Below are 115,343 nucleotides of genomic sequence, written 5' to 3'. Positions count from 1 at the left end.
GGTCGAGGTAGCCGGAGAAGCACTGCGAACCACCGACGCAGAGCTCCTCGTCCTCGGTGACCTCGTAGGACAGGTGCGGGTAGACCTCGCCGATCGGCACGGTCCCGTTGGAGGTCACCGGCCACACCTCGGGCAGCCGGTAGCCGGTGCAGGTGACGGTCAGCTCGGTCGGGCCGTAGAGGTTCTCGATCGTCGAGGCGGGTGCCGCGGTGGCCCACACCCGTGCCGCGTCGAGCGTCAGCTGCTCGCCAGCGAAGAGGCTCCAGCGCAGCGACGGCATGGCGTTCGGCCGGAGCTGGCGCAGCCGCCGGGCCAGTGAGATCACCGACGGCACCGAGAACCAGTGCGTGATCTCGTTGTCGTTCACGAACCGCACCGGCGCCATCTTGTCGTCCGGCCGCGCGACGACGACGGACGCGCCCGCCGACCACGCGACGAACATGTCGAAGACGGACGGGTCGAAGGTCAGCTCGAAGGTCTGCGACAGCCGCGAGTCCGGCGTGACGCCGTACCGGGCCACGTTGAAGTCCAGGTACTCCAGCACGTTCCGGTGCCGGATCGGCACGCCCTTGGGAGAGCCCGTCGAGCCGGACGTGAACAACGTGTAGGCCACGTCGTCCGCGTCGCCGTAGTACGGCTCCTCCCAGGGCTTCCCGGTGCCCACCTCCGACACGACGTGGGTCACCGAGGCGGCGGAGCAGATGGCCGCCACCCGTGCGGCGGGCCAGTCCGGGCTGATCGGCACGACACCGGCACCGAGCCGCAGTGCCGCGAGGTAGCCGACGTAGGCGTCGACGGTCCGGGTGGCCGTGACCCCGACCGCCGCGGGCACACCGCCCGCGTCCCGCACGACCTGCGCCGCCGTGCGCAGCACCAGGTCGTGCAGGCCGGCGTAGGTCCACGACGAACCGGCGACCAGCGCCACCGCGTCGGGGTGGTGCTGGGCCGTCGTGGCGAAGCGCTGCCAGAGGGTCACGCCTTCGCCTCCTCCGGCTTGTCCTTCTTGTCCACGCCGTCCGCCTCGTCCTCGTCCTCGTCCGGCTGGTCCACCGCGGCCACGGCCTCCGGCGTGACGACCAGGAAGAACGGGACGACGATCGCGAGGCACAGCGCGGCGAAGATGCCGAACGCCCAGCGGTAGCCGGCGAACTGCGCGATCACACCGGACAGGAACGCCGCGATCGGCGAGGCACCCCAGGCGATCATGCGCGCGGCGGCGCTGTAGCGGCCCATCATCTCGGCGGGCACGAACGTCTGCGTGATCACGCGCGAGTTCGCCGTCCACATGACACCACCGGCACCCGCGACGAAGGCCGCCGCGCCGATCACGTACGCGCTGCCCGGCTCGGCCGGGAGGAACGCGGGCGCGGCCACGAGCGCGAACGAGCCGATGATGTCGACGAACATCGACCAGCGCCGGCCCAGCAGCTTGTTGATCCACCCGACCAGCAGCGACCCGACCACACCACCGGCGCCGAGCCAGGTGAGCAGCAGACCGTACTGCTCGGCGGACAACCCGAGCGGCCCGCCGACCGCGTACACCGGGATCAGCGCGAGCCAGGCACCCCAGCAGGCCGCCATCACGGTGATCATCATCGACATCGTGCGCAGCAACCTGTTGCCGAACAGGAAACCCAGGCCGTCCTTGATCTCCGCGTTCACCGACTTGCGCTCGGTCGTCGGCTCCACCTTGAACTTGCCGACCAGCGAGATCAGCAGCAGGGCGCCGAGGGCGTAGACGATCCCGGAGACGCCGAACGCCACCGCGAAGCCCGCCGCCGTCAGGAAACCGCCGATCGGCGTGCCCAGGAAGCCGTTCGCGAGGTACTCCAGGCCGGTGATCCGCTCACTGACCTTCTGCCAGCGCTTCTTGGGGATGGCGTTGGGCAGGATCGCCGCGCCGGACACGCCCGCGAGCACGTCGGCGAGACCGAGCACCAGCGCGACCAGGTAGATCAACGGCAGGTTGACCATCTGGAAGAAGTACGCGAGCAGGATCGCCGCGACCGACAGCGTGCGGGCGATCTCCGCGGCCATCATGAGCGTGCGGCGGTCCATGCGGTCGACGAAGACGCCGATGTGCAACGAGGTCAGCAGCCACGGCAACGTCATCAGCGAGGCCACCGCGGTCACCACGATCGGCGAGGTCGTGATGCCGACGGTGAGCAGCGGCAGGGCGACCCTCGTCACCGCGTCGGCGATGTTCGTGGTGCCGGTGAAGGCCACCAGCAACCATTCGTTGCGGCGCGCCGTGGCAGGACGCAGCTCGTCGGGTGAATTCACGGCAGTTCCCCGTCCGTAGGGCCATTTGGTTTGCGAATGGGCAGCTCGGAAAACGTGATGCCGGGGCTTGTGAACCGGTGTTTCCGCAGGTGGTGACCGGTCCAGCGAGCGCGCACGAGCTACCTCTCCATTCCAGGGTGACTCACTATTACCCGACGTCGAAGGCCTGTCCAGCCCGTACAGCGACATTCCATCCGGCGAACATCGAGAAAACATCGGCGACGCTGAAGCTTGCGCTCATGTCCGACCTGGATTCGGTGATTGCCCGGTACGCGTCTACCGACTTCGACGACTCGACCCCGCTGCTGGAGGCGGGCCTCGAGTCGCTCGCGCTGCTGCGGCTCGCGGTCGAGGTCGCGACGGACGACGACGCGGAGATCGACGCCGCACGGCTCGTCGACCTCCGCACGGTGGGGGACCTGAAGGGCTGGTTGCGCGACTTGGAGGGAGCGGCGCAGTGACAACTCCTTATGGGCTGCCCATGACGGAGTCCCAGAAGGGACTGCTGGTCGTCGACGCGGGCGCGCCGGCGGACTCCGTGCTGTACAACCAGCTCGTCCGCCTGGACGTCGACCCGGCGCTGAGCGACGAGGCGGTGTCGCGGGCGCTGCTGACGCTGGTGACGATCCAGCCGGCGATGCGCGAGGTGTTCGCCGCGCTGCCGCAGATGCACGCCTCCCTCACGCCGCCGCCGGTCGTGGTGCCGATGGAGCGGGTGACCGTGCAGCCGTGGGAGTTCGAGCAGGCGGTCGCGGAGGTCGCGGAACGGATCGGGCGCCCGACGTTCGACCTCGCGCGCGGCCCCGCCTACCGGTTCGCGCTCGTCCGCGCGTCCGACGGCAGCGCCGCCGCGATCCTGCTGGCGGACCACCACATCATCCTCGACGGCATCTCGCTCGGGCCGTTCGTGCGCGACCTGGAGGCCGCGCTGGCCCAGCCGCTGTCGCGGGAGGAGCTCGCGGCCAAGCGGGAGGCGCGGGAGACCGCGTTCCGCAAGGAGCTCGAGGCGCAGACCCGCAGCGCGAGCCCGGAACGCGTGGCGGAGCGGGCGCAGGAGTGGGCGGCGCAGCTGCGCGAGGTGCCGCCGCTGGTGCTCTCGCCGCGGCCGGGCCGCCCGTCCTACACCTCGTTCACCGGCGCGCGGATCAGCTGGACCATGTCCGAGGCGGAGGGCAGGGCGCTCACCGACCTGTGCCGCCGGCTCGACGTGACGCCGTTCGTGGTGTTCAGCGGCATGTACGGGCTGGTGCTCGCGCGGCACGGCAACGTCGGCAGCGTCCTGGTCGGCAGCCCGTTCATGGCCCGGCGCACGATCGGCGCGTTCGACCTGTGCGGGTTCTTCGTCAACACCCTGCCGGTCACCGTCGAGGCCGAGTGGTCGCGCACGGTCGACGAGCACCTCGGCAAGGTGGTCAAGGGCGCGGTCGACCACTGCCGGTCCAATGTGGACATCACGTTCAACCAGCTGGTCGCGCACGCCCGCCCGGAGCGTTCCAGCAACCGCAACCCGCTGTTCTCCGCGATGCTCGCCATGCAGGACACGTTCTCCGAGTCGCGGGGCTCGGTGCTGCGGGTGCACGAGCTGGGCAACGGCAACGCGAAGTTCGACCTGTGGCTGGGCGCCACCCCGGTCGACGGGCGCTGGCAGTTCGAGCTGGAGTACGACCGCGAGCTGATCTCGCCGGCCACCGCCGACGGTCTGCTCACGTCGCTGCGCTCGGCGATGCGGCGGGCGCTCGCGGACTCGTCGGTCGCGCTGGCCGACCTGTTCACCGACTGGCCGGTGCCGCGCACCGACGGCTGGCACCGCCCGATCCCGGACGGCTCGTTCGCGTCGATCATCGAGGACGTCGCCGCCGACCGGCCGGACGCCGTCGCGATCGAGACGCCGGACCGCGCGTTCTCCTACCGCGAGCTGGTCGCCGCGGCCCGCCGGGTCGCGAACGGCCTGGCCTCCAAGGGAATCGGCCCCGGTGACGTGGTCGGCCTCGTCAACCAGGACCTCGCCGACACCACGATCGCCATCCTCGCGATCCTGCGCCGCGGCGCCGCCTACCTGCCGCTCGACCCGACGCTGCCCGACGAACGGCTCGCCTACATGATCGAGAAGGCAGGCTGCGCGTTCGTCCTCGGCCGTGACGCCGAGGTGTCCACACTGGACGGACCGGACGCCGGGCTCGTCGCGAGCACCGAGCACCCGGTGTACGTCATGTACACCTCCGGCTCGACCGGCAAGCCCAAGGGCGTCGAGATGGGCCACGGCCCGCTCGCGAACCTGACCTCGTGGCAGCTCGCCGCGCTGCACATGGACGCCGACACCCGGTTCCTGCAGTACGCGCCGCTCGGGTTCGACGTGTCGTTCCAGGAGATCGTCCCGACCCTGGTCGCGGGCGGCACCATCGTCTCCCGCGAGCCCGCCGACCGCCGGATGTTCCCGGCGGTGCTGAGCCGGATCGCCTCGACCGAGGTCACGCACGTGTACCTGCCGGTCGCGGCGCTGCGGCCGCTGGTGCAGCTGGCGAACGCCCGCGGCGTCGTCCTGCCGCACCTGCGCTACCTGTGCGTCTCCGGCGAGCAGCTGATGGTCGACGACGAGGTGCGGACGTTCTTCGAACGCCACCAGCACTGCGTCCTCGTGAACCTGTACGGACCCACGGAGACGCACGCCGTGACCTCGCACCGGCTGTCGTACCGCAGCCACGAGTGGGCCGCGCACGTGCCGATCGGCCTGCCGTACCCCGGTGTCGAGGCCTACGTCGTGGACTCGACCGGGCACCTCGCACCGCCCGGGGTGGTCGGCGAGCTGTACCTGGGCGGGCTGTGCCCGGCCACCGGGTACGTCAACGACCCGGAGATCACGGCCCAGCGGTTCGTGCCGGACCGGTTCGCCGGCGGCGGCACCATGTACAGCACCGGTGACCTGGTCGTGCGCGATGACGACGACGTGCTCACGTTCCTCGGCCGCGCCGACGACCAGGTCAAGATCCGCGGCTACCGGATCGAGCTGGGCGAGATCGAGACCGTCGCGAACCGGTGCCCCTCGGTGCACCAGGCCGTCGCGGTCGTGCGCGGCGACGGCGTGGACCGCGAGCTGGTGCTGTTCGTCGTGCCCTCCGGGCAGCTGGACGCCGACGCGATCAAGGCGGAGATGTCGCGGTCGCTGCCGTCGTACATGGTGCCGGTGTGGGTGTTCGAGCTGGACACCGTGCCGACGACGCCGACCGGCAAGACCGACAGGGACGCGCTGGTGGCCCGCAGCGACGAGCTGCTCGTGGCACCGGAGGAGCCGGAGACCGTCGAGTACGAGGACGAGCTGGAGCGCGAGCTGGCCGGGATCTGGTCGGGGGTGCTGAACGTCGAGCCGATCGTGCGCGACCGGCCGGTGCTGGAGTACGGCGCCCACTCGCTCACGATCTTCACCGTCCTCGCCGAGGTGCAGGAGCGCTACGGCGTCCCCGTGCCGATGATCGACTTCTTCGGCTCGCCGACCGTCGCGACGCTGGCCGGCCTGGTCCGCGCCGGGAAGGCGGGCTGATGCTCGGCCGGCTGATCACCCTCGTGCGCCGCGGCGACCGGCCGTCCGCGGTGCTGCTGCCCGGCGCCGGCGGCGGGCTCAACCCGTACCTGCGCCTGGCCACCCACCTCGGCGAGACCCACAACGTGCACGCCGTCCGCGCGGCCGGCCTCGTCCCCGGCGAGGAACCCGAGCACACGATCGCGGAGATGGCCGAGTCGGCGGACAAGGCGCTCGCCGAGGCCGGGGTGGACCCCGCCCTGGTGTTCGGCTGGTCGCTCGGCGGCACGGTCGGCTGGGAGCTGTGCCAGCGGCTCGCGGGCGCACCGGACCTCGTGGTGGTCGACAGCTCACCGCTGCCCCGCGTGTCCACCGCGGAGGACGACGCGGAGCTGCGCGAGTTCATCGTCGGCATGCTCGGCCCGCGACCGGACCCGGACACGGCCGACCGCGTGCGGGCCACGTTCGACACGCAGGTCGCCGCCCTCGCGGAGTACCACGGCACCGGCACCCACGCGGGTCGCGTGCTGGTGCTGATGTGCCGGGACGACGACTTCCGCGACCGGGAGGCTGCGGCGGCGCGCTGGCGCGAGCTGGCACCCCACCTGGTCGGCGGCACGCTCGCCGCCTCGCACTACTCCGTCTTCGACCCGGCACACCTGCCGGAGCTCACGGCACGACTCGACGCTTTCCTGGGGGTGCGGGCATGAGGCTCGCTGTGGTGAGCGGGGGAACCCGCGGGATCGGGCTGGCGCTGAGCCGGCGCCTGACCAAGCTCGGCTTCGAGGTCGTCGCGCTGTACCGCTCGGACGCCGCGGCTGCCGAGGCGTCGGGACTGCGGACCTACCAGGTGGACGTGGCCGACCCGGACGCGGTCGCCGTCGTCGCCGACAAGATCGGGCCGATCTCGGTGCTGGTGAACAACGCCGGGGTCAACATCGACCGGCCGTTCCTGGAGATGTCCGTGCAGGACTGGAAGACCGTCGTCGACACCAACCTGTCCGGTGCCTTCTACCTGACGCGGGCGTTCGTCCCGATGATGGACGACGGCACCGTGATCAACGTCGGTGCCACGACCGGCATGCGGGCGCGGGCCAACGGCGCGAACTACTGCGCCGCCAAGGCCGGCCTGCTGCACCTGACCAAGTGCCTGGCGCTGGAGCTCGCGCCGAAGATCAGGGTGAACTGCCTGATCCCCGGCATGACCGAGACCGACGAGCTGGTCACCCGGTTCCGGCTGGACGACCCGGTCGCGCGGGCCCAGGTGATCTCCGAGATCCCCGTCGGCCGGATGGGCACCGTCGAGGACGTCGCCGACGGGCTGGAGTTCCTCGTCAACGGCACCTACGTGACCGGGCAGAAGCTGATCGTGGATGGTGGCCAGTGGATGTGGTGACGCGTGCGGCGCAGGCCAGAGCGGCCGCCCCGCCCCCCGGCGACGACCGGTACGCCGAGTACTGCTCGGAGCTCGCCGCCGGCCTGACGAAGGACTGGACGCGGGTGCTCGCCGCGAACGCGCAGGACGTCGAGAGCTCTGGGCTGTCCGGGGAGCTGCTGGACCGGCTCACGCTGGCGCAGCGCCACCTCGACGTGCTGGTGCGGCTCACCGAGGACGTGCGCGCCGAGCTGCCGCGCGTGACCGGCCGGGTCGGCAACCGGATCGCCAAACCGCTCGGCGTGGTCCTGATGATCTACGAGGCGCGGCCGACGGTCACGATCGAGGGCGCGCTGCTGCCCGTCGCGGTCGGCAACGCCGTGATCCTGCGCGGTGGCAAGGAGATGGCGCTCACCAACGCCGAGCTGGGCCGGATCGCGGCCGAGGCGGCGGTACGGGCCGGGCTGCCGGAGGGCGTCGTCCAGGTCGTCACCGACCACGACCGGCGCGTGGTGCGGGAGCTGCTGAAGCGGCACGACGCCATCGACGTGCTGATCCCGCGCGGCAGCCCCTCGCTGATCGACTACTGCCTGTCCGCGTCGACGATCCCGGTGATCGCCTCCGGCGGTGGCGTGAACCACCTCTACGTGGACGCCAGTGCGGACGTCGACCTGGCGGTGTCGATCGCGCTGGACAGCAAGCTGCCGGAGCCGACGGCGTGCAACACCCTCGAAATGGTGCTGGCGCACGAGGACATCGCGCCCGCGTTGATCGAGGCGTTCGAGGCGGCGCGCGACGGCTGGGCGTTGAAGCTGGAGCTGGACCCGCACGACCACGGCCGCGAGTTCCTGGACCGCACGATCGCGCTGCACCGGGTGTCCTCCGTGGACGACGCGGTCGCGCACATCCGCCGGTACGGGTCCGCGCACACGGAGGGCATCGTCGCCTCCGACCGCGAGGTGGTGACGCGGTTCCTGAACACCGTGGACGCGGCGGCACTGGTGGTGAACGGGTCGCTGCGGCTGCACGACGGCCCGACCATGGCGCTCGGGCCGGAGCTGTCGATCAGCACCGGCCGGCTGCACGTGCGCGGACCGGTGGGCCTGTCGGCGTTGCTGACCCACAGCTGGGTGATCGAGGGGGAAGGGGCGCTCCGTGGCTGAGATCAGGGCGGCTGAGATCGGGCACGTCGTGAAGAAGCTCGTCATCCGCGAGTCGCGGCTGGCGCTCGACCCCGCGGAGCTGGCCGACGACGAGCCGTTGAACGGGTCGCTGCTGCGGATCAACTCGCTGGGGTTCCTCGGCATGCTGGTCAAGCTGGAGGACGAGCTGGACGTGACGCTGCCGGACGACCTGTTCGCCGGCCGCAAGTTCACGACGGTGGCGGACATCGTGGACGTCGTCAGCGCGGCGGTGGCGGAATGATCACGCACTGGCGGAGCGTTCTGCCGCACCTGGGCCACGACCTGCCGCCGGACCTGACGCCGGAAACCTCGTCCGGCGCCGTCACGGCGGGGCTGCCGCTGGAGCTGGTGCGCCAGTCGGTGTCGGCCAAGGAGTACTGGGAGATCCCGGAACCGGTGCTGGAGCGCTACCGGACCTACCGGCCGTCGCCGCTGTGGCGGGCCCGGCGGTTCGAGGAGGAGGTCGGCGCCCGCGCGCCGATCTACGTGAAGTACGAGGGCGGCAACATCTCGGGCAGCCACAAGCTGAACACCGCGCTGGCGCAGGCCCACTACTACCACCGCGCGGGGTTCCGCGAGCTGGTCACCGGCACGGGTGCCGGGCAGTGGGGGACGGCGCTGGCGGCGGCGTGCGCGGCGTTCGGGATGACCTGCACGGTGTTCATGGTCGGCGGGTCGTTGCGGGACAAGCCCTACCGGGGCAGCCTGATGCGGCTCTTCGGCGCCGAGGTGCACGCCTCGCCGAGCACGCTGACGTCGGTGGGCCAGTCGGGGCAGCAGGCGAACAGCCTGTCGCTCGCGATCGGGGAGGCGGTCGAGTACGCGGCGGCCGACCCCAAGCGGGCGTTCTGCATCGGCTCCGGCGAGACCTACTCGATCCTGCACCAGACCGTGATCGGGCTGGAGGCGGTCGAGCAGCTGGACGACGAGGTCGGCGTGGTGGTCGGCTCGGTGGGAGCGGGCTCGAACTTCGGCGGCATCGCGCTGCCGTTCTTCGCCCGCGGCACCGGTGAACGGCTGCTCGCGGTCGAGTCGTCGGCCACGCCGAAGCTGACCCGCGGGGTCTACGCCTACGACCACACCGACGCCACCGGCACCGGGCCGGTCGAGGCGATGTACACGATCGGCTCCTCCTACTCGATCCCGCCGTCGCACTCGGCGGGGCTGCGGTTCCACGGCGCGGCCAAGGTGATCTCGGCGATGCGGCACCACGGTCAGGTGGACGCGGTCGCGGTGGGGCAGCGGACGGCGCTGGAGGCGGCACGGGCGTTCGCGATGACCGAGCTGGTGCTGCCGGCACCGGAGTCCGGGCACGCGCTCGCCGCGGCGATCACCGCCGCCGCGCAGCCGGGCAAGGGCGTGCTGGTGTGCGTCAGCGGGCACGGCCTGCTCGACCTCTCGGCCTACGACCGGCTGCTCGCCGGCCTGCCGGAGGACGCACCGGCCGACGAAGAGGCGCTGCGCGCAGCCGTGGCCGGACTGAGGAGGATCTGACGTGCCGAGCGACTTCAGCGGCCTGCGCGCCGAGCTGATGGACTGCCTCCAGGTCAACCTGGCGATCCTCGCCGACCTCCGGCACGGTCCCGGCAGCCACGTGGCGCTGGGTGCCGAGCTGACCGGTGAGTCCACACTGGACCGCCGGCTCGACGAGGCCTCCCGCCTGCTCGGGTTGCAGGTGGTGAAGCGCCACGACGACGCGGTGCTGCGCGACCGGGCCACCGACGAGCTGCAGTACGCGGTGGCCGACGCGTTCGACCTGAGCTGGGTGCCGTACGCCGGCCACCAGCACATGGAGCACAGCTTCCTGTTCCGCGACGACGGCGACGCCTGCGAGGTCGTGGACGGGTACCACAACGGCACGCAGTGGGGAAACGCCCGGCCGGGCGTGTGGCGGGTGTCGTGGGACGAGCTGCCCAGGGCCACCGTGGTCGAGCTCGCGTTCGGCGAACTGCCCGCGCAGCAGGCGATCTCCCCGTTCGTGAGCACGGTCGACGTCGAGGCCACGTGCGCCGACGTCGAGCAGATGGTGCTCGACATCTGGCTGCTGGCGCGCTCCCGCGGGCTGCACGCCGTGTGGCTCGACTCGGCGGCGTTCGAGGAGCACGTCCGCGAGTGGAACGTCCTGGCGGCGCACAGCTACGTGGCGATGCGGCGGGTGCTGCGCGGCGGTGCGCTGGTGCCGAGCGTGGCGACCGAGCTCACCCGGTTGCTGGCGCGCGACGAGGAGCTGACGCGCGTGCGGTCCGTCGTGGCGGCCGAGCTGAGCGACGTGCTCGGCAACCGGGTGCACAGCGGCCGGACACCGTTGCGCGAGTTCCCCGGGTTCAGCTCGTTCCGGCTCGTGGACGTGATCGAACGGGTCGAGGCGCGGCTCGGCGTCGAGGTGGCCGCCGAGGCGCTCACGCCGGAGAGCCTGCGCGACCTGGACTCCCTGTGCGTGCTGTTCACCGGGTCGGCTGCTGCGGGGAGCGCGAGATGACGTTGCTGCACGAGTTCCTCGACCGCGCGGCCCGGTCCCGGCCGGACTCGCTGGCCGTCGGTCACGGCGACGCGACGCTCACCTACCGCGAGCTGAGCCGGGCCAGCCGCCGGATCGCGACCTGGCTGCACCGCCAGGGCGTCCGGCGCGGTGACCGGGTGGTCGTCGTCGTCCCGGTCGACCTGCTGGTGCCCGCCCTGCTCTACGGGTGCGCGCGGGCGGGTGCGGTGTTCAGCGTGCTCAACCCGCAGTCGCCCGAGGTGGCGATCGCCCACGTGGTCGCCGACTGCGAACCGGTGCTCGTGCTGCGCGACCTCGACGAGGTCCGCAGGGCGGTGGAGGGCGGGGACGAGGAGCCCGTGCCCGGCCCGATCGCGGTCGACCCGGTGTGCCTGGTCTACACCTCGGGCAGCACCGGCATGCCGAAGGCCGTCGTGTCCACGCACGCGCAGGTCGTGTTCGCCGCGCAGGCCATCCAGTCGCAGCTGGAGTACCTGCCGAACGACACCGTGTTCTGCGCGTTGCCGCTGGCCTTCGACTACGGGCTCTACCAGGTGTTCCTGAGCACGCTGGCGGGCGCGCGGCTGCAGCTGGGCAGCGCAGCGGACGCCGGCCCGCAGCTGGTGCGGCACCTGCGGGCGTGCGGTGCGACCGTGCTGCCCGCGGTGCCGGCGATGGCGGCCGGGCTCGCGCGGATGCTCGCGCGGCCGGGGACGCAGCCGCCGGCGTTGCGGCTGCTGACGAACACCGGTGCGGCCATGCAGCCCGAGGTGATCGCCGAGCTGCGCCACCTGGTCCTCGGCCTGCAGGTGCAGCTGATGTTCGGGCTCACCGAGTGCAAACGCGCCGCGATCATGCCGAAGGACGAGGACCTGCGCCGGCCGGGAGCGTGCGGGAAGGCGTTGCCGGGCACCGAGATCCTGGTCGTCGACCCGGACGGCACACCGGTGCCGGTCGGGGAGGTCGGCGAGATCGTGGTGCGCGGGCCGAACGTCATGAGCGGCTACTGGCGGCGTCCCGAGCTGACCGCCCAGCGGTTCCCGCGCGACGAGGGCCTGTTCCCCAAGCTGCGCACCGGCGACTACGGGCGCATGGACGCGGACGGCTACCTGTACTTCGTGGGCCGGCGTGACGACATCTACAAGGAGCACGGCTCGCGGGTCAGCGTCACCGAGGTCGAGGCCGCGGCCCACCGCGTCCCCGGCGTCGAGGCGGCGGCGGTGCTGCCCCCGGCCAGCGGGCAGCACGGGGCGACGTTGTTCGCCGTCACCGCACTCACCTCCGAGCAGGTGCTGGCGTTGCTGCGCGAGCAGATCGAGGACGCGAAGGCGCCGCGGGCGTGCGTGGTCGTGACCGAGATCCCGCTGACCCCCAACGGGAAGGTCGACCGGAAGAGGCTCCAACATGCCTGACCAGGTTCTCCCGTCTCCCTTCCACCCCCTGCTTCCGCCGGCATCTGCAAGTACCACCAACTCAACATCAACAAGCACTTTTCCACTGCCGACAGTGCTTCCGGCCGCCCGCGGGCGCAGGCCTGGTCCGAAGGGCGGCGAGCACGTTGGTGGTAGTTGAGGGCGATTCGATCATGTGTTGGTGGTACTTGCAGACGCCCTTGGCAGCAGCGGGGGTGGGCGGGGCTCACGGCCTAGTGCTCAGGGGGACGCGTGGCTGAGTACGTCTACGACCTGGACGAGGTGCGGCGCTGTCACGCGCTGCTGCGCTCGTCGCTGCCGGAACCGAGCGAGATCTACTACTCGCTCAAGGCCAACCCGCACCCGCTGGTGGTGCGGACGTTGCGGGAGCAGGGCTGCCTGGCCGAGGTGTGCTCGCCGGGCGAGCTGCACGTGGCGCTGGAGGCCGGGTTCACCGGCGAGCAGCTGCTGTACACGGGTCCCGGCAAGCGGGACGAGGACCTGCGGGAGGCGGTGAAGGAGGGCGTCACGCACTTCTCCGTCGACTCGCCGTTCGGCCTCGACCAGCTGAACGCGCTGGGCGTGCCGGTGCGGGCGATCGTCCGGATCAACGACGAGCAGCCGGTGCCCGGCCACGGCCTGACGATGACCGGGGTGCCCTCGCAGTTCGGCGCCGACCTGACCTGGGTGCTGCGCGACCCGGCGGCGTTCGGCTCGCGCGAGCACGTCTCGGTCGCCGGCTTCCACCTGTACATGGGCACGAACATCAGCGACGAGGACGCGTTGCTGAACCAGTTCCGGCAGGCGGCGCGCACGGCCCGCCGGCTCGCCGACGAGACCGGGCTCGCGGTCGAGGTCCTCGACCTCGGCGGCGGGTTCGGGGCACCGTTCGCCAGGTCGGGGGAACTGCCGGTCTTCCCCGGCCTGGCGGACGGCCTCGCCGACCTGCTGGACGAGACGTTCCCCGGCTGGCGGACCGGTGCGCCGGTGGTGGCGTTCGAGTCGGGCCGGTACCTGACGGCGACCTGCGGGACCCTGCGCACGCGGGTCCTCGACGTGAAGTACTCGCAGGACCGGCCGGTGCTCGTGCTGGAGTCCGGGGTGAACCACCTCGGCGGCATGTCGGGGCTGCGCAGGCTGCCGCCGATCGTGCCGGACGTGCAGACGGCCCAGGACGACCCGGCGCGGTCTCCGGTGCCGGACACGATCGTCGCCGGCCCGCTGTGCACACCGGTCGACACGTGGGCGCGCGCCGCCGAGGTCGCGCCGGTGTCACCCGGTGACGTGGTGAGCGTTCCCAACGTCGGTGCGTACGGGCTTTACGCCTCGCTGGTGGCGTTCCTCGGACATCCGCTGGCCGACGAGGTGGTCGTGGACGGTGGTGTGGTCGTCGACGAGTCGCGGCTGGAGATCAGACGAGAGAGGGGTTTGTAATGGACGCTGAGTTCCCGGCCGTGCTGCGGCCGTTCCTGAAGTACGCGGGTGCGGGCACCATCACGCCCGAGTCGTCGTTGCGCGATCTCGGACTGGACTCGATGCGCGCCATCGAGCTGCTGTTCGCGATCGAGGACAACTACCGGGTGTCGCTGCCCGACGAGCTGCTGACCGACGCGACGTTCGCGACCGCGGGCAGCCTGTGGGCGGCGGTCGACTCGTTGCGGGTCGCGTCGTGATCCCGGCGCTGGAGAAGGTCCTCGCGGTCACCGCCGAGCACGCCGGCCGCTGCGACGCCGATGCGGCGTTCCCGGTGGAGGCGCTGGAGGCGTTGCGCGACAGCGGGTTGCTGGCGCTGCCGGTCGTGGGGTCGGTGCGCGACGTCGTGGACGTGACGCTGCGGCTCGGGCGCGAGGACATGTCCGTCGCGATGATCTACGCGATGCACTGCCAGCAGGCGTTCGCGCTGGTGCGGCACGCGCCCGCGCTGGTGGACCGGATCCGGTCCGGCCGGGTGTACCTGGCCTCGGTGACCACCGAGAAGGGCAAGGGCGGGCACCTGCTGTCGTCGGAGTCCACTGTGGACTGGGTGGACGGCGCGCTGCGGATCGACCGGGACGCGCCGATCGTGACCGGCGGCGTGCACGCGGACGCGTTCCTGGTGACCGTGCTGGCACCGGACGCGACGACGCCGACGCAGGTGTCGCTGGTGTACGCGGACCGCTCGCAGCTCGACGTGGTCGAGGTGCACGGCGGCTGGGACCCGCTGGGCATGCGCGCCACCCACAGCGTGCCGATGCGGCTCGCCGGTGTCGTTCCCGCCTCCCAGGTCGTGGGCGCACCCGGTGGGTTCCGCGACGTGGTGGCGGCGACCTTCGGGCCGCTGGCGCACCTCGGCTGGGCGGCGGCGTGGCTGGGTGCGGCGTCGGGCGCGTTCTCCCGCGTTCTCGGACTGGTGCGCGGGTCGTCGCGGCAGTTCGACCCGTCGTCGGAGCTGCTGCTGACGCGCGTGGCGCGGATTCGCGAGCGGCTGGACGTGGTGCACGCGTTGCTGCAGCACACCCTCGACGCCGACTTCTCGGTCGGCGCCGGGCAGATGCTGGTGAACACGTTGAAGGTGCGGGCAGCGGTCGAGTGCTTCGCCGCGGTCGACGAGATGGTCGAGCTGGTCGGGCTCCGGCACGGGTACATGCGGTCCTCCGACCTGGAACGGGTCTTCCGCGACCTGCGCTCGGCGTCGTTGAACTACTCGAACGACCGCCTGCTGCTGGCGAACGGCGCGCTGGCGTTGCTCGATCGGCAGGTGCGCCTTGCGTGATGCGTGGCTGGAGCTGGACACGAGCACGGCCGACGTGTCCGCATTGGACGGACGCCACCCGGTCGGGGTGGTGCTGGCCTGCTGCGTCCAGCTCGCCACGGTCCTGCCGCTGCTGCGGGACAACGGACATCCGCTGGCCGGCGCGGTGGAGGCCGGTGACGCGGTGGTGGCGCTGGCCGCGACCGACGACGTGGGCGCGGGGTCGGACCTGATGTCGATGGGCACGACGGCGAAGCTGTCGGACTCGTCGGTCGCGGTGTCGGGCGTCAAGCGGTGGATCACGAACGCCTGCCACGCCTCGCACGCGCTGGTGCTGGCCCGGCACAAGCCGGTGCGGCACTTCACGAGCTTCTGCTGGGTGCTGGTGCCCCTGGACGCGCCGGGCGTGCGGGTGACACCGGAGCCGACGTCGCTGTTCGACGGTGCGGGCATCGGCGCGATCACGTTGGACGAGGTGGTCCTGGACCGCTCCGCCCTGGTCGGGCCGCCCGGGCGCGGCCTGGCGTCGTTCGCGGTGCAGGTCGCCGCCGAACGCCGCGCGGGTGCTCTGTGGGCGGTGGCGCTGTGCCGGCGGGTGCTGCGGGACGTGCGGGCCCGGCTGGGCTCGCGGGCGCTGGGGGAGGGCGTGCTGTGGGACAACGCGGCGGTGCGCGAACGCTTCGCGCGGTGCGTCGTGGAGACGTGGCGGATGGCGGCGGTGTCGGCGGCAGCACCGGACATGGCCTCGGCGATGGCGTTGAAGGTGGCCGTCGCGGACGGGCTGGACGTCGTGCTGCGGGAGTGCACGCAGCTGCTGGGCGCGGACGCGTTCACCCACGGCGGGATCGCGGAGCTGCGGGCGGCGGTGGCGATGTTCGGGATCGCCGGCGGTGCCGTGGGGGCGATGCTGGCGGGCGTGGCGGACCACGCGGACGACCTGCTGGAGGTCCGGTGAGGGTCGCGGTCGCCGCCGTCGGCGACGTCACCCCGCACGCCGTGGACGTCCAGGCCGCGGCCCACCTCCCCGCCGTGCGCGCCCGCGAGTTCGCCGCCGCCAGGGGCCTGCTGCGCAGCCTGGTCGCCGAGCTGGGCGAGGGGGAGATCGCGGCGCGCGACAGCGGGCAGCCGTACCTGCCGGACCACCCCGACCTGGCCGTCAGCCTGGCGCACGACGGCGGGTACGTCGCCGCCGCGTGCCGGCGGGGCAGGGGACTCGGGGTCGGCGTGGACGTGCAGCTGCCGGTACCCGCCTCGGACGGGTTGTTGCGGCGGTGCGGGGTGGCGGAGCTGGCGGAGTTGCCGGAGGGGGAGCGGGACTTGGAGTTCGCCTGGGTGTGGACCGTGCAGGAGGCGTGTGTGAAGGCGACCGGCGAGGGCCTGTCGGGTCGGCCGTGGTCGATCCCGGTTGCCCGCGGGCAGGCCAGCGGGACGTGGCGCGGCGTGCGGTGGAACCGGCTGCGCACCAGCGCGGTACCGGTGAGCGTGGCGTTCCTGGAGGCACCGTGATCACCGGGCTGAGCTGTTACACGACGAACCTGGTCGCCTACCTCGCCGGTGAGTTCGCGGGCACCGAGGCGACCTTCGCCGAGTCCGTGCGGCTGGCGGTGCGCACGGACCTGGACGAGCTGGCGTTCTCGCACCACCGGTACCCGCTGAACCGGCTGCCGGACGGCACCCAGCTCGCCTACGCCACCGGCGACCCGGTCAGGGGCATCACCGACGAGCTCGAAGAGCACGGGCGCTGCCTGGTGGTCACCGACAACGCCAAGCTGCCGTGGTCGCCGAGCAAGACCCCGGCGCCGCACTGGGTGCTCGTCGAACGCCGCCGGCAGAACCGCTGGTACGTGCGCGACGGGTTCGCGGGCCTGCTCGCGGACGGCGAGCAGCACCCGTTCGCCGGCTGGCTCACCACCGAGCAGCTGCTCAAGGCCATGCACCCGGACGACTGGACGCCCGAGCAGAGGCTCAGGAACGAGCACGTGTTCGGGTTCCCGCTGCACCAACCCGACGGTCAGCTCTGGCTCAGAAGAGAACGAGGACCCGGTGTCACGCCCCACCTCGACGGCGAGTGGCTGCGCACGGACGAGGAGGTCCTGCCGTTCCTCGCCGACCGCATCACCGAACGCAACCTCGACGACCTGTGGACCGCGGCGCAGCACCGGGCGTTCCGGCACCGGCTGCTCGGCCACACCGACGCGGGCACGGCCTGGGAGGGCCTGCCCAAGGCGCTGCGCTTCGCCGTCGACTCCGCACGCAGGGGCCGCCCGCGCGCGTCGCTCGTGCACAACACCCTGCGTCACCTGCTTGAGCTCGAAACCGATCTCGTCCCGGAGGCAACCGTGCTGACCACCCGCTCGCTCTACGACTGGTTCCACGCGTCCGCCCAGGAGTACCCGGACAACGTCGCGATCGAGATGTCCAGCGCCACCCTGACCTACGCCGAGCTGCAGGAAGCCGTCGAACGGGTCAGCGCCGCCATGCTGGAGAACCTCGGCCACGCGCCGAAGCGGGTCGGGCTGATGACCTCGCGCAGCCTCATCGGCTACATCGCCTACCTGGCCGGGCTGCGGCTCGGTGCCACGGCGGTCGCGCTCAACCCCGCCGCGCCCGCGGTCCGCAACCTCGGCATCACCGAGGACGCCGCCGTCGACTTCACCATGATCGACGACAGCTCCGGCGAGGGCCTGGAGGAGTACCGGGCCAACGCGCGGGTGCCGCTGTTCGACATGACCGGCGACCGCTGGCGCAAGTTCCTGTTGCCGGACAACGAGATCGCCATCCCGGACATCATCCGCCCCGACCTCGACGAGGGCTCCTACGTCGTCTACACCAGTGGCGCCACCGGCAAGCCCAAGGGCGTCCCGGTCACGCACACCAACGTCAGCTGGTTCCTGGCCGAGGTCATGAAGCGCTACAAGCTCAGCCCGGACTGCCGCGTCGCGCAGACGTTCGAGATGTGCTTCGACGGCTCGATCCTGTCGATGTTCGGCGCGTGGGGCTCCGGCGCGACCCTGGTCGTGGCCGAACGCGGTGACGTGCTCACGCCGGTGAAGTTCATCAGCGGCAAGCGGCTCACCCACTGGATGTCCGTGCCGTCGCTGATCTCGTTCGCCAAGCGCCTGCGCGCACTCGCCCCCAACAGCATGCCGACGCTGCGGCTCAGCTCGTTCGGCGGCGAACCCCTGACCGTGGAGCAGATCGAGGCCTGGACCCAGGCCGCGCCGAACACCGCGGTGATCAACTGCTACGGCCCCAGCGAGGCCGCCTGCATCGTCACCGCCTACGAGGTGCCGGCGAACCCGGAGGACCGGATCGTCACCTCCAACGGCTCCGCGCCCATCGGCACCGTGTTCGAGCACCTCGACTACGTGCTGTTCAACGACGAGTTCGAGCCGCAGGAGGACGACGGCGAGCTGTGCGTGCGCGGCTCGCAGCGGTTCCCCGGCTACCTCACCGAGAGCGAGAACATCGGCCGGTTCGTGGCGTGGAAGGAGGGCGAGACCCGCGGCACCCTCTACGACGGGACGAGCCCGGTGTCCGACGACCTCTGGTACCGCACCGGTGACCGGGTCCGGCTGGAGAGCGGCGAGCTCGTCCACATGGGACGGATCGACCACCAGGTGAAGGTGCGCGGCAACCGGGTCGAGCTCGGCGAGATCGAGTCCGTGCTGCGCCGCCACCCCGGCGTCGTCGAGGCGGTCGTGCTGGCCGTCACCGCGGCGGACGGCGAGATCGACCTGCACGCGTTCCACACGGGCGCCGAGGTCGGCGAGGACGAGCTCATCAGCCTCACCGACACCCTGCCGGTGTACATGCGGCCCCGCGCGTTCCACCACCGCGCGGACATCCCGCTGACCGACATCGACAAGGTCGACCGCAAGCGCCTCCTCGCCGAGTTCCTGGAGGCACAGGGTGTTCGTTAGTCCCGCGACCGCGATGCAGGAGTCCGTCTGGTGGATCCACCAGCGGGCCCGCAACAAGTCCCTCTACAACCTCACCTGGCGGCTGCTGTGCGACCGCCCGCTCGACGTCGACCGCCTGCGGTCCGCGTGGCAACGCCTCACCGACCGGCACGAGGCGCTGCGCACCGCCGTCCAGCGCACCGGTGACCACATCACGCTGACCGTGCACGACACCCGCACGGCCCGCCTGCACGTCGTCGAGGTCGACCACGGCGACGAGGAGCTGGCCCGCCTCATCGCCGAGGAGGTCCAGGAACAGCCGATCGACCTCGCCGACGCCCCGCTGGCACGCCTGACGTACGTCCGCATCGGCGACCGGCACGAGCTGCTGCTCACCGTCCACCACGTCGTGCTGGACGGCTGGGCGATCCAGCTGCTCGTGGCCGAGCTGTCGGTCGCCTACGAGGGCGGCGAGTTCGACGACGAGCCCGTGCCGTTCACGGTCTACGCCGCCGAGCAGCACGAGGCCCGCGCGAGCGGCAAGTGGGACAAGTCGCTCGACCACTGGCGGTCCGCACTGGACGGTGCGACCGCCACCACGGTCGCCGCCGACCACGCCGGCCGCTTCGGCGTCGGCGCACCCGGTGTCGTCATCCGGCACACGCTGAGCGCGCAGGCGAGCGCCGGCCTCGCGGCACTCGCCAAGGCGTCGTTCGCCACGCCGTTCGCGATCATGCTGGCCGCGCTGGAGGCCGTGCTCGCCCGCACCGCCGGTGCCGACATCAGCGTCGGTGTCGTCGCCGCGAACCGGATGAGCGTCCGCGACCAGGCACTCGTGGGCTACACGGCGAACCTGTGCGTCGTGCGGGCGTCCATCCAGGACACCGACACCGTCGCGCAGGTCGTCACGCGGGCCCGTGACGGCCTGTGGCAGATGTTCGCGCACCAGCACGTGCCCTACCCGGCCGTGTTCGCCGCGCTGCCGGCGGCCACGCAGGCGTCGCTGACCGACGCGTCCCCGCTGCTCGTCAGCTACCTCGGCCAGATCGGCTTCGACCTGAAGCTCGGCGACGTCGGCCTCACCTGGCTCGCGAGCCCCAACCGCGCGGCCCGCGCCGACATGTCCATGTCGTTCGCCGAGGTCGACGGCGGCCACCGCGCCGAGGTGGAGTACAACACCGGCCGCTACGACCGCGACACCGTGCTGCGGCTGCTCGACGACCTCGACACCGTGCTGTCCGCCGACCCCGCGCTGACCGTCGGTGAGCTGCCGATCCGGACCCGCGCGGTCACCGGCCACGTCGAGACCGAGGTCGTCGAACACCAGGCACTGCCCGCCGGAACCGAGTGGGAGGTGATCGCGGAGGAGTGGGCCGCGCTCGTGGAGGAACCGCCCACCGGTCCCGACGCCGACTTCTTCGCCTCCGGCGGCCACTCCCTGCACGTCGTGCGGCTCCTCGCGGCCGTGCGCGACCGGCTCGACGCCTCCGTGGACATCGCCGACTGGCTCGTCGACCCCACCCCGCGCCGGCTCGTCGCCCAGCTGCAGAGCACCGGCGAACAGGCCGCGCCGAGCACCCTGGTGACCCTCCAGGACGGCCCCGGCACGCACCTGCACCTCGTGCACGGCGCGGGCGGCGGCGTCCAGGACTACCGCGACCTCGTGGCCGCACTGCCCGACGACTGGCGCGTCACCGTCTCGCAGGAGGTCGAACCACTGCCCACCCTGCCGATGATGGCCCGCGCCTACCGCACCGACCTCGACCTCGCCGGCCTGCGCCCGGACGTGCTGGCCGGCTGGTCGATGGGCGGCCAGATCGTGTTCGAGATGACGGCCCGCGACCCGCAGCCGCCGCTGGTGGCCGTGATCGACTCGACCCCGCCGATCAACCAGAACTACCCCGAGGGCATCGAACGCGAGTGGTTCCAGATGTTCGGCCGCAACCTCATGGCGTCGTTCGGCGTCGAGGGCGAGTTCACCGACACCCTGGTGATCTCCGCGCGCCTGGCCCAGGCGGGCCACCACGTGCCGGCGCACGTCCTGGACGAGCGCTGGGAGGTCTTCCTGCGCCACGCCCAGGCCTCGGCCGCCTACCGGGCCCGCGGCCCGCAGCAGACCCGAGCCGTGGTCGTCGCCGCGGACCTGCTCGACAGCCAGCTCGACATGTGGGCGAGCCTGACCGACGCCACCACGCACCGCATCGACGCCGACCACTACGGCGTCCTGCGCGGCGAAGCGGCCCGGCAGCTAGCGGTCGTCCTGGTGGATGCGGCGGTGCAGTGACTCCATCCGCTCGTCCAGCTGCGCGGCGATCAACGCCGACGACATGAGCTCGTCGACGAAGTCCGCCGGCGGCCGGTCGTCGTACTTGTAGAACAGCTTGTGCTCCAGCGTGGCCCAGAAGTCCATGGCGATGGTCCGCAGCTGCACCTCTACCTTCACGTGCTCCACCCGGTCCGACAGGAACACCGGGATCCGCACGATGAGGTGCAGGCTGCGGTACCCGTTCGGCTTGGGCACCGCGATGTAGTCCTTGGTGAGCAGCACGTCCACGTCGTGCTGGCGCGCCAGCATCGCCGACACCCGGTACACGTCCGAGACGAACGGGCAGACCACCCGCACCCCGGCGATGTCGTCGAGGTGGTCGCCGATCCGGTCGGGGTCGAACGGCACCCCCTTGCGCCGCAGCTTCTCCAGGATGCCCTCCGGCTTCTTGACCCGGTTCGTGATGTGCTCGATCGGGTCGTGCCGGTGCACGGAGTCGAACTCCTCGCTGAGAATCCTCAGCTTGGTCATGAGCTCTTCGATCGCGAACTTGTAGACGAGCAACCTGCGTTCGAGGTCGCGCAGCAGGCTGAGGTCGTCGGCCAGGTCGGTCACGGCTCCAGGGTAGCGATCACACCGACCCGCCCTCCCACTGGTCACGCAGCGCAACCGCCGCGGCCAGCTCGTCCTCTGCCCGCTTGTGCCGCTGGTAGAGGCCTATCGCCTCCTCCAGCGCGGACAGGTCGCCGGTGGTGCGGGACCGGTCGACGAGCACACCGGCGAGCGCCAGGTCGAACCGTTCGGGTGATGCCTGCGCGGCCTGCCGGTACAACGACACCGCCTCGTCCAGGTCGCTCGCCGACCCGGTCCACCGCCACCGCCCAGCCAGTGCCGCGGCGTAGCGGTGGAGGTGGGCCCACTTGTTGGCGGCGTGGAGCCGGGCGGCCAGTGCCACCGCCTCCTCCACCGCGGACAGCGCGAGCTCCGGCTCCCCGGCCTCGCCCGCGCGTTCGGCGAGGTTGACCAGCACCTCGCAGAGCTCCGGCTCGTACTCGGCGCGCCGCACCTCGGCCAGGTCGCGCAGGATGGTCACGGCCTCCCGCACGTCGCGCAGGGCGTGCCCGGTGTTGCCGCTGCGCGCGCGTTGCCTGCCCAGGTTCGCGAGCGCGGAGGCGAGGGTGGAGCCCGGTTCGTCCCGGCGCTTGACCTGGAGCGTCCGCAGCCGCGACTCGGCCTCCTCGGCGACCGCCAGCGCCTGCTCGGACTGGTTCAGCTCGCCCAGCAGCCCGCTCTGCAGGACCAGCGACTCGCACAGGCCGGTGGTGTGCACGCGGGGTTCCCGCACCACGAGCCTGCGGTACCCGTCGGCGGCCTTCGCCGCTGTCGTGAGGGCCGCCTCCAGCAGACCGGCACGAGCCTGGCTGCGCGCCAGCCGCAGGTCCAGCGGCGCGTCGCGCTCCGGACTCGGCGCACCCTCCGACCGCAGGTGGCCGACCAGCGCCAGCTCCAGCCGCACCACGGCCGGGTCGAGGTGCACCTCGCGCTCGTCCGGTGGTGGCAGAGCGCCGTGGATGCGCTCCAGCAGCTCGGTGTCGGCGTTCGCCAGCGCCGTCATGATCGCCGCCGCGCCCGCGCGGACCAGCAGCTCCGGCCGGGAGTGGACGATCGGGTTGAGGAAGCCGGTGGCGAGCCGGCGGAACCGCGCCGACGCGTGGGCGAGCGCGGCCATCGAGTGCGGTTCGACGCCGGGGTCTTCCGGGAACGTGGCCGTCGCGATCGCATCGAGCAGCCGCACCGCCCAGGCCGGGTCGACGCCGAGATCGGCGTCCTGGTCCACCAGGACGCCCGCGAGCAGGTCGTCGGCGAGCTGGCACGGGCCGAGCGGGTCGAGCGCCTCCTGGTCGAGCGGGTAGAGCCGCTCGTACGCGGCGAGCAGCGGCCGCCAGTCGTGCTCGGCGTCGATCAGCTCGAAGTGCAGGCACAGGTCGCGGGCCGCGCCCACGTGCAACGGCCGCAGCAGGGTCGCGAGGAACACCAGCGCGGCCAGCTGCCCGTCGTGCTCGGGTGCCCGCCGGGTGCGGAAGACGTGCTCGTGCCGCAGCACCAGCTTCGCCGCACCCGCGTAGCCCCTCCTGGTCTTCCTGGTCAGCGCGTCCAGCGCCGCCGCCACCGCGACGAGCTCGACGTCGTCCTGCGACGTCCACGGACCGCGCAGGTCGCGGGCCGGGTCGAGGTCCGCCGACATCGCGTCCGCCATCACGTCGATCGCCCGCCGGTACAGCTCAGGGCGTTCCCGCGGCGGGTCGGCGTCGAGCCGCTGTGCCGCCCAGTGCACGTCGGCGGCCGGGAACGCCCGTGCGACCGCGTTCCACCACGACCCGGCGTCGAGCGACAGCAGCAGCACCCTGGTCCGCGCCGACCCGTCCAGCAGCGCCGCGAGCATGCCCCGCAGGTGCTGCGGGTGCCACGAGTCCGCGCGGTCCACCACGAGCAGGACGCCCTTCGGCCCCGGCTGCGGCTTGTCCGACCGCAGCCACTGCGCCGCCGCCGGGTCCTGCCGCCCGCGGAACACGTGCCAGCCCTCTCGTTCGCCCGCCGCCGCGATCTGGGTGGCCAGCCGGATCCGCTGCTCCTCGGTCCAGCCGTGCAGCAACCTGACCGCGCAGACCTCCTCCTGCGCCAACCAGCCGTGCAGCTTCGACAACGCGCCGGGGTCGGCCGGGATGGTGTCGAGCACCCTCGTCAGCAACGCCACCGGCTGGCCCGCCCGCGCCCGCTCGCCGGTCTCGAACCGCACCGGCTGCAGCCAGAACCGCGCCGGCTCGCCCTGGGCGCCCTCGACCTGCACGAGCACGGGCGAGGCCTGCACCCGGTCGCCGACGGCCTCGGGGATGTCGAAGACCCGGCCGTCCAGCGTGCGCAGCCGGACCGGGCCCGGTCTCACCGGCCGGAACGGCGGTGACTGCCCGATGAGGTGCCAGTCGCCCTCGCTGTTGCCGTACTCGACCAGCTCCACGAGGGGCGGCACGTGGTGCGGCAGCCGGATGGTGACCCCGCCGTCCACGCCCTCGCCCAGCACGAGCGCGCCGTCGTCCCAACGCACCCCGACGCACCGGCGCATGGTCGAGTCGTCCTGCCCGTGCGCCACCGGGATGAGGATCTCCTCGATCACCCGTGCGTCGACGTGCTCCGGCTCCGCGGTGATGTCCTCGGACCGCGTCCTGCGCGCGTTCAGCACGGCGTGCCAGCCGTCGGTGCTGCGCAACACCTCCCGCGGCAGCCGGTGCACCGCGTCAGCCACCCAGCCGGCCACGCCGTCGCGGCCCTGCACCACCATCGCCTTCGACGCGCGTCGCAGCAGCGCGCACGCGACGGTGAACCCCTCCTCGCCGCCGGTGCACGCGTGCCAGGTGACGTCCTCCTCCAGCGCCAGCGCGGGGGAGAGGTTGCGGTGGCTGCGCAACATGATGGCGCGCAACGTCTCCAGCGCCGCCTCGTCGTAGCGGGCGAGGCGGTCGCGCAGGAGGTCGAGCAGGTCCGAGCGCAACGCCACGACCTGCGGCTGGCGTGCCCCGACCCAGTCGCTGAACCAGAAGTCGGACTCGGCACCCACGTCGAGGTGGGGCAGCACGCCGAGGCGGACCGCCCTGACCAGCTCGGCCTCGATCCGGGTGGCGGTGCTCAGCGCGACGGCGAGCTGCACGTCCGGGGCGACGCTCGGGCGGTCCAGCTCCTCGCGGAGGCGCTCGCGGATCACGACGTCCGCCCCAGCGCCGCCCGCACCGCCCCGACGGTGGTGACCCGGTCCCAGCTCACGACCGGCATCAGCGAGGTCAGCCACCCCGGCCACCGGTCGCGCGGGAACGGCACGAGCGCGACCACCCGGCAGCGCCGGCGCCGCAGCCAGCGCACGTAGGGCTCCCAGACCTCCTGCTCGGCCCGCCCGCGACGGATGCCGAAGCCCGCGAGCACCAGCACCGCGCGGTCGGGAGCGGGGTGGCGGTGGCCGCGCTGCATCCGGCGCGGTGAGCCGGACAGCACGCTGACCTCGGTGAGGGAGGCGCCGATGACGCTGTTGACCACGCCGACCAGCGCCTGCTGGTCGCGCCAGAACAACGACATGCCCTCCGAGCGGTCCATCAGCACGTGGGCGCCGAAGCGCAAGGTCGGGTGGGCGAGGCGGGGCAGCTCGCTCACCGCCCGCGCCGACGCCAGCTGCTCGACCAGGGCGGGCACGTCGACCTCGGTGTCCGGCATCCGGCGGGAGAACAGGGCCTGCACCACCGCGGAGGTCGAGGCGCGGCGCAGCAGCGGTTCGTGCGGTGGCCGGCGCAGCAGCTGCTCCGGGCTCAGCACGGGCAGGTCCGGCACCGGCAGCCACGGGCGGTCCGGCTCGCCCTCGTCGTCCCACGAGACCTTCAGGCCCACCATGGGGTCCTGCTCCGTCCGGTACGACGGCGGCTGCTCGAAGTCGCCGAACCGCCTGCCGGTCTCCTCCGCCTCCGGCATCCGCGTTCGCACGTGCTCCTCCGGCGGCGGCAGGGGCTGCGGTTCCGGTGGCGGCGGGGCAGCGTCCTCGACGACCGGCGGTGTGCCGTGCTCGATCCCCAGCAGGCGCTCGATCTGCCGCACCAGCGCGGGATCGGGCTCCCGGCCCGGCGGCGTCTCGGCGGCGACCGCCCTGACGAGATCGCCCAGCCAGGCCGCCGCCGTCACGGCGACCACCCCGGCGCGGCACCGGTGCCCGCGTCCTTCTCGAAGATCATCTTCAGGATGGGGTCCAGGTCGAGGTGCGTCGTCGACTCGATGCCCTCGCCCAGGCAGGCCCGGATGGCGTCGATGAACTCGGCGGTGCTCGGCTGCCTGCGCTGGTCGGCGCGCGCCTGCTTGCGGGCGTCCTGGAGCTTCCGGATGAGGTGGTCCAGCGGGTACCTGCGGTCCCTGCCCACGTGGCTCTCGGCGATCTTGCGCAACGTCGGCTCGTCGTGCGGTTCCAGCTCGTGGACGACGCACCGCCGCACGAACGCCGGGGGCAGCTCGCGTTCCTGGTTCGACGTGATGACGATCAGGCACCGCGGGTCCGCCACCTCCCGCACCTCCCTGGCCTCGCTGAGGTCGGTCACCGTGAACAACCGGTCGGCCAACGGCACCAGCAGGCTGTTCGGCACGTCCGGGTCGGCCTTGTCGATCTCGTCGATGAGCACGACCGCGCCCGGCCGCCTGCGCTCGCCGGTGTTCCAGGACGGGTGCGGTTCCTTGGCCCGCTTGAACGTCAGGGCGCTCGCCCGGTCGAACGCCCACCACAGCACGCCCGGCGTGACGTAGTCGTCGTCCCGCCAGTCCCGCACCTTGAGCTGCGCGTCGCCGAGCCGGCGGACGCTGTCGAACGACCACAGCAGGTCCCTGGCCGAGGTGCGCGCGGTGACCACGTGCTCGTAGTAGCGCAGGTCGTCCCGGTAGGCGATGTTCTTGGCCAGGCTGGACTTGCCCGACCCCGGCGCGCCGAAGAGCAGCAGCGGCCTGCTCGTCGCGGTCGCCACCCGCACCGCGAGGTCCAGCCCCGGCGGCCGGACGTACCTCTTGCCGTCCGTCTCGACCTGCGTCGTGTCCGTTCCGGTGCTCATCGGCCCGCCTTCTCGATCCTCAGGACCTCGCGGATCTTGTCCATGGCCTTGTTCGCTTCGAGTTCTTCGCGGTGTTCGATCACGACGGTGCCGTAAGGACCGAGGTGCTGGTCGAACTTCTCACCGACGGGGTCGGTGCCCGGATCGACGACGAGCACCACCACCACGTCGGGCCACAGGTCCCGCACCGCTCGCGCGGTGTCCAACCTGGACCGGAGGTTGCGACCGGCCTCCAGCACGATGTAGTTCTTCGCGTCCTCCTCCCACTGGTACTGGTCGCCCAGGTGCAGCGGGATCTCGCTCGGGTCGCCGACCGGAACGTCCCCGCACGGCCGGACCTCGACGTTCTCCTCGTCCCAGCAGGTGGCCCGCCGGACCAGGTGCACGCCGGTGTCGACGCACACGCCGGGCCGCTGCGCCTTCGGGACCGGGTTGCCGGTGCTCAGCACGCACACCTGCGACGGCGTGTGGGGCGGGATGCGGCGGGCGAGCGACGACTCGATCCAGCTCGGTTCGATCAGCTCGGCCAGCATCGCCCTCGACTCCGGGCGCAGCCGCTTCACCAGGTCGTGCTTGAGGAAGACGAACAACGCCTTGACGACCTTGTGCAGCCGCGACTCGAGGATGCGGTAGGCGAGCCTCTCCCGCGGCAGCAGCGGCGGGAGGTCTCGCACGGGGTCGAACCTGCGCAACGCGTTCGCGAGCATCCGTTCGTCCTCGGGCAGGTAGTAGGCGATGCGCTGCACCCAGGACATCTCCTCCGGGGTGAGCGCGGCCATCACCTCCGTGCCCAGCAACGTCCCCAGCTCGTCGAGCACGACCTGGCCGTCGTCGCGGACCACGATGTTGTGCCGGTCCCGCACCAGTTCGGTGAACTCCTCGCACCCGGCCTCCTCGACGTCGGCGCGGGTGAGGCCGATCAGGACCGGGATGACCCGGAAGTCCCGGCCGCGGTCGATCATCTGCCGCGTCTCGCGCCTGACCCACTTGCTGCGCAAGGCGTTCTCGTCGAGCAGCACGACGCCGACGTTGCTCTCGTTGACCACCTCCCGGATCCGCTCCTGCCACCGGTCGCCGAGGTGGAGGAACTCCCGGTCGGCGCGCACCCGCCAGGCCGGCAGCGCGTCCCACTCCAGCAGCTCCTCCAGCAGCCGCGCCGCGACCCCCTCGGGAGCGGGCGAGGTGCTGTGGCTGATGAAGACGTCCCACCGCAGGTCGGTCATCGCTGGTCCTTTCCGGCCGCGGACGGGGTGAGCTGCGCCACCCAGTCATCGTTCTGCTGGGCCAGCACCCGCTCGCACTCCGCGACGAACAGGTCCTGCGCCGCCTCGTCCGGCTGGTCGGCCAGCGCGGTGAGCAGGCGGTGCAGGTCGGCCGCGGTGCGCCGGTACCGCACGACGAGGTGCTCGTAGCCGGTGAGCGTGATGTGCGCGGTGATGGCACCCGCGATCGTGGTGAACACACCGATCCACACCACGACGTGCCCGCCGACGACCGCGCCGACCGCCGCCAGCACCGTGGCGGCGACGCCGAAGCCGAACTCGGCGAGCCGGGCCCGCTTCAGGGAGGTCTCGTACCGGTCCGCCTTCGAGACGTGGTGGGCGATCTGGTCCTGCACCCGCAACCGGGTGTAGGTCGTGATGCCGGTGATCCCGGGCGACTTGGCAGCGGTCGCCGCGGTGGCGATCGGCAGGAGCTCGTCGACGTGCCGCCTCAGCCGCTGGTCCGCGTCAGCGCGCCGGTACGGGTCCGCGCCCGCGAGGTAGCGGCACACCTCGGACTTCAGCGACTCGGAACGCCGGCGCGCGTACGTCCACTGCTTGCGCTCCTCGGGTTCCAGCTGCTTGCGCATCCAGGTGCCGATCGCCACGACCGCGGCGGTGGCACCCGCGACGAGTGCCGCTGCCCAGCGCGGCCCGGTGGTGAGCTGGGCGGCACCGACCGCACCGACCGCACCGGACAGCAGGCAGCCCAGCACGATCAGCCGGAGCGCGACCACGTACCTCTTGTGCTGCCCGGCTTTGCGCGACCACGCCTCCTGCTCGGACCACGCCCGCTCGACGAGCCTCGCGTCCACCGGCGGTCTGGCCGGCGGCGGTCCCACCGGTTCCGGCGGCAGGTGGTGGATGCCCTGCTCGGCCCGCCAGCGCCGGGCGAGAGCCCGGTCGAACCCGGTGACACCGCGGGACTCCAGGTAGTCGACGATGAACGCGACGAGCGTGCGCGGCACCGCCACGTCCTCGACCCAGGCGAGCACCTGGTGGTCCACCGCCGAGGCGTCGAGCGCGTCGAGCAGCCTGGTCAGCCGTTCCAGCCGCCGGTGCAACGGGTCGTCGCTGTGCAGGATCCCGGCCAGGGCGTCGCCGTCCACCACCGCGACCGCGGGTCTGCGCGGTCCGGTCCTCGGCAGGCCGGTCACCTCGGCCGGCGCGGTGGGCCCGGCCGGCTGGAGCGGCCGGGCCGGTGCGGGCGCCTCGTGCCGGTCGGCCACCTCCACCACCTCCACCACCTCGGTCACCGGCTCGTCCGGCACCGCCGCGACCGCCGTGGTGGCCGCCGGCACCTGCTGGCCGTTGAGCATCGCCCGCGCCTGCTTCGTGGTGTGGTCGCCGGACCGCACGTCGTCGTTGACGTCGATGCGCACCCGTCCCTCCTGCGGTTCGACCAGCGCGGTCGGCCGCTCGGCGAGGAACACGACCCTGGGCAGGTTCGGCTTGTCCTCGTCGCTCTTCTCGTAGGTCGAGAACGTCCACTCCTGCTCGGGCCACAGCGACCGCAGCCGCCAGACCACCGGCAGCCGCAGCTCCTCCGGCACGCCGATCACGCTGAAGGAGCTGTCCGGCCTGGCCAGCACCGCGGTGGCGATCGGCACCAGCACGGGATCGTCCAGCTCGAACGGCCGGGGGCCGGGGAAGTCGGCCGGGTCCGGCTTCGGCAGCTGGAGGCTGACCGGCCTGTGGTCCAGCCAGCGGTCCCACCCGACCAGGCGCGGCAGCAGGTCGTTGATCGCGGCACGGTCCCCGATCACCGCGTGCGCCACGTTGCGCCCCACGTCACCGGGCTGACCGGAACGGCGGACCAGCGCCGCGGTGCCGTCCGCGAACGCGACGTGCGTGAACGACGCGCGCGGCGGTGGTTTGCCGCCCGGCTCGCTCAGCAACCGCGCGTAGAGCATCAGCTTGCCGTCCCAGTCCTGCCAGCTGTCGTTGTCCCGCACCGGGAACGACGCGGAGTACAGGCTCATGCCCTTGCGCTCGTCCGGTGCGAAGACGAGTTGGTCGAGGTCGCTCACCTGCCCACCTCCGCCGCTTGCGGGTGCGCGACCAGCCCCGCCATCGCGAGCAGCGCGAGCAGCGGCCGCAGCACCCTGGCCGGCCGGACGCCGCGGGGGAACGTGTTGTTGTCGTCGGCTTCGGCGCCGGTCGCCGACACGACGTGCAACGTGCTGCGGTGGAACCGCTCGAACACGTCGAGCATCGGCCTGGCCTCGTGCCGGTCCAGGAACGCGTAGACGTCCCTGCTCTCGGCGCGGAACTGGGCCGCGTCCAGCGGTTCGCGCAGGTCGTCGCGGCGGATCCAGTGATCGATCGGAGCCTCGTAGCGCAGCTCGTCCGCCTTGGTCAGCACCACGGCGACGGGCAGGTCGCGCGCGTCCTCGCGCCGCCCGATCCGTTCCAGCGCACCGGAGAACGCCGGGTTCGTGCTGACCCGGCCCGCGCCGTGCAACGCCGGCACCGCGCCGGCCGGGTGGTCGACGAACATCAATGCCGTGGCGCCCAGCACGAACTGGCCGCCCAGCCCCTGCGGCCCGGACGTGACGAAGTCCTCACCGGCCACGTCGAAGAACACCAGCGGCCTGGTCGGTCCATTGTTGCTGCGCAGCAACAGGTACGTGGTGACGTCCTCGTTGAGGAACTCGGTGGCCTCCAGCTTGTTGCCGAGCATCAGCTGGTCGATCTCGCGCTGGAACGCCGAGTGCCGCAGCTCGTCGGCCGGTTCGAAGACGAGGCCGTGGTGGCGCAGGTCGCCGCGCAACGCCTCGTGGATCATGCTGGCCAGCAGGTGCGTCTTGCCCGACCGGCTGCGCCCGACCAGCCCGATGACCACCGGCGTGCCGTGGTCGCGGTAGGAGACGGGCAGGTAGTGCTCCTTGTTCTCCTTGCTGGTGTTGGGGCACCGCACGTAGCAGCGCGCCCGGCGGTCCTGCTTCTTCACGGGGTTGTTGATGTGCGAGAGGTCCGCGCGCACCCAGCGCGCGCCACTGCTGTCGACGACCCGCCGGTACAGCTCGTCGTCGCGCCAGGAGAACAGCTCCAGGCAGATCGGGCACTGCACGCGGGTGGACTCGGGAGGCGTCGTCATCGGGTGACCACCAGCGCCACGACCACCGCGACCGCGAGGAACACCAGCAGCGCCAACGGGAGCAGCGGGACCGGCTTGCGCTCCGGGCGGGGCGCGAACCGCCTGACCGGTGGTGGCGGCGGTGGCTGTTGCTGCCGGGGACCCGTCGCCTTGACCGGCCGCAGGGTGTCGAACCGGTCGTAGCCCGCCCGCATCAGCGCCGTCGTGTCCGTGGGCGGGAGGAGCGGGTCGCGGTCGTTGAGCCGCTCCAGCACCTCCAGCGCCGTCGGCCGGTCGGCGGGGCGTGCCGCGAACACCCCGCGCAGCAGGGTGGCCAGCTGCTCCGGCTGCGCGGTGAGGTCGGGCACCGCACCCAGCTCGACCCGTTTGCCGGTGACGAGCTCGTACACCATCCGGCCGGCCGCGCGGACGTCGTCGCCGGTGTGCGCGACGGAACCGTTGCGCGACAGGCCGGAACGGGTCGGCTCGCCGGGGTTCACCGCGTGCTCGAGGTTCACCAGCTGGGCGGTGGCGCCGTCCCAGCACAGCGACGCGAGCCCGACCGAACCGTGCACCAGGTCGACCGCGGCGAGGTGGGCCAACGCCCGGAACACGCCGACCATGAACCGGCGCCGCTCGTCGATCAGCAGCGTGCGCGGGCTGCCGTCGAGGCACTTGCCGACGTGCGGTTCCAGCAGGACGAACGGGGTGCTCGAGTCGAAGTCGTACCCGACGATCCTCGGCAGCTCCGGCACCGGTCTGGGATAGCGCGCGTGCAACCGGACCAGCGCCCTGATCTCGTTGTCCAGCAGCATTTCCGCGATCGACGCGTCCAGCGGGTTGCCGGTGAGCGGGAGCGAGCGGCGCAGCAACGTGGTGCCGTCGTGGGTCTTCACCCGGTGGGTCACCAGGGCCGAGTCGCCCGCGGGTTCCGGTTCCAGCACCCGCACCAGCCACGAGGCGGGGCGGCCTGCCGGGTCGCGGCCGGTCAGCGTGTCGAAGTTGGTGCCGGCGAAGGTCATCGCGGCTCTCCCTGCTCGTGCGGAGGTTCGGCGTGCTCGGTCACCGCGTGCACCCTGGACTCGACGTACCTGGCGAGGATCGGGGTCAGCCGCAGCGCCCCGACCGCGTCGCCCCTGGTGCGGACCACCTCGCCGGTGTCGGCGGGCGGCAGGTCCATGTCCGCGGAGGCGAAGTGCAGCACCACCGCGCCGTCGGCCTGCAGCAGCCGGATGTCCTCGGCCGCGCAGAGCTGGGTCATCCGGCTGCGTTCGGTGAGCAGGAGAACGCGCCTGCTGGCGTCGGAGCTGCGCCACAGCGTCGCGGCGAGCCGGCGGCGCGGTCCCTCGTCGGTCACGAACGGCGGCAGCTCGCGCAGCCCGGCGTGGTCGAGGTGGTCGTTGTAGCCGGACATCAGGTCCTGCGCCCGCAGGAAGGCGCGGTGCGAGTCGCCGGACAGCGGCATCTGCGAGGCGATCTCCTCGAACGACGGCCGCAGCACCTCCAGCGCGATGGCGACCAGGTCGTGGTGCAGCACGTCGGCCAGCCCCGCCGAGCTGTCACCGCTCAGGACCTGGCCGCCCTCCTCGCGCCGGTCGCGGATCACGTCGGAGAACACCCCGGACACCGCGTCCAGCCCGCCCGCGACCACCAGCAGCGCGTCCGCGAGCCGGCGGTTGCGGTCGGCGGGCAGCCACCGGTCCTCGATCGTCCTCGTCACCTGCTCGGTCAGCTGCCGGGTGAGCGCGGCCGCCCTGCGCACCGGCACCGCGGCCGTCCACGCGTCCACCGCCCGGTTCCAGCCCAGCACCACGGCGACGACCGCCGAGACGCCGAGCCCCGCCGCGACAGCGGCACCGGCGGCGGCGCCGGGGGACGGCACCGCGCGGAGGAACACCCCGGCGGTACCGCTGACCGCGGCGACGAGCGCGGTGACGGCGAGCTGCGGTCCCGCGGCGGGCGAGCCGGGCGCGCGGGCGAACAGCAGCGCCACCAGGAACAGCCACAGCACCGCGAGCCCCGCGGCGGGCCACCAGCTCATCCCCGGCAGCCAGGAGGCCAGCAGGCACGTCACGAACACCACCGGGAGCAGGTGCGCCATCGGCGTGGGCCACGGCCTGAACGGCGGCGGTGCGGTGAGCCCGCGCATCCACGTCGCGGCGTCGGCGTCCACGACCTCGCCGGTGACCGCGAGACTGCGCGTGGCGCCGAGCTGGTTGCCCAGCCCGCGGGCCTGGTCGGCGAGACCGGGCAACGTCCTGCCACCGGCGAGCTCGGTGGTGACCGCCTTGCGCAGCGAGTCCGCGAGCTCGACCGAGTTCACCGGCGCCGGTGACGGCAGGCCCTGCGCCACCAGCTCCGTCGGCGGCGGGTAGCCCTCGGCGAGGCTGGAGTCCACGTCCTCCAGCACCCGGCGCGTCAGCCCGTGGTACCTGGCCACCGCCTCGCCGGCGTCGGCGAGGCGGCTGAGCACCACCCGGTGGGTCCTGCCGGTGCCGAGCAGCCCACCGAGGCCGCGCAACGCGTCCACCGCCCGCGACGCCGCGGCCACCCGGTCCCGAGCCGCCGTCATCGCCTCGTGCAGCGGTGATCCCGGCAGCACCGGCACGGTCTCGCCATCGGTCGCCCCGCGCACCACGGACGCGAGCTCCGCGGACTCGCGGTCGTGCAGCCGCGCCGCCACCCCGGTCGCGACGAGCTGCCGCAACGCCCGCAGCTTCAACGCCCGCGTCAGTCCGGGCTCGACCGCCGCGTAGTCCACCGCGACACCGGGGTTCGCGCTCTGGTGCGGCATCCTGCGCACCTCCTGCAGCACGCGGTCGAACACCCCGGGGAACCGCAGCGCGGCGAGCAGGTCGTCCACGGTGGACTCACCGCGGCCGGCGCCGGGAGGCTGCGACCCGCCCTCCCACGGCACCCCCGGAGCGTCGTTCACCCACAGCGTCACGCCGACCCCGGTGAGCGCGGACGGCATGCGCAGCACCGGGCCGTCGCCGTGGTCGAGGGGACCGACCGCGACCAGCACGACACCGGTGACCTGCGGCAGCCGGGCCAGGCGCTCGTACCACTCCGGGTGCGTGCCCAGCGCGTCGGTGGTGTCGACGACGAGGACGCGGCTGGACGGGCCGAGCTCACCGGCGTTGCGGCGACGCAGGTTGGTCGCGTAGGACCGGCCCTCCGGCGTGCGGAGGTCGAGCGTCATCACGGGGTCGGGGTTCACGGGCGCAGCCACTCCGGGTCGCGGGCGACCCACTCGCGCAGGTCCTGCAGGTTGTCCTGCAACGGGTTGTTGACGCCGCGGAACGGCAGCCGCAGGGCGTTGGAGAGGGTGTCCTCCCAGAACTCGCGCAGAGCGTGCAGCCGGCGGATGCCGCTCTCGCCGGACCGCTGCCGCAGCTCCTCGTCGACCATGTCGAGCTCACCGGCCGCCATGCCGACGATGCGGTCGTAGAGGTTCGAGGGTTTCGACGGCCTGCTGTCCACCCCGTTCGGCGTCGAGGCGATCAGCTTGGCGCAGAAGTCGCGGCGGATCTGCTCGTCGTCGGTCAGCACCCACGCCTCGTAGGCCGACAGCACGCTGGCCCAGCTGGACATGCGGCCGAACGGTTCGAGCGGCAGCTTCATCGTGGCCTGCGCGCCCTCGCCGATCCGCACCAGGATCGCGGTGGGGGAGTCCTCGTCGCCCTCGACGGCGATCTGGTCGTTCCAGGCCGCGCACAGCAGGTGGTGCAGGATGCGTTCGCGGTGCTCGGGGATCGTGGCCAGGTAGCCGAAGTCGAAGCCGAGGCGTTGGCGCCAGCGCAGGAAGTCCTGCTGCTCCTCGTTCTTCAGGGCGTCGGACCAGTGCTTGAGGACCTCGCGGACCTCGGGCACCTCGGTGAGGCCCATGGAGCTGCGGAACAGCACGACGGTGATCGACTCGGCGGCGATCGGGCGGAACTCGACCACGGCGCCGGTGCGCGGGAGCGTGACCTCCTGCTGCAGGTACTTCTCCAGCTCGAAGTCCTTGGTGCCGGCGGGGTAGCTGAACAGGATGCGCATGCGGCCGGTGCCGCTGGGCGCGAACCCGCCGGGCACCAGACCGGCGAGCTTCTCCCGGAACTGCGCCAGCTCGTCGTCGCCGACCGCCACGCCGGGCTTGCCCGCCGCCGCGGCCAGGAGGTCCTGCAGCGCGGGCAGCAGGGCGCGGTGCTGGCCGTCGCGGTAGGAGAACAGGCGCTTCACCGCCTGCTTCACGCGGTCCTTGACGTGCGCCACCGCCAGGGTCGGCCCCCGGCCGTCGAGCACCATGTCGTAGGCGTGCTTCCAGCCCTCCTCCCCGAGGATCTCGGTGACGAGGTCGCCGGGGGTCGCCGTCGGGTGCAGCTTCCCGCCCTGGTGCACGTAGAAGTCGACGAACCGGCGCACGACGGCCTGGTAGAAGGGCTCCAGGTCACCCTGGCGCGGCAGCAGGTACGTGACGCCCACGCGCTGCTGGTAGAGCTCGCGGGCGCGGGCGGTGAAGCGGCGCTCGCTCTGCCGTGCGTGGTCCTCGAAGGCGTTGACCAGCGACAGGACCTGCTGCTGCACGGCCTTGAGCTTGAGGTCCCAGCGCACGGCCTGGTCGTTCCACGCGGCGTGCCAGACCCGGCGGGCCCGCCACGCGTACCACTCGTCCTGCCGGGCGAGTGCGGCGCGCACCGGCGGGTCGGAGAACTGCAGCTTGCGCAGGAACCTGCCCTTGATGTCGGCGGAGGCGGGCGGGTTCAGCGTCATCCCCGGCGGTGCCAGCGGTTCGCCGCGGCGCAGCTCCAGGATTCGCGCGAAGCCGAGTGCGCTGGCCTCGTCCGAGAGGCCGTCGTGGCCGTTCAGCACCCGGCGCAACCGGAACAGGTCGATCTCGCCCAGCAACGACTTCACCGCGCGGCCCGCGTCGAAGGTCTGCACCAGGTCCGGGATCTGCCGGGACAGCTGCTGGTCGAGCGTGCGCAGGCCGGACTCCATCGTCCTCGCGCGGGTGGCCAGCGCGCGGGTGATCGCCTCGGCGCCGGACACCGCGGAGACCTCGTTGATCGGCACGGGTGCCCGCAGCCGCAACGGGTCCAGGTTGGACTCGGTGAAGAACCGCTCGATGAAGGACGAGTTGTTCTCCGCCTGGCCGGAGCCCGGCTCGTCGAGCTCGTTCACGGCCGCGGCGAGCAGCCGGGCGCTGATGATGTCCGCGATGTCGTCGACCGGCACGGTCATCGACGCCACCGAGCTCGTCGACACACCCCGGTTGCCGATGCCGGTCGGTGCGGGCACCTCCCGCTCGACGGCGCTGTTGATGAAGCTGTCCGCGAACGACATGTACGTCTGCGCGATGGCCTGGCGGCCGCCGTCGCCGTCGGTGCCGAGGTCGGTGCCGATCAGGGACAGCACCAGCGACACGATGGAGCGGTGCAGGTCGTCGCGCTGCACCCCGGCGCCCTTGCCGAACAGGAACGCGGTCTGCACGGTCGAGGCCCGCAGCCGGATCTCCTCGCGGTCCGGGTACCGCACCGACAGCGTGCCGCTGATGCCGGAGCTGTCCAGCTCGGTGCCGGCGACCTGGGCGTTCTGGTCGTCGACGAGCCGGAAGAGGTCGAGCAGCGAGCGGCCCGCGTTCAACCGCGCGGCCCGTCCGCCGCCGAGGCCCTCGTCGAACGCGGACGGCATGAGCACCAGCGGGAAGATGCGGGCGCGGTAGTCCTGGTGCGCGAAGACGTCGCCGATGAGGTGCAGGAAGTCGAAGAAGATGCCGCTGCCGGTGCCGCCCGCGACCGAGAACGCCACGAAGACGTCGCACGACAACGACCTCTTGCCACCACCGAGCAGGGCGAGCTCACCGAGCGAGTTGTTGATCGCACCGACCGCCTTGCGCAACGGTGCCTGCGCCGCCGACGTGCCACCGCGGAACGTCTCGAACAACGCCGCCCTGCCCACTGTCGGCAGCTGCCCCGCGCCCCGCGCCAGCGGGCCGATCCGCGGCTCGCCCAGCGGGGGCGGCAGCCAGGTGTCGACGAGCTTCGGGGCGGCCAGGCGCAGGCTGCGCGCGACCTCGGGGTAGGTGTCGTGGTGCGGCACGAGCTCCCGGACGAGGTGCATCGTGCGTTCCGCGGCCGGCAGGTACTCGGGGTCGGGCACCACCCGGCGTTCCAGTGCCCCGAACTCGTCCTCCGACAGGTCGGCGTAGACGAACTGCAGGCACGACGGCAGCTGGTAGGGCAGGAAGTTCTTGCCCTGCATGCGGTGCTGCAGCTCCGTGCCGTCCGGGCCGCAGAGCTCCTCGCGGAGCCTGCGTTCGAGCTCGGCCCCGACGCGACAGCCGGTGCCACCCAGTCCGACGTACATCATGGGCTGGTAGATCTGCATCGTGGTCCTTCCGCTGCCCGCTGCTAGAGCAGGTGGTGGTTGCCGCCGGCGGACCGGTCGTCGGCGGGCTGGGTGGTCGCGTACGGGTCCTGCTGGTCACCGGGGAAGTCGGCGGACGCGTGCTCGTCGAGCACCTGGAGGGAGAGCGCGGGGCTCACGTCGACGCGGTCGCCGACGGTGAACCGCCTGGTCTCCCCGTACGGCGTGTGCAGCGTCAGCCGCCCTCCGCTGCGGTGCAGCACGTAGCTGTCGTCACCGCCGGCGGAGTGGGCGAGCTGCGGCACCCCCGCGCCGGCCTCCCCGAGGTGGAAGCGGAACCGCGCCGACGGCTGCTCCGGTGCTGCGAGGTCACCGCGCGACCGGTGTCCCTCGAAGAGGTGGACGACGAGTCCGCGGACGTCCCTGCGACGGCGCCACATGATGAACAGCACCAGCGCCGTCGTCGCGACCGCGGCGACCCCGACGGCGATCGCGATCTCCGTCAACGGCGGCGGCGTCGCGACGGTCGCGGTCAGCTGCCACTCGTAGATCGCGGACGCGGGCTGCTCGTCGTCGACCACCCGCAGCGTCACCGCGTTGGCGCCCTCGACGGTGTCGGCTGCGAAGGTCAGGTCGAACTCGAACGTGCTGGTGCCCGACGGCGGCAGCTCCACGACGGTCTGCTCGCCGGGGATGGTCGCGAGCGTGCCGGGAGCGGGGTCCGCCACCAGAATTCTGGCCTTGCGCGCACGACCGGAGTTGTTGGTGATGGTGACGGACCCCTTCATCGACCCGCCGGGCGCGACCTTCCGGTCCGAGTTGCCGAACGTGCCGGTGGCGGTGAAGACCGGGGGACCGCTGACGATCGCCGCCTCGACGGTCCTGGTGTCGCTGCTGACGCCGATGCCGGCCACCGTGCCGCTGAACTTCACCGACCCCTTTGCCTGGTCGGGGATCGTGGTCCTGCCGGTGTAGATGCCGTCCTGGCCGCGGCTGTCCCCGTTCTGCGCGTCGTCGTTGAGCACGATCGGCGTCGTGAAGCCGTCGCCCGTCACGTCGGCGGTGAACGAGAGGTCCGCGAGTGCGGCCGGGTCGGTGATCGAGCGGTTCCTGGTCTGCAGGCTCAGCGCGACCGTGACCTCCTCGCCGGGCCGCGGCGACGGCGGGTTCACGGTCATGCTCGACCGCACCGCACCCTGGTACATGACGACGGTGCTGACGTCGAGCGCGGGCACCCCCGGAGCGGAGGTGATCTTCACGGTCCACGGTCCCGGCAGCGGGTTCACGATCCGCAGCGCCTCCACGACGCCGTTCTCGCCGCTCACCTGGAACGTGGACCCGTCCTGCTCACCCGACTTCGGCACGGTCCGGTTCTGCGGGTCCACGTAGGACACCGAGACACGGGAGTCGTGCTTGGTCACCAGGATCGACCCGTCGGTCGCGATCACCGGGATGGTGACCTTGGCCTCCGCGGTGCCGCCGCTGCTGAGCGGGGTGCGCTGGATCTCGCTCGCACCGACGCACCGCGCCGCCTGGAAGGCCTTGAGCAACGCCTGGGCGACGTCCGCGCTGCTGGTGACGACGGTGGCCGACGGCGTCGGCGACCTGGCCCCGCACCTGCCCTGGAAGGACTCCGCCGCGAACCGGTCGAGCTGCGCGCGGTCGACCTTGCCGAAGCCGAGCGGCCAGATCTGGACCTTCCTGGCGGCCGCCTCCTTGAGCGACTCGCCGATCTGCCGGGAGGCCTCCAGGTTGCGCTGGTTGCCGACGTTGTCCGTGCCGTACCGGGGGCTGTCGCTCACGTTCAGCTCGCCGTCGGTGAGGATGAAGATCAGCTTCGGGCCCTCCTCGTCACCCCGCAGGTAGTTGAGGGCCTGCTGCAGCGCCGCCGCGTGGTCGGTGCCGTCGCCCTGGCCCGCGGCCCGGCTGCGCAGGTTCCGCACGCAGTCGCTGAGCCGCTGGCGGTCCTGGGCGGTGGCGACGGTGCTCGGCGGGCACACCACGTCGACGGGGGACTGGGCACCGTTGTCGCTGCCGAAGCCGACGACGGCGATGGAGCTGGACGGTGCGACCTCGCCGAGCGCGATGAGCGCGGCGGCTTCGCGTTCCCTTTCCACGTCCTGCGCGCTGATGCTGCTCGACTCGTCGACCAGCACCACGATGTGCGCGGGGGTGATCACGGGTTCCGGTTGTTGTTGCTGGTGCCTTGCCGCGCCCGCCGTCAACGGCAACAGCAACGCCGCGGCCGTTGTGCAGGCGAGCACTGAGAGACGCATGAGTCAATTCACCCACTGACGCTGGTGGAATGGTGGACGGACAGGTCGCGGTATTTCGATCGGACCGGCCCACTGCCTCGTTACCGCACTTTCACCGGTGGTGGTCGGCGAAATAACAGCAGGTCAGCCTATTCCAGTGCACGTGGGTTGAATGTGGCTGCGCCGAGCGGGTGAAAAATTGAAGGCAGTGAAACGCGGTCACGCATGGTCGCGATTATGCCTGGTCGTCCAGCCGGGAGTCATGGACAAAAAATGGTCAACATCCGACCGGTCGTGATGTCAAGAACGCACGCGAAACGCACCGATAGGTCACGTTTATGCGCAGCGCCGGTCAGAACTGGGCGACGGCTTCCGGGGCGTAGCCGTAGAAACCGGGCAGACCACCCGTGTGGAGGAACACGACGGGCTTCGCGAGCGCCGGGACGAGGCGCTCGAACGCCACCGCGGCCTTGCCCGTGTACACCGGGTCCAGGACCACCCCTTCGGTGGACGCGAACAGCTTCAGCGCGGCCCACACCTCGTCGGTCGGCACGCCGTAGCCGGGGCCGATCGTGTCGTCGGTGACGGTGACGTGGCCGAGTCGTGGGGCGGGGTGGCCGAGCAGGGCGGCGGCGCCGGTGGCGAGCTGGTGGAGCTCGGAGGTGGCGTCGGCCGCGCTGTGGGACACGCTGGCGGCGTGGACGGTGCCGGGCCAGCCGAGCAGTTCGGTGCCCAGCGCGATGCCCGCGGCGGTGGCGCCGGAGCCCTGGGGGACGACGACGCAGGCGTCGTCGATGCCGCGGGCGGTCAGCTGGGTGACGAGCTCGGTGGCGGCGGCGACGTAGCCGAGGGTGCCGAGGGCGTTCGAGCCGCCGACGGGGAGGGTGACGGCGCCGGGGTGGTTGACGCGGTCGTAGGTCTCGGCGGTCTCCTCGGCCGTGGCGCAGATGTGGACGTTCGCGCCGAACATGTGGTCGAGGACGACGTTGCCGGACCGCTCGTAGGCGGGGCCGGTCATCGGGACCTTGGCGGTGAGCACGAGCTCGCACCGCAGGCCGAGCTTGGCGCAGGCCGCGGCGGTCTGGCGGCCGTGGTTGGTCTGCAGCGCGCCGAACGTGATGACGGTGTCCGCGCCCTGCTCCAGGGCCGCGCCGAGGAGGAACTCGAGCTTGCGGAGCTTGTTGCCGCCGGCGCCCAGGCCGTTGACGTCGTCGCGCTTGAGCAGGACCTGCGGGCCGCCCAGCGCGGCGGTCAGGCGCGGGGCGTCCTCCAGCGGGGTCGGCCAGCCGCCCAGTGCCACGCGGGGGAATGCGCTCAGGTCCACGGGGCGAGCCTAGTCGCCTCACCGGGCTCCAGGGCCGGGCCGACGCCGTGCAGCACCCGCGCCAGCACCTCGATGCCGCGCACGACCCGCGGGCCGGGGCGGTTGAAGTACGAGGGACCGTCCAGCACCCACGTCTCGGGGAACACCTGGTCGGGCAGCTCGGCCAGCGTTCGCCCGATCGGGAAGCCGCACGGGACGAGCAGCACGACGTCCGGCCGCGCCGCGTGCACGGCCTCCCACGTGGCCGGTCCGGTGTGCTCACCGGGAGCGGCGAGCAGCGGGACACCGCCTGCCTTGGTGATCTGCTCCGGCACCCAGTGCCCGGCGGGCCACACCGGGTCCAGCCACTCGATCGCGGCCACGCGCGGACGGGACAGGCCCGCGGTCAGCCGTTCGACGTGGTCGATCCGGGCGCGCAGGCGGTCGATCCGCTCGGCGCTGTCCACCCCGAGCACGTCGCCGACGGTCTTCAGGCAACCGAGGACCTCGTCCAGGGTGGAGGGTTCGAGGCTCAGCACCACCGGGCCGGCGTCCATCAGCCGCACGGCCGCGGACACGCTCTCGTAGGAAACCGCGCACACGTCGCACAGGTCCTGGGTGAGGACGACGTCGGGCCTGAGGTCGTGCAGCAGCTCCACGTCCAGGCCGAAGACCGACGAACCGCGGTGCACGGTCGCGGAGATCTCCCGGCTGCTCACCGCGTCCTGGTCGACCGCGGTGCTCGTGACCACCGGGACGTCCGCGACCGACGGCGGCCAGTCGCACTCGTGGGTGCGCCCGACGAGGTGTCCGGCGAGGCCCAGCTCGGCGACGATGTCGGTCGCGGCGGGCAGCAGCGAGACGATCCGCACCTCAGACCTCCCTGCCGAACTCGGCGTACCGCGTGGAACCGCTTTCCAGCGCGGCGAGGGCGAGGGTCAGCCGCCGGTGCAAAGAGGGGTAGATCCGCGGCCTGGCCTCGTCGAGTCCCAGGTACACCACGGACTCCAGCTCGGGGTCGTGCGCGACGGCACCGTCGAGCACCCCGCCGTCGAAGACGAACTGGTGGCAGTCGCGCCACACGCCGTTGCGCGGTGTCCAGTCCACGACGAGCAGCCGCCCGAGCGGGAGGTCGACGCCGAGCTCCTCGCGGACCTCCCTGCGCGCGGCGGCCTTCGGCGACTCGTCGTCCTCGGTCATGCCACCCGGGATGTCCAGCACGGACTTGTAGGTGGGCACCACGAACAGCACGCGTCCGGTGGAGTCGCGGACCAGCGCACCGCCGGCACCGGTCTTGGTGGGGCGGCGGGAGGCGACACCGGGGTCGTGCTCGGGCTCGGGCGGACCCTCGTCGAGGACGTCCGCGGCGAACGCGGCGGGGTCGCCGCAGTGCTGTGCGGTCATACGCCGATGATCACACCAGTGGGTGATTCACGCGCGCACCGGCCCAGCCGTCCGTGCCTGGTGAGCGGCACCGCGGGTGATGACTGTGCGCAACCAAACGACCCGGGGAGTACGCTGGGCGCTGTAACTCCGTGCGATCAATCGCCGATGTTCGAGTCGACATCGGTGGAGGTGACGCCAATGGGGGCAACCGGTGCCGCCAAGCGCAGACACGAGGGACATTCGGCCCCGTGGTCCGTGGTCGGGCTGACCGTCGTGTTCGTGGTGGTGGCCCAGGTCCAGTTCGCCATCGCCCTCGCGGAGAAGGTCCTGTGGCCGGTCGCGACCGGCGTGCTGCTGCTGGCCGCGGCGGTCGCGTTCGTGAAGACGGCGCGCAGGCTGCGGTGGGAGGACAGCGACCCGTACGAGGTCCCGAGGGAGCCGGCCAGGCCGCTTCCGCAGGCCGGGTACGAGCCCCACGTCGACGCCGACGGCAGTCTCGCCCGCGCGGTCGGCGACGTGGTCCACGCCTCCCGGCGCTGGCGGGCCTGAGCACCCCGCACCCGGACCGGGCCGGACGACGGGGCGGCCCGGTCGTCGTGGCGCGCCCGCTCAGCCGAACAGGCCCAGCTCGTTCGCGACCGTGCCCGCCCGGTACACCAGGTCCGGCCGCACCTGCCCGACCGCCGCGAAGTCCACCGAGCCGAACAGCTCGCGCAGCCGCGGCGCGCAGTCCTCCCGCCCGCCCTCGTGCAGCCGCAGCAGCGCGTCCAGCATCGGCACCTCGTAGCTGCCCGGCGTCACCGCGGACCGCACCTCGTCGAACACCCCCAGCAGCTCGTCGTCGGGCCCGCCGCGGCCGACCCGGTCCCACAGCTGCGCCACGAACCCGCTGCTCGCGCTCAACCCGGTCTTGGCGAGCCTGCCCAGCGTCTCCGCGCTCACGGTGAGGTCGCGGCGCAGGCAGTCGAGCACCAGGTCGGGGAAGCGGTCGGCCCAGCACAGGTAGTGCCACGCCCGCTCGCCCGGCGCCACCGGTGAGGCGGCCAGCTGCACCAGCGCCCGCGCGTAGTCGACGTCGAACCGCACGTCCGGCAGCGCCTCGAAGGCGTGCTTGAACTCGTTGGCCGCCGGGTCGCCGGTGAACCGGGCGTCGAGCGCCGCCTCGCGCAGCGACACCCGCCGCGCCAGGCCGTCCAGCTCGACCGAGGTCGGCAGCGCCGTGCCGATCGCCAGCGTCACGTGCAGCGGGTCGTCCCACCGCACGTAGACCGACTCGATCAGGGTGCGCCACTCCGCGTCGGTCAGCTCCGCCTTCCACAGCCCCGCGAGCTTCGACCAGTTCCGCACGCCGAGCTCGCGCGACCCGCACACCCGCGCGAGCACGACGTGCAGCAGCACCAGGTTCAGGCTGTAGATGGCGTACCGCGCCGGTTCCTGCCGCGGCACCGGCAGGTAGGACTCCAGCGACCGCGGCCTGCGCATCCGCGAGAGCGAGAACAGCCGCTGCACCAGTGCTTTCAGCTCCTCGCGGTAGCGGGCGGCACCGGCCATCTCCACCAGGAACTCGATCACCGGGTTGCTGGAGGTCAGCGGCGCGAACGACAGCAGCGCCCACAGCATGCTGTCGTCGGGCTGGGCACCGGTGATCCGCCGCCCGGCCGACTCGCGCTCGCGCAGGTCGTTCAGCACCGTCCAGGTGAACCGCGCGACCAGGAACTCGCCGAACGTCGCGTGCAGGAACTCGTAGGTGTGCAGGCGGTGCTCGTCGCGGATCGCCATCGCGCACTGCACGAAGAAGAACCGCCCGACCACCCGGTCGCCCTCGCTCAGCGGCCGGCGGATGCCGTGCCTGGGCTGCGGCACACCGGGGTGCAGCAACGCCGTCATGTCCTCGTCGATCGCGTTGCCCGCCACCCACTTGGTGCCGCGCTGGAACATCGCGAACGCCACCACGGACAGCTTCTCCAGCTCCACCTCCACCGGGTCCTCGTCGGGGGCGGCGGTGTCGTGGCCCTTGTCCACCTCGCGGCGGGCGAAGCGGCGCAGCAGCTCCTCGTACAGGTCGACCTTGCCGAGGCTGTCCCGGTGCCGCTGCAGAGCGTTGCCGACGGCGTCGTACAACGCGAGCATCAGCAGCAGGAGCGGCTGCTCGGCGAGGTCGTGGTGGTCGAGCACGGCCTTGGCGGGCAACGGGACCAGCCCGTTCGCGGCGAAGTAGCCGGCGTTGGAGCCGTTCCACACCTCCAGCCACGCCTCGACGTTGGCGTCGCTGAACGGGACCAGCCGCAGCACGTCGGTGTCGAGCGGGATCCGCATGCCGCCCGCGACGCTGATCCGGCTGGTCACGACGAACGCGACCGGCCGTCCCGCGTCGGCGCAGTCCCGCTGGAAGGTCTGCACCCGGTCCAGGAAGTCGGTCTGCGTCACGCCGGTCGCCTGCAGCAGCTCGTCGAACCCGTCGAGCAGCACCACGGGCAGCGCGTCACCGGCCGCGCGCGCCATGGCCGTGAAGCTCACGTCCTCGTGCAGCGCGAGGCCCAGGCCCTGGTCGATCTGCCGGCGCAGGTCCGCTTCCGCCGCCGTGGCCCGCAGCTCCACCCGCACGGTCAGGAAGTCCGCGGCGGGCAGCCGCGCGGCGAGCACCTTCGTCAGCAGCGACTTGCCAGAACCGGGGTCGCCCAGCACCACCAGCGGGTGGGTCACGGCCTTCGGCGAGGTCAGGTGGCCGACCAGGTACCGGTAGAGGTCGGAGCGCGGCGGCTGGTCGCGCCACCAGCCGGACTCGGCCGGGTGGGCGTCCTCGGTCATGGCGACGACCTGGTAGTCGGGGTCGATGTAGGCGGTGCGGGTCAGCGGGATCTCCAGACCGGTCGGCACCTGGCCGGGGTCGATGATCGGCCGGTCCAGCACCGCCCGGTAGCGGGCGGCCAGCGCCGTGCGGCGGTCGTCGGGCGCGGCACCGACCCTGGTGCGGACCAGCGCCTCCTCCAGCCGGGCGAGGCCGGCGGAGACGTGCGCGTCGTGGTCGGCGTGCAACCAGAACGCCAGCTCCGGGTACTCGGCGCCGAGCTTGCGGACCAGCTCCTGGTACCGCTGCAGGGCGGTCAGGTGCAGGTCGGACAGCAGCCGGGTGACCCGGGCGCGCTGCTCACCCGTCAGCCGCGCCCAGACCGCCGTGCCCTCCAGCAGCTTCAGCAGGTCGCGGCACGCGCGCCGGTACTGGTCCTCGATCGTCCGCAGGTTCTGGGCGAACGGCCGGCTCGCGCTCGGGAGCACGCCGTCGCCGTCGAAAACGCTGCTGAGCCCGACGAGCGTGTGCTGCTCGTCCTTGTGCAGGCCCAGCTCCGCGAACCGGAACGGCAGCTCGACCTGCTCGAACGCTTCGAACAACGCCACCACGACGATCACGGTGTGGGCGGCGTGCAGCCGTTCCGTCTGGCTGTGCCGGCTCAGGCCCGAGCGCCGCGCACCGGCCTTGACCAGCAGTTCCCTGCTCAACCGGACGAAGTCGGTCTTCGCGTCGAACCAGCCCAGCAGCTCGGTCACCCCGCCCGCGACCCCGCCCAGCAGGGCCAGGCCCACCAGCCGGTCGAGCGCGTCGACGAGCGCGCTCTCCTTCGTGCCGAGGAGCCGGACGGCGTCGGCGTAACTGTAGGTCTTGGCCACCCGTCAAACTCTTGCCGGGTGATCATGAAGTGGGGACGGCGGCTGCGCCGACAGGTCGTTCGGCTCCGATCAACGGTCGCCGCTGATCGGCCGAACGGACCAGTCGGGCTGAACCGGGGTCAAGGTTTTGCGCAAGGTTTTGGGCACGGCCCGCCGAGCAGGCTGTGCGGCGCAAGCAACCTTCGACCCTGAGGGGGACGAACGTGAAGATCACTTCAGTCGCCGCGGTCGCGCTGTTCGCGGCCACGACGTCGTTCGCGCTGGTGGGGACGGCGAACGCCGCCGACGAGAAGCCGCTGCCGGTCACCACGGGCGCGGCGGACACCGACCAGTCCGGCGTCGGCATCATGGCCTGCTCCGGGCACGCGCACAGCAACAAGGACGCGCGCTCCGGCCAGCTGTTCGACGGCAGCAACGTCAACATCCGCCGCGGCCCGCACACCTCGTGCACGTCCGACGGCCAGGGCCAGCTCTCCCACAACGTCGACTACCACTGCTACGCCGTCGGCGACGCGGTGACCAGGAACGGCATCACCTACACCACGTGGACGTACCTGCGGGACACCACGACCGGGGTGCAGGGCTGGGTCAGCGACTCGCTGCTCGACCTGAACCCCAACGGGTCGCGCGGCAGCCTGGAGGCGTGCTGACCCCGGTCAGCCGCGGGTGAGCCGGGCCAGCAACGCCGCGGTGGCGGCGTGACCGAGGCGGTGGCCGGTGCCGAGGTGGATTCCCAGGGCCTCCTCGCCGCTGGCCACCGCCGCGTCGACGGCGCCGCACGCGGACCAGGCCTGGGCCAGTGCCGTGAGCGCGCGACCGTGCAGGACCCGGAAACCGGCCTCGGCCGCCAGCGCGACCGCCTGCGCGGCGAGACCGGGGTCGGGGCAGCCGAGCGCCACCACCGCGGCGCTCAGCTCGACCAGGGACTCCACCTCGCCGCGCCGGCGACCGTCGGCGCGCGCGAGGTCGAGTGCGTGGCGGTGGCGTTCGGCGGCCTGGGCGAACCGGTTCCACCGGCGGTCGACGAGCCCCAGCGCGTTGTGGGCGTCGGCCTCCGCGGCCAGGCAGCCGGTCTCGCGGGCCAGGTCGAGCGCCTGCTCCGCGTGCACCTCCGCCCGGTCGTGCGCACCCAGAGCGCAGTCGGCGAGCGCGAGCTGCGCGAATGCCGCCGCCTCCAAGCCGCGTGCGCCGAGGTCCAGGCGCAGCACGGCGGTGCAGAGCCGGAGTGAACGGGGGAGGTCGCCCAGCTCGAAGGCGATCCGGGCGAGCAGGCCGAGCCCGGTGGCCTCGCCGAGCCGCGAGCCGTGCGCGCGGTGCAGGTCCACCGCGCGCTGGCAGTGGCGTTCGGCGAGACGCAGGTGACCCATCTCGTAGTAGACCTCGCCGAGGTCGCAGAGCACCCCGGCCTCGGGCACCTCCGCGCCGAGCGAGCGGACCACGGCCAGTGCGCTCGCGTGGCAGATGGCGGCGGCGCGCAACCGGCCGCGGTGGCGGTGCAGGGTGCCGAGGTGACCGAGCGCGGTGGCCCGCACCTCGTCCCAGCCGGTCCGTTCACCGAGCCGGCGGGCCTGCTCGAAGTGCTCCTCGGCGAGCGCGCGCTCGCCCAGTCCGAGCCGGGCCGTCGCGACCGCGAGGTGCAGCACGGCCTGCGCGCGCAGGTCACCGTCCACAACGGACGCCCGCAGCCCCGCGGTCGCCGTGTCGAGCAGGTCGTCGTGGTGCTCCCGCACGGAGAAGTAGCCGTGCAGCGCGTCCGCGAGCTCCCACACCAGCGGCCCGCTCCCGGTGCGGACCAGCGCGAGGAGGTTGTGCCGCTCGGTGTCCAGCCACGCCAGCGCCTCGGCACGGCCGGTGAACGGCGAGCGCACCGGCGGCCACGGCAGGTGCGGCACCGCCGGGTGCACCAGCTCGGCGGCGGCACGGGCGGTGCCCAGGTACCAGCCGGCCAGCCGCCGCACCGCCGCCGGGTCCGCGCCGAGCTGCCGGGCGTAGAGCCGCAGCAGGTCGTGCATCGCGAACCGGTCCGGCGCGGTCTGCTCGACCAGGTGCGCGGTCCTGAGCACGTCCAGCAACCGGTGCGCGGCGGGCAGGTCCACCCCGGCCAGCGCGGCGGCCGCTGCGGCACCGTGGTCGGGGCCGGGGTGCCACCCGAGCAGCCGGAACAGCCGCGCCGCAGGCTCCGGCAACGCCCGGTAGGACCACGAGAACACGCTGCGCACCGCCGAGGCCGGGTCGCCGGGCACGTCCAGCGCACCGGGGTCCGCCAGCTCCGCCACCAGGTCCGCCAGCCCGGCCGCCCGTTCCGCCGCCACCCGCAACGCCAGCGGCAGCCCCGCACACCGCCGCACCAGCTCGGTCGCCGCCGGCAGCTCCGCGGCCACCCGCTCCGCCCCGAGCACCCGCCGCAACAGCTCCAGCGACTCGGCCGCACCGAGCCGCCCCACCGTGATCCGGCGCGCGCCGTCGCGGGCCACCAGTCCCGCGAGGTCGTCCCTGCTGGTCACGAGCACCGCGCAGCCGGGCCGCCCCGGCAGCAGCGGCCGCACCTGCTCGGCCGACCGCGCGTTGTCCAGCAGCACCACCATCCGCCGCCCGGCCAGCGCCGACCGGTACAGCGCGGCCCGCTCGTCCACGCCGGGCGGGATCCGCTCCACCCCGAGCGCCCGCAGAAACCCCTCCAGCGCGGTGGACGGGGCCATCGGCTCCGCGGTGCCGTAGCCGTGCAGGTCCACGTACAGCTGCCCGTCGGGGAAGTCGCCGCCGTGCCGGTGCGCCCAGTGCACGACGAGCGCGGACTTCCCCACACCGCCGGTGCCCACGACCACCGACAGCCCGGGACCGAGCTCCCGCAACGCCTCCGCGCGCCCGACGAAGTGCGGGACACCGCAGGGCACCTGCGCCGGTGGCCGCGCCTCGGCGGGTGTCGTTCGGGGCGGTGCCGTTGTGTCGGCTGACGCTGCGGTCGTGGCCGGTGCCGTCGCTTGGTCCGGTGCCACAGCCTCGGCTGGTGCCGCCTCTCCGGCCGGTGCCACCGCTTGGGCCCGTGCCGCCACTTCCACCGGTGCCGCCACCTCGGGCGCCTGCCGCAGCAACGCCGTGTGCAGCCGCCGCACCTCGGGCCCCGGGTCGACACCGAGCGCCTCGCCCAGCCGGTCGCGCAGCCCCTGGTAAGCCGCGAGCGCCTCCGCCTGCCGCCCCGACCGGTACAGCGCCAGCATGAACTGCCCGGTCAGCCGCTCGTCCAACGGGTGCTCGCGCACCGCCGCGGCCAGCCCGGTCACCAGCTCGCCGTGCAGCCCCAGCCCCAGCCGCAGGTCGATCCGGTCCAGCTCGGCGCAGAACCGGTGCGCTGCCAGGCCTTCCCGCACGTCGTCGAGCCACGGCGTGCTCAGCCCCGCGAACGCCGCACCCCGCCACAGCCCCAGCGCCCGGTCGAACGCCGCCAGCCGGGCGGCCGGGTCCGGCTCGGCCCGCCCCCGCGCCAGCAACCGGTGGAACCGGTGCAGGTCGACGTTCTCCGGGTCCACGGCGAGCACGTACCCGCCGCAGCGCCGGGTGATCTCCACCTCCAGCCCGCGGCACGCCCGCCGCAGCCGGGACAGGTACGCGTACAACGTGTCGCGCCCCTGCCGCGGCACGGCGTCACCCCACGCCCGGTCCAGCAGCTGGTCCGCCGACACCACCTGGTTCGCGTCCACGAGCAACGCGGCCAGCACACACCGCCTTCGGCCGTGCCCGAGCTCGACGACCTGGTCCCCTCTCCCGGCCGTCACGGTCCCGAGCAGCCGGAACTCGACTCCCCCCATCCGATGTGCATAGCACGCCGATGGACCTGTCCGGGGCGGGTTCGGCAATTCGTTCGCCCGACGGGAGCAGCCGTGGCGCACAACGCCCCCGCACGACGGTTCCTGCCCAGGGCCTGTGTCGAAGTCCATGTTCGCGACAGCCGGGCCTGAGGCGGCCCCTGGGGGCACGGGCGGACAGCCCACATACAACACCGGTATGCGGGCTGTCCGCCCGCACCGCCAGGAACCACCTCAGGCGCGACTCTCATCGAACGGGACCTCGACACAGGCCCTAGGCGTGCGAACGGACGTCCCGTCCCGATTCCACGCGCTGGTGGAACTCGGCGATGTGCCGCCACATCGCGACCGGGTTGGAGTACACGGGCAGGTGGCCGCTGTGCGGGATCTCGGCGAGCTGCACGCCGTTCGCGTCGAGCTTCGGCAGGTACGGCAGTGCCGCGTGCTCCTCGCCGTACAGGAACATCTTCGGGCACGGCAGCGACAGGAACCGCGTCAGCAGCTCACCCCGGTCGGACAGCTCCACCATGGACGAGAGGAGGCCGTGCGCGGCGGCGCGGCGGACCTTGTGCGGCAGGCTCGCGGCGTACAGGGCGCCGGCGTAGTGCGGCGTGCGGCGGACGTCGTCGGCGAACGCGGCGAGGAAGTCGCCGCGGTGCCCGGTGGTCGCCGGCCGGCTGAGGAAGCAGTCCTGCGGCGTCAGGTTGCCGTGCATGTTGACGAAGCTCAGCAGCCGGCCGGGCTGGCGGTGGGCGAACAGCAGACCGGCCACGCCGCCCATCGAGTGACCGACGAGGTGGAACCGGCCCAGACCCAGCCGGTCCGCGACCGCACGGGTGGTGTCGGCGAGGAACGGCAGGTCGACGGCGGCGAGGTCGGCGCATTCCGAGGCGCCGCAACCGGGTGCGTCGAAGGCGAGGACCGGCCGGTCGTGGAACGCCGGGCGCAGCACCACGTCCGCGTAGTCCTCTTTGGTGCCGCCGAACCCGTGCAGGAACACCACCGGGGCGAGCCGGCCGGTGCGGTGGGTGGTGGCGATCTTCAGGTTCACCCCGTTCACCCGGAGTCCCAGCAGTTCGTGGACGGTGGCGTGCTGTGGTGCCATGAGAGGCCTTTCCCCGACGCGGGCGCGGTCTGCGAACCGGGCGACAGCATGGCATTCCATGTGATCGCTCACAAGTAGTTGAACGATTGATCATCTCGGCGTGACACTGCTCGGCGGGGCTCGCGCGTCCCTGCGGCGAAAGATGAATGTGAACGCGAACACCGGCCGCTCGCGATCGGCGTTCCGTGATCGGTTCGTTGCTGGACGGCGTTGCCCCGCCTCGCGAAGATGAGGCGCGCACCCGCTCCGCACCCCGTTCCCCGACCAGCACCGGACCGCCACCTCCCGATGAGAAGACCCCTGCCGGCCGTCCTGCTCGCGGTGCTGCTGCTGACTGCCTGCAGCGCCGAGCCGACCCCGCCGCCGAACCCCAGCCGCCCCGCGCCGACGTCGCCGGCGCCGGTCTCCGACGTGCCGCTGCCGGAGGACGTCCCGCAGCTCGTGCGCGCGGTGCCGGACCCGGTCACGGTCGAGCTGGCCGACGGCACCCGGCTCCGCATCGCCCTGCTGGCACCGCCCGCCGGGTGCTGGGCGCCGCGGGCGCTGGCGTTCGCGCGCACCACGCTGCTGGCCCGCCCGGTGCTGGTCAAGAGCATCACGCCGGGCGAGGCCAGCCTGACCCTGGAGGACGGCACCGACTACGCGCTGCTCGCCGTGCGCGAGGGCGTGCTGCGCGCCCAGGACGCGGACGGCGGCCGGTACACCGACGCGGAAATGGCGGCGGCACAGGCGGATCGCGGCCTGTGGGGTCCGCCGTGCGACGGGATGGACGCACCCTGGTCGACCAAGGCGGTGGCACCCACACCGGTGACGACCACGCCGGCTCCCGTCCGCACCACGACACCACCGCGCCCGCCGTGCTCGGTCGGCTACGTGGTCACAGCGGAGTGGCAGGGTGGGTTCACCGCCGACGTGACGCTGCGCAACACCGGCACGTCCCCGGTCAACGGCTGGACGGTGGGCTGGACGTTCGGCAACGGCCAGGCCGTGACCCGGATGTGGCGGGCGAAGCTGTTGCGCGGCACCGGTTCCGTTCGCGCGATGAACGAGGACTACACCGCCGCGATCGCACCCGGCGGCACGGTGTCGTTCGGTTTCAACGGCAGCGTCCGCGCCGCCAACCCGGAACCGGCCGCGTTCACGCTCAACGGCAGCACCTGCGCGGTCGAGCAGGGCTCGCTCCACAAAGGACCGGTCGGTCCCGGGCCGCCCGAGTGGCTAGTGCCAGAAGATCCCGCCGTTCTCGACCCTCGCGCCGGGCAGCGCGGCCGCGGTGTGCTCCAGCAGCGCCGCGGTCGACGGGTACGTGTTGACGCCGTCGAACGCCGGGATCGACTGCGGGTCCAGCTGCCCGACCGCACCGCACCGGTCACCCGGCCGCAGCTCCACGACGAGGGCGCAGCCCGTGTCGTCGAGCGCGATCGGCAGCCACGCCGGGTTCCACCCCCAGAACAGGTCCTCCTCGCCCTCCTCGACCTCGGACCAGTCCTCGTCGTCCTCATCGGAGAAGTCGTCGATCTCGTCGGCCTGGCGCCGGGTGAGCTCACCGGTCCGCCGCCGCCAGTCCTCGACCGCCCAGTCCAGCGGCAGCGGTATCCACCGCCGCGGCACCAGGAAGCTCGCCGGCCGCGTGGACGTGCCGTCGTGCCGCAGCCACGACTCCACCAGGTCCGCGGGGAACCGGTGCCCGACCTCCTCCTCGGCGGCCGCGATGGCGGCGGCGGTCGCGGGCGGCCTCAGCACGTGCGCGACACCGTTGGCGCGGCACCAGTCCTCGATGCGGTCCCAGGACGTCGACACGGTCATCCCGTGATCATGCCCGGCATCGTCGTACGCACGTACTCGGCGTCGCGCAGGTACAACCGGTCGTGACCGTCGGCGATGTGGCGCGCGAACGCCCGGTCACCCGCGTCCGCCCGCGCGTGCATGAGCTCGACGAGCGCGGTGAGCCGTTCGGCGACCGCGGCCACCAGCCCCGAGCGGTCCGCCAGCCCGTAGGCGTTGCAGAACCTCGCCGCCCTGGCCGCCTGCCGCGCAGCGGTGCCGAACCCGTCGTGGTTGTCCGGGTGGGTGAGCGGCGCCCACCGGTACACCGCGTACGCCACGTCCCACAGCCGCGGCGCCGGGTGCGCGGTGTCGAAGTCGATCAGCGCGACCGCCGTGGTGCCGTCCAGCACGCAGTTGTAGGGCGCGAAGTCGCCGTGGCAGACCACTTCCGCAGGCTCTCGCACGGGCATCATCCAGCCGGTGCGGTGGTCGTAGCCGGCCGTGGCGTCGTGGTAGGACCGCAGCAGCCGTGCGGCGCTGACGAGTGCCTCCTCCGACCGCGCGGCGGGGGAGAGCGGGTAGTTGCAGACCTCGCCCGGGAAGAACGTGAGGACCTCGCGGCCCTTCTCGTCGACGCCGTGGAAGTCCGGCGCGCCGGTGAAACCGCGCTCACGCAGGTGCCGCAGCAGCCCGTGCACGCGCGGCGACCACGGGCCGACCGGGCGGCGCACCGTCTGACCGACGCGATAGACGTCGTTGATCCCTCCGCCTGTCAACCGTTCCACCGAACCACCCCGTCCGTGACACCATCACGCCCATGCCTGCACAGTGGCTCGCGGTCCGCGCCCACCTGCTCGAACACCGGCACGCCCTCGCGGTCAAGGCCGCCGCGGAGTACCCGGACGTGCCGAAGGTGGCCGGGACCCCGCTGCTCACCGCCGCCCACTGGACGCCGGCGCAACCGGTGCCGCTGCACGATCTCACGCTGGAGCTCAAGCAGGCCAACGAGTTCCGGCTCACGGCCGGTGGGCTGCCGGAGGGCTTCCGCAGCTACTCCGAGGCGATGGCGGCACTGGCGGCGCCCGCGGTGTTCGAGAACCGGCCGACCTACCGGCTGCTCGGCTTCACCGGCCGGCACCTCACGTTCGGCATCGGGTCGTACTTCGACGGCATCGACGTGGGCGAGGCGTGCGCGCACGAGTACGCGGCGCGCGAGCTCGGGCACACCGACGCGATGCCGTTGCGCGCCGCGGTCGGCGACCCGTGCGACCCGTCCCGGCGGCCGGTGAACGTCGCGATCAGCACGCTGACCATCCGGCACGACCGGGCCACCGGCGCGGCGACGTTCTTCCTGCACTGGCGGGACCCGCGCAAGGTCGGGCACGCGGGCGGGCTGTACCAGGTGCTGCCGGTCGGGGTGTTCCAGGCCGCCACCGACCCGGTGAACGACTTCTCGTTGTGGCGCTGCATGGTCCGCGAGTTCGCCGAGGAGCTGCTCGGCGCCCCCGAGGAGTACGCGGGCCCGGTCGACTACGACGGCTGGCCGTTCGCGCGGCGGCTGGCCGAGGCGCGCGTCTGGTACCTCGGAACGGGCGTGGACCCGTTGACGTTCGCGACGGACGTGCTCACGGTCGCGGTGTTCGACGCGACGCTGTTCGACGAGCTGTTCGGGGACCTGGTGGCGCACAACGACGAGGGCCGCGTGCTGGCCGGTCTCGGCTTCACCGCCGAGAACGTCGAGCGGTTCGTCCACGACGAACCGACGCAGGCGGCGGGTGCGGCGCTGCTGGCGCTCGCGTGGCAACACCGGGAGACGCTGCTCGTCAGCGCCTGAACGGGTTGGGCAGGTGCGCCCACTCCTTCGTCGCTGGGTCGAGCCGCATCAGCGTGAGCGGTTTCGCGGGAATCGGGTCGTGCAGCAACGCGTGCCGGTCCGGCGTGTCCGGTACGGCGTCCGCGACGACCCGCCAGAGCTCGTCCGCCGGTGCCTCCAGCGCACCGACGAGCCCGGTCAGCGCGGTGGCGAAGAACGTGGCGAACGTCTTGGCGCGCAGCGCCTCCCGGTCGGCGTGCAGCCGGTGCGGCAGCTCCGGCCTGGGGCTGACCCGGATGTCCGCGAGGTCGCGGTAGACCAGCCGCCGCGGTCGCCCGTCCACGAGCCCGACCAGCAGGTTCTGCTCGTGCGCCTCCAGCGCCACACCCCTGGCCAGCAACGTCATGAGCGGCGGCACCGCCAGCGCGGCGAACTCCGCGAGCCACTCGACCGGGTCGCCGAGCCCGCGGATCGGCGGCTGTCCGCCGTCGACCGGGCGAGCCGTGAGCGCGGCGAGCGGCAGCAACGTCTCACCCCCGTGCACCACCGGCCGGTCCCGCAGGATCACGCCGAGCTCGCGGTCGGGTTGCCCGTCCACCAGCACCGCCGCGGCGGCCCGGTTGCGCTGCAGCTCGATGCCCTCGACCGTGCGCTCCAGGAACTCCGACACCTCGGTCGCGGTGACGATCGAGCCCGCCGAGATGTCCCGCACGGCCGAGGTGAGCTGCGCGCTCAGCGTCGTCTTCACGTGCCAGTCGCCCGCCGACAACGTCCGCAGGGCCATCAACGGGTGCGCGTCGAGCGTTCCGATCGAGTGAACTTCCTTACGCCCGGCCTGCCACGGGTGCACCGGCAGCAGGACCGCCCGGCCGTCCCGCAGCTCGTCCGGCCAGTCCCCGAACACCACGTGGTCCTCGGCCGGGTGCAGCCGCAACGGCACGACGGGCCGGTGCTCCGGCCCGTACGCGAGGTGGTCCGCGGCGGTGAACCCGGTCCGGTTGCGGCAGCACGGGTGCAGCGGGTGCCCGTCCACGACGCTCTGCTCGTGCTCCTCCAGCGACCGCCGCAGGAACGGCGTGGCCAGCGGTTTCGCCGTCCGCGCCAACGCCAGCCCCGCCACGCTGTGCGCGACCTCCCCGGCGAGCCGCTCACTGCCCGGCCACTGCCGCACGACGTCGGCGGGGTGCCCGGTGAGCCGCTCGACCGGCGGCACCGGCTCGACCGCGACCGCCCGCAGGAGCCGGGCGAGCACCGCCTCCCGCGCACCCGGCAGCCCGGTGAGGAACCGCTCGGCCCGCTCACCGTCCAGAGCGGCGGCGAATTCCGCCTCGACCTGCGTCTGCGTGAGAATGACGTGATCCTGACACATCGCCAGAGGGAACACAGGTGGAAGCGAACTCCGACCCCGACGGCATCACCGCGACCGCGTTGCTGAACTGCCTGCGCCGCGAGGTCGCCGAGGTGACCACCACCGCGGACCACCTCGTCCTCCGCCTCCCGCACACCGGCGCCGTGCTCCGCGCGCGGACCGGCCGCTGGCCGTCGTCCCCCGAGTTACACTCCGGCACCTGGCACCCCGTCACCTGGCACGAGCTGGCCGCCCTGGTCGTGAAGGAGCTCGGCAGCGCCCCCGTCGGCTTCCTCGACGAGATCGCCGCCTCCCACTCCGCGATCGCCGCGATCCTCGCCGCCCGCGGCACCCCGCCCTCGGACCTCTACCAGCGCTCCGAACAGGCCCTCGTCGCCGGCCACCGCTACCACCCGGCCCCGAAGAGCCGCGGCACCCTCCCCGCCGCCGCCTGGCTGCCGTACGCACCGGAGACCCACGCGGAGTTCCGGTTGTCCGTGCTGACCGGCGACTTCGTGGACGCCGGCGAGGTGGACCTGCCACCCGGCACCCTCCCGGCCCACCCCCTGCAGCTCTCCCTGCTGGGCCTGCCCGCGGGGGCCGACGGCCCACCGGTCTGGCCGACCTCCTCCGTCCGCACGGTTTACGACCCGGCGGCCGACCTGTTCTACAAGTTCAGCCTCGACATCCAGATCACCAACGACGTCCGCCGCCTCTGGACCTACGACCTGCACTGGATCCCACCCCTGGCCGACGTGCTGAAACCGGTGTTCGCCGACATCGCCGCCACCCACCCCGGCACGGCCTTCCTGCTGGACCACGGCTACCGCACGTCCCCGGCGCACTTCGAGGGCCTGGCCGTGGTCGTCCGCGACGGCATCCGCCGCCACACCCGCCCCGGCGTCACCCCGCTGCTGGCAGCGGGCCTCGCCGAGGGCTTCCCCGGCAACCCGCTCGACGCGCTGACCGACCCCGCCGCCTGGTTCCGCGCGTACGTCGAGGCGGTCGTGCCCCCGGTCCTGCACGCGTTCTTCGCGCACGGCGTGGTGATGGAGAGCCACATGCAGAACGTCCTGGTGGGCGTGGACGCGACCGGCACACCCGTCCAGGCGTTCTACCGCGACCACGAGGGCATGCGCCTGCTGCCGTCGCACTCCGCGCTGCTGTCCGCAGTGGACGGTGACGTGCTCGGCGCCCGCGGCGTGTCCGAGGCGAAGGGGTGGGAACGGCTGCAGTACTGCCTGATCGTCAACCACCTGGTGGAGATCGCCGGGGCGGTGCACGCGCGCCACCCCGGGGCCGACCTCTGGTCCGAGGCCCGCGCGGTGTTCGCCGCCTGCGCCGACGCCCACGGGTCACCACCGCAGCTGGTGTCGCTGCTGGAGAGCCCGGTCGTGCCGGCGAAGGCGAACCTGCTGCTGCGGTGGACCCGTGCGGAAGGGGCGGCGAGCCGGTACGTCGACTGCCCGAACCCGCTGCTCAGCACCTCGGTCCCGTCGTGAACGCGCACGGCTGACCCACCCGGGACGCTCGTGATCCGCACCCCCGGGACACCGCCTAGGCTGACCCGGTGATCTCCGGCCCGGTCATGTCCGGCTGGCGGCACCCCGCCCGCCTCGTCGTCCTCGCCTTCCTGGCCGCCACCGCCGTCGGGACGGTCCTGTTCCTGCTCCCCGTCGCCGCCGAGCCCGGCCGCACGACCTCGCCGCTGACCGCCCTGTTCACCGCGGTCTCCGGCATCACCGGCACGGGCCTGGCCGTGGTCGACACGGAGTCGCACTGGTCCACGTTCGGCGAGGTCACGCTGCTGGTGCTGTGCCAGGTCGGCGGCTTCGGCATCATGACCATGGCCTCGGTGCTGGCGTTGCTCGTGTCGCACCGGCTGGGGCTGCACATGCAGCTCACGGTGAAGACCGAGACGAACACGCTCAACCTCGGCCACGTCCGCCGGGTCATCGCGGGTGTGATCACGATCAGCCTGGTGGTCGAGGCGATCGGCGCGGTCGTGCTCGGCCTGCGGTTCTGGCTCGGCTACGGCATGTCGCCGCAGCGGGCCGCGTACGAGGGCGCGTTCCACTCGGTGTCGGCGTTCAACAGCGTCGGGCTCGCGCTCTACCCGGACAACCTCGTGCGGTTCGCGACGGACCCGTGGATCTGCCTCACGATCGTGGCGGTCGCCGTCACCGGCGGGCTCGGGTTCCCGGTGCTCTTCGAGGTCCTGCGCGGCCGGCGGCGGCGCCGGTGGTCGCTGCACACCAAGATCACCGTTCCCGTCTACCTCGGACTGATCGCGGCCGGCACGGCGGTGGTCCTGCTCGTCGAGTGGGGCAGGGCCGGCACGCTCGGGCCCTACGGCGTCGCCGACAAGCTGCTCATCGGCCTGTTCCACGGCGCCATGCCGGGCACCGCGGGGTTCAACACCATCGACATCGCCCAGCTGCAGCCGGCCACGATGCTGGTGCACGACGTGCTGATGTTCATCGGCGGCGGCAGCGCGGGCACGACGGGCGGCATCAAGGTCACCACGTTCGCCCTGCTCGCGTTCGTGCTGCTGGCCGAGGTGCGGGCCGAGCCGAGCGTGCACGTCATGGGCCGCAGGATCAGCGCGGAGGTCCAGCGCCAGGCCGTCACGGTCGCGCTGCTGGGCGTGGGCGTCGTGATCACGGCGACGCTGGTCCTGCTCGCCACCACCTCGTTCCGGCTCGACGACGTGCTGTTCGAGACGTCGTCGGCGTTCGGCGGGGTGGGCATGTCGACCGGGATCACGGCCGAGCTGCCGCCCGTGGCGCAGCTGGTGATCATCGTGCTGATGTTCGCCGGGCGGGTCGGGTCGATCACACTGGTGTCGGCGCTCGCGTTGCGCGAACGCCGGCGGCGCTACGAGCTACCCGAGGAGCGACCCATTGTCGGATAGGACATCCCGCGTCGTCGTGATCGGGCTGGGGCGGTTCGGCAGCTCGCTCGCGCTCGAGCTCGTCTCGCAGGGCGTCGAGGTCATGGCGGTCGACTCGGACGCCGCGCTGATCCAGCGGCACGCCGACAACCTCACCCACGCCGTCGTCGCCGACAGCACCGACGCCGAGGTCATGAGGCAGCTCGGGGTCGACGAGTTCGGGCGCGCGGTCGTGGGCATCGGCACGAACCTCGAAGCCAGCATCCTCACCGCCGCCGTCCTCGTGGACTTCGGCATCCCCACGATCTGGGCGAAGGCGATCAGCCACGAGCACCGCCGCATCCTCGAACGGATCGGCGTCCACCACGTCGTGCTGCCCGAGCACGAGATGGGGGAGCGGGTGGCGCACATGGTCACCGGGCGGATGCTCGACTTCATCGAGTTCGAGGACGACTACGCCATGGTCAAGCTGCGGCCGCCGCAGGACGTGGTCGGCCAGGCGCTGGGCAGGAGCAAGCTGCGGGCCAAGTACGACGTCACCGTCATCGGCGTCAAACGGGCAGGGGAGGGCTTCACCTACGCCACCGCCGAGACCGTGGTCCAGCCCGGCGACGTGCTCATCGTCGCCGGGAAGACCACGGACGTCGAACGGCTGGCCGACCAGGTCTGATCAGGACACCCGCGCCGCCGCGGCGGACGAGCCGGCCAGGCGGAACTCGACGGTCGCGGTGAGACCGGGCGACTCCAGCGCCTCCCGCAGCCGCGGCACGCCCTCGGAGTCGATGCGGCGCCGGATCTCCCGCAGGTCCGCGTCGGCGTGCGCGCGCACCACCAGGGCGAGCCGGGGCGCGGTGTGCGGACCGGTCAACGCGGCCTCCACCTTGCGCACACCGGGGTAGCCGCTGATCTCCTCGGCCAGCGGCGCCACCGCGACCCCGGTCGACATCCGCGTCGACCCGTCGTCACCGGACCAGCGCCACGTCGTCGCCGGCGTGCGGGGCACCTGCGCCACCAGCCACCGCGCGCACAGCAACCCGAGGACGACGGCCACCGCGGCGACCACCACGAGCACCCACGGCGGCGGCAGCTGCGTGCCCGGTACCAGCGGCGCCTGCGCGGACAGACCGGGGAAGCGGCCGAAGTGCGCGGCACCCGCGGCACCGCCCGCGGCCAGCAGCACCAGGCCGCACAGGAAGAGCAGCACACGGTTCACGACGCACCCCTGGAAGCCTTGACCCGCACCACGACCCGCGGTGTGCGGGCGAGCTCGATCTCCGCCAGCCGGCGCCGCACCGACTCGCGCACGACGTCGGCGAGACCCTCGGTGTTGGTGCGCCGGGTGTGCACGGAGGCCTTCACCCGGCTGCGCCCCACCGTGACGGCCGCCGACTCGACGCCGTCCACCCGCGCGGCGGCCCGCACCGCGTTGCGCAGGCCCCGGCGGGACACCGACGTGCGCTCGTCCAGCGGCGCCGTCCGCGACCGTCCCGGCACGACCGCCGCCAGCACCAGCAGCAACCCGGCCACGGCCGCCACGGCAGCCGCGACCAGCACCTCCCGCGCGTCCCACCGCGTCCCGTTCAGGTACTCGGCCACGGCCGGGTAGGACACGAGCGGTGGTTCGCCCAGCGCGAGCTGGACCGCGCACACGGCGACCAGCACGCACGCGGCGAGCAGCACCAGCGCGACCAGGACCGCCGGCAGCGACCGGCGTGACCGGCGGGTCATCGCACCCTCCCGCTCACCTCGGCCGCCGTCCGCAGCACCGCCACCGACACGTCCACGACGGACACCGCCAGACCGGTGAGCAGCCCGACCCGTTCGGCCAGGTGCGCGCGGACGGCAGCGGTCGTCGCCGGCACCGGTGCGGGGTAGTGCAGGTCGAGCCGCACGTCGAGCGCGGCCACCCCGCCGGTCACGTGCGCGCTGGCGGTGGCACCAGCGACACCGGTCACCTCGTGCGCGGCACGGGTCGCGATCCGGCCGACCGCGCGCTCGGCCACCGTCGTGAGGCCGCGCTGCGGCGCGGCGAGCGTGGTCGTCATCGGCTCAGTCCCTGTCCCTGCCGAGCAGCTGCGCCAGGTCGAGCTTGCCCTCGGCCACGCGGCCGGCGACCAGGCCGAGCGCGCCGAACACCAGCACGAGCAGGAAGGCGCTGAAGCCGCCGAACGCCGCCGCGAGGCCCAGAGCCAGCCCCGTCAGCAGTCCCAGTGCGGTCGTGCTCACTGCCATTCTCCTTTGCCACGAAGGGAAACCCGCCGCCCCGCCCCCGACGGAGAGGCGGCGGGCCTGGCTCACTGGACCCGGCCGGTGCCGGTCTCGGGCTCCGTGCCGTCGTCCTCGGCCGGCATGTGCACGTCGTTGACGTTGATGTTGACCTCGACCACGTCGAGGCCGGTGATCTGCTCGATCGCGGCGATCACGTTGCCGCGCACCGACTTCGCGAGGTCCGCGATCGGCACGCCGTAGTCGACGACGAGCTCCAGGTCCACGGCGGCCTGCCGCTCGCCGACCTCGACGGACACGCCCTGGCCGGCGCTGGCCGTGGCACCCGGGATCCGCTCGCGCAGCGCGCTCAACGCCCGCGTGGCACCGCCGCCGAGCGCGTGCACGCCCTTGATCTCCCGCGCCGCGAGGCCCGCGACCTTCTGCACCACCACTTCCGAGATGGTGGTCGAGCCCCGGTCACTGGAGAGCCTGCCGGCCGGGGCGAGCGCCGTGCTGTTCTTCTCCGAGGTCTGCGTGGTCATCGTCATTCCTTCCTCCGAAGCACCGTCGACACCTTGTACGACAACGTCATCCGGACATCGTCACGGCCTGATCGGGTGATCGGGGCCACCCGGTGCGAGCGCGTCTCCGTCCACATCGGTCACAACGAGGCGCAGCCGCGCCGACTCCCACCGCGTGCCGGTGAGAACCGCGCGCAGCACGACCCCCGCCTCGGCCAGCAGCGCGGGCAGCGGCAGCCGCGTCGCCACGACCCGCACGCACACCAGGTCGTCGGCCACGTCCACCGCGAGCCCGTCGACGTCCCACGGCACGCGCACCGACAGCACCGGAGTCGACGGCCGCAGCCCGTCGACCTTGCGCAGCGCCTTGAGCAGTTCCTCCGCGATCAGCACGCGACGTCCACCACCGTCACCAGGACCGAGGCCACCTCGACACCGGTGAGCCGCGGCACCGCCGCGCGCACCGACCGCTGCACCGCCCGCGCCACCGCGGCGGCCTGGTCCTCACCCGAGATCACCACGTCCACCTCCAGCAGCACCGCCGCGTCCGCGTACCGCACCCGGACGCCTTCGACCGGCGCCGGGGTGAGCCCCTTCACCTGCTGGCGGGCACTGCGGACGACGGAGCCGACGAGCCCCGCCACCCCCGGCTGCACCCGCACCCCCGGCACGCGTTCGGCCGCGTGCACCGCCACCGCGGCCACCACCGGTGCCGCCACGACCGTTTCGAGAACTTCGAGCACCCCGCTCACCCTTCGAGCACCCCGCTCACCCTTCGAGCACCCCGCTCACCCTTCGAGCACGTCGGACACGACGAGGTCCAGCCGCGCGAGCCGCACGCCGATGCGCGCCGTGGCCGCCGCGATCACCCGTTCCCGCACCACGTCGAACGTCTGCGCGGAGGTGTGCCCGGCCACGATCGCGATGCCGAGCTCCACCTCGATCACCGGGTCGGACTCGCTCGACTCCACCGCCTCGCGGACGCGGCACCCGCGGGCGCGCACGCCGTCGACGCCGTCCGCCGCGAACCGCAGCACCGCCGCGATGGCCTGGGTGCTGATCCGCGCCGGGTCGGCCCCCGCGCTCGGCAACGGCAGCACCTCACCGCGCCGCGCGTCCGCCCGCACCGCCGACATCACCCTGCTGACCAGGTCGGACGGTGGCTCGACGCGATCGCGCGCCATCTCCTCCGTCGCCGCCCGCAGCACCAGCAGGCTCTCCCGCACCGCCGAGCAGTGCGGGCAGCGGCGCGTGTGCTCGTCGGCGACCTCGATCGCCTCCCAGACCTGCTCCACGTCCCGCCCGCACGGCAGGGCGTAGTCCGCCGTCACCTCCACGGCGCCATCACCTCCGCCAGTTGTGCCCGCGCACGCGCGAGCCTTCCGCGCACCGCCTGCTGCGTGGTGCCGATGGCCTCGGCGATCTCGTCGTACGACCGCCCGTGCACCTCCCGCAGCACCCAGCACGCGCGCTGTTCCGGAGTCAGCCCGCGCAACGCCACGGCCAACGCGTCCATCTGCGCGCTCACCTCCACCGCCCGGTCGGGCCGCTCCCGCGGCGCCGCCGACGGCTGCTCGTCGAGTTCCACGTCGGCCACCGGCCTGCGCTGCCGCAGCACGTTCAAACACCTGTTGGTGGCCGTGCGGTAGAGCCAGCCGACGAACGCGCCGTCGTCCTTGAGCTGCCCGAGCCTGCGCCACGCGGTGAGGAACACGTCCTGCACCACGTCCTCCGCATCACCCGCGCTGCCCACCACCCGCAACGCCAGCCGGTACATCTGCCCCTGGTAGCGGCGCACCAGCAGCTCGTAGGCGCGCATGTCGCCGTCCCGGGACCGCGCCACCAGCGTGGCATCGTCGAGTGCGGCGGCGGCCTCGACGCTCATGGCTGCTCCCACCTGTTCGTCCGTGTCACTCCCTAGGACACCTTCGGCCGTGAAACGTCACGCGGTTCTCCCACCGCAGGTAAACCACCGGTTCGTGCTACAGGCGGGCCCCACGACACCATGGACCCGCGCCCGGCTGTCACCGCGGCGGCCGGCTGCTGTGTCGTGGGAGGTACGCGTGAGTGAACGGTTCCGCGTCGTCGAGGCCCGGGTGCTGCGGTTCGCGCCGCTGGTGCTCGGGCTGTCGCTGGCGGGCTACGCCTGGCGGCTGACGTTCCCCGCGAGCTGGGGGATGATCGACCTCAGGGTGTACTGGAGCCTCGCGCCGAACGTGCTGACCGACCGGCTGTACGCGCTCACCATGCCGTTCACGGCGGACTTCCCGCTGCCGTTCACCTATCCGCCGTTCGGGGCGGTGGTGTTCCTGCCGCTGTCGGCGCTGCCGTGGCTCGCGGCACGGGTCGTCTGGCAGCTGCTGTCGCTGCTGTGCCTGTGGTGGATCGTGCGCACGACGTTGCGCCTGCTGTCCGCGAAGACCACCCACGACCCGCGGCGCGCGCTGCTGTGGACGGGGCTCGCACTGTGGTGTGAGCCGGTGCGCAAGACCCTCGACTTCGGGCAGATCAACCTCGTGCTGGTGGCCTTCGTGTTCGCGGCGATGGTCGCCGCGCGGAGCTCGGTGGCCGGCCTGGGCGTCGGGATCGGCGCCGGGCTCAAGCTGACGCCCGCGATCTCCGGGCTGTACTTCCTGGTCACCCGCCGGTGGGCGGCCGCGGCCTGGTCGTTCGCGGGCTTCGCGCTGACCGTGGCCGCCGGGTTCGCGGTGTCCGCGGCGGACTCGGGGCGCTACTGGTTCGAGCTGCTCGGTGCGGCCGACCGCGTGGGCCCGGTGGGGTCCGCGATCAACCAGTCGCTGCGCGGCGCCCTGTCCCGCTCACTCGGCCACGACGTCGGGATGTCCTGGCCGTGGCTGCTCGCGGTGGCCGTGTCCGCGGTGCTGACCGGTCTCGCGCTGCGCTCGGCCGTGCGCGCGTCGGACACCTTGGCCGCGGTGCTCGCCGTGCAGCTGTTCGGCCTGCTGGTCTCGCCGATCTCGTGGAGCCACCACTGGCTGTGGGCGATCCCGGTGGTGCTGTGGCTCGTGCACGGCGTCACCGGCCGCGCAGCCTGGTGGCTCGCCGGCGCGTGGGTCGTCGTGACCGGCTCGGACGTCATCACGTTCCTGATCGACCAGCAGCCGTCGATCTGGGAGGTCCCGCGGCCCTGGCCGCTGGCCGCGCTCGGCTGGGCGTACCCCGCGCTCGGCCTGCTGACCCTCGCCGCGACCCCGGCCCTGGTCGCGACGGGGGTCAGCGGGCCGACCGGATCCGAACGGGCAGGGCGTCCGTCAGGACCGTCCCGGCGTGGTCAACGCACGCCGGGGCTTCAGCGCTGACCCGGCTGGACCAGTTCGAACCGGACCCGGCTGAGCCCTCCCGGGAGGTCGCTGAGCACGTACAGCTCACCGTGCACGTCGGTGCCGATCGCGCTCGGCTGGGTGGGGAAGTTGCCGATCGTGGCGGTGTCGTAGCCGCCGTCGGACCTGGGGCGCACGGCGAACACGCGGGTCGAGCAGTAGTCGCTCGCCACGTAGGTCCCCCGTGCCTGCGGGGTCCGCGAACCCCGGTACACCACGCCGCCGGTCACCGAGCAGTTGTCGTTGTAGTGGTCGTACTCGAAGACCGGGTCGGTGTACCGGACGCCCGGCTTGCACTGCCCCTGGTCGAACACCGGGGTGCCTTCCCGGCAGGACCAGCCGAGGTTCGCCCCGCCCTGCCACGGGCGGATGTGGTTGACCTCCTCCACCAGGCCCTGGCCGACGTCACCGATCCACAGCGAGCCGTCCACGGGGTCGACGGAGAACCGCCACGGGTTGCGCAGCCCGTAGAGCCAGATCTCCGGCCGCGCGCCTCGCACGCCGACGAACGGGTTGTTGCGGGGCACGCAGTAGGGCTGCGCCCCGCAGGAGCGGTTGACGTCGATCCGCACGATCTTGCCGAGGAGGGTGCCGAGGTCCTGACCGGACTTGAACGGGTCGTCGGCGTGGCCGCCGTCGCCCGTCGACCAGTAGAGGTACCCGTCGCGGCCGAAGGCGACCTGTCCGCCGTTGTGGTTGCCGTACTCGGCGTGCGCCTGGGTGAGCAGCACCTGCAACCGGTCCGGGGCGCCGAGGGGCACGCGGGCCAGGGTGAGCGCGCCGGCCGGCAGGCTCGTGTAGGCCACGTAGAGGAGTCCGGTCCGCGCGAAGTTCGGCGCGGGAGTGATGCCCAGGAGGCCGCGCTCGTTGTCCGACGTGTCGATGCGGGCGGTCAGGTCGAGCACCGGCTCGGCCGCCAGGCCGGTGTCGGGGTGGTAGGCGCGGACGGTGCCGTCCTTCTCGGCGATCAGCATCCGCCCGTCCGGCAGCCCGGTGATCGCGATCGGACGCCGCAGACCGGACGCCACCCGTTCGGACACCACGGTCAACTGGGTGAGTGGCACCGCGCGGGTGCGGTACGTCTCGGCTGCGGCGGTGCCGGCCGCCGGCGACGAGGGTGACGGGAACGCGGACGAGGCCAGGATGAGCAGGCCGGCCAGCAGGGTGGACCGGCGACAACGCCGTCGCGACATGGTTCGGCTCCTCGAGCAGGGTGTGGAGGACACGTTCTGGGAGCGCTCCCAATTTACCGCGCCCTCCCGGCCGCATCGAGCCGCCGTCCTGACGCCTCCGGTCGCAGAAGGAGTACAGGACCGGCCGCCTCCACCGCCCTGGTCACGACGACCGGCCGGCCTCCAGTGCCTCGACCGCGCGATCGGACAACGGCGTGTGCACCGCTCGCCACGCCGATTCCAGCTGAGCGGGCGTGGAACAGCCGACGATCGGCAGGACGGCGGCCGGACGGCGAACCATCCAGGCGAGCACCGCCTGCCCGGCGTCGAGGTCGTGCTCCGCCGCGACGTCGTCCAGCACGGACAACGCGGCCGCGGTGCCCGGCCGGAGGTAGGGGGCCGGGAGGGGGCGGTCCTGGCGGGTGTACGCGCCGCCGAGCAGTACGGAGTGCGCCACGGGGAGGACGCGGCCCGCGCTCGCGGCCGCGAGCACCTCGTCGTCCAGCAGCACGTGCGGGGCCGGGTCGTGGCCGGGATCGGGCAGGAGGTAGGTGAAGCGGTTCTGCACCGCCGCGTAGCGCGGTCCCGGTAGTGCCAGTGCCGCCGACAGGCGGGCGGCGGACGTGTTGCTGCAGGCGATGGCCTGGGTGAGACCCCGCGCGACCAGGTCCTGCAGTGCCCCGACCGTCTCCTCCAGTGCGACCGAGCGGTCGTCGACATGGGCGTACACGAGGTCGACGTGGTCGGTGCGCAGCCGCCGCAGGCTCGCCTCGACCTGCGCCGTGACCGCCGGTGCGCTCAGCCCGAGCGCGGTGGACAGGTCGCCGCCGGGGTGGGACGGACGGGCACCGGCCTTCGTGGCCAGCGTGACGCGGTCCCTGCGCCGTCGGCTCACCAGCCAGTCGCCGATGCAGTTCTCCGACTCGTCGCCGGTGGCGCCGGGGTGCCAGAACGCGTAGTTGTTCGCCGTGTCCACAAAGGATGCGCCGAGCTCGATCGCGTGGTCCAGCAGAACATGCGCTTGTGCGGCGGGCACGCGGGTGCCGAAGTACATCGTGCCGACGGCCAGGGGTGGGAGCGGGGAGTCCAAGAGGGAAAAGGAACTGGTCACGGTGAGTTCTCCTGGTGGGTCAGGACTTCGTCGCCGGCAGGAAGCGGTCCGGAGGGCTGACGCGCGTGCGCGGGTGGACCAGGCTCAGCAGCGGGCCGGTCATCGCCGTGGTCACCACCGCCATGACGACCATCAGCGAGTACAGCGAGGCGTCCAGCAGCCCGGTCTCCAGGCCGACGCCCAGGATGATCAGCTCGGTGAGGCCGCGGGTGTTCATCAGGACGGCGAGCGTGCGGGCGTGCCGGACGTCCTGGCCGCACGCACGGGCGCCGAGATAGGCGCCGAAGAACTTGCCGGCGATCGCGACGAGCAGGATCAGCGCGAGCTCGCCGGCGCCACTCAGGTCCACTGTGGACAGATTGACCCCCAGGCCCGCCACCGCGAAGTACACCGGCAGCAGCACCGAGCCCAGCGGGTCCACCCGGCCGATGACCTCCTCGCGCAGCCTCTCCGTTCCGGCACGCGGGACGACCGCGCCCGCGAAGAACGCCCCGAAGATGAAGTGCAGCCCCAGCCACTCGGTCACCCCGCCGGACACCACCGCGAACACCACGACACCGGCGAGCGCACCCGCGGGCAGGGCCCGGCCGGTGCGCTGGTGCGCGGCGACCAGTCGTGCCAGCACCGGGCGCACGACGAACAGCATGACCAGGACGTACGGCACGACGAGCACGGTCTGCCAGGCGCTCCGGCCCGCGGCGAAGGTCAGCGTCGCGGCCAGCAGGCACCACGCCACCACGTCACCGATCGCCGCGGCCGCGATGGCCAGCCCTCCCACGTTCGTGCGGTGCAGGCCGCGCTCCACCAGGATGCGCGCCAGCACCGGGAACGCGGTGATGGACATCGCCGCGCCGAAGAAGAGGACGAACGCCAGGAGCGGCCCCCGGTGCTCGTGGTCGCCGGCCAGGTGCAGTGCCAGCAGGCACCCCAGGCCGAACGGCAGCACGATGGCCCCCACGGCCACACCGGTGGCGGCACGACCCTTGCCGCGCAACAGCTTCTGGTCGAGCTCCAGCCCGATGACGAACATGAACACCGCGACGCCGACGCTGGCCAGCGCGGTCAGGCCGGGCCGGACGTCCGCGGGGAAGAGCGCGGCGGGAACGGCGCCGCTGAACAGCGTCGGGCCGAGCAGCACACCCGCGACGATCTCGCCGACCACGGCGGGCTGCCCGAGCCGCTTGGCCAGCGCGCCCAGCAGCTGGGCGGCCACCAGGACCACCGCCAGCGCGAACAGGAACAGGAGCGTGTTCAGTGGGGTCATGGGGGAGTCACTCCGGGATCGGTCGTCGGTCGTTCGGGTGGAAGCGGTTGGACAACGCGGGAACGGCGTTGGTATGTTGACCGGCGTGTCCAGCCCAGAGGCTTCCAGTAGGTAGCCACCGGACCTCACCGGTGGCGTTCGTCGCTGTCGCGCTCTTCCGGCGCTGACGCACGTGGACCTCGCCCTTGTCCGGGCTTTCCGGTCCCAGCCACCGCATCGAGATCACCCACACCCCGGATTCGTTCCGGGGCGCTGCCGTGCGCGCACCGCGCACCGCCGGCTGACACCTCTTCTCTTGCGGTTCCAGGAGTTCTGAAATGCCTCTTGCCGTGTACGTCCTCGCTTTGGCGGTCTTCGCCATGGGGATGTCCGAGTTCATGCTGTCCGGGCTCGTGCCCGACATCGCCGTCGAGCTGGGCGTGTCGATCCCCGCCTCGGGTTCGCTGATCTCCGCCTTCGCCGTCGGCATGATCGTCGGCGCGCCCGTGGTGGCGATGCTGAGCCTGCGCTGGCCGCGCCGCACCTCGTTGCTGGCGTTCCTCGTCGTCTTCCTGCTGATGCACGTCGTCGGCGCACTCACCGACAGCTTCTCGGTCCTGCTCGTCACCAGGGTCGTCGCCGCCCTCGCCAACGCCGGCTTCCTCGCCGTGGGCATCGCCGCCGCGGCCTCGATGGTCGACGACAAGACCAAGGGCAAGGCGACCGCGGTCCTGGTCAGCGGCGTGACCATCGCGTGCATCGCGGGCGTGCCCGCGGGCGCGTACATGGGTGAGCTGTGGGGCTGGCGTTCCGCGTTCTGGGCGGTCGCGGTGCTGTCCGTGCCGCCGGTGTTCGCCATCCTGCGGTCGGTTCCGGGCACCGCGCCCGATCCCAACGCCCCGAGCGCACTGCACGAGCTGCGTGCGCTGCGCACGCCACGCCTGATCATCGTGCTGGTGCTGGGCGCTCTCGTGAACGGCGCGACCTTCTGCTCGTTCACGTACCTCGCCCCGGTCGTCACCGACGTCGCGGGCATGTCGCCGAGCTGGGTGCCGCTCGCGTTGCTGTTGTTCGGCCTCGGCTCGTTCGCCGGTGTCACGCTCGGCGGCAAGTTCGCCGACAGCAACCCGACGGGCCTGCTGTCGGTCGGTGCCGTCGCGCTGCTCGCCGGCTGGCTCGTGTTCGCGGCCACGGCGGGCAACCCGGTCGTGGCGCTCGTGTTCATGTTCATCCAGGGCACGCTCTCGTTCGCGGTCGGCTCGACGCTGATCTCCCAGGCCCTCTACTCCGCCGCCGGTGCTCCGACCCTCGCCGGTGGTTTCGCCACCGCGGCGCTCAACGTGGGCGCCGCGGTGGGACCCGTGCTGGGAGGTGCGGCCATCAGCGCGGGCGCGGGCTTCCGCTCTCCGCTGCTGGTCAGCGCCGCACTGGTGGTCGCGGCCCTGCTGGTCGGCGGTGCCGGGCTGCTGGCCGCGCGCACCAGGGCCGGCGCCGGGCAGCGCGCCGAGGTGCAGGCGGTGTGATCCCCGGCTCAGGGGGTCGCCCGCGGGTGACCCCCTGAGCGTTCACCCGGTCCAGGCCAGCCGGTCGAGGAAGTGGGCGATCAGCGCCACCGACTGCTCCGGGTTGAGCCGCGGGTCGCAGGTCGACCGGTAGTCCGGGAAGGACGGTTCGTCGTCCGTTCCGGACACGCACTCGGTCACCGGGTCCGGCGTCAGTTCGAGGTGCAACCCGGCGGGGCGGAGTCCGTACCCGGCGACGACCCGCACGAACGACGTCACCTCTGCCCGCATCGCCGCCATCAGCCGGGTCTTGACCCCGCGCAGCTTGAGTCCGTTGCCGTGCATGGGATCGCACAGCCACACCACCGGCGTGCCCCTCCTGGCGACCGCCGCGACCACGGCGGGCAGCAGCTCGTCGACCTGCTCCGCTCCGTAGCGCAGGATCAGGCTCAACCGGCCGGGAACACCGTCCGGGTTGAGGTGCCGGGTCAGCGCCACGACGTCCTCCGGTGTCGCGGTGGGACCGATCTTGACCCCCAGCGGGTTCCGCACCCCTGCCGCGAGCGCCAGGTGGGCGCCCCCGATCTCCCTCGTGCGCTCGCCGATCCAGCCGAAGTGCGTACCCGCGCTGTACGCACCACGTACGCCGTCACGCACCAATGGCCGCTCGTAGGGCATCAGCAGCATCTCGTGCGCGGTGTAGACGCGTTCCTCCAACGGCTTTCCCCACCAGGCCCGCCGCACCTCGCGCAGCACGACCTGCGAGCAGTCGTAGGCGGTGCGCAGCCGGCGCGGGTCGGGTACCCGCAGCAACGGGTCCGGTTCCGGGTCGTTCACGGCGTCACCGCAGTAGCTGGCCATCAGCCCGGTCTCGAACGGGTCGGGTTCGAACGGTGAGGACCGGGGTTTGCCGTACTGCCCGGCCAGCCTGCCCACCGCCACGCCCGCGAGCCCGCTGCCCGCCCGCATCATCGCGGCGAGCCCCTGCAGGTGGTCGACCTTGCGCCGCACCAGTTCGGGCACGGCCTCGTGGAACCGCTCCGCGCAGTCACCGCCCTGCAGCACGAGCGCGGCGCCCTCGGCGACCAGGGCCATGCCGAGTGCGAGGTCGACCACCTCGTCCTCGGTCGTGAGACCGGGCAGTCCGGCCAGCTCGGCTTCAACCCCGTCCACGGCGTCCTGGTCCGGCCAGACGGGTTGCTGCCGTGCGGTGCGTGCGGCCATCTCCGCCCGCACGAGCGCGGCCGGGGAGTCGAGGACCGGGACCAGCCGGTCGGCGGCGGTCACCTGCCGCTCCCGGCGGCCGCGGCGATCGCGACGTCCTCGACCCGGCACATCTCCTGGATGAGCAGCTCGTAGAGCCGCACCAGGAAACCGGGGTCGATCCCGTGCTCCGCGGCGTACCGGGCCGCGCGTTCCTTCACCAGCCGCACCCGGTGGGGCTGCATCATCGGGACCTCGTTGGCCGACTTGTACGCCGCGATGCGCAGGCCGCAGTCCAGCCGGCCGCGGACGATGTCGAGCAGCTCCGCGTCCAGGCGGTCCAGCTCCTCGCGCAACTGCGCAAGGCCGTCGTGTTCGGTCATCGAAGCTCCTCAGCGTGGCAGTGCATGGTCGTGAACACGTCGTGCGCGCGCCGCTCGTGCTCGGCGCACCTGTCGCCGAGCAGGGCGCGGATCTCACCGAAGGCGGCCGCGACACCGGCCTCGCCCTCCTCCACGGCGGCGGCGAACGCGCGCAGGCCGTCCGCGAGCGCCTGCCGGGCACCCGCCGCGTGCGGGTTGGCCTCCTGGACGTCCAGGTAGACCTCGGGCCGGCCGCTCGTGATGCGGGCGAGCAGGGCCAGCAGGGTCAGGTGCGGTGGCGGTGCCGTGGCGGCCAGCCGGTCCGCCGGCACCCCCAGCCTGGCCAGCGCCAAGCCGAAGGACAGCACCGTCGCGTGGGTCAGCGCCTGGGTGGCGGCCGCCGTGGCGTCGTGCTCGCCGGACGTGCAGCGCACCACCCGCCCGCCCCACCGGCGCACGAGGTCGAGCAGTGCGTCGACACCCGGTCCGCCGCGTGCCACCACGGCGGCCACCGGCCGGCCCGCCATGCCCAGGTCGGGGGCGAACATGGGGTTGAGGCCCACCACCTGCACCTCGCCGGGCAGGTCGGTGAGGCGAGCGCTCAGCCGCGACTTCACCGACAGGGTGTCGGCGAGCACCGCGCCCGGTCCGAGCAGCCCGGCCAGCGGTTTCACCGCCCGCAGCGCCACCGGCTCCGGCACCGCGAGCACCACCAGGTCCGCGGCGGCGACGGCGGCGGCGACCACCGCGTCCGGTGCGGTGATGTCGCCCTGGAGGACGTCGCCGTCGCCGGGGCCGAGGTCCACCGCGGTGACGGTCACGCCGCTGTCCCTCAGAAGGGCGGCGAACAGCGCGCCGACCGCACCTCCGCCCCCGGCCACCACCGCGTGCCGCAGCGCCGTCACGCGACCTCACCCGCGACCGTGCCGGCCGAATGCGCGGCACCCGCCGCCCGGTCGAGCGCGGCGAGCAGCGCGCCCGCCTTGACCACGGTCTCGGTGAACTCCTCCTCGTGGTCGGACAGGGCCACGATGGCACCGCCCACCCCGAACTCCGCCACTCCGGGCGTGAGCACCATGGTGCGGATGACGATGCTGAGGTTGGCCGCTCCGCTGAGCGAGAACCAGCCGAGCGCACCGGAGTACACGCCGCGCGGACCGTCCTCCAGCCGGTCGATGATCTCCATGGTGCGCTTCTTCGGCGCACCGGTCATCGAGCCGCCGGGGAACGCCGCCCGCACGCACTCCACCGCGGTCGCGCCGGGCCGCAGCGTGCCGCGGACGGTCGACACCAGCTGGTGCACCGGGGCGTAGGTCTCCACGTCGAACAGCAGCGGCACGTGCACCGACCCGACAGCGCAGACCGCGTTGAGGTCGTTGCGGACCAGGTCGACGATCATCAGGTTCTCCGCGCGGTCCTTCTCCCGGCTGAGCAGGTCGGCGCGCAGCGCGGCGTCCTCCGCGGGGGAGCCACCGCGCGGCCGGGTGCCCTTGATCGGCTTAGACTCGACGCCGCCGTCCGCGCCCACGGTCAGGAACCGCTCGGGGGAGGCGCTGAGCACCGCCAGCTCCGGGAACTCCAGCAACGCCCCGTAGGGCACCGGGCTGATCTCCCGCAGCGCCGAGTACAGCCGGTCCGGCCGTGCGCGGGACGGCACGGTGATCATGTTGGTCAGGCAGATCTCGTACGACTCCCCGGCCCGGATCTCGGCGAGGCAGTCCTCGATGCGGTCGTGGTAGGCGTCCTTGTCGTGGCGCGGCATCGCGACCTTGCCGAAGGAGTCCCACTCCCGTGCCGCCAGCGCGATCGCACGCCCGCGGGCCGTCGCCGGCTTGATCGCCAGCACCCTCGCCTCGGTGTCGTCGAGCCACGCCGTCGCACCCGGCGCGGCGAGTGCCAGCAGGTAGCAGCACCCCTCGGCGTGGTCGAGCACCACCGCGCGGTCGGCGAACAGCAGTGCCGCGTCCGGATGCGCCGAGACGTGGGCCGGTTCCCCGATCGTCTCGGCCTTCAGCTCGTAGCCCAGGTAGCCGACGTAGCCGAGGTTGAACTCGAACGGCAGTCCCGGTGGAGCGGGCACCCTCCTGCGGTGCAGCTGTTCCTGGAGGTAGTCGAAGAACGGTTGCCGGACGTGGGTCGTGCGGCCGTGCGCGTCCCGCACCGTGACGGTCTGGTCGGCGACCCGGTAGGTGATGTGCTCGGCCAGCGGACCGCTGTCGTCACCGAGGAACGAGAACCGGGACAGTCCGTCGATCACCTCGCTGCTGTCCAGCCAGAACGTCGACCGCGCGCCGGCGAAGCAGGCCTCCCGCACCGACTCGCCGTCCGGCGCCACGTCGACGCGGCGCACCAGGACCTCGTGGGCGGCCCGCTCGTGGGCGAGGGCCAGCCTGCGGAAGTTGGCCAGGACCTCCCTGCCGTACTCGCTCCCGATGGACTCGGGGTGGAACTGCACCCCCCACAGCGGCCGGTGCCGGTGCCGCAGCCCCATGATCACCCCGTCGTCCGTCCACGCCGTCGCGTCGAGCTCGGCGGGCAGGTCGGTGACGGCCAGGGAGTGGTAGCGCACGGCGGTGAACGGCGAGGGCAGGCCGGCGAAGAGGTCCTCGCCGGTGTGCCGCACCTGGGACACGCGGCCGTGCATCGGTTCCGGGGCCAGTGCGACCGTGGCGCCGAACAGCTCCGCGATGCCCTGGTGCCCCAGGCACACCCCGAGCACCGGCAGGTCGCTGTCGAGCACCGCGCGGGCGCTGATGCCGAAGTCCTTCAGCCGTCCGGGACGACCGGGACCGGGGGAGACCACGATGGCGTCGAACTCGGAGAGGTCGATGTCGGACCACTCCGCGTCGTTGCGGACCACCACGGGCGGGCGGCCGGCGACCTCACCGATGTACTGGAAGAGGTTGTAGGTGAACGAGTCGTAGTTGTCGATCAGAAGAGTTCGCATGCGCTGCGCCTTGTCTCGGGCGGGAACGCGCTACCGGGTCAGGGTCCTGCGCATGTGCAGGCGCTCGGCGGCGTTGCCCTGGTTGACCACGTACTTGACCAGCAGATCGCTGTCGACGATGGCGGGGTGCTCCTCGTCGTACTCGATCGCCATGACGGTGCCGAGCCACGGTTCGAGTCCCATGGCGTAGACGTAGACCTCGCTCGGACCGAGTGCGTCCACGATGGACTTCGCCTGCTCGAAGTCCGAACCGTTGAGCCTGCGGCTCTGGTCCTCGCGCCGCGACAGCGGCTTCGGGTACAGCGGGCCGTAGATCCAGCTGGCGGCCGCACCGATGCTCTCCATGCCGATGAACACCGTGTCCACCCGGCCGACGAGCGCGACGACCTCGGCGTAGGTGGCGGGGGAGACGTTGGTCGAGTCGGCGGCGAAGAGCACCTGCCGGTCGCCCAGCCGCAGCAACCAGCCGGTCTTGCTGCGGATGCGCAGGTCCCCGTGCTCGCCCAGGAACGGCAACGCGATCGCGGTCGCGGTGCCGCACGGGCGGGCCTCCAGGTCGTCGACCTCGACCACGTCGGTGAACCCGAGCCTGCGCAGGATTCCGGCGAGCCCGGGGTCCACCAGGCTCGCGTTGGTGGAGCGGGGGACCAGCACCGTGCCGACGCGGTGGCGGATGCGCAGCAGCGTCTCGAACAGCATGTGGTCCTGGTGGTTGTGCGTGATCAGCACGTGGTCGATGCGGTCGGGCAGGTCGGCGTAGGTGAACCTGCCCTCGGTCTCACCCTCGTACCCGGTGTGGCTCAGCACCGGGTCGATGAGGAACGTGCCGCCCTCGTGGCGGATGAACACGCAGGCGTGGCCCGCGTAGTCGAGCACGTCCGGCAGGGACCGCTCGTCCCGTGGTTCCGGCACCTGCGCGAGGGTGAAGTACCCGGCGAAGCGCTGGGCCCGTTCCCCGGAGAGGCCGAGGTTCACGGTGAGCTCGTGCAGGCCCGCGTCGTCGAGGCCGCCGCGGAACACCTGGTCGAGCAGCGGCGAGTCCAGCGGCACGTCGACCAGCAGCTGCTGCGGGGTGTACTCCAGCATCGGCGTGGTGAGCGCGAACTCCCTGGCGTCCTCGGTGACGAAGGAGAACCGCACCTGCTGCAGGCTCTTGTCGTAGTACTCCGAGGCGTACATCAGCGGTTCGATGAACCGGTAGTCCGGGCTGTGGTTGTCCCGGCCGTAGAACACCTCGACCCGGCCGGCCAGCGCCGGGGGCAGCTCCCGGTAGACCGGGTCGAGGCACTGGCCGGTGTAGCGGGGCAGGATCTCGTCCTCCAGCTGCCGGATCGCCTCGAACAGCTCGTCCAGCTTCGCCCGTCGTGGTGCCGTGTCACGCCACCAGCTGACGATGGTGTCGTAGTGCTCGTGGGCGTGGACCCACGGGCCGCCGTGCATGCGGGGCTGGCGCACCGCGGCGGCGTGCACCTCGGGGGAGTCCGAATAGGACTCCATGATCGGGGTGAACCTGTTGCGGAGGAAGCGGGCCAGCGTCTGCGGCGGCAGCAGGTACGACCAGCCGTACCAGCCGGCGACCACCGGTTCGACCGCGACGTCGTCACGCAGGTAGTAGCGCATTTCGGGGCTCCGTTCGTGCGTCGGGGGTCAGGCGCTCACGACGGACGTGCCCGGCAGCAGGGCCAGCAGGTCCGCGAGCACGTCGCGGTCGGTCTCGTGGCGCGCTTCCCGCCAGCCCCGTCCTCCCAGTGCCGACTGCGTCGCGGCGAGCACCCTCGGGTCTGCCGCTCCGCCGGCCCTGGCCAGGTCGAACCAGCCGCCGACGTCGACGACGTCGGACTCGGTCAGCCCGGTGACCGCCAGCAGGTCCGCCAGGCCGTAGGTGCGGTGCACGACGACCTGGGAGCGCGCAGGTGCGCCCTGCACGCCGGCCAGCAGCGCGTCGACCAGCAGACCGACGTCGCAGACGGGCACGTACCCGTCGAGCCGGGGCAGGGCGCGCAGGCGGACCGAGAGGTCGAGCAGGGACGAGAACCAGTCGTCCCGCAGGAACGCCCTGTCCGTCTCGCCGTGGCCGTAGACCAGACCCGCCCGATAGCTGGCGCCCGCGCACCCGACTGCGGCCAGCGCGTCCACATAGGACTCGCAGATGAGCTTGGAACGCGAGTACGGCTCGCCCACCGCCGTGAGCGCCTGGGCGGACAAGGTGCCGAACCGCTCTCCCGCGGACGCCGCCGAGAGGAACGCGAACGACTGAGCGCCCCACGCGGCGGCGGCGCGCACGACGAGAGCGGTGGTGCGCACGCTGCCGGACATGTGCCGGTCCAGCGGCAGCAGGTGGTTGACGTCGTAACCGCAGTGCACGACCGCCTCGACCGCCGGCCCGGTGCCCTGCGCCAGGTGGCGTTCCAGCTCCGGGTAGCCGATGACCTCCACGGCACCGAGTCCGGCCTCCGACCGGCCGAACCTGGCGGCGTGGCCCGCCTTGAGCCGCTGCGCGCTGCTGGTGCTGACCACCAGCACGCGGTGACCGTCGTCGAGCAACCGTTCCAGCACGTGCCCGCCGATGAACCCGGACGCACCGGTCAGCAGCACCGGGCCCGGACCGGTGGGCGCGCCGCGCCGCAGCTCTGGCAGCTCCGCGCGCAGGGCCGCGAGCTCGGTCTCCGCCTGCCGGAAGGCCAGCTCCGCCGGGGAGAGGTCGCGCACGACCTCCTCGCCGCGCACGTGCCGCAGGAAGTCCGCGGCCACGAAGTCGTACTCCATGGCCTCGAACGCCGCCTCCACCGCCTGCTGGCCGAACAGCTCGGCCAGCTTGACCTGGATGCGCATCATCGCGAGCGAGCTGCCGCCCGCGTCGAAGATCGACACGTCCGCGCCGACCTCCTGGCCGAGCACCGCGGCAACCACGTCGAGCACCTGGCCCAGTTCCTCACCGCGGGCGCCGCCGGGCGCGGCCGCGGGTTCGGCCAGCAGCTCACCCAGCGCGTTCTTGTCCAGCTTCCCGCTGGTCGCCAACGGGAACTCGGGAACGACGGCGACCCGGTCCGGCACCTCCCAGGCCGGGAGCAGCTGCCGCAGCCGGACCATCAGCGCGTCCTCGCCGTCCGGTGCCTCCGTCGTGGCGAGCACGAGCTCGTCGTCCAGCTGCACCATGGCGACCTGCACGCCGAGGTGCGCGCTCAGCGCGAACTCCACGTGCGCCAGGTTGACCCGGTGCCCCAGCCGTTTGACCTGCTCGTCGACGCGGCCCATGTAGGTCAGGCCACCCCGGTCGAGCGCGACCCGGTCGCCGGTCCGGTAGGCGCGGCTGCCCCGCACCTCGCCGAACCTCTCCCGCTCGCGCGGGTCCCCGCCCACGTAGCCCAGCGCCACCCCGTCACCGACGATCACGAGCTCGCCGATGCCCGACTCGGTCAACCGGCCGGTGTCGAGGTCGCGCACCAGTGCGGAGAACCCGTCGATGGGCGTGCCGATCGTGGTGGCGAACTCGGTCAGCTCGGCGACCGAGAAGCACACGGTTCCCTCGGTCGGGCCGTAGGCGTTGAACACGCGGCTGTGGCGCGCGGCCGTGTCGAACTCCGCCTTGCCCAGCGCCTCACCCGCGAACTGCACCTTGCGGACGTTGCGCTGAGCCCGTTCGCCAAGCCGGGCGTACACCGACGGCGGCACCATGATCAGGTCACCGCCGTGCTCCGCCAGGTGCTGCGAGAGCGCGCCGAGCCACGACTGCACACCGCGGGCGGGCACGACGACGGTCGCACCCGCGTGCAGCGGCACGACGATCTCGGTGATCGAGGCGTCGAAGGACAGCGAGGCGAACTGCACGACCTCCTGCCCGGGACCGATGTCCAGCAGGCGGGTCAGCGACCGGCAGAGGTTCAGCAGGCCGCCGTGCCCCACGTCGACGAGCTTGGGCGTGCCGGTCGAACCGGAGGTGAAGATCGAGTAGGCGACCGCGCGGTCACCGGCGTCCGGCACGCCGGCCGCCGAGGCGGTGAGCGGCACGGTGCGGGTGTCGAGGGCGGGCACACCCGCCGCGGCGGCTTTCGCCAGCGAGTCGTCGTCGAAGCAGACGGCAAGACCGGGGTCGGCGACGCGCGCCGACTCCACGAACCTCGCCGTGGGCAGCGCGGGGTTGGCCGGGGTGTGCACGGCGTGGCTGCGCAGTGCCGCGAGCGCCCACAGCACGGACTCGGCGGAGTGCTCGCCCACCACCAGCACGCGGCGGCCGGGCGGGCACTCGCGTCCGATCCGCGCGGCCAGTGCGCCGGTGATCCGGTCCAGCTCCGAGTAGGTCCACTCGCGACCGGCACAGCGCAACGCCACCCGGTCGGCGTGGCGCGCGAACGCACCGCTCAGCAGGTCAGGCAGTCGCACGGAGGGCTCCAATTCGCTGTTCGAGTTCGGAGAGGACGACCGCGACGGTGTCCTCGCCGATGAACCGGCTCTTGTACTGCAGCTTCATCAGCGGCGGTCCGGGGAAGGAACGGTCGGCGAGGAACTTCAGGTCCTCGAAGACGCGGTCGCTGCGCACCCGCACCCAGTCCCAGTCGCGCGGCTCTGGACGCATGAAGGTGGTGTCCGAGACGACGATCCGCGGCATCCGGCCCCGGCTGAACGCGGTGGCGAACGCGGTGAGGTCGGACATCGTGTAGCGGCCCAGCCCCTCCAGCCGCGCCCTGGTGGCGGCGAAGTGCTCCGGCGTGTACTCGCCTGCGCGTTCCCGGTGCACGACCAGCGGCCGGATCTCCACGAAGTAGCCGCCCCTGCGGGCGAAGTCCCAGCGGGAGAACGGGTACTGCAGCACGAGTCCTCCGCCGACCACCCGCAGCACGGTGGCGGTCACCGCGGCCAGCAGGTCGTCGAACGAGAGGCCGGGGCGCAGGGGCAGCCAGCGCTCGGAGCTGCCGGAGATCGTGGGCACACCGGGTCGGCCGGGTGTCGGCAGCGCTCCGAGCTCCCGCTGCACCACCTCAGGGTCGGCGGCCGGCAGCGCGGCGAAGCGGGCGAGCATTCCCGAGTGGTCCCGGTAGCGCGACCCCGGCCGCTTCACCGGCTCACCGCGCAGGTGTGCGCGCAGCTGTCCGAGCAACACCACGACGTCGGCGAGGTCGACGACCATGTGGTTGAACTTCGCGAACACCAGGTGCCGGCCGTCGTCGTGGGGCCAGAAGGCGACGTGGACGGCTTCGTCCAGGCCCAGCGGCCGGGTGTTGTGGTAGGCGGTGGTCACCTCGGCCAGGTCGTCCGGGCTGCCCGTCACGCGGGTGTCGTGGACGACGCAGGTGGCTTTGACCTCGTGCTCGGGAACGCCGATGAGGTTGCCCAGCGCGGCGGTGACACCCAGCTCCCGCAGGAAGTCCTCCGTGTCGCGCGGGTCGGTGGCGAGCACGCCCAACGCGGCCGCGCACGGGTTGACGTCGCAGTCGAGGCCGAGGTCGCGCAGGAAGCTGAACAGGTCGCGAACGGCGACCGCGTCCTCGCGCAGGACCGGTGTCGTGGCCACCGCGGTCAGCCCTGCTTCGCCGCGGTCGTGCCCCACGCGAACTCCACCTGGTCCAGGACGTCCATCTCGGACAGCAGCGCGTGCACACCGGAGTGGTCCTGCACCAGGTGCGTGCCGCCCTGCTCCTCGCGGATCTCGGCGGCGGCCTTCTCCCAGCCGGGCAACCCCTCGAAGTCCGCGATGGTCTCCCAGGTGGTGAAGTCGGGGGCCACGAACGCGGCGAGGCCCGCGACCACCTTGTCCAGCACGAACCGCTTCTGGTGCGCGGGCAGGACGTCGTGGACCTGCTTGAGGATCTCCCCGGAGATCGAGGCGTGGCAGTACTCGTCCCGGTTGTGCAGGCGCACGGTGGTGGAGTTGACGACCTGGATGTCCTCGTCGTTCGCGAGCAGGTCCAGGTAGGCGTTGATGGAGATCTCCGCGACGGTCGCGAACGCGAGCGTGGTGAGGCTGCGCTCCCAGCGTTCCGCGCAGCGGTCCACGTGCTCGTCGTGGATGGTGGTGATCAGCGAGTCCGGCAGAACGCGGTCGGAGAACTCGTAGCGGCGCATCCGGCGGGTGGTCGCACTGCCGTTCATGTGCATGAGCGTGTGGTACTGCTCGTCGACCATCGCCTGCGCGATGGCGAGCTCGAGCTCCTGGCCGCCGGCGCCGGGGTACTCACCGGACGCGACGAGCTGGAAGCCCGGGTTCGCGATGCCCTGCTCGATGAGGACCGTGTTGCGGTTGTAGGCGATCCAGCCCCAGCTGGTCATGCGCGACCGTTGCGCGTCGGACCACCGCTCCCACACCGGGTGGGCGCTGAACGGCACCATGTCCACCCGGAAGTCCGGGCGGTCGGGGGCGAACAACGCGTGGACGTCCGGTTCCGCGCGCTTCACCGCCGCGCGCCGGTGCCAATTTCCAACCAACCTGGAAATCACCGCGCTTTCAGCGGAATCAGTCCGGTCGAACGCGGGCAGACCGGCGATTTCGGTCAGCCCTCCGCCTTCGGCATCGGGATCGGCCTGACTGCCCATGGCACACCTCTCTCGCTGTCGAATATCGCAGTGGATTTCCTGCCGCCGAGTTTGTCGAGCGCCCCGAACGGTGACAAGTGGTGTTGAGCGCCGCGCGGACACGTGCGACTGCGGCAGTGCCGCACTCGCACACCGGTGGTGCGTTCAACCTCCGCAAAAGTCGCCGGAGTCGCTTCCGAAGGCCGATATCCGCTGCTAGCGTCCGAAACCGGCAGGCACCCGACGCGGTGCCGCACCCATCCGGCGGCCGGCCCCCCAATCGGGACAGCCCGTGCGGCGGAGGGCCTCCAGACGAGATCGTGAATCCGGCGCAATTCGACGCGCCTGGAGAACCGGTAAGAGGAGAGCACGGTGGACGATCGCATCCTGCAGATCATTGTTTCCGCAATCGAGGAGCTGAACGAAACGCGGGAGGAAAAGATACCGACCGACAATGTGCTCGACCTGCGGCTCTACGGCGGTGACTCAGGGGTGTTCGAGTCCATGCACCTGGTCGGTTTTCTCGCGCTCGTCGAGGAGAAGCTCGAGGACGAGTTCGACGTGGAGGTGGCACTCGCCTCCGAGAAGGCGGTGTCGCAACGGGTCAGCCCGTTCAGCAGCGTCCGGCGGCTCGTCGGCTTCGCCGAGGAGGAACTGCGGCTGGTCGCGGCACCGCGGTGAGGCGGACCGAACCGTGAAGGTCATGATCACCGGTACCCGGACCGGCATCGGCAAGGCGCTGGCCGAGCACCTGCTGGCGGCCGGCCACGAGGTCGTGGGGTGCAGCCGCAAACCGGGCGGCATCGAGCACGAGCGCTACGACCACCACCAGGTCGACCTGACCGACACCACCGCGGTCAAGGCGCTCTTCCGCGAGCTGCGGCGCACCCACGGCCACCTCGACGCCCTGATCAACAACGCCGGCACGTCGGTCATGAACCACTTCATGCTGACGCCGGAGCAGACCACGCGCCGGTTGTTCGACCTGAACTTCTTCGCGGTGCTGAGCTGCTGCCGCGAGGCCGTGAAGCTGCTGCGCCGCTCGGAGCAGCCCAGCACCTCGATCGTCGCGTTGTCCACGGTCGCGGTGCCGTGGGCCATCGACGGGCAGCTCGCCTACTCGGCGAGCAAAGCCGCTGTCGAACAGCTCGTGCGGGTGATGAGCAAGGAACTGGCAGAGCACGGTGTGCGGGTCAACGGCCTCGGCGTGCCGCCGGTGAGCACCACGCTCACGCGCACCGTGCCGCGCGAGCGCATCGACGGACTCGTCGGCAGGCAGGCGATCAAGCGGATGTGCACCACCGCCGACCTGTGCGGGCCGGTGGAGTTCCTGATCGGTTCCCAGTCCGCGTTCGTGACCGGCGAAACGATCTTCCTGGGAGGAGTGAACTGACGTGCGGGAAGCATTTCTGGAGCGAATGGCCGGTTTCGGCGAGCGCACCGCGTTGTGGGTGGACGGTGTCCCGCACAGCTACGCCGCCCTGCTGGACCGGATCGGCGAGATCCGCCGCCTGCTCGCCGAGGCGGGCGCCCGCGCGCACGACGCCGTTGTCCTGGAAGGGGATTTCTCCCCCAACGCGGTCGCGGCGCTGTTCGCGCTCTACCTCGACCGCAACACCGTCGTCCCGATGGTCGGCAGCACACCGGTCACCGCGGACACCGTGCGGGAGACGTGCGCGCCCCGCTTCACCCTCCGCACCGCCGACGCGGTCGAGGTCGTGCCGATGTCCGCCGCGGGTGCGCCGTCGCCCGCCTTCAGCGAGCTGGCCGGGAGGGGCGCCGCCGGACTGGTGCTGCTGAGCAGCGGCAGCACCGGCACCCCGAAGGCGATCCTGCACGACCTCGACGCGCTGGTGGAGCAGAAGCTCGCCAAACGCCCCCGCGGTTCCGTCTCGCTCAACATCCTGATGGTGCTGATGTTCGACCACATCGGCGGCATCAACTCGTTGCTGAGCACCATGCTGGTGGGCGGCGCGGCGGTCCTGCCCGCCAAGCGCACGCCCGACGAGATCTGCGGGCTGATCGAACAGCACCGCATCCGCGTGCTGCCGGCCAGCCCGACGTTCCTGAACCTGATCATGGTCGGCGGCCACCTCGAACGGCACGACGTCAGCAGCCTCCGGCTGATCACCTACGGCACCGAGCCGATGTCGGCCGAGCTGCTCGCCCGCGTCGGCGCGGCGTTCCCCGGCGTGCGGCTGGTGCAGACCTTCGGCACCAGCGAGACCGGCATCGCCGCGACCACGAGCGAGTCGTCCAGCAGCACCTACTTCAAGATCGCGGACGACAGCACCCGCTACCGCGTGGTCGACGGCGAGCTGCAGCTCAAGAGCAGCACGCAGTTCCTCGGCTACCTCAACCACCCGGCCGACGCGGTGACCGAGGACGGCTGGTTCCGCACCGGTGACCTGGTCGAGGAGAACGGCGACGGCTACCTGCGGGTCAAGGGCCGCGCCACCGAGGTCATCAACGTCGGCGGCGAGAAGCTGCTCCCGCTCGAGCTGGAGTCGGTGCTGCTGACCAGCCCGCTCGTCGAGGACTGCGTGGTCTACGGCAGGCCGAACGCCATCACCGGCCAGGCGGTGTGCGTCGACGTCAAACCGGTGGGCAGCCTGACCAGGGCGGAGGCCAGGGCCCACGTGCGGGAGTTCCTGACCGGCCGGGTCGAACCGTTCAAGATCCCGTCCAAGGTGACGGTGATCGACGACATCGGCATGTCCGACCGGCTCAAGAAGGTGCGGCTGCGCCCGCACAGCGACCAGGACTGACCTTCAGGCGGACCATCCGCCTGATGACACCACGAAAACCCTTAGGGGGAGCGGAATGGCACGGTCGAAAGTAGCTGTCGTCGGCGGCGGGCCCGCGGGCTGCGTTGCCGCGTTGACGCTGCACAAGCTCGGGCACGACGTGGAGGTCTTCGAACGGGAGACGTTCCCGAGGTACCGCATCGGTGAGTCGTTGCTGCCGGGGACCATGTCGATCCTCAACCGGCTGGGGCTGCAGGACCGGATCGACGCCGCCGGTTTCGTCAAGAAGCCGTCGGCGACCTTCCTGTGGGGACAGGACCAGGCGCCCTGGACCTTCTCCTTCGCCGCGCCGAAGATCAACCCGTGGGTGTTCGACCACGCGGTGCAGGTCAAGCGCGAGGAGTTCGACCAGATGCTGATGGACGAGGCCAGGTCGCGGGGCATCCCCGTGCACGAGGCCACGACCGTCACCGGTGTCGACGTGTCCGCGGCCGACTCCGTGACGTTGTCGCTGCGGCGCGCCGACGAGCGGTGGGACGTGACGGCGGACTACGTGATCGACGCCGGGGGCTCCGGCGGCCCGCTCAGCCGCAAGCTCAGCGTGCGCCGCTACGACGAGTTCTACCGGAACTTCGCGGTCTGGTCGTACTTCAAGCTGCCCGACCCGTTCACCGGCGACCTCGCGGGCACCACGTACTCGATCACGTTCGAGGACGGCTGGGTGTGGATGATCCCGATGAAGGGGGGCCTCTACAGCGTCGGCCTGGTGGTGGACCGCTCGCGTGCGGCCGAGGTGAGGGAGATGGGCGCGGAGGCGTTCTACCGCGCCACCCTGCCGAAGGCCAAGCGCGCCATGGAGATCCTCGGCGACGCCGAGATGGTCGACGAGGTGCGGATCGTGCAGGACTGGTCCTACGACGCTGACCACTTCTCGGCCGGCCGCTACTTCCTCTGCGGTGACGCGGCCTGCTTCACGGACCCGCTGTTCTCCCAGGGCGTCCACCTGGCCTCGCAGTCGGCGGTCAGCGCCGCCGCGGCGATCGACCGGATGACCGCGAACCCGGCCGAGTCCGAGGCCGTGCACGCCTGGTACAACCGCTCGTACCGGGACGCCTACGAGGGCTACCACCAGTTCCTCGCGTCGTTCTACACCTTCGCCTCGCTCACCGAGCCCGAGTCGGAGTTCTGGCGGCAGCGCCGCATCACCGAGTCCGACGACGACCGGCTGGTGCGCCGGCAGTGGTTCGACCGGCTGTCCGACGGTGACGAGAGCGCGGCGGTGGCGGACTTCCACGACCGCGCCGCGACGATGATCCACATCGGCAAGCACCAGCGCCAGGAGCTCTCGGACGAGTTCTCCGAAGCCGAGCTGGACGCCGCCAGGGTCCGCTGGATCAGCGGCCTGACCCAGCGGCTCAACAGCATCAGCAAGCTCGTCTGGACCGGCAGCAAGGTGCTGCTGAAGCCGCACTACAAGGTCGAACCGCTGAGCATGCGGCTGGAGCCGGTGCACGTGCTGGCCAACGACGCCGACGAGGACCTCACCCAGTACGTGATGGGCGAGGCGGAACGGCAGGTGTTCCAGGAGCTCGCCGAGGAGAACTTCGGCTACCGGGCGCTCGTGAAGAAGCTCGGCGCGATCGGCAAGCAGGAGATCAGCGCTCAGCTGGTCACGCGCCTGATGGAGGCGGGCCTGATCACCGGCTTCGACAGCGCGGGGGAGAAGGTCGTCATCCAGGGCCGGCTGCACTTCGGCGGCGTGGGCGTCGAGTACGAGGTCTGACGCGAGGTCCAGGTACCCCCCCGGTGGAGACCCCACCGGGGGACTGGCGTGTTCCCGGCCCGGTTCCCGGCAATCTTGTTCAACGTCGTGTTGATTTGTTCCGGAACAAGTGTTATGGGAGTCCCACCGGCGGTTCTGATCACGCACGGTCAACGTGCACGAGTCGCGTGGCTGATGCTTAGCGGAAATAAACTTTGACAGAACCGCGGTGTGCTCAGAGTTATTCCATGATCTTGCAGCTTGCGCTGTATGTGAGCGCTCCCACGAGCGTGGGAAAACTGCCGCTTCGCAGGTGGGGGCACTGTTCGACGTGCTGGTCCGATCGGGCGACGAGGTGGATAACCAGCTGGAAACCTGGTTTGTTAAGAAGAAACGAGCTGGACAGCTGGGGGCTGACTGGGGCTGTGCTGCGCGTGACCACAACGAGCCTGAGCGGCTTCCATCACTTTTGTCGCCCAGACCCGCGGCACGGGGTCGGCGATCCACCACACCGGAGTTCTTCATGTCAGGAAAAGCGGCGTCGCACCAACAGGCATCAACGTCCGAAGTAGACATCGACACAGTGCTGCCCGGCGACTCGCCCAGATCCAGGACAGACCCGGAACACGTCCGGATCCTGGTCGAGTGCGACACGGACCTGCCTCCGATCCTGGTGCACCGCCCGACCATGCGCGTCATCGACGGAGCGCACCGCGTGGAGGCGGCCCGTGCCCGCGGCCAGCGCACCATCGCCGTGCAGTGGTTCGACGGCGGCGAGCGCGACGCGTTCCTGCACGCCGTCAAGCTCAACGTCACCCACGGTCTCCCGTTGACCAGGGACGACCGCAAACGCGCCGTGATACGCATCCTGAACACGCACCCCGACCTCTCCGACCGCGCCATCGCACTCGCCGCCGGCCTGGGCGCCAAGAGCGTGGCCGCCCTGCGCCGCGAGACCGTCCCCCGGACCATGGACGTGCGCACCGGCCGTGACGGCCGAGCCCGCCCCATGACCACGGCCTCCGGCCGGACCGCCGCGGCCCAGGTGATCCGCGACCACCCGACCGCGTCGTTGCGCGAAATCGCCCGCCAGTCGGGCATCTCCGTGGGAACGGCTCGCGACGTCCGGCAAAGGCTCGCCGAAGGCCGTGACCCGATACCCGAACGCGAGCGCCTGACAGCGGCCACCTCGGGCCTGACGAACCACCTGTCGGTGCTGGACGTGCTCTGCAACGACCCGTCGTTCCGGCTCAACGAGGTCGGCAGGCAGATCCTGCAACAGCTGCACACCCAGCTGCGCCGCATCGAGGACTGGCGCGACCTGGCACCCGGAATCCCGCCGCACGGCCGCAGCGCCGTGGCCCAGATCCTCGCGAGCTGCGCGGAAGACCTCCGCCGCACCGCCGACACCCTGCGCACCTTCGACCACCGCGACAGCCCTCCGCGCACCACCGAGTGCCACGCGATGGTGCCGATGGCGCGCAGCAAGCCGCGGCACAACCCGCTGTCGTCCAGGAGCAAGCACTCCGCACTCTTCTGACCGTCGCGGTCCGGCCGGCCGGGTTCCGCAAGACCGCGGCGGGGTCCTGCCGGCCGTCCTCGCGGTCGACAGGATGAAGGCCACCTCCGCCAACGGTCGCCACCACCGCCTTTGCTGCGCTCGCCCACAGTCGTCCTGACCGCAGAACCGTGGTCCTGGTCACCGACGCTTGGCAGCCGGCACCGGCGACCGTTGGAACGTCAACGGTGCGTGCGGTGGGCATCAGGTCCCGGTGGCGACAAGCACGAGCGCACGGTCGTCCGGCATGAGGTAGGCCTTGGCGAACCACTTGTCGGCGGTGAAAGCCTGGTCGAGCCGATCACTGGTGAGGAAGCTGCCACTGGGCAGCTCACCGCGCAGGCCATCGACGACGTCCGGCGCCTTGCCGGCAGGCTCGGGGCTGTACGCGGACCTCAGTTCGTCGATCTTGCTCTCCGGCAGCGTGATCACGGCGTCGATCCAGTAGGTCGACGGGCCGGGTGCGCGGTCGGAGCCGAGGGTGCCCGACATCCAGCGGGCCTGCTCCGGGGAGCCCAGTGCCGCGAACCGCTTGGTGAGCGGCTCGAGGTCGGTTCGCAGTTCGCCGGTGCCGGACTTGCCGGCGGCGTCGGTGGTGCGCACGTTCGTTCCTCCGTTCCACAACGACTGACAGCCCGCGGTCAGCACCGCGCACAGCAGCACGGCGGTCAACCTGGTGAACCTCACCGGCGCTCCCTGGGGTTGTCCGGGGTCGGTCCTCGGTCGCGGCCCGACCCGCGTGGCTCACGATCCTCGCCAGGCTCTCCGGTCGGTCCACCGGGTGGGTGACCGGCCTCCCAGGTGACGGTCCTGGTGATCGTGCCGTGCGTGTCGAACGGCTTGGCCCAGCCGATCTCGGTGAAGCGGCCGTTCTCGTTGTCGCCGGCACCGGTGGCGATGTCGGCCTGGTCGCGGTTGAAGTTGTACCGGTCTTCGGCTTTGACGGTGATCTCCATGGTGACCTTGTTGCCCTCCACCCGGACGTTGGAGTGGCTCCACACCTGGTAGCCGCCGACCGCCTTCTGCCAGTTCTCCGTCGTCGGATAGGGCTGGGCGACCGAGGCCTGCCCTGTCATCGGGAAGCTGGTGTTGCCACTGCGGATGAGTTCTTCGGCCGCCGCGGCGGCACGGGTGATCTCGGAGTCGACGCCCTGGCGGATGCCCGAGTCGTCGCGGTACGCCTTCTCGTAGTCGAACTCCTTGGGCTCACCGGTGTTCTTCCAGTAGTGCTCGTACATCTCGGTGCCGTCGGGCATCATGCCGAGCGCCTGGGCACCGCGGAGCTTGGCGAGCCACTTCGCCTTGTCCAGGTGGTCACCGACCGTGGACTCCTTCGAGTCGTAGACGAAGTCCTCGTCGAACTTGATGTCCGGGCGGTCGGGTGGACCGATCCGGTAGCGGCCGTCCTGCGTCTTGTTGCTGACGTCCGCCTCGGCGAGGCTCGTCGCACCGCCGTCGGAGATCTGCGCCTGCTCCGCCTTGGTGAGCGCGCTGTTGAGCACCTCGTCGACCTCGTGGGCCGCCCGCAGGATCCTGCCGACGGCCTCGGTGAGCTCTGCACGGAGACGGGCCCGTTGCTGCACGCTTTCCGGCGTGTCCCGCGCGTCCGGCGGACGTTCGTCGACGACGTCACCCTGAGCGCTGATGGTGAACTGGTTGGACGCCGCGGCGGAGTCGGTGTTGTCGACCTCGTGGCGGAGCGCTGCGAGGGCGTCAGCCGAGTCGTGCAGGGCTCGCAACACCGTGCCTGCCTCGGCGACGACGTGTTCCGCGCGGTCGACGAGGGTGGCGAGCTTGGTCTGGGCCGCGGTCGCCGCGTCGCCGTGCCAATGAACAGGGCCGAACGCGAGGTTGAGCTCGTCCTGCAAGCCGATGATCTTGTCTTTGCGCGCCTTGACGGTGGCGGCCGCGCTGTCGAGCACACCCGAGTTCCAGGTGCGCACGTCGTGGTAGGTGAGGGTCATTTGAACAACCAGCCCAGGATCGAGAGGTCGTCCTCCGCGGCGTTCTCGTCTTTCTCGTATCGATCTGCGGCGGCACGGACGTCCGCGGCGAAGGCCGTGATCTCGCCCGACCACGCGGCAAGCCTCGTGTCCCAAGCCTTGGCCAGGTTGGGTGCGGTGGCCGCGGACCGCGAGCCCCGCATGCCCGCCGGAATCTCGGCCGGCCCCTCGCCCAGCCTGATCTGCTTCGCCTGCTCGCCGGCGCTGACCGCGGACTCCGCGGCTTTGCGCAGTGTGGCGATGTCCACCTCGTATCCGCCCATGGCTGCCTCCTCCGAACGCACCATAGCGTTTGCTGTCAAACAATGCAGCGGATCGGAGAACCACTCATGTGGATCTGCTCTGATTCGCCCGCCGCTCGCCGAGCGCGACTGGAATCAGGCCGAGGGGACTGCGCTGGGAGGTGACGTGACCGTGGTCGTCGGCTCCGCGGACGACGGTGGCGTGGTCGTCACCGTGGTGCTCGGTGGCGCGGTCGTCGTGGGCACGTCGGACGAGGTGGCCGGACGGGAACTTTCCGCCGACGTGGTGTTGAGCGGTGGGGTGGTGGTCGGCGCGGTGCTGGGCAGGGGAACGCCTTCCTGCCGGAGCACGTCGAGGATGCGGGACTTGGCGCCCTCCAAGGCCTGCTGGATCTGTTGCGCGGTCAGGCTCGGCACGTCCGCGGCCAGTCGGGACAGCTCGGCCCACACCGCTTCGAGCCGGGCTTTCGCCTGGGGGCTCAGGTCTTCGGGAAGGCTGACGACCAGTTGCGAGGCCAGCGCGTACGTCACGCACTCGACACACGAGTGGTTGACGGCGACGGCGATGTTCTGCGGCACCACCACGTTCGCCTGGCCCACCACGAGGACCACCTGGAAAGCGACCGCCACCGTCGTGCAGCCCCGGCACGAGGCCAGCGCGTATGCCTCGTTCCTGTTGTCCACCACACCATCGGTCGCCCACACCAGGGCGAAGGACACCTTGTAGCGGACCGCGCCGTCGGTCGTGTTGACGACCAGGACCTGGTTGTCGCCCGGCCCAGGAGGTTTCGGCCGGTCGAACGGGAAGACCCACGTCGGGGCACCCGGCGAGACCGGTTCCAGGACCATCGCCAGGACCGGCTTGTCCCTGCTGGGCAACGGTTTGCCAGCAGGCCACACAGTCTGGGCGGACACCGGTCGCGCCGGTTGGACGGGAGCCGGGCCCGACGCGGCGACGGGCACGACGTCGGTCACGGTGCCGCGCTCGTCGGACCGGATCGGCCGGTACCGGTCGGGTTGCGGCCACCACGCCCACGCCAGGCCCGCGACCACAGCGATCCCGCACAGCACCACGAGCGCGCGCCGGCCAGGCCTGCCCTCAGTGGAGCGCCAGTTACGGGTGACCAGACGACCCGTGAGCCGGGCCAGCAGCAGGCAGACGCCGAGCACGGGCAGCACGATGGCGACCACCCCGAGCACCCGCACCAGCACCAGCGCGAGGTCTCCCTCGCCCAGCGCCGCGTGCGCCGACCGCCACTGCTCACCGGCGCTGTGCCACGCCGTCCCCACCACTCGCGGAAACGCCAGCACCAGCAGGGCCGTGCTCGTCAGCAGGATCGGCACGACGACGAGCACCCACGTCGTCACGACCGCGCGCGCCCACGGCTTGAGGACCTTCGACTCCGGCCTGCCCCAGCGGTGTGGCAACAGGCCCAGCAGCGTGGGCTTGATGTGGTGGAACAGGTCGGGGACACCGGTCAGGTCGGCGAGCACGTGGTATCCGTCGTAGCGCACCATGGGCGCGAGTTGGCGCACCATCTGGAGGATCTGCGTGGCGATCACCAGCAGCAGCGCGTCCCAGCCGGTCAGCCACCAGACACCGTGGACGGCGACCGCGACGAGCGCGTTGAAGTACAGCCCACCCAGGTCGGTGCGCAGCCGGCCGGCCCGGCCGAGCCGGTAGCTGTCGGTGACGTCGGTGTAGAAGGCGGGCCACAGCAGGTAGAGGCCGAAGCCCATCGCGCCGGGCGTCGCGCCGCCGTACCGCGCGGCGGCGGCGTGCCCGAACTCGTGGAAGCCCGCCGAGAGCACTGTCACCCCGAACACGAGCAGCAGCAAGGCGGGTTGGTAGAACGCCTGGTGCGTGGCACCGGCCAGGCCCTTGACGAACAGCACCCAGAACGACATCGCCGCGAACGCCACGAGCACCGCGGCCACGACCAGCGGGTGGAACAACCGCGCGAACGGCGCGGTGACCCGCCGGGTGACGCGGGGCTCGCTGATCACCCGGCGCAGGCGCAGGCCGAGCAGCGGTTCGGCCTTGCGGTGCACGGGTTGAGAGCCATCGGGGAGTTCGAGCACCCCGAGCGGGCGCAGCCTGGTCTCCAGCAGAGTGCGCACGTCTTCCGCGGTGACCGAGCGGCCGATGGCCGGCCCGACGACAGCGGCGATCCCGGCGTGGTCAGCACGCCCGTCCACGGCTTCGAGGACCCGGTACAGCAGCGGGGTGAGCTGGAGGACCTGGCCGTCGGCGCGGCGGACCAGGGCCGGTGGGCGGCGGTAGCCGGAGCCGCACATCTCGCCGATCAGTTCGACGTCGCGCGCCCGGCGCGGCGGGGCCGTGGTGAGCACGTCCCCGCCGGCCGGGTGTGGTGAGGCGTTCATCAGGTCGCTCACTGGTCGATGTCGGACCTCTGCGCGGCATTCGCCTCGGCGGTGCCGTCGATGGTCTGCTGGATGATCGCCTGCTGCTGCGCGACGGCGGTCGCCTCCGAGCCCACGGAGCCGAGGTTGGCGGACACGGCGGCGTCGATCGGGGCGGCCACGTTGGCGTTGAGGGCCACCGCGCCGTTGATCGGGGCGGCCAGGTCGAGGTCGGCGGCGAGGTCGACGTCCACGTTGAGCAGACCGCCGTCCAGCGCGCCGGCCAGGTCCGTGGGTGTCGGGACCTGCGCCCCGCCGGCCGGCGGCTGCGGGGCGGGGGCCGGGGACGTGCCCTGGCCGATGGCACTGTCCTGGTCGGAGTTGGCCACCGCCTCGCCGGTGATGCCCTGCTGGATCGCGACGCCCTGGTCGGCCATGGCCTGCGCGGTGGATCCGTCGGACAGCACGTTCGCGCCCACGGCGGCGTCGATCGGGGCAGCGATGTTGGCGTTGCCCGCGACGGCCAGGCCGATCGGCGCCGCGAGGTCGAGGGCGAGGTCCAGGTCGACGTTCAGGTCGAGCAGCGAGTACACCTCCTTGTCCGGCAACGCCGTGCCACACTCGGCGGCCAGCTCGTCCATCGACAGCGGGGGCAGCTTCGCCTCGCTCATCCGTCACTCCACTCCGTCGGCGCGCCGACCGGATCTCGGTCAGCTGGTGGTCCAGACCTTTGCCGCTCCCTAAGGTCTTGAAACGGCCGGAGCCCGTTGTGAGGGCGAAACCGTCCTGGTGGAGGCTGGTCATTGCGCCGAATGACCGACCGAAAAATGAAAGCCTTTCAGGACAACGCGTTCCGGGACCGGGGCGGCTCGAAAGTTCGCTTCGTGACTTGGGGTTCGAGATCGAGGCGATCGGTCTATCGGGGTGGCTCAAGAACTCCTGACTCAGTGGTCACCGCGCAGCGGCGAACACTGAGGTGACTCCGCATTTGGAGTCCGGACATCATCAGAGTCGGTTGAGTGATGTTGTTGCGAATGCCGCCTGTAAGCGAGATGGTCAGCGCGTCCGTGTCCATGCAAGATCCTGGTGGTCATCCGGTCGCCCGTGTGCCAAATGATCCGCGCCCGAGGCGATCAGCGGTAGTCCAAGATCATTCTGTTAAGAGTGCTTGGGCTGGAGGAGGACCTCTGCCCCACTTTGCCCTCGCACAACGCAAAGGGCCTGCCGATGGTCATCATCGGCAGGCCCTTTGACCAGGTGAAACACGCTGTGGGCGATGCTGGGATCGAGCCAGTGACCTCTTCGGTGTGAACTGTTGCGCTAATACCGCGCTAGCCTGCGGAAACAAGACTCCTGCAGGTCGGCGCGGGTCCGTTAGGTCCATTGAGGACCGCTCCAGTACGTTAAACGGACGGAGTTACTCTCAATCTGCTTCCACCCCTTGCTCCCAGGACTCATCGGCTCTGTCGCGCCTGGGCCTGGCATGCACGCTCGACAGCAGCCACGGACCGTGCGCGAACTGGCGATACAGTTCTACGCCGCCGTACAGCCGCAGTGAGCAGCTGAGTCGGCAAGTCGCACAAGACGTTGCCCCAGCTGCGTTTCTCTTGAGAACACTGACGCGCTGATCACTCACGGCAGGGAAGGCCCTGCGCGAGCACGTCGAAGTGCCGTTGCTTCGACCACTCCGTCCGATCACCGATGACGTAGAGCCTGCGCTTCGCACGGCTGACCGCGACGTTGACGAGGTTGGGTTTCCTCGCCGCCCACTTCTTCGCGCCCGGCCTGCGCGGATCTCCGCCCAAGACCAGGATGACGATGTCCGCTTCCTTGCCCTGAGCTGTGTGGACGGTTCCAGCGACCAGTCCTGGATACCGTCGCCGATGTTTGCCGATCTCCCTTGCGACGTCCCGAAACGGTCCGATCACCATCACCTCGGACATGTCGAACCCGGACTTGGCGAGGTAGGCGAGCATGTCACCGAGCTTCTTGCCCTCGGCCGGCTTCCAATGGCCGCTGCTTTCCTCGCTTGAGATGTGCAACCACTTGCTCTCCGGCAGCGGCTGGTCACCCGACGGAAGCATGAGGTCCTTGCTGCGATGGCCGCCCTTGATCATCATTCCGTCGTACGCGATCTGGTTGACGATGCCGAACATCGGCTCGTCGCACCGCCTGTGCACACGCAGCGGAGACCCGACCCAGATCGGCCCGTCGTCGGTGGGCAGATGGGTGCCGAGCGGCGTCAGCTGATCCGCCAACTGCTGCGCGGATGTCCGTGCGGGCAACCACTTCTCGTCAACGCCGTGGTCGCCCCGGATCGCCTGCTGAACGCGAAAGGGCAGTGAGACGATCGGCTCGAGCTGAAGTGGATCGCCGACGACGACCACCCTCCTGCTGCGCCAGATCGCACCGACAGCGTCCTGCGGGGTGGCCTGTCCCGCCTCGTCGATGAAGAGCCACCCCAGCGACTCAGGACCCAGCCCGGGAAACACCCGGCTGACCGACGCGAACGTCGTGGACACCACCGGAACCAGGAAGAAGAGGGTCTGCCAGGCCGCTCGGATCGTTGCCTCCGGCAGGTCCCTGGGTGCGGCGCCCTGTACGACGTCCACAGCGGCCTGCAGGCTTTGCCGCATCTCGTGCGCGGCATTCTGGAGGAACGCCTTGTGCAGCCGTAAAGCCGCGAAGAACAGGCGGGTTCGCGCGTCGTTCCACGTGCTGTCGGTCCAAGGTGCCTTCAATTCACGTCGTTCATCGTCGTTCCACCATGTGTCACCCGGAAAGAAGTCACCAAGGGACGTTTCGGCGGCACGCAGCGAAGCCTCCAGTCGCCTCACTTCCTGGTCAGCCTCTCGGACCACCCGACCGTGGTGGTCAAGCTCATGCTGTGCCGCAATGGTGTCGCGCTCGAGTTGCTGGAGCCGGTGCCCCCACTGGGCGCTCATCGCAAGTGCCTCCGCGAACTGCGCGGCAAGGCCGTCGTCGACTTGTTGCCAGTTACGCATGGGTCGTCCCCAACCGAACAGCGACTGCACCAGGTTCGGTCGATGGCTGAGATGCTGTTGCCGCGCACTACTTCGCTTGTGCTGTTCCGCTTGCCACGCTGAGATGTTCTGCCGAGCCTCGCTGAGCGCGGCGTTCACCTGCTCCAGTTGCCGACCGGCCCGCTCGAACGCACCCCTACCAGTTTGACCACGGTCACGCGCTTCTTTCAGGCGCAGGAAAGTTCCGTCGACTGCACCAAGATCGGCCTGGATCTGTTGAGCCGCCGCCAACGCACTGCGGAAGTCACGGACCGCATCCGTCCACGACTGGTCGGGACCTTCCGCGATCACGGCTTTGAGCAGGTCGTTCATGCCCGGGATCGGCGGCGGCTCGGCGACATCCTTTTGCTGCTTCTTCTTCGGCTTGGGCTTGATCCCGTACCAGAACGCGGTCGCGAACTTACCGCGGTTGGTCTTGTTGCCAAGCCGCGCGGCGACCATGCCCCAAGCTTGCTTCCAGGTCTTCCGGTCGGCGTCGAGCTGGTCGACGTTGAGCAGAGCGGTTGCGATCTCCGGGAAGTAGTCGACCTCGTCGCGCCACGCGTCGTCGATCGCGCCGACAGCGGGAATCTCGTTGGTCACGTTCTCGACCGCGCCGTTGTTCTTCGAAGCGACCACGATCTCGAACCCGGTGAGGTCCTCTCGCCACAGGTGCACGGTGCGCGTGTAGTCGCCCACCTTCCACTGACGCTTACCTCGGAACGCGGCCGCCGGCCTCGACAGTTCGGCGAGCCGACACGCACGTTCGACCACAATCGCCGCGATCAGATCCCGCAGCATGGTGGTCTTGCCGGTCCCAGGCGGCCCATTCACGCCGAAGATGCCCGCCGACGTGCTGAGCCTGCTCAGCACGTTGTTGACGGCCAGTTGCTGGCTCAGCGCGAGTGGATGTTCGACGTTGCTGGGCCAGCGCCCGAGCGGCACGGCGTCCGGCCGGACAACGTCCAACACTTGGCCCAACTCCTCCCGCACGTCGATCCTCGCCGCTGTGTCGATTTCCCTGTCTCCGCTGAGGTACTGCCGAAGAGCCGTGCCACAGCTACCCGCTCGGACATCGGCCGACACTTGGCGAAGATCCGCGGCGATGAAGCTGTTCAGGAAATCCTGGTCGTCCTCCCGATATGCGTTCGTGTGACTCACGAGCTCGCACTTGATCCGGATCTCGGAACAGCCGAAGTCGCCCGGCAGCCCGAGCTTCGCGCACAACGTCTTCTGGTAACCCATCAGATCTGCGGCGGCGAGCGGCCTGCCTACGGAGATTCCCTGTTCGGCGAGCGCGCGCACACGCGGATCATCCTTGGCGGCAGCCACGAGCTTCCGAAACAGCTCGTCGGCCTCGGCCTCGTCCTCGTCGAACCCGTCAAGCCAGTCACGGCGCCGAGGTCCAGGATCAACCGTCCGACCTGTCGCCCAGGCACAGGTCGACAAGATGTTGCTGTCGAGCAGCGGCCGCCCTTCGGCGTCGAGGACGAACGCCGTCAACGCACTGTGCCCTGCGGGTCGTTCGTCATAGCTGTCCTGGTCCGGCGGGAACACGCGCTCCAGCACGGTGTTCATGTCCTCGAGTGAGAAGACCCCGCAGTAAACCCGGTACCGCCAGGTGAGGTGCTCCTCGAGCTGGACCTTCTGCAGCCGGTGGGTGGGCTCCCAGGGAAGTGGTTGTCCTGGTGCCACCTGGTAGACCCGGTGTTCCTCTCTCACCGCAGGAACATCGGGAGGGCTGAACATCTCGATCGTGTGCCAGTAGTTGATGATCTCGGCTCGACTGACGTCGGCTCCACTCACGCTTTGCTCCCTGTGCGCCTCTGGCTCAGCTCGCGTCGTAGCTCATTCGCAAGTACTGCTCGGCTTCGGTCAGGTCCGCCGGAATTGCGGTACCGAACGCGCTCGATGTTGTGATTGTTCTGGCGCACGGCGTGTTCGTCGTAACGAGTGAAGTCGTCGGCAACACTCGATTGTTCGCCGCAGATGGCGCTCCAGCGCGACCGAGCCACTGGCCAGTTCGTCCGCGCGACCAGCGGTTATCCGGAACAGCCTGAGGTCGATCATCCACCACCCACCCTAAATGGCTTATTCAAACCCAAACGAAAGTACATTAGCACCGCAGATGATCGCCGGCGGGTGCGTCCGGTCCGGTTCGGGTAGGTCCACTTCTTCGCGACCAAGCGTCGGTGCCGTCGCAGGATCGTGCCTGGTGTCACCAACCGGTGTCCGCGCAACTGCTGAGGCAGGCGCCGCACAAGCGCGGCGAGCACCGCACGGTCGGCCCAGCGCAGTCGCGGTCGGGGGTCGGTCCGGCGCAGTACCGCGACCTCGTGCCGCAGCACCACCTCGTCGATCCGAGCCTTCAACCCGTTCCTGCCGAGCACACCAGCGTCGATGTACACCGCACCCTCGAGAACGGCAGCACTTCGACGCGCGAACGTCATCTCAGCACTCCTGACGCCAGCAACGCCAGCCTCGCCCCAAAACTCGCCAGGCGCGAGATCGGAACGGGCAGGACGGTCGCCAGCGCGGATCTCCTTTGAGCAGAAGGAGATCCGTCATCATCGAGCTGGCACGGCTTGGAGACCGGAAGTACACACCTCAACAAGCCGACCAACATGCACGCCTCGTTTCCGTCGCATCGTGGGACGTCGTCATTCCCGTGGACCTACGAGCGAAGGCCCTGCTCGGACACGTCGTGCAGTCGGTGAGGGCGAAGGACCTTCCGCGTTCCTCGCCGCTGCGCTCAGTCCGGAAGTCCACGACGTCGGCGTTCCGCTCTGTCGTTCGAGCGGTGTGCGTGCTGTTCATAGGTCTCGGCCAGGTCGCGGACAATGCGGCGAGTGCATGGCCAGTCACTCGACTGTCCTGCCGTCTTCAAGCCCGACGCGGTCCAGCCGACGATCGCGCGGGAGTAGGCGTCGAACATGAACGCCACGTAGGCCCATCCCGCTCACGTGGAGACGTAGGTGAAGTCAGCGACCCACACCAGGTTCGGCGCGATCGCGGTTGAGTCTGTCTGCGGCGCGTATCCCGTCCTTGGCCGGGATCGTGGTGCGCTGCTTGCGGCCTTTGACCACGCCGTTGAGGCCGAGCCGGCGCATGATCCGATCGATGGTGCAGAACGCCACATCACGGGCCGATGGTGGCCGGCGGCGGGCCTTGCGGTAGGTCCTGGGCGCGATCTGGATTCCGTACTCGGTGAGCACGTCACAGATCGACTCTACGCCGTAGACCTGGCGGTACTCGTCGATGAAGCTGACGATCAGTGGTGCCGCGGGTCGAGTTCCCGCGCGAAAAAAGCCGAGGCCAGCTTCAGGATCTCGTTGGCCTGCTTGAGATCCCGGACTTCCTTCCGCAACCGCAGCAACTCCTCGTGCTCGGCCGGCGGCAGTCCCTGCGACGGCCGAGCAGCGGGCTGGGAGCCCTCCGCAAGCGCCTTCTTGATCCGTACCCGCAACGTCTCGTAGTGCACATCGACCACCGGGCCGATCGCCCTGGCGGCAGCATACGGAGACTCGAACTCATCCAGACGCTCAAGGGCCAGGCGCACGGCCTTCTCACGAACCTCGGGCGGGTAACGCTTCGACATGATGACGACCATCTTCTTCAAGAACGGAAGCGGTCTCAAATCCGTGACGGTTCAAGCTGAGGCGGAGCTGCGTGGGCACGCCGTCACACGATCGGTAGTTCGCGGGCCTTGAGTCGGTGTTTCGCGCGGAGGGCTCGCGTCGGGAGGTAGAAGTTGTCGGCGATGTTGAGGGGAAGCATCGTTATGCGGATGAGTTCGTCTTCGAGAAGCCATGGTTCGTCGTCGAGCATGAACGCTACGCGTGCGTGCTCGGCCATCCACTCTGAGAGCAGTGCTTCGCCTGGCTTGGTGAGGGTCAGCCGCTGCCTGCTCGGCGGAGTTCGATTCCGAGTCGGTCGGCGAGGTGGCAACCGAGTGAGTCGGAGGGTGAAGCCGTAAGCGTTGCCTCTGAGGGCAAAGACGAGGCATGGTGAACACTTATGTGGCAGCGAAGAGGTCACCAGTAGTCTGATGAGCCTCGATTCGCTGACCTGTGGTTTTGTGAGTCTTGGTGACAAGACTTCGCCTAGATCTCGCGAGTTGAGGGAGGACCTCTGCTCCCAATTTGCTCCCACATAACGCAAACGGCCCGCCGATGAGATCATCGACAGGCCGTCTGACTAGGTAAAACACACTGTGGGCGATACTGGGATCGAACCAGTGACCTCTTCGGTGTGAACGGATCCTGTCGAGTGTCAGGTGGTTTGGTCAGTCTCCCTAATTGTGTCCTGAACTGCGTGAATGATCGGATCGCGTCTCAGGGTTCTTCCGGCATCTCGCTTGTGGCTGACTGTTGCAGCTACCAGATTTACTACCGGTTTGGGGCGGATGTCGGCCGTGGCGGACCCGTTCATTGGTCTGGGCGCACTGTCGTGGCAGGTCAGCGCGCCTTGAGAGGTTCTCCGTGGGCTGCGCTGCACGACCTTGGTCTGCGACTTCGAGATGGGGCCACTGGGGATCGGCTTGCGACTTTTGTGCTGCGTGGTCAAATGGGGTTTCCTGCTGATCGAATTTTTATGTAGTGCGACCTTGGTTGTTTGGGCTGGGTGTTGCGGCGGGTTTCTGGGTGATGGTGATGGTATGTGCTCTCGGCTTTCGAATCGAAAGGATTCGGAGGTGGATTCAATCTCGGCTTCGGAATATTCTTCATCTTCTGGATCGGACATGGTTGTGCGAGCTGTGACCCTCATTATGATGACGGTTTTGGGTCTGACTTTCTTGTTCGGGTATGGCAATGTTTTCAGTCTCACCTTCGCATGGGCGTGCCTATTTGGGTGGCTCCGCTCGTCGCGCTGGCGGTGGATCTGTCAATCCTCGGCCTGTTGTTGGGCGTTTGGCATCTTTCTTGACCGGTGCGCCTGCTGCGGTGATCGCCCGGCGGCGACTGCTGATGTTCGCCAGCGCGGTCACTCTCGCGTTGAACACGGCGGAACCTGTGGTTGCCGGCGAGTACGGCAAGGCGGCGTTCGACGCTGTCGGCCCGCTGCTCTTGATCGGCTGGGCTGAGGTGGGGTCGGTGTACCTGCAGACAATCAGTGCGAGCGTTAGGACGCAACGTGACGTAGCTGCGGACGCTGAGCGGGACTGCCTGAGTCGCGAAGAACCGGAGTCAGCACCGACTCGATCAGAGAGCGAGCAAGGGGAGCCAGGCCCATCCGCGGTTGAGCTGCACCCGGTGTCTCAGGGCGGCCTGGGGAGCGATCAGATCGTGCAGAGCGTGCTTCATCAAGGAGGCCAAGGCGACCTGGAACGTGCGCGTCGTGCCCATGCGCGCCACTGGGCGGTTCACAAGCGGTCTATCTCATCGGACTCTCTCCGCAATGAGCTGGAAATCGGAGCTGAGCTTGCTCGTGGGCTCGTGGGCTCGTGGGCTCGTGGGCGAGGTGCTCGCGCGCGCCGCCCGTTCGCCGCCTCGCCGGACGCGGATGTCCTGGTCCTGCCGCTCAGCGCCAGACCTGGGCCATACCTGCGGAGACGACGGAGGCAGGGGCCTCCCGAGATTCTGGAGTTCCTGTGCGACGGGATCTCGCCGAAGACAGTGCTGTGCGTTGTGACGAGCCGAGCTGGCGGCGGACGGGATCACCCTGCTCGTGGTCTCGGTGGACGACGTGTCCAGTCCGGTCGTGGCGATCGAAGAGTGCGACAGGATCGTGGAGCAGCTACGTCTGCTTGACGTTGCGCATGACCGGGTCCTTGTCGATGTCACCGGTGGCAACGTGCCGCTGACCCTAGCGATGATGCGCGTCGGCGCGCTCGTCGGAGCCCGCTGTGTCGACGTGTCGTCCGAAGTGGACTCGGACGGACGGCGGGTTCCGCACACGCAACGTGGACATGCGTTCGAACCGCGTTCGATCAACGAGGGGTGGTGAGGTCCAGGCGTTCCGCCATTCCTCGCGCTGCTCGGAACGAACCCCGGTCACGGGTTCGTTGGCAGATCTCCCGCTCAGCCTGGCGGAGCCATCGGGCTACCATCCCCAGGCGACGCCGTACGACAAGTTGGGGGTCAGCCCCAGGAACCGGACGTTCACCTCGCCCGCGTCGTCGGCGCAGATCGGCTCCCGTGGCGCGGCGTCGTCCTCCACTTCGCCCATGTGCAACCCGTCGACCTTCCAGATCAAGGGCGGTGGCTGTTCCCTTCCGAACCTGATGTGCAGGTCGAACGACCTGCACGGGAAACTGGGCGTGCAGGCGTAGAAGGGCCTCATCTTACTCACGTCCGAGAACCTGTAGCGGATGAAGAACTCGTGCTCCCGGAGACCGGTCAGGGGTTCGGCCGGCTCCAGGTCGAAGACGACCCTCGTCGACGAGTAGTGCAGCCGTGCGCGCAGCGTTCCCCCGCTGAGCACGACGATCTCCGGATCATTGACCGCGGAACCGGCTTTCCAGCCGCTGGGCACCGGTACGGAGACTTCGAGGTGCAGCTCGCGCAGTTCCTTCTCCGTTGTGGTGACGCGGCGCATCTCGTAGATCTCGGGTGCCTCGCGGTCCAGCACGACCCATGTGCGCAACTCCGTGGTCTGCCACGGTGCGACGGGGAGCCGCACGTCCGGAGTGGCTGCACCGGTGGCGTCCGCGACCGCCCGTTCCGCCAGGACGCGCAAGCCCTTGTCGATGTGCCTGGCCGCCGTGCGCGGGTCGCGCTCGAGATGCTCGGCCACCAGGGCCAGCCGATCGTTGTAGAACTTGGTGCGCTTGTCCTCGGACAGCGCGAGCGCGGCCGACACGGCGAACTCGAGGTCGGCGGGCAGCCGCGCGGCCAGTTCCACGAGACCTCGGGTCAGAGTCGTCCGGACCTGGGCCGAGTCGGCTGTCATCGGCAGACCGAACACCTCGCGCAACTCGGGCCCCGTCCGCTTCGCCAGGTCCGGGGTATCCAGGCCTCGGCCCCTGCGCAGCAATTTGAGCTCGTCCACGAGCTTGTCGATGTCGATCTGTCTCTCCTGCCTCGTGCGACTTAGGCGGGAAAGTCTAGCCGGAGTCCGCTCTTGGGCCGGCGCTCACGCGCTGACGACGAAAGCGCGGGTGTACTCGCTTCCGGCGAGATGCTCGTAGATGTAGCTGGTCGTGACCCGGTTCCAGTGGTGCCCCAGCAGGACCGCGAGCCCCAAGGGCCCGATCAGGAACAGGTGCAGCGGTCCGGTGGACGAGTGCTGCCGGGCGATGTCCCTGACCGCGATGGCGAGACCGTTCGCGGCGCGCGGAGTGGGTACGGACGACGGCCCGGTGCCACGGGACGGTGACACCGTTACGGCGGTCCGGACCTCCAGGCCCGAAGCGGTGATCCACCGGAGAGCCTGCCCGGCGGCGTCCGTGGCTACGTTGACGATGATCGCCGTGCCGGTGTCCCCGCCCACGGTCGTCTCGTCCACCGTCACGTCGTACTTCTCCGGTTCGTCGCTGCTCGTCCACAGCTGGTCGCCCTGGCGGATCCCGACCTCGTACCCCATCACGCGCCGCAGTTCCGAGCCGATCAGGAATCCCGTGGCCTGCCGCAGGTGCCCGCTCACCAGCACCCGTTTCGCGCCGCCGAGCCGAGCGGGAACAGAACGTACCTCCGTCGCCAGATCGTCCCAGGTGTTCGGTGGCTCCGGTGCGACGCGGTTCCAGTCCGTGTCACCGCTCATGCGGTCCACCCAGTCGACGGCGACCGCGGCCTGGTGTGCGACTGCGTCGTGCTTGATTGTCGAGATCGAGACGGTCGTCCACGGCGATCCGCGCTCCAGGCCGAGGGCGGTGATCGCGGCCCTGACGTCGTCGAGGACGAGCCGCCGCCGGCCGGCGATGACCTGCCGCGAGATCCAGTCGGCGCCGAGGTTCACCGCGATCGTGTCGGAACGCAGCCCGTTGGCCGTCATGAGCAGGCTGACGTCGCTGCGGAGGCGGTCCAGGTCGTAGGCGACGTCGAGGTGGAAGTGCGCCAGGAAGTCCATCAGTTCCGGCTCGCTCACGCCCGCCTCGGCCGCCCAGCCTGCCCGCGCCTTGCCCCGGCCGGACTTCGGGCCGCCCTGCGACGCACGGGGCACAAGCCGGCCGTCGCGACCGTCCCGGCCTTGCATCAGCTTGTCGCCGGGGTCGATGGTGCGGTTGGTGACCAGGCGCATTTCGGCCGGTGAGCCGGTCGCGGTCAGATCACTGTAGGCCTGCACGATGTTCCGGAGAATTCCGCTGGCCTGGAGGTAGTCGAGACCCACCGCGGTCCGGTGGTCGACCGCGTACTTGACCTGGTGGTAGGAGTTCGGTGGCCGCGTCCGGTGGACCACGACGTCGTCGCCGTTGCCCACGCCCGGTTCCTCCACCCCGACCGCGACGGCGGGGTTGGTGCTGTTGCCGGTGATCGCCTCGTGCAGCATCTCCATGCACCTGCGCCAGGCGTACAACCGCTGGTAGTCGTCGCCTGCGATCCTGGCGCCGCTGGCACTGGGCACGTGGTGGACGGGCAAGGCTCCTCCAGAGGTGTGTCGGGGTGGTTGTCCGGCAGGGGGCAGGCCGCCCGTGGGCTGGATGTCGCACGACCGGGGACGTCCGGCGACGATCCGTCGGGCGTCCAGTTCGTGGCCGGCGCGCGTGGCACGCACCACGACCAGTGTCGGGTTCGGTTCCTTGTGCTGCGGTGAAGAGTTGCGCCTGAGGCTGTCGAGATCCGTTCTGCTCGGTCCGACGTCCTCGGGATGACTGTGCCAGTCGCCGAGGTACCCCAGGCGGTGGTCCGCCGCACGGGCGCTGAGCACGGCCGGCCGAGTCGCCCCGCCGGGGAGCTCGTAGTGGTGAGGACCCCGGATCTCACTCGGGATCTCCACCACGGCCGTGACCCACGGGCGGCCTTCGGACAGCACGCCGAGGAGAATTCCTCCTGTCTCCCAGGGATGTTCGCGCTTGGCCGCCGCGATCATGGTGTCCCAGGCCGCTTCCGACACCAGGAGCCTCGGACGCCGGCTCAAGTCGCGCACGTCTGGCGCTGAGGTCCGCGGTGCACGCCGACGTGATCGAACGGGGGGAGCAGAGGCTCGTGCACGAAGATGTGCTCGTCCGGTAGATGGCGTCGTCCGGTGAGGAGGTCCACGACCAAGCGAGCTATCTCTGCGGCGGTGTGCAGGACGGCGATCGGGGACGCGTTGTGCACGGGCGCGGTGCATCCCAGTTCGAGGAAGCCCGCCTGGGGTTCGGCCGGGTCCTCCGGCGGCAGGGCGAGGTAGGCCGGATCCGCGCTGCGGGCAGCGATGAGCGTGTCGCCCTCCGCCTGTCGCTGGACACGTGCGAGGCGGCCCCCGTGGAACAGCGCTCCTGTGACCAGTGCGGTGTTCGTCCGCCGGCAAACCTCGGCGAGCGCCGCGGTGAGGGAGAAGCGCCCCGTGCAGTCGACGACGACGTCGGCGCCGGTGATCTGGCCGGCCAGCTTGTCCGGTGCGTGGGAGAGTTCACCTTGCTTCTGGGTGTCTGTCCACGGGGCGTGTGACTTGAGCACCTCTGCCACGACCCAGGTCTTCGGGAACCCGATCAGGTGGTCGGGGGCCACGTGCCGAACGACGTTGGCGGAGATGAGGTCGTCGCTGTCGTGCAGGACGATCTTGCCGACTCCGGCGGACGCGAGGGCGACAGCTACGTGCCCGCCGACGGAACCCGCGCCGGCCACCAGCACCTTCTTGCCGGTCAGGTGGCCGGCGTCGGGACCGGCGCGACGCTTGAGCGCGTCAATGTCGTTGGCGGTGGCCGGCAAGGCGAATGTGCGCAACGAACCTTCTTCGTCGTCGTAGCCCACCACGACCGCGTCGTGCGCGCCGTGACGGGGCCAGGCGAGCACCACGAAGTCATGGCCGCCGCTGGGCACCGTCAAGCTCGCCGGAGTCGTTCGCTCCGCCTGGCCGCGGTCGAAGTCTTCTCGCTGCCGGCGGCGCAGAGACGAGCGAAACTCGTCGATGTCTCGTGGCGGGGACTCGATTCCGTGACGCAGGTAGAAGGCACCGCGGAGGCGGGGCGTGTCCTCGCCCGCCTTCACTGGCCCGGCGTGGGTGATGAGCAGGTAAGCCGAGTTCTTTCTCACCGCGGTGAGACCGGTGAGGTAGCCGTCGCTCATACCGCGGACGAGGTCGCCGAGCGGCAGTTCGGCGCGCAAGGTCGAGCCCTCGCTGGTGTACAGGAAGTGGGCGTCGAGCGCTCGGTCCTGGTCGCCGAACCCATCCACCGCGCATGCGGCCCAGCCGTCGAGCCTTGCCCACAGCACTTCGAGGTCACGTGCGGCGACCTGGGCCGGATCGTCCTCGGCCCACAGGCAGATCGTGCCACGGACAGCGTGGTCCGCCCGCAGCCCGTCCACGACGACGTGGGCGTACCTCAGGGGCCAGCCCTCGAAGAACACGATCTTCATGCGGGTGGCCGTCGTGAGGGGCCGGAGGCTCGGGCGAAGCGGGCCGCTCCACTCCTCCAGGGAGCCGTGCAGCGGCGAGAAGCCCGCGTTGACCAGTCCGGCGCGGAAGCGGTCGAACGCGGCCTCGTCGTACGTGTCCACTGTGGTGGTCAGCCTCGCTTGCGGGGGTCACTCGCGAAGCCGCGAGGCTGGTTGCTTCCGACAGCCGTAACGGCGGAGATCGCGCTCAGCGGGAAGCCGTTGGCGTCGCAGCCGTCCGGCAGGATGAGAACCTCGCCCCGTTCGTTGGTGCCCAGGACACTCCGCCAGATCTTGGCCGCCTGGCAGGGATCCGCGTCCAGGGCCTCGCGGCCCTGCTGAGCGAGCCAGGTGAAGGTACTCGCCGCCGCAGTCCACAGGCCGTAGTCGAGTACCGGCTTCATCGGGGTGCCGAAGACGGGGTCTGGCAACCCGGTCTGTTCGTACTCGGTGAACTGTCCGGCGACCTGTTCGAGGGTGGAGGTGAGCAGCTCCGCCCAGGTGCTACCGGTCACCAGCCGGGCGTTCCAGACGTGGTAGGCCGCGACCTCGACGTACAGGCCTCCCGGGCGCTGACTGCCGAGGTGGGTGTGCCGCACCTGACGCAGCAGCCGGACCACTTGCCGGTAAGCGTTCTCAGAGTCCACCTGAGGACTCCACGACGCGACGGCGAGGGCGTTGGTGTCCTTGCCGAACTTGATCGGGTTCGTCTTGATCCAGCGCTTTTCCTCCTTGTTCCACTGGTCGCGGTCGCGGTTGGGGATGCCCCAGTGCTCCTGCCAGGGCACGGCCGGCACCGCGTCGACGGAGAACGAGGTGTCGCCGTCCGGCTCGTCGGGGTCCGGGAAGTCGATGTTCAACGACCGGGCCTGGCGGGTCACCCGGCCGTCGGGGTTCTCGTCCTTCAAGCCGTACGCGGCAACGAGAACGCGTTCCACCGCCGCGTAGATCTTCGCCGGGTCGTGCCGGGCCGACAGCTTCTCGAAGCGTAGGAAGACGTCGACGTCCTTGCCGGGGTAGCGGGCCGTCAGCCTGCCGTACGACCCGATCAAGTACGGGTTGATGCCCCACCCTCGCAGCTCCTCATCCGCGTTGAGCAGAGCGCGGATCTCGGTGTGCGCAGCGATCGCGAGTTCGCGCTTGTTCTCATTGACCGTCACGTTCCTAACGGCTTGGTCGAACTCCGGGTTGAGTGTCGTTGCCACCCGATACCTCCTGTTGGTGCACGGCGAACGCCGATGGAGCCGAAGACTTAGGGGGATGACCTGCGCCGTCGCGGCAGGCGCCGAGGTCTCATGTCCAGAGTAGATGCGTCTCCTGGCCACAAGCGGGCTCAGGGCGCTCAGTACGCGGAGTTGTCACAAAACTGTCCACTTCGAACTTCCCATGTCATCTTTTGGGGTTCCAGCTGATGACGGGACTGCCGCTGCGCCCCGCCGACACGGTCGCCATCTCCACGTATCCCGGAATGTCCGTCTCCCGCTCCCATTCGTAGAGGACCACTCGCATGGTGTTGCACGCCCTGCCCAGGAGCACGGCGATGGGGAACGGCGCGCGGAGGAACAGGTGCACGGGACCGCCGGCCGCGATCTCGCCGATCCGCCTGCGCAGCTCGCGCACCAGTGCAGGGCCTGCTTCGGCGGGGATCACCTCGCGCTCGGCGAGCGTGATCTCCACCGCGCGGGAGAAGGGGCGGCCTTCGGCGTAGCTCCGGAACTCCTTGTTGGGAGGGGCGGGAACGAGGTCCAGGTACACCGCGGCTGGACCGTCCGGCGCGGCGCCGAAAACGATCTCCTCCTCGGTCAGCCCGACCGCCGGGGCGTTTCCGCCACCCCAGACCTGACCCTCCAGATCCACGACGGCCATGGCGATGCCGGAGGTGGTCGGGACCGCGGCACCCAGGGCGAACGCGACGCTCAGGTGAGCGCCGCCCGTGACCAGCACACGGTCGGCCCCCGCCGCCTGCACCAGCCGCGGCAGATCACCCAGGAACGGGGCGATGTCCTGCCACACCTCGGGCGGGGGCACGCTGGTGCCGGAAAGCGGCGCGCGGGTGCGCACCGCCAGCGGCGCCTTCGGCGTGCCGAGCGGGGGAAGGCGCGTCTGGACGTCGAGCCGCAGCTCACCATCCGGTGCGGCGCGGCGCACCCGCCTAACGGCCATCTCGCCGGCCAGCCTGGCCATGCCAACGTGATCGGCGACCGGGAACTGGTCGAACGCCTGGAGCGTCCACCCCGGCTGGGGCAGCAGCCGGTCGGGCGCGCCGTAGTCCAGCGCGCCGGCGGCATCGGTGATCACGTTGCCGATCGCGAAGGTGAAGGCGGGATTCGCCTCCAGCGCGAGGAGCGCGGGCAGCTCCTGCTCCCGGACGATCTCCGAGTGGACGATGTCCGGGGTGAGCAGGAGAACCGCTCCGGACAGGCCTGAGTTCAGCGCTTCGTGCAGCCGCCGGTGAAACTGACCGGGAGCCAGGTGGGTCTGGTCGTGCCAGACGGGAACACCGTAGGAGCGGAGGACCCAGACCATCCTGGCCGCCAGGACGTCGCCGTCCGAATGCCGGTAACTCAGGAAGATCGGGTCCAGGTCGTCCACTTCAGGCACTTCAACCTCGCTGGGGTCATGTTCTCGTGAGACGCGATGAGAACCGTGCTGGAGCCGTCGGTGCCTCGTGGGCGGCGCGGGTGCGCGCATCGGCCGGCTGAACACGGAAAGGTTATCCGGACTCGGTGGTGGCGCTTGGAAGGCGTGCCGCTCCTCGAACTTGACGAGCCTGTGCGGTCCCGCGGGCAAGCGGCTCCGAACCCGTCCGGAGCGTCGCGTGTTCAAGAGAGCAGACGGCGCGCGGACGTCTCCCACACGACCGCCGGGTTCAGGACGGCGTGTTCGTCCGCGGCCGCCCACAGGCGGGCCGCTTCGACTTCGTCCCACGCGCGAGCGGAGATGTTGCCCAGGCTGGTCAGCGCTCTCGCCAGTTCGTACTCGTTCTCCGTCATCTCCGTCGCCCGCTCGGACAGCGCTCGCGCGGTGCTGAGGTCTCCCTCCTGGTACGCCGCCCACGCCAGGCAGTTCAGGGCGCGCATCACGTCGACGGGGGTGGAGGAGATCTCCAGCGCCTCGGCCGCCGCGGCGCGCGCCTCCTCGTGCCGCTTCAGCGTCGCGAGCGCGAAAGCGAGCCCTCGCAACGTGATGACGACGTTGCGTTCGCGACCCGCGTGCCGGTAGCTCTCCAGTGCGGTGGTCAGGTCGCGCAGAGCGTCCTCCGCACAACCTTGGTACAGCCGGGCCCAGGCGAGGCTGGCCAGCGCGTCGGTCGCGCCTGCCTCGTCGCCCGCCTCGACGAAGCAGCCTTGGGCACGCAGATGGTGTTCGGCAGACTCGGCGATCCGTCCCGATTCGAGGTAGGCCATGCCCAGGCTATTCAACAGCATGCCCGTGGCGTGCGGATTGCCGGCCGCGGTCACGAGTGCTTGTTGGTGGGTTTTCGTCCACGCGCCGAAGAGCTTCTCGCGGAAGAAGAATCCGCGCGTGGCCAAGGCTAGCTGCCAGCACCGGTCATCGTCGACCAGCGCGGTGGTCCGCACAAGTGCCGGCCAGGTCGTGCGCAACCACTTGAGCGCGCCCTCCGCGTCGTCGAACGGAGGCTCCGAGTGCTCGGAGGCCTTGTGCTGCGGGCGGAATCTCAGTGGCTCCAGCAGGGCGTCGGCCGCGATGGTGACGTCGAGGTAGTGGTCGGCCAGCCTGTCGATCATGCTGGTGGTGATCCTTTCGTCCGGGTGGGCGTACTGGAACGCGTAGGCCTGCACGAGGTTGTGCAGACGCATGCGGGAGTCGGTGGTTCTCGTGGCCAGGTGTTGTTCGTGCAGCTGGTCGAGCAGCAGATCGGTGGTGGCGCGGTCGAGGCCGCTCAGCGCTCGCGCGGCCGACGTCGTCATCACCGGCCCTGGGTGCAGCGAAAGCGCTCCCAGCAGAGCGCGCAGGTTCGCGGGCAGCGCGTCGATCGTGACGGCGAGCGTGGCGGCGACTCCTCGATCGCCCTCGTTCAGTGCGGAGAACCTGGTGCCGGCACTGGAAAGCCGTCGCAGGAGCTCGTGAGGCTCCCAGCCTCCGTGGAGGATTCGCGTGGCGGCGATCCTGATCGCGAGCGGGAGGTACCCGCACTGCCGCACGATGCCCTCCGCGTCGGAGTCCTCGACTTCGGTGCTGCCGTCCAGCACGGCGCGCAACAGCGACTGCCCGAGCGAGGTTTCCAGCACGTCGAGGGGCACGTGCCACGCGTCGTCCAGACCGGGCAGGCGCGCCCGGCTCGTGACGATCGCCCGGCCAGGGCCCTCCGCAGGCAGCAACGGGCGCACCTGGCCTGCGTCCCGCACGTTGTCGAGCACGAGCAGGACGTGCCTCGAACGGAGCACGTCGCGCAGCAGGTTCAGCCGGCCGCCATGATCGTCCGGGATCAGGTCTTTGCGGACGTCCAAGGCCCCGAGTAGGTGGTGCGCCATTTCGGTGGTGGTCTGGGAGTGCGCGCCCTGTCCTCCTAGATCGAAGAACAGGCAGCCGTCGCGGAAGTCGGCCGCCGCCTGCCACGCCGCCGCCACCGCCAGGGCGGTTTTGCCGACCCCGCCCAGGCCGCTGATCACACAGGCCCGCACACCGGGACGCGAACCCAGTGCCGAAGCGATCGCGGCGAGTTCCGGCGCGCGCCCCACGAAGTGCCGGGTGTGCTCGGGAAGCCCGACCAGGCCGCGGCGCCGCCGTGGGTCTGCCTGACCGTCGACCAGCGCGAGCAGTTCGCCGTTCGCGTCCAGCACGTGGTCGTAGGCAGCCGCCAGAGATCTGCTCACCCGGGTTCTGCCGTTCTCCACCTTGCTCAGGTGGCTTTTCGAGGAGTAGACCGCCGTGGCCATCCGGGACAGGGAATAGCCTGCCGCTTCGCGTCGTCGCCTGAGTTCTGATCCCAATTCCGTCACGGTGTCATGCTCTCGCAATGTGGAACGAGAGGGGAAGAGCGGTCTGCGGAGCTCAGTGCCCGCAGACCGCGTCGCCCCGAATTCAGCCGAGCAATGCGCTCAGCCACAGGATGATGAAATGCGTGTGCATGATCTTCCTCTTTCCTGTGAGTGGATTCGCGCCTCGCGAGGGCTTCTTCGGTGTTTCGTCGACACATCGATCCTGTGGCACGACCCGTGGTGTGCGGAACCGTTTCCCAGTTGCCACTTCGGGAGGAAACCCGGAAACCTGGCGGTGGATGCCAGTCGCGGAGAGTTCGCAGCGCGAGTTCAGTCGACCGGCGGCGGGAAGTCGAGCCGCTCGTTCCACCCGTCGTTCTCGGCGGCGTTCTTCGCCGCTACGACCAGTGCGTTGACCAGGTCCTGATCGCCGAGATGGCCACGTAGGACGTGTTCCCCGAGTCGAGCAGGGCTTAAGCCGTGTCGAGCCCGTCCCTCGCGAGATCGAGCCAGATCTCGCGGTCGACGTGCGGGGCTAGGTGCCGCGCGACGGGCACCAGGCCGGCGTCGATGCCGAGCTCCAGCTGAGCGGGGAGGACCTCCGGCAGGGCACCGAGATCGGCGCCGCGGTGCACGACCATCGCTATGTCGATCACGGCTTCGATGACGTCACCGGTGCGCCGTGCCGCCTGCTCGACAGGGCCCACGTTGCTGACTTCGACGTACTGGTGTTCGACCAGCTCACGTTCGATCAGGGGGAGCGCGACACCGCGGCTCCAGCGCAGGCAGGCGATGCTCCGCCGGGCACGGGCGGCGCCGGCGCTCTGCGGTTCGTGCTCGCCCAGCAACCGGTCCAGCAGCGGTTCGGCGATGTTCTGCTGACGCAGCTTCTGCTTCAGCGCCTGCCACTCCCTGCGCCAGCGGCCGGTGGGCAGCGTGAAGCGCACGTCCACGAGCTCCGCGGCGAGCTGGGCGGCGGCGATCAGGGTCATCCTCGTCAGCTGGGAAGCATCGGCCGCGCGCAGAGCCTCGGCGATGGCGACCACCGAGTCGACGCTCAAGCCGCTGCGGAGCGACACCGCCGCCTCGACGGCCGTGTCCGCCGCAGCCCCCGTCCCGCATCAGCTTCCACCCAGGTCGGAGCCCTCCGGCTGCAGAAGGTCGCGCCGATTGACTACAGCCCGTTCGGCACGCTCGAGGCGGGTTGGCCAGGCTCGGCGAACGGTTCCGCGAGGCCCAACCCTCGCTCAGGCCCTTCGGATACGCGTGCCACGTGCGGGCTGACGGCACCGCGGCCGAAATTCGCGTCGAGTCGCAGAGACGTCCGGTGTACGGGGTGAAGGTCCGGTTGCAGGACTGGCTGGGCACCGACCGGCTGACGGTGTCCTACGGCTTGTCCAGCTCGCTGGGCAACGGGATCAACGCGTGGGCCGCCGCGGAGTGGGACGCGGCGGCCGGTGAGGGCCGGTTCCGGTACAGCGACCTCAGCGCCGGAAGTCCGGGCCGGCTGTTGTCGGCCGACGATCTCTTCGAAGTGCTCTGGGAAAATATCATCGACTACATCGAGCAGACGCACGGCCGGGGCGCCTGAGCCCGCGGCCGTGGCGGCCCGTGCGGTCAGTCGACCGGAGGGGGGAAGTCGAACGGCTCGTCCGCCTCGTCGCGCGCGTTGGCTTTCGCCGCGGCGGCGAGCAGGGCGGTGACCAGCGCGGGATCACCGAGGTGCGTGAGCAGGTCGTCCGTGCCCGCTCCGAGGATCGCCTCGGCGGAATCGATGCCGTCGCGCACGAGGTCGAGGCAGGCTTCGCGGTCGGGGCGCGGAGCCAGGTGCCGCAGGACGGGCAGAAGTCCGGCCGGGACGCCCAGTTCGAGTTGGGCGGGCAGGATCTCCGGAAGGGTCCCGAGGTCGGCGTTCCGGTGCACGACCATGGCGATGTCGATGACGGCCTCGATGACGTCGCTCGTCCGCCGCGCCGCCTGCTCCACCGGACCGGTGCCGGTCGCCTCGACGTACTGGTGTTCGGCGAGCTCTCGTTCGATCATTGCCAGGGAAACGGCGTGGCTCCAGCGCACGCACGCGAGGCTGCGCCGGGCGCGCGCGGCTCCCGGACTCATCGGCTCGTAGTCTCCGAGGAGCAGGTCCAGCACCGGTTCCGCGATGTTCTGGTGCCGGAGTTTCCGTTGCAGGGTCTGCCACTCCCGGCGCCATTGGCTCTTGGACCGGGGAAACCGCACGTCCTGGAGTTCGTCGGTGAGCTGAGCGGCGGCGACGAGGGTCATCCTGGTCAGCGCGGTGGGCTCGACGGCGCGGAGCGCCTGCGCGATGACGACGACGGAGTCGACACCGAGGCCGCTGCGGAGCGCGACCTTGCCCAGCGGGGTGAGCGCGTACCCGTCGTCCGCCTTCCTGATCAAGCCGTGGGTGGCGAGGTCGGTCAGCGCGCTGAGGACCTGGCCCGGCGAGAACGAGCGGGGTGAGAGTCCGACCTCGTCCAGGTGCGCCGCGAATGTCCACTTCATGAAGTCCTCGACCAGCGCCGCTGTCAGGGTCTTCTGGTCCGCGGCCGGTCCGGCGAAGGAGAAGAGGATCAACGACCGCAGGTCGTACCCGGTCAGCGTGGACCTGACCGGTTCCGGTGTCGCGGTGACGTAACTGTTCCACTTTCGGCGCGCGTCGGCAGCTCCGCGCGCCACCACGAAAGCGCGGCCTCTGGCCGCCTGTCCGGTGCGGCCCGCACGTCCCGCCATGTTCCGGTACTCCGCCACGGAGTACGGCCGTTCCGGTTCGCCGGGATGGACGAGGCGGTCGAGCACGACGGAGTCCGCGGCGAGGTTCAACCCCTGGGCCAGCGTGGTGGTCGCGACGATGACGCGGACCTCGCTGTCGGGGAAGCGGAAGGTGCGCTCGACCGCGGAGCGGGCGTCCTCCCCGAGGTCGGAGATGTGGAACGCGACCCCGCCTCGCAGGCAGCGCAGAAGGTCTTCGACCAGGCGCCCGTGCCCTCGTCCGCTGAGCAGGTCGGCCGTCTCGGAAGACGGCGCACGGCCGAGTTCGCTCGCGAGCCTCCTCGCGAAGTCGATCGCCTCACGTCGGGTTGCCATGAACACGATCACCTGGTCGCCCTGGTCAACGAGTGCCCGGACCAACCGCGACGGCAGAGCGTCCCCGTCGCCGGAGGGACAGATCTGAACGTGTCGTTCCTGCGCGTTCTCGTCGAGGTGGCGGTACGAACCGTCCTCGGTGATCACGCCCTCCAGCAGCGGAACCTCACGGCGCTCGGTGGCCACCAGCTCTGCGCCGAGCCACTGCGCGAGCTCCTCGGGCTCACCGAGGACAGCGGACAGGCCGATGATCTGGGGAACGGGTCCGGTGAGACGCCGCAGCCTGATCCACGCCAGCAGCAGTTCCAGGCCAGGTCCCCGGTCGGGCAGTGTCAGCGTCTGGATCTCGTCGATGACGAGCACGGTCGTCTTCGTGAGCAGCGAGGGCAGGCCCGACAGCAAGCCGATGTACTTCTCGTAGGTCAGGACGGCGACGTCGAAGTGCCCCTGCACGAATCTCTTTGTCTGATCGCGCAGCTCACCGGTGACCCGGATCACCTGGACGCCGGCGCCTGCGTAGGTGCTGCGGAAGCGGTCGTACTGCTCGTTCACGAGTGCTCGGGTGGGGAGCAGGAAGACCGCCCGTCCGCCGTCCGCGACGGACCGCAGGGCGCCGAGCTCGCCGACCAGGGTCTTTCCCGCCGAGGTCGGCGCGCTGACCAGGACGTTCTCGCCCCGCAGCACCCCGCCCTCGTTGATCGCGCGGAGCTGGAGGTCGTTCAGGCGGTGGTAGTGCTGCCGCCACGCCGCGACGGTGTGGTCCGGCACGCCCAGGGCGATCAGCGACGAGAACGCCCGCGTGGCGCGTGGGGGAGCGGTCTGCTCACCGATGGCCGCGCAGCGGGGGCCGGGGGTGAGGATCGGCAGCGACACGTGCGTCACCCTGCCGGTGACCACCGGTGTCTGGTGCGCCCTGCCGGGCTTGGGCGGGTGCAGGCGGAGCTTGCCAGCGACGTGGTCTGCGAGTTTCAGCAGGGAGATTCGGTTGCCGTCGCGCACCGCGGGGTGCCCGCCCAGGCCCTCGATCAGGTAGTGGGTGAGCAGGCCGTGCCCGAAGTCACCGCTCTCCCGCGCCTCCTGGTCGGTGTCCGCGGCGGCGATGACGAGAATCCCGTCACCGGCGACGGACTCGAACGGGGAGCCTGACCTGCGTGCGGTGTCGCCGTGCTCGGGCTCCCGCAGCACCTTGGCCCCCGCCCGGCCGGAGAAGCAGCAGTCCAGCACGAGCAGGACGACCTTCGCCCTGATTCCGCGCACGAGGTCGAACAGGTGGTCGAGGTGGAGTGCCGTCTCCGCGAGCCGATCAGGCCTCGCATCCCTCGTGGCCAGGAATCCGTCGGGGGTGCCATGCCCCGAATAGGTGATCACGACGACGTCCCGGTCCGTGCTCGCAGCCTGCACGTGTCCGATTTCTGTCGTCAATCTGTCCTTGGTTGCCTGTGCGTCGAGTATTAGGGTGGCGTTCTCGCTGAAAGTGTCCGCAAAAAGCGCGTGCAATGCGATCGCGTCTTTTTTCGCGTACCTCAGCTGTTCGAACGCCGGTGACTCGTAGGTGTCGACCCCGATGAAGAGGCCGTGAAATCTCTGCCCGTCTTCCACGGAACGGCACGATAGCTTAGGCGGAGTGATCGAGCAGTCAGTCGTATCGATTTTCGGTTCAAGGGAATGTGCTGAATGGTTTCGTGGAACGCGCCGGCCGGAGTGGTCGGTGATGAACGGTTGTGGCGAGTGCGTCCTTTCGACGTGCGGAGAGACGAGTATTCGTGTCCTCTGCGCCGAGCGGTCGAGATGAGGCCCGCGCTGCGCGTGGAGTCCGGGGCGCCGGCGCCACGGCAGGCGGGAGCGACCACTGCGCTGGGGAAGGTGCTGGACCACGTGGAGTACGACGGTCTCCCGGTCACCGAGGCGGTGACGAGGTGGCGGAAGCACGCTGATCGGCCGCCGCCACCGATGCTGGTCGGGTGGGTCACCAAGGCGGTACGCCACTACCTCACCGCGTGCGCGGACATCGTCTGGGCCGAGGAGTTGCCGGGCGAGTCCGAGCTCGTTCCCGTGTCGCGCAACTGGGGTCGCCGCCGCCGGGTCGAGAGTGACGGTGGGGAGGTCGTGCACGAGGAGGTCGTGTCCGGCCGTCGCTTCGAGGGGGAAGGTGTGCGCGAACTGCGCCTGTTGCGCACGAGGTCCGTGCGGGATCGGGCACGCGACGAGGCGGAGATCGCGCTGG

92 protein-coding genes, 2 pseudogenes and 1 other annotated feature (2 of these 95 only partly in view) are annotated in these 115,343 nt (G+C 71.1%); of the genes and pseudogenes, 35 read left to right on the top strand and 59 right to left on the bottom strand.

From position 1 onward, the window contains the following. Together ACZ7CH_RS21015 and ACZ7CH_RS21010 are read right to left on the bottom strand one after the other, a co-directional pair. Positions 1 to 976 carry the 5' portion of an AMP-binding protein gene (locus ACZ7CH_RS21015; RefSeq protein WP_360392063.1) on the bottom strand. It extends 407 nt beyond the left edge of the window, so only the first 976 of its 1,383 coding nucleotides appear in the window; the start codon lies at positions 974 to 976; its stop codon lies off the left edge, out of view. After that, the gene (locus ACZ7CH_RS21010) at positions 973 to 2,283 is read right to left on the bottom strand and encodes an MFS transporter (RefSeq protein WP_360392060.1); all 1,311 of its coding nucleotides are present in this window, start codon (positions 2,281 to 2,283) and stop codon (positions 973 to 975) included. The genes ACZ7CH_RS21015 and ACZ7CH_RS21010 overlap by 4 nt, the downstream gene beginning before the upstream one ends. Positions 2,284 to 2,522: 239 nt before the next feature. On the opposite strand from ACZ7CH_RS21010, the gene ACZ7CH_RS21005 reads away from it, so the two are divergent. The 16 genes from ACZ7CH_RS21005 (at position 2,523) to ACZ7CH_RS20930 (ending at position 21,164) form a co-directional block, all read left to right on the top strand. Beyond that, positions 2,523 to 2,744: a phosphopantetheine-binding protein gene (locus ACZ7CH_RS21005; protein WP_360392057.1), complete on the top strand. Its 222-nt coding sequence runs from the start codon at positions 2,523 to 2,525 to the stop codon at positions 2,742 to 2,744. A gap of 20 nt (positions 2,745 to 2,764) precedes the next feature. After that, entirely contained in the window at positions 2,765 to 5,818 is a 3,054-nt protein-coding gene (locus tag ACZ7CH_RS21000) for a non-ribosomal peptide synthetase (RefSeq protein ID WP_470374644.1), read from the top strand. Then, on the top strand, positions 5,818 to 6,507 hold the full coding sequence (locus ACZ7CH_RS20995) for an alpha/beta fold hydrolase (RefSeq protein ID WP_360392053.1): 690 nt from the start codon (positions 5,818 to 5,820) through the stop codon (positions 6,505 to 6,507). Before ACZ7CH_RS21000 ends, ACZ7CH_RS20995 begins: the two co-directional genes overlap by 1 nt. Then, entirely contained in the window at positions 6,504 to 7,193 is a 690-nt protein-coding gene (locus ACZ7CH_RS20990; RefSeq protein WP_458431048.1) for an SDR family NAD(P)-dependent oxidoreductase, read from the top strand. Before ACZ7CH_RS20995 ends, ACZ7CH_RS20990 begins: the two co-directional genes overlap by 4 nt. After that, a complete protein-coding gene (locus ACZ7CH_RS20985) occupies positions 7,181 to 8,335 on the top strand; it encodes a glutamate-5-semialdehyde dehydrogenase (protein ID WP_470374643.1) in 1,155 nt (384 codons plus the stop codon). Before ACZ7CH_RS20990 ends, ACZ7CH_RS20985 begins: the two co-directional genes overlap by 13 nt. Further along, positions 8,328 to 8,597: an acyl carrier protein gene (locus ACZ7CH_RS20980; RefSeq protein ID WP_360392046.1), complete on the top strand. Its 270-nt coding sequence runs from the start codon at positions 8,328 to 8,330 to the stop codon at positions 8,595 to 8,597. The genes ACZ7CH_RS20985 and ACZ7CH_RS20980 overlap by 8 nt, the downstream gene beginning before the upstream one ends. Continuing rightward, positions 8,594 to 9,850 (top strand): TrpB-like pyridoxal phosphate-dependent enzyme, encoded by a 1,257-nt coding sequence (locus ACZ7CH_RS20975; RefSeq protein ID WP_458431049.1) that lies wholly within the window; start codon positions 8,594 to 8,596, stop codon positions 9,848 to 9,850. The genes ACZ7CH_RS20980 and ACZ7CH_RS20975 overlap by 4 nt, the downstream gene beginning before the upstream one ends. A 1-nt stretch (position 9,851) precedes the next feature. Continuing rightward, positions 9,852 to 10,835 (top strand): acyl carrier protein, encoded by a 984-nt coding sequence (locus ACZ7CH_RS20970; protein ID WP_458431050.1) that lies wholly within the window; start codon positions 9,852 to 9,854, stop codon positions 10,833 to 10,835. Next, positions 10,832 to 12,247, top strand: coding sequence for a class I adenylate-forming enzyme family protein (locus tag ACZ7CH_RS20965; protein ID WP_360392038.1), 1,416 nt, complete (start codon positions 10,832 to 10,834; stop codon positions 12,245 to 12,247). Before ACZ7CH_RS20970 ends, ACZ7CH_RS20965 begins: the two co-directional genes overlap by 4 nt. Before the next feature lie 252 nt (positions 12,248 to 12,499). Next, complete coding sequence (locus ACZ7CH_RS20960) at positions 12,500 to 13,681, top strand: type III PLP-dependent enzyme domain-containing protein (RefSeq protein WP_470374642.1); 1,182 nt, start codon at positions 12,500 to 12,502, stop codon at positions 13,679 to 13,681. Next, complete coding sequence (locus ACZ7CH_RS20955) at positions 13,681 to 13,920, top strand: acyl carrier protein (RefSeq protein ID WP_360392033.1); 240 nt, start codon at positions 13,681 to 13,683, stop codon at positions 13,918 to 13,920. The genes ACZ7CH_RS20960 and ACZ7CH_RS20955 overlap by 1 nt, the downstream gene beginning before the upstream one ends. Continuing rightward, positions 13,917 to 14,999 (top strand): acyl-CoA dehydrogenase family protein, encoded by a 1,083-nt coding sequence (locus ACZ7CH_RS20950; protein WP_360392030.1) that lies wholly within the window; start codon positions 13,917 to 13,919, stop codon positions 14,997 to 14,999. Before ACZ7CH_RS20955 ends, ACZ7CH_RS20950 begins: the two co-directional genes overlap by 4 nt. Further along, positions 14,992 to 15,933, top strand: coding sequence for an acyl-CoA dehydrogenase family protein (locus tag ACZ7CH_RS20945; protein WP_360392027.1), 942 nt, complete (start codon positions 14,992 to 14,994; stop codon positions 15,931 to 15,933). Before ACZ7CH_RS20950 ends, ACZ7CH_RS20945 begins: the two co-directional genes overlap by 8 nt. Next, on the top strand, positions 15,930 to 16,484 hold the full coding sequence (locus ACZ7CH_RS20940; protein ID WP_470370953.1) for a 4'-phosphopantetheinyl transferase family protein: 555 nt from the start codon (positions 15,930 to 15,932) through the stop codon (positions 16,482 to 16,484). Before ACZ7CH_RS20945 ends, ACZ7CH_RS20940 begins: the two co-directional genes overlap by 4 nt. Next, positions 16,481 to 18,901, top strand: a complete 2,421-nt coding sequence (locus tag ACZ7CH_RS20935) for an AMP-binding protein (RefSeq protein WP_470370954.1) — start codon at positions 16,481 to 16,483, stop codon at positions 18,899 to 18,901. The genes ACZ7CH_RS20940 and ACZ7CH_RS20935 overlap by 4 nt, the downstream gene beginning before the upstream one ends. Next, positions 18,891 to 21,164, top strand: coding sequence for a condensation domain-containing protein (locus ACZ7CH_RS20930; protein WP_360392018.1), 2,274 nt, complete (start codon positions 18,891 to 18,893; stop codon positions 21,162 to 21,164). The genes ACZ7CH_RS20935 and ACZ7CH_RS20930 overlap by 11 nt, the downstream gene beginning before the upstream one ends. Here ACZ7CH_RS20930 and ACZ7CH_RS20925 read toward each other — a convergent pair. The 14 genes from ACZ7CH_RS20925 to ACZ7CH_RS20860 all read right to left on the bottom strand — a co-directional run bounded on the left by ACZ7CH_RS20925 (position 21,129) and on the right by ACZ7CH_RS20860 (position 42,424). Beyond that, positions 21,129 to 21,761, bottom strand: a complete 633-nt coding sequence (locus ACZ7CH_RS20925; RefSeq protein ID WP_360392015.1) for a GTP pyrophosphokinase — start codon at positions 21,759 to 21,761, stop codon at positions 21,129 to 21,131. The genes ACZ7CH_RS20930 and ACZ7CH_RS20925 overlap by 36 nt on opposite strands. Positions 21,762 to 21,777: 16 nt before the next feature. Continuing rightward, positions 21,778 to 24,903 (bottom strand): hypothetical protein, encoded by a 3,126-nt coding sequence (locus ACZ7CH_RS20920; protein WP_470374641.1) that lies wholly within the window; start codon positions 24,901 to 24,903, stop codon positions 21,778 to 21,780. Then, positions 24,900 to 25,862, bottom strand: a complete 963-nt coding sequence (locus ACZ7CH_RS20915) for a hypothetical protein (RefSeq protein WP_360392011.1) — start codon at positions 25,860 to 25,862, stop codon at positions 24,900 to 24,902. The genes ACZ7CH_RS20920 and ACZ7CH_RS20915 overlap by 4 nt, the downstream gene beginning before the upstream one ends. Continuing rightward, complete coding sequence (locus ACZ7CH_RS20910; protein WP_360392008.1) at positions 25,859 to 26,770, bottom strand: MoxR family ATPase; 912 nt, start codon at positions 26,768 to 26,770, stop codon at positions 25,859 to 25,861. The genes ACZ7CH_RS20915 and ACZ7CH_RS20910 overlap by 4 nt, the downstream gene beginning before the upstream one ends. Continuing rightward, positions 26,767 to 27,993 (bottom strand): toll/interleukin-1 receptor domain-containing protein, encoded by a 1,227-nt coding sequence (locus ACZ7CH_RS20905; protein ID WP_360392006.1) that lies wholly within the window; start codon positions 27,991 to 27,993, stop codon positions 26,767 to 26,769. The genes ACZ7CH_RS20910 and ACZ7CH_RS20905 overlap by 4 nt, the downstream gene beginning before the upstream one ends. After that, positions 27,990 to 30,062: a DUF4231 domain-containing protein gene (locus ACZ7CH_RS20900; RefSeq protein ID WP_470374640.1), complete on the bottom strand. Its 2,073-nt coding sequence runs from the start codon at positions 30,060 to 30,062 to the stop codon at positions 27,990 to 27,992. The genes ACZ7CH_RS20905 and ACZ7CH_RS20900 overlap by 4 nt, the downstream gene beginning before the upstream one ends. Beyond that, on the bottom strand, positions 30,059 to 31,132 hold the full coding sequence (locus ACZ7CH_RS20895) for a TRAFAC clade GTPase domain-containing protein (RefSeq protein WP_470374639.1): 1,074 nt from the start codon (positions 31,130 to 31,132) through the stop codon (positions 30,059 to 30,061). Before ACZ7CH_RS20895 ends, ACZ7CH_RS20900 begins: the two co-directional genes overlap by 4 nt. Then, positions 31,129 to 32,133 (bottom strand): phosphotransferase family protein, encoded by a 1,005-nt coding sequence (locus ACZ7CH_RS20890; RefSeq protein ID WP_470374638.1) that lies wholly within the window; start codon positions 32,131 to 32,133, stop codon positions 31,129 to 31,131. The genes ACZ7CH_RS20895 and ACZ7CH_RS20890 overlap by 4 nt, the downstream gene beginning before the upstream one ends. Continuing rightward, a complete protein-coding gene (locus tag ACZ7CH_RS20885; protein ID WP_470374637.1) occupies positions 32,130 to 34,331 on the bottom strand; it encodes a hypothetical protein in 2,202 nt (733 codons plus the stop codon). Before ACZ7CH_RS20885 ends, ACZ7CH_RS20890 begins: the two co-directional genes overlap by 4 nt. Beyond that, on the bottom strand, positions 34,328 to 37,483 hold the full coding sequence (locus tag ACZ7CH_RS20880; protein WP_470374636.1) for a tubulin-like doman-containing protein: 3,156 nt from the start codon (positions 37,481 to 37,483) through the stop codon (positions 34,328 to 34,330). Before ACZ7CH_RS20880 ends, ACZ7CH_RS20885 begins: the two co-directional genes overlap by 4 nt. A gap of 23 nt (positions 37,484 to 37,506) precedes the next feature. Next, entirely contained in the window at positions 37,507 to 39,738 is a 2,232-nt protein-coding gene (locus tag ACZ7CH_RS20875; RefSeq protein WP_470374635.1) for a VWA domain-containing protein, read from the bottom strand. Between the two features lie 331 nt (positions 39,739 to 40,069). Beyond that, positions 40,070 to 41,041 (bottom strand): D-cysteine desulfhydrase family protein, encoded by a 972-nt coding sequence (locus ACZ7CH_RS20870; protein ID WP_470370963.1) that lies wholly within the window; start codon positions 41,039 to 41,041, stop codon positions 40,070 to 40,072. After that, on the bottom strand, positions 41,032 to 41,892 hold the full coding sequence (locus ACZ7CH_RS20865; protein ID WP_470374634.1) for an ABC transporter substrate-binding protein: 861 nt from the start codon (positions 41,890 to 41,892) through the stop codon (positions 41,032 to 41,034). The genes ACZ7CH_RS20870 and ACZ7CH_RS20865 overlap by 10 nt, the downstream gene beginning before the upstream one ends. Position 41,893: 1 nt before the next feature. Next, the gene (locus ACZ7CH_RS20860; protein ID WP_360391980.1) at positions 41,894 to 42,424 is read right to left on the bottom strand and encodes an NUDIX hydrolase; all 531 of its coding nucleotides are present in this window, start codon (positions 42,422 to 42,424) and stop codon (positions 41,894 to 41,896) included. Between the two features lie 180 nt (positions 42,425 to 42,604). On the opposite strand from ACZ7CH_RS20860, the gene ACZ7CH_RS20855 reads away from it, so the two are divergent. After that, a complete protein-coding gene (locus ACZ7CH_RS20855; protein WP_360391978.1) occupies positions 42,605 to 42,955 on the top strand; it encodes a hypothetical protein in 351 nt (116 codons plus the stop codon). A 60-nt stretch (positions 42,956 to 43,015) separates the two neighbouring features. On the opposite strand, the gene ACZ7CH_RS20850 is transcribed toward ACZ7CH_RS20855, so the two are convergent. Beyond that, positions 43,016 to 46,072, bottom strand: a complete 3,057-nt coding sequence (locus ACZ7CH_RS20850; protein ID WP_470374633.1) for an NACHT domain-containing protein — start codon at positions 46,070 to 46,072, stop codon at positions 43,016 to 43,018. A 203-nt stretch (positions 46,073 to 46,275) separates the two neighbouring features. On the opposite strand from ACZ7CH_RS20850, the gene ACZ7CH_RS20845 reads away from it, so the two are divergent. Next, positions 46,276 to 46,722, top strand: coding sequence for a hypothetical protein (locus ACZ7CH_RS20845; protein ID WP_360391973.1), 447 nt, complete (start codon positions 46,276 to 46,278; stop codon positions 46,720 to 46,722). 6 nt (positions 46,723 to 46,728) lie between these two features. Here ACZ7CH_RS20845 and ACZ7CH_RS20840 read toward each other — a convergent pair whose 3' ends face one another. Both ACZ7CH_RS20840 and ACZ7CH_RS20835 read right to left on the bottom strand, forming a co-directional pair. Next, positions 46,729 to 49,878, bottom strand: coding sequence for an AfsR/SARP family transcriptional regulator (locus tag ACZ7CH_RS20840; RefSeq protein WP_470374632.1), 3,150 nt, complete (start codon positions 49,876 to 49,878; stop codon positions 46,729 to 46,731). Between the two features lie 271 nt (positions 49,879 to 50,149). Continuing rightward, positions 50,150 to 50,980 (bottom strand): alpha/beta fold hydrolase, encoded by an 831-nt coding sequence (locus ACZ7CH_RS20835; protein WP_470374631.1) that lies wholly within the window; start codon positions 50,978 to 50,980, stop codon positions 50,150 to 50,152. A 228-nt stretch (positions 50,981 to 51,208) separates the two neighbouring features. Between ACZ7CH_RS20835 and ACZ7CH_RS20830 the strand changes: the two are divergent. Then, a pseudogene (locus ACZ7CH_RS20830) lies at positions 51,209 to 52,129 on the top strand (cellulose binding domain-containing protein); the annotation flags it as partial. 69 nt (positions 52,130 to 52,198) lie between these two features. Here ACZ7CH_RS20830 and ACZ7CH_RS20825 read toward each other — a convergent pair. Together ACZ7CH_RS20825 and ACZ7CH_RS20820 are read right to left on the bottom strand one after the other, a co-directional pair. Then, entirely contained in the window at positions 52,199 to 52,786 is a 588-nt protein-coding gene (locus ACZ7CH_RS20825) for an SMI1/KNR4 family protein (protein WP_470374731.1), read from the bottom strand. Further along, complete coding sequence (locus ACZ7CH_RS20820; protein ID WP_470374630.1) at positions 52,783 to 53,532, bottom strand: phosphotransferase; 750 nt, start codon at positions 53,530 to 53,532, stop codon at positions 52,783 to 52,785. The genes ACZ7CH_RS20825 and ACZ7CH_RS20820 overlap by 4 nt, the downstream gene beginning before the upstream one ends. Positions 53,533 to 53,564: 32 nt before the next feature. Between ACZ7CH_RS20820 and ACZ7CH_RS20815 the strand changes: the two genes are divergently transcribed. Continuing rightward, entirely contained in the window at positions 53,565 to 54,581 is a 1,017-nt protein-coding gene (locus ACZ7CH_RS20815) for a hypothetical protein (protein ID WP_470374629.1), read from the top strand. Here the strand turns inward: ACZ7CH_RS20815 and ACZ7CH_RS20810 are convergent. After that, positions 54,571 to 55,929 carry an IucA/IucC family protein gene (locus ACZ7CH_RS20810; protein ID WP_470374628.1) on the bottom strand — a complete coding sequence of 453 codons (1,359 nt, stop codon included), beginning with the start codon at positions 55,927 to 55,929 and terminating at the stop codon, positions 54,571 to 54,573. The genes ACZ7CH_RS20815 and ACZ7CH_RS20810 overlap by 11 nt on opposite strands. Positions 55,930 to 55,946: 17 nt before the next feature. Here ACZ7CH_RS20810 and ACZ7CH_RS20805 point away from each other — a divergent pair, with 17 nt between their 5' ends. The 3 genes from ACZ7CH_RS20805 (at position 55,947) to ACZ7CH_RS20795 (ending at position 59,471) form a co-directional block, all read left to right on the top strand. Beyond that, positions 55,947 to 57,410, top strand: coding sequence for an IucA/IucC family protein (locus ACZ7CH_RS20805; protein ID WP_470374627.1), 1,464 nt, complete (start codon positions 55,947 to 55,949; stop codon positions 57,408 to 57,410). Positions 57,411 to 57,478: 68 nt separating this feature from the next. Further along, entirely contained in the window at positions 57,479 to 58,822 is a 1,344-nt protein-coding gene (locus tag ACZ7CH_RS20800) for a TrkH family potassium uptake protein (protein ID WP_360391945.1), read from the top strand. Further along, positions 58,812 to 59,471 (top strand): potassium channel family protein, encoded by a 660-nt coding sequence (locus tag ACZ7CH_RS20795; RefSeq protein WP_360391942.1) that lies wholly within the window; start codon positions 58,812 to 58,814, stop codon positions 59,469 to 59,471. The genes ACZ7CH_RS20800 and ACZ7CH_RS20795 overlap by 11 nt, the downstream gene beginning before the upstream one ends. Here ACZ7CH_RS20795 and ACZ7CH_RS20790 read toward each other — a convergent pair whose 3' ends face one another. The 9 genes from ACZ7CH_RS20790 to ACZ7CH_RS20750 form a co-directional block, all read right to left on the bottom strand. Then, positions 59,472 to 60,014 carry an alkaline shock response membrane anchor protein AmaP gene (locus ACZ7CH_RS20790; protein WP_458431088.1) on the bottom strand — a complete coding sequence of 181 codons (543 nt, stop codon included), beginning with the start codon at positions 60,012 to 60,014 and terminating at the stop codon, positions 59,472 to 59,474. Continuing rightward, on the bottom strand, positions 60,011 to 60,529 hold the full coding sequence (locus ACZ7CH_RS20785) for a DUF6286 domain-containing protein (RefSeq protein ID WP_360391936.1): 519 nt from the start codon (positions 60,527 to 60,529) through the stop codon (positions 60,011 to 60,013). Before ACZ7CH_RS20785 ends, ACZ7CH_RS20790 begins: the two co-directional genes overlap by 4 nt. Continuing rightward, positions 60,526 to 60,846 carry an Asp23/Gls24 family envelope stress response protein gene (locus ACZ7CH_RS20780; protein ID WP_458431089.1) on the bottom strand — a complete coding sequence of 107 codons (321 nt, stop codon included), beginning with the start codon at positions 60,844 to 60,846 and terminating at the stop codon, positions 60,526 to 60,528. The genes ACZ7CH_RS20785 and ACZ7CH_RS20780 overlap by 4 nt, the downstream gene beginning before the upstream one ends. 4 nt (positions 60,847 to 60,850) lie before the next feature. After that, the gene (locus ACZ7CH_RS20775; protein ID WP_093600157.1) at positions 60,851 to 61,027 is read right to left on the bottom strand and encodes a hypothetical protein; all 177 of its coding nucleotides are present in this window, start codon (positions 61,025 to 61,027) and stop codon (positions 60,851 to 60,853) included. Between the two features lie 68 nt (positions 61,028 to 61,095). After that, entirely contained in the window at positions 61,096 to 61,557 is a 462-nt protein-coding gene (locus tag ACZ7CH_RS20770; protein ID WP_360391931.1) for an Asp23/Gls24 family envelope stress response protein, read from the bottom strand. A gap of 54 nt (positions 61,558 to 61,611) precedes the next feature. Continuing rightward, the gene (locus tag ACZ7CH_RS20765; protein WP_360391928.1) at positions 61,612 to 61,923 is read right to left on the bottom strand and encodes a hypothetical protein; all 312 of its coding nucleotides are present in this window, start codon (positions 61,921 to 61,923) and stop codon (positions 61,612 to 61,614) included. Next, the gene (locus tag ACZ7CH_RS20760; RefSeq protein ID WP_360391925.1) at positions 61,917 to 62,273 is read right to left on the bottom strand and encodes an Asp23/Gls24 family envelope stress response protein; all 357 of its coding nucleotides are present in this window, start codon (positions 62,271 to 62,273) and stop codon (positions 61,917 to 61,919) included. Before ACZ7CH_RS20760 ends, ACZ7CH_RS20765 begins: the two co-directional genes overlap by 7 nt. Before the next feature lie 45 nt (positions 62,274 to 62,318). Then, the gene (locus ACZ7CH_RS20755; protein WP_360391922.1) at positions 62,319 to 62,867 is read right to left on the bottom strand and encodes an Asp23/Gls24 family envelope stress response protein; all 549 of its coding nucleotides are present in this window, start codon (positions 62,865 to 62,867) and stop codon (positions 62,319 to 62,321) included. After that, a complete protein-coding gene (locus tag ACZ7CH_RS20750) occupies positions 62,858 to 63,415 on the bottom strand; it encodes an RNA polymerase sigma factor (RefSeq protein WP_360391920.1) in 558 nt (185 codons plus the stop codon). Before ACZ7CH_RS20750 ends, ACZ7CH_RS20755 begins: the two co-directional genes overlap by 10 nt. Before the next feature lie 178 nt (positions 63,416 to 63,593). Between ACZ7CH_RS20750 and ACZ7CH_RS20745 the strand changes: the two genes are divergently transcribed. Further along, positions 63,594 to 64,850, top strand: coding sequence for a mannosyltransferase (locus ACZ7CH_RS20745; RefSeq protein WP_470370974.1), 1,257 nt, complete (start codon positions 63,594 to 63,596; stop codon positions 64,848 to 64,850). On the opposite strand, the gene ACZ7CH_RS20740 is transcribed toward ACZ7CH_RS20745, so the two are convergent. The 3 genes from ACZ7CH_RS20740 to ACZ7CH_RS20730 form a co-directional block, all read right to left on the bottom strand. Next, a complete protein-coding gene (locus ACZ7CH_RS20740) occupies positions 64,841 to 66,064 on the bottom strand; it encodes a PQQ-dependent sugar dehydrogenase (protein WP_470370975.1) in 1,224 nt (407 codons plus the stop codon). The two genes, ACZ7CH_RS20745 and ACZ7CH_RS20740, sit on opposite strands and share 10 nt — an antisense overlap. A gap of 142 nt (positions 66,065 to 66,206) precedes the next feature. After that, positions 66,207 to 67,133, bottom strand: a complete 927-nt coding sequence (locus ACZ7CH_RS20735; RefSeq protein WP_470370976.1) for an aldo/keto reductase — start codon at positions 67,131 to 67,133, stop codon at positions 66,207 to 66,209. A 40-nt stretch (positions 67,134 to 67,173) separates the two neighbouring features. Continuing rightward, the gene (locus ACZ7CH_RS20730) at positions 67,174 to 68,418 is read right to left on the bottom strand and encodes a cation:proton antiporter (RefSeq protein WP_470370977.1); all 1,245 of its coding nucleotides are present in this window, start codon (positions 68,416 to 68,418) and stop codon (positions 67,174 to 67,176) included. 317 nt (positions 68,419 to 68,735) lie between these two features. On the opposite strand from ACZ7CH_RS20730, the gene ACZ7CH_RS20725 reads away from it, so the two are divergent. Continuing rightward, entirely contained in the window at positions 68,736 to 69,920 is a 1,185-nt protein-coding gene (locus tag ACZ7CH_RS20725; protein WP_360391878.1) for a Cmx/CmrA family chloramphenicol efflux MFS transporter, read from the top strand. A gap of 42 nt (positions 69,921 to 69,962) precedes the next feature. Here ACZ7CH_RS20725 and ACZ7CH_RS20720 read toward each other — a convergent pair whose 3' ends face one another. Genes ACZ7CH_RS20720 through ACZ7CH_RS20685 form a run of 8 tightly spaced genes read right to left on the bottom strand, consistent with a single transcriptional unit; the run spans position 69,963 to position 80,801 of the window. Then, entirely contained in the window at positions 69,963 to 71,186 is a 1,224-nt protein-coding gene (locus tag ACZ7CH_RS20720; protein ID WP_470374626.1) for a 3-deoxy-7-phosphoheptulonate synthase, read from the bottom strand. Further along, positions 71,183 to 71,485 carry a chorismate mutase family protein gene (locus ACZ7CH_RS20715; protein ID WP_360391872.1) on the bottom strand — a complete coding sequence of 101 codons (303 nt, stop codon included), beginning with the start codon at positions 71,483 to 71,485 and terminating at the stop codon, positions 71,183 to 71,185. Before ACZ7CH_RS20715 ends, ACZ7CH_RS20720 begins: the two co-directional genes overlap by 4 nt. Then, on the bottom strand, positions 71,482 to 72,369 hold the full coding sequence (locus tag ACZ7CH_RS20710) for a prephenate dehydrogenase/arogenate dehydrogenase family protein (protein ID WP_360391869.1): 888 nt from the start codon (positions 72,367 to 72,369) through the stop codon (positions 71,482 to 71,484). The genes ACZ7CH_RS20715 and ACZ7CH_RS20710 overlap by 4 nt, the downstream gene beginning before the upstream one ends. Beyond that, on the bottom strand, positions 72,366 to 74,411 hold the full coding sequence (pabB, locus tag ACZ7CH_RS20705; RefSeq protein ID WP_470374625.1) for an aminodeoxychorismate synthase component I: 2,046 nt from the start codon (positions 74,409 to 74,411) through the stop codon (positions 72,366 to 72,368). The genes ACZ7CH_RS20710 and pabB overlap by 4 nt, the downstream gene beginning before the upstream one ends. A gap of 30 nt (positions 74,412 to 74,441) precedes the next feature. Next, positions 74,442 to 76,031 (bottom strand): MBL fold metallo-hydrolase, encoded by a 1,590-nt coding sequence (locus ACZ7CH_RS20700; protein WP_458431100.1) that lies wholly within the window; start codon positions 76,029 to 76,031, stop codon positions 74,442 to 74,444. A 27-nt stretch (positions 76,032 to 76,058) separates the two neighbouring features. After that, positions 76,059 to 78,791: an AMP-binding protein gene (locus tag ACZ7CH_RS20695; protein WP_470374624.1), complete on the bottom strand. Its 2,733-nt coding sequence runs from the start codon at positions 78,789 to 78,791 to the stop codon at positions 76,059 to 76,061. Beyond that, entirely contained in the window at positions 78,778 to 79,956 is a 1,179-nt protein-coding gene (locus ACZ7CH_RS20690) for a hypothetical protein (protein WP_458431102.1), read from the bottom strand. Before ACZ7CH_RS20690 ends, ACZ7CH_RS20695 begins: the two co-directional genes overlap by 14 nt. Beyond that, the gene (locus ACZ7CH_RS20685) at positions 79,926 to 80,801 is read right to left on the bottom strand and encodes an AurF N-oxygenase family protein (protein ID WP_470374623.1); all 876 of its coding nucleotides are present in this window, start codon (positions 80,799 to 80,801) and stop codon (positions 79,926 to 79,928) included. Before ACZ7CH_RS20685 ends, ACZ7CH_RS20690 begins: the two co-directional genes overlap by 31 nt. Between ACZ7CH_RS20685 and ACZ7CH_RS20680 the strand changes: the two genes are divergently transcribed. From ACZ7CH_RS20680 to ACZ7CH_RS20655, 6 genes and pseudogenes are all read left to right on the top strand, one after another. Further along, a complete protein-coding gene (locus ACZ7CH_RS20680) occupies positions 80,775 to 81,026 on the top strand; it encodes a hypothetical protein (RefSeq protein ID WP_360391853.1) in 252 nt (83 codons plus the stop codon). The two genes, ACZ7CH_RS20685 and ACZ7CH_RS20680, sit on opposite strands and share 27 nt — an antisense overlap. Positions 81,027 to 81,290: 264 nt before the next feature. Further along, complete coding sequence (locus ACZ7CH_RS20675; protein ID WP_360391850.1) at positions 81,291 to 81,599, top strand: hypothetical protein; 309 nt, start codon at positions 81,291 to 81,293, stop codon at positions 81,597 to 81,599. Between the two features lie 22 nt (positions 81,600 to 81,621). After that, positions 81,622 to 82,311 (top strand): SDR family NAD(P)-dependent oxidoreductase, encoded by a 690-nt coding sequence (locus ACZ7CH_RS20670; RefSeq protein ID WP_360391848.1) that lies wholly within the window; start codon positions 81,622 to 81,624, stop codon positions 82,309 to 82,311. A gap of 1 nt (position 82,312) precedes the next feature. After that, positions 82,313 to 83,686, top strand: coding sequence for an ANL family adenylate-forming protein (locus ACZ7CH_RS20665; protein ID WP_458431105.1), 1,374 nt, complete (start codon positions 82,313 to 82,315; stop codon positions 83,684 to 83,686). A 70-nt stretch (positions 83,687 to 83,756) separates the two neighbouring features. Next, positions 83,757 to 85,448, top strand: a pseudogene (gene cmlS, locus ACZ7CH_RS20660) (chloramphenicol-biosynthetic FADH2-dependent halogenase CmlS); the annotation flags it as partial. Between the two features lie 667 nt (positions 85,449 to 86,115). Further along, positions 86,116 to 86,967: a hypothetical protein gene (locus ACZ7CH_RS20655; protein WP_458431106.1), complete on the top strand. Its 852-nt coding sequence runs from the start codon at positions 86,116 to 86,118 to the stop codon at positions 86,965 to 86,967. Between the two features lie 222 nt (positions 86,968 to 87,189). Here ACZ7CH_RS20655 and ACZ7CH_RS20650 read toward each other — a convergent pair whose 3' ends face one another. The 6 genes from ACZ7CH_RS20650 to ACZ7CH_RS20625 form a co-directional block, all read right to left on the bottom strand. Then, complete coding sequence (locus ACZ7CH_RS20650; protein ID WP_470374622.1) at positions 87,190 to 87,672, bottom strand: hypothetical protein; 483 nt, start codon at positions 87,670 to 87,672, stop codon at positions 87,190 to 87,192. Next, entirely contained in the window at positions 87,669 to 88,949 is a 1,281-nt protein-coding gene (locus ACZ7CH_RS20645) for a WXG100 family type VII secretion target (protein WP_360391835.1), read from the bottom strand. Before ACZ7CH_RS20645 ends, ACZ7CH_RS20650 begins: the two co-directional genes overlap by 4 nt. Next, a complete protein-coding gene (locus tag ACZ7CH_RS20640; RefSeq protein WP_360391832.1) occupies positions 88,946 to 89,251 on the bottom strand; it encodes a type VII secretion target in 306 nt (101 codons plus the stop codon). Before ACZ7CH_RS20640 ends, ACZ7CH_RS20645 begins: the two co-directional genes overlap by 4 nt. A gap of 114 nt (positions 89,252 to 89,365) precedes the next feature. After that, positions 89,366 to 91,627, bottom strand: coding sequence for a zinc metalloprotease (locus ACZ7CH_RS20635; RefSeq protein ID WP_470374621.1), 2,262 nt, complete (start codon positions 91,625 to 91,627; stop codon positions 89,366 to 89,368). Then, on the bottom strand, positions 91,624 to 92,265 hold the full coding sequence (locus ACZ7CH_RS20630) for a peptidoglycan-binding protein (RefSeq protein ID WP_470370982.1): 642 nt from the start codon (positions 92,263 to 92,265) through the stop codon (positions 91,624 to 91,626). The genes ACZ7CH_RS20635 and ACZ7CH_RS20630 overlap by 4 nt, the downstream gene beginning before the upstream one ends. Before the next feature lie 957 nt (positions 92,266 to 93,222). Continuing rightward, positions 93,223 to 96,423 (bottom strand): DEAD/DEAH box helicase, encoded by a 3,201-nt coding sequence (locus ACZ7CH_RS20625; protein ID WP_470374620.1) that lies wholly within the window; start codon positions 96,421 to 96,423, stop codon positions 93,223 to 93,225. A gap of 422 nt (positions 96,424 to 96,845) precedes the next feature. Here ACZ7CH_RS20625 and ACZ7CH_RS20620 point away from each other — a divergent pair, with 422 nt between their 5' ends. After that, complete coding sequence (locus tag ACZ7CH_RS20620; RefSeq protein WP_470374619.1) at positions 96,846 to 97,166, top strand: hypothetical protein; 321 nt, start codon at positions 96,846 to 96,848, stop codon at positions 97,164 to 97,166. Between the two features lie 432 nt (positions 97,167 to 97,598). Here the strand turns inward: ACZ7CH_RS20620 and ACZ7CH_RS20615 are convergent, their stop codons facing one another. From ACZ7CH_RS20615 to ACZ7CH_RS20605, 3 genes are all read right to left on the bottom strand, one after another. Then, positions 97,599 to 97,832: a hypothetical protein gene (locus ACZ7CH_RS20615; RefSeq protein ID WP_470374618.1), complete on the bottom strand. Its 234-nt coding sequence runs from the start codon at positions 97,830 to 97,832 to the stop codon at positions 97,599 to 97,601. After that, positions 97,800 to 97,928, bottom strand: a sequence feature (AL1L pseudoknot). Its footprint overlaps the gene before it by 33 nt. Next, entirely contained in the window at positions 97,889 to 98,236 is a 348-nt protein-coding gene (locus ACZ7CH_RS20610) for a hypothetical protein (RefSeq protein ID WP_360391811.1), read from the bottom strand. Its footprint overlaps the feature before it by 40 nt. 62 nt (positions 98,237 to 98,298) lie before the next feature. Continuing rightward, positions 98,299 to 98,799 (bottom strand): GIY-YIG nuclease family protein, encoded by a 501-nt coding sequence (locus ACZ7CH_RS20605; protein WP_470374617.1) that lies wholly within the window; start codon positions 98,797 to 98,799, stop codon positions 98,299 to 98,301. A 1,494-nt stretch (positions 98,800 to 100,293) separates the two neighbouring features. Here ACZ7CH_RS20605 and ACZ7CH_RS20600 point away from each other — a divergent pair. Further along, positions 100,294 to 100,563 carry a hypothetical protein gene (locus ACZ7CH_RS20600; protein WP_470374616.1) on the top strand — a complete coding sequence of 90 codons (270 nt, stop codon included), beginning with the start codon at positions 100,294 to 100,296 and terminating at the stop codon, positions 100,561 to 100,563. Positions 100,564 to 100,659: 96 nt separating this feature from the next. On the opposite strand, the gene ACZ7CH_RS20595 is transcribed toward ACZ7CH_RS20600, so the two are convergent. The 7 genes from ACZ7CH_RS20595 to ACZ7CH_RS20565 all read right to left on the bottom strand — a co-directional run bounded on the left by ACZ7CH_RS20595 (position 100,660) and on the right by ACZ7CH_RS20565 (position 111,096). Next, positions 100,660 to 101,607: a hypothetical protein gene (locus tag ACZ7CH_RS20595; RefSeq protein WP_470374615.1), complete on the bottom strand. Its 948-nt coding sequence runs from the start codon at positions 101,605 to 101,607 to the stop codon at positions 100,660 to 100,662. Positions 101,608 to 101,691: 84 nt separating this feature from the next. Continuing rightward, on the bottom strand, positions 101,692 to 103,632 hold the full coding sequence (locus tag ACZ7CH_RS20590; RefSeq protein WP_470374614.1) for an SAVED domain-containing protein: 1,941 nt from the start codon (positions 103,630 to 103,632) through the stop codon (positions 101,692 to 101,694). Then, a complete protein-coding gene (locus ACZ7CH_RS20585) occupies positions 103,629 to 105,056 on the bottom strand; it encodes a ThiF family adenylyltransferase (RefSeq protein ID WP_470374613.1) in 1,428 nt (475 codons plus the stop codon). The genes ACZ7CH_RS20590 and ACZ7CH_RS20585 overlap by 4 nt, the downstream gene beginning before the upstream one ends. A gap of 149 nt (positions 105,057 to 105,205) precedes the next feature. Beyond that, a complete protein-coding gene (locus ACZ7CH_RS20580) occupies positions 105,206 to 106,279 on the bottom strand; it encodes a nucleotidyltransferase domain-containing protein (RefSeq protein ID WP_470374612.1) in 1,074 nt (357 codons plus the stop codon). Between the two features lie 184 nt (positions 106,280 to 106,463). Further along, complete coding sequence (locus ACZ7CH_RS20575; protein WP_470374611.1) at positions 106,464 to 107,675, bottom strand: SAVED domain-containing protein; 1,212 nt, start codon at positions 107,673 to 107,675, stop codon at positions 106,464 to 106,466. Between the two features lie 221 nt (positions 107,676 to 107,896). After that, positions 107,897 to 110,056 (bottom strand): helix-turn-helix domain-containing protein, encoded by a 2,160-nt coding sequence (locus tag ACZ7CH_RS20570; RefSeq protein WP_470374610.1) that lies wholly within the window; start codon positions 110,054 to 110,056, stop codon positions 107,897 to 107,899. A gap of 434 nt (positions 110,057 to 110,490) precedes the next feature. Then, entirely contained in the window at positions 110,491 to 111,096 is a 606-nt protein-coding gene (locus tag ACZ7CH_RS20565) for a hypothetical protein (RefSeq protein ID WP_470374609.1), read from the bottom strand. A 248-nt stretch (positions 111,097 to 111,344) separates the two neighbouring features. Between ACZ7CH_RS20565 and ACZ7CH_RS20560 the strand changes: the two genes are divergently transcribed. Next, the gene (locus tag ACZ7CH_RS20560) at positions 111,345 to 111,608 is read left to right on the top strand and encodes a hypothetical protein (RefSeq protein ID WP_470374608.1); all 264 of its coding nucleotides are present in this window, start codon (positions 111,345 to 111,347) and stop codon (positions 111,606 to 111,608) included. Positions 111,609 to 111,634: 26 nt separating this feature from the next. Here ACZ7CH_RS20560 and ACZ7CH_RS20555 read toward each other — a convergent pair whose 3' ends face one another. After that, entirely contained in the window at positions 111,635 to 114,718 is a 3,084-nt protein-coding gene (locus tag ACZ7CH_RS20555) for a DEAD/DEAH box helicase (RefSeq protein WP_470374607.1), read from the bottom strand. Between the two features lie 264 nt (positions 114,719 to 114,982). Between ACZ7CH_RS20555 and ACZ7CH_RS20550 the strand changes: the two genes are divergently transcribed. After that, on the top strand, positions 114,983 to 115,343 hold the beginning of the coding sequence (locus ACZ7CH_RS20550) for a PD-(D/E)XK nuclease family protein (RefSeq protein ID WP_470374606.1). Its footprint extends 1,073 nt past the window's final position; the window shows 361 of its 1,434 coding nt (coding positions 1-361); its start codon is at positions 114,983 to 114,985; its stop codon lies beyond the right edge, outside the window.

Source organism: Lentzea sp. NPDC037011 (assembly GCF_055607425.1).
This window is presented reverse-complemented; position numbering and strand designations above follow the sequence as displayed.

What these genes read in the sequence shown, in the direction of transcription:
- ACZ7CH_RS21000 (WP_470374644.1), top strand. Translation starts at nt 2,765, where the DNA reads ATGACGGAGTCCCAGAAGGGACTGCTGGTCGTCGACGCGGGCGCGCCG.
- ACZ7CH_RS20975 (WP_458431049.1), top strand. Translation starts at nt 8,594, where the DNA reads ATGATCACGCACTGGCGGAGCGTTCTGCCGCACCTGGGCCACGACCTG.
- ACZ7CH_RS20645 (WP_360391835.1), bottom strand. Translation starts at nt 88,949, where the DNA reads ATGACCCTCACCTACCACGACGTGCGCACCTGGAACTCGGGTGTGCTC.
- ACZ7CH_RS20825 (WP_470374731.1), bottom strand. Translation starts at nt 52,786, where the DNA reads ATGACCGTGTCGACGTCCTGGGACCGCATCGAGGACTGGTGCCGCGCC.
- ACZ7CH_RS20655 (WP_458431106.1), top strand. Translation starts at nt 86,116, where the DNA reads ATGCGCGTCATCGACGGAGCGCACCGCGTGGAGGCGGCCCGTGCCCGC.
- ACZ7CH_RS20785 (WP_360391936.1), bottom strand. Translation starts at nt 60,529, where the DNA reads ATGACCCGCCGGTCACGCCGGTCGCTGCCGGCGGTCCTGGTCGCGCTG.
- ACZ7CH_RS20715 (WP_360391872.1), bottom strand. Translation starts at nt 71,485, where the DNA reads ATGACCGAACACGACGGCCTTGCGCAGTTGCGCGAGGAGCTGGACCGC.
- ACZ7CH_RS20770 (WP_360391931.1), bottom strand. Translation starts at nt 61,557, where the DNA reads ATGACGATGACCACGCAGACCTCGGAGAAGAACAGCACGGCGCTCGCC.
- ACZ7CH_RS20905 (WP_360392006.1), bottom strand. Translation starts at nt 27,993, where the DNA reads ATGACCGACCTGCGGTGGGACGTCTTCATCAGCCACAGCACCTCGCCC.
- ACZ7CH_RS20875 (WP_470374635.1), bottom strand. Translation starts at nt 39,738, where the DNA reads ATGCGTCTCTCAGTGCTCGCCTGCACAACGGCCGCGGCGTTGCTGTTG.
- ACZ7CH_RS20855 (WP_360391978.1), top strand. Translation starts at nt 42,605, where the DNA reads ATGGGGGCAACCGGTGCCGCCAAGCGCAGACACGAGGGACATTCGGCC.
- ACZ7CH_RS20740 (WP_470370975.1), bottom strand. Translation starts at nt 66,064, where the DNA reads ATGTCGCGACGGCGTTGTCGCCGGTCCACCCTGCTGGCCGGCCTGCTC.
- ACZ7CH_RS20730 (WP_470370977.1), bottom strand. Translation starts at nt 68,418, where the DNA reads ATGACCCCACTGAACACGCTCCTGTTCCTGTTCGCGCTGGCGGTGGTC.
- ACZ7CH_RS20780 (WP_458431089.1), bottom strand. Translation starts at nt 60,846, where the DNA reads ATGACGACCACGCTCGCCGCGCCGCAGCGCGGCCTCACGACGGTGGCC.
- ACZ7CH_RS20990 (WP_458431048.1), top strand. Translation starts at nt 6,504, where the DNA reads ATGAGGCTCGCTGTGGTGAGCGGGGGAACCCGCGGGATCGGGCTGGCG.
- ACZ7CH_RS20890 (WP_470374638.1), bottom strand. Translation starts at nt 32,133, where the DNA reads ATGACCTTCGCCGGCACCAACTTCGACACGCTGACCGGCCGCGACCCG.
- ACZ7CH_RS20630 (WP_470370982.1), bottom strand. Translation starts at nt 92,265, where the DNA reads ATGAGCGAGGCGAAGCTGCCCCCGCTGTCGATGGACGAGCTGGCCGCC.
- ACZ7CH_RS20670 (WP_360391848.1), top strand. Translation starts at nt 81,622, where the DNA reads ATGATCACCGGTACCCGGACCGGCATCGGCAAGGCGCTGGCCGAGCAC.
- ACZ7CH_RS21005 (WP_360392057.1), top strand. Translation starts at nt 2,523, where the DNA reads ATGTCCGACCTGGATTCGGTGATTGCCCGGTACGCGTCTACCGACTTC.
- ACZ7CH_RS20995 (WP_360392053.1), top strand. Translation starts at nt 5,818, where the DNA reads ATGCTCGGCCGGCTGATCACCCTCGTGCGCCGCGGCGACCGGCCGTCC.
- ACZ7CH_RS20605 (WP_470374617.1), bottom strand. Translation starts at nt 98,799, where the DNA reads ATGATCTCATCGGCGGGCCGTTTGCGTTATGTGGGAGCAAATTGGGAG.
- ACZ7CH_RS20860 (WP_360391980.1), bottom strand. Translation starts at nt 42,424, where the DNA reads ATGACCGCACAGCACTGCGGCGACCCCGCCGCGTTCGCCGCGGACGTC.
- ACZ7CH_RS20750 (WP_360391920.1), bottom strand. Translation starts at nt 63,415, where the DNA reads ATGAGCGTCGAGGCCGCCGCCGCACTCGACGATGCCACGCTGGTGGCG.
- ACZ7CH_RS20810 (WP_470374628.1), bottom strand. Translation starts at nt 55,929, where the DNA reads ATGTGTCAGGATCACGTCATTCTCACGCAGACGCAGGTCGAGGCGGAA.
- ACZ7CH_RS20910 (WP_360392008.1), bottom strand. Translation starts at nt 26,770, where the DNA reads ATGAGCACCGGAACGGACACGACGCAGGTCGAGACGGACGGCAAGAGG.
- ACZ7CH_RS20585 (WP_470374613.1), bottom strand. Translation starts at nt 105,056, where the DNA reads ATGAAGATCGTGTTCTTCGAGGGCTGGCCCCTGAGGTACGCCCACGTC.
- ACZ7CH_RS20840 (WP_470374632.1), bottom strand. Translation starts at nt 49,878, where the DNA reads ATGGGGGGAGTCGAGTTCCGGCTGCTCGGGACCGTGACGGCCGGGAGA.
- ACZ7CH_RS20835 (WP_470374631.1), bottom strand. Translation starts at nt 50,980, where the DNA reads ATGGCACCACAGCACGCCACCGTCCACGAACTGCTGGGACTCCGGGTG.
- ACZ7CH_RS20880 (WP_470374636.1), bottom strand. Translation starts at nt 37,483, where the DNA reads ATGCAGATCTACCAGCCCATGATGTACGTCGGACTGGGTGGCACCGGC.
- ACZ7CH_RS20815 (WP_470374629.1), top strand. Translation starts at nt 53,565, where the DNA reads ATGCCTGCACAGTGGCTCGCGGTCCGCGCCCACCTGCTCGAACACCGG.
- ACZ7CH_RS20700 (WP_458431100.1), bottom strand. Translation starts at nt 76,031, where the DNA reads ATGCGCTACTACCTGCGTGACGACGTCGCGGTCGAACCGGTGGTCGCC.
- ACZ7CH_RS20965 (WP_360392038.1), top strand. Translation starts at nt 10,832, where the DNA reads ATGACGTTGCTGCACGAGTTCCTCGACCGCGCGGCCCGGTCCCGGCCG.
- ACZ7CH_RS20895 (WP_470374639.1), bottom strand. Translation starts at nt 31,132, where the DNA reads ATGACGACGCCTCCCGAGTCCACCCGCGTGCAGTGCCCGATCTGCCTG.
- ACZ7CH_RS20640 (WP_360391832.1), bottom strand. Translation starts at nt 89,251, where the DNA reads ATGGGCGGATACGAGGTGGACATCGCCACACTGCGCAAAGCCGCGGAG.
- ACZ7CH_RS20955 (WP_360392033.1), top strand. Translation starts at nt 13,681, where the DNA reads ATGGACGCTGAGTTCCCGGCCGTGCTGCGGCCGTTCCTGAAGTACGCG.
- ACZ7CH_RS20725 (WP_360391878.1), top strand. Translation starts at nt 68,736, where the DNA reads ATGCCTCTTGCCGTGTACGTCCTCGCTTTGGCGGTCTTCGCCATGGGG.
- pabB (WP_470374625.1), bottom strand. Translation starts at nt 74,411, where the DNA reads ATGCGAACTCTTCTGATCGACAACTACGACTCGTTCACCTACAACCTC.